The following is a 115,343-nucleotide window of genomic DNA, read 5'->3' on the forward strand; positions in this document are numbered from 1 at the left end:
CGCGACCGGCTTCGTCGAGTCATCTATCAATCGAATCGTTGGCCGTCGGATGTGTAAAAGCCAACATATGCGTTGGAGTCGTGCGGGAGCACACAGTGTCGTGCAAGTGCGCGTCGCCCTCTTGAACCAGGAATTCCACGAACTCGCTCAGCGGCAGTTTCCATGGATTGGCCAGCGACGTGTGTCTTGGCCCTGGTAAAAACCGTCCCAGGCTTTTTAACGGCTTCCTGCAACACCAACCGATTGGGGCCTGCATCGCTCTCAGGCGATCCACGCTGACGTGGGTTAGCTGCGAGAGACGTTCCAAGGTCTCGATCGGCACTGGCGGAAACAGTAGCCATTTCCTTTGCGTCAGGGTTGGCATCGGACCGAGATCTGCGTGCGTCCAAAGCTGTTCGACCGTCATGGAGTACTTTCCAGCGAGTCGTCCAAGCCAGCCTCCAAATGCCTCCCCATCAAAGGGACGCGGTGCAACGGGCCACGGCCTCGGCCGGTTAGAGCACTCAGCTCCAGGCGTGTTCAATGTGGGAGACATCAATCATTTCCCTTCCATCGCGGATCGCAAGCTCAGTGGCAGAATTCAAAAGCCGCGAGACCTCACCGGTCAAACCTCCGCCCGCCTCCAGAACCGCCGAGACAACCTCTCGCCTCGACAGATTTGATGGCCGTCGCAAAGGAAGAATGCGCTCGAATGCCGCCATGAGGCCTCGGAAGGCTTCCGACTCCTGCCATCAAGGCATCTCGAAGCGCGCAAAGCGACATCCAACCTCGTTGAATTCTCATTTTGCCGCGCTGCGGCCTGCCTATGTGTTGGCCTTGCCGGACTTGAGCAAGTCCGCGATCGTGTTCGTGGCCGCTGGTGCGAACTGCGACACGCACGTGCGTGTCAGCGCCAGCGTGTACGAGAACGCCATGGCACGGTCCTCGAACGTACGGTCAAGCATAAAATGCACGGCAGGCAACTGCGCGTCAGCCTGCTTTGACAGACGGACGAGCGCTCCCCAGCTTCCGTCCGCCACTTGCAGAACGTCCACCTCTATGGCATATCCCGCTTCGATGTAGGTTCTGGCCGGCCCCGCCAACCGGCGTTCCAGTTTGTCGACCATCATTTCCTTCTTCCAGGATTCAGGTTCACAAACGACATGGCCACCCGCACTGTGCGTGACCGTCACCACAAGCCCACGGCGGCGGCCTACCCCCCCACGATGGGCTTGCCACTCGTAACTCAGTCACGTCGGCGCACCAGCCAGCCCGTTGGCGGCCGCCAGAGGTGGACAGCCTAAACATTGTTTCCCCCATTTCTCCGACTGGCATGGCCACGGAGTTCAGCCCGAGATTGACGCACGAGCGCATGCAGGTGCGGGGCCCCCAGGAGCCCGCCGGGGAGTTACCCTGCCCAACATGATCGTTTGGGTTACGCGCCGTGGTCATCGCCCCCTCGTCGACCGACTCGCAGCATTTCGACGCGGCGCCCGGCACGCGCTGTCGATAGTGAACTCCGACGGCGACGGCCAACCCAACATGCCGGCGCGCATCGTAACCCAATCGCCATCATGTCGTTGGCCCCGATCACATCAGCACACAATCTCATCGTCTGCCGAGCTAGCAATGTCGATATGTCCGAACCCAGTCGGCATGAAATGTGGAGTAACGGCCCGTCCAACGAAGGAAGCTACCCCACTGGGCTTCGGCAATCACACAAGTGCACTAGAAGATATGCTTGATTCCGACCATGCTGCCAAATTGAGAGCCGCCTGGTTTCGGGTTGGAGTTGGGTGCGCCGGTACTGACCGACATGGCAAGCTGCCCTCCATTGTCGATATAGCCAGCTGTGGCGTAAACGGAAGTCCGCTTGGAAAACGCGTAGGAGCCACGCAGCGCGTACAGCATCGCCTTGTCTCCACTGTTGCGGTAGTTGAGGTAGTAGACTTGGCCCGCCAGCGTGAATGCCGGCGTGATGTCGTAGGCGAGGCCGCCGTACCATAGTTCGCTGCGCGGTGTGCTGCTGCCCTCGTTGTCGCGACGAATCACGCCCGCACCCAGCTTAGCTTGTGAGAGAACAACATAGCCGCTTATCAGAAGGCGGTCGTCGGTCAAATCCTTGCTAGTGAGGCCGGCAAATGCTCCAGGACCACCGCGCAGAGAATCATAGCTGGCCGCGACCCCCCACCAATTGGACTCGTACTGAACCAGCGCCGACCACTCGCGACATGACGACTTGCTAGCGGCATTCTCACCCGCGCAGTTCGTGCCGGCGGCGCTTGGACCGGCGTTGACTGTGTCACGGCCGAAGCTGTAAGTGGCGCCGATGGTCAGCCCCCCAAACTTCCCCTTGTATGCCACCGCGTTGTCTGCGCGCGGATTTGCGATGTAGCTGTCGAGCGAGCTCGATCCATAGATATTAGGGCCAAGGATGTCCGAATCCAGATTTGCCCAAAACAACATCGTGTATTGCCTTCCAAGCGATAGCTGCCCCCATTCCCCCGACAACCCCACCAGCGCCTGCCTGCCGAAAAGTCGACCGCCTTGATTAGCGGTACCAGAATCCGGTGCAAAGCCCGACTCCAGGACAAAAATGCTCTTCAGGCCGCCGCCCAAATCCTCGGAGCCCCGCAGGCCCCAACGGGAAGGCACCGTTCCCGTGAGCGCAGGCATGCGCACCAGGCTATTGCCGGATGGGCCAACGTTATTCACATACTCCACACCGGTGTCGATCACACCGTATGTTGTGACGGACTGGGACCAGGCTAGCACAGGGGCTGCTGCAAACAATGCCGCAACCAGCCTTCGATGGCTCATCATTCTCTCCTCCTTGTTGACGCACAGATCGCACTGGCGATCTATGCCGCCGTTGTGGTTTTGAAAAATTCTTGATGTTATTTGTATAAAATGATTTACGGCTATACCCCAAGATTTGGCTGGAGGCCATCGCCATTTGCATCGCCTAACGGTTGACCTGCTTTGCCGGCAACGAGAAAGCCAGTGCGGCTCCAATGAGGAGGATTGCTCCGAACACCCACATCGCCACTGCGGCACTACCAGTTAGGTCCAACACGGAACCGATGATTCCGTTACTGACAAGTCCCGCGACGTTAGCTACGGAACAAACTACCGCGAACCCCGAGGCCACTGCGGATCCTCGCAGAAAGGACGGAGGCACAGCCCACAAGACCGGTATCGACCCAAAGACCAAACCGTAAGCAACTGTCAGCAAACTGACTGTCATCACAACGTTCTGCGGAAACCACGTACTCGCTACCATGGCCGCGAATCCACCGACTAACGGCAAAATTAGGTGCCAACGGCGTTCCCGGTACCGGTCCGAACTCCATCCGAGGCACAGCAGGCCAATCACGGCAGCAGCGCTCGGGAGGGCAGTGAGCAGCCCAATCTGATAGGTATCGTGCAAACCAGCATTTCGAATGAAAGTCGGCATCCAGAAACTGATTGCGTAGATACAGATGAGGATCGAAAAATCGATGACACCCAGCAACCACACCTTCATGTCCTTTAGTCCGTCCACAAAGCGGTGTGTGCTATGTCCCGCTTCGCCAGCATCGGCGTCTAGAATGCCTGCCACGATCTCCTTTTCCTTCTGCGAAAGCCATCTCGCCTCGTTGGGTGAATTCGCGAGGACGAAGAAAGTCATGATTCCAAGCACGACCGTCGGAATCGCTTCGAGCAGAAAGAGCCATTGCCAGCCATGAAGGCCGCTGGAATTATGAAGGTGAGTCAAGATCCAGCCCGAAAGCGGGCCGCCCACTACACCCGAGAGAGCTGCTCCAAGAAAAAACAGACTCATGACGCGAGCACGACGGTAAGCTGGAAACCAACTAGCCAGGAAGAACGCCACCCCTGGGATGAAGCCTGCTTCCGCAGCGCCAAGTAGAACCCGCAGCGCATAGAACTGCCAAGGAGATGTGACAAACATCATGAGGCCGGACAGAATCCCCCACGTAATCATGATGCGGGCAATCCAGAATCTAGCCCCAACCTTCTGCAAGATAACATTGCCGGGTATTTCACAGAGAATGTACCCAATAAAGAACAAACCAGCGCCCAGACCGTAGGAGGCTTCGCTCATCCCGAGGTCCCGCAGCATTTGCAATTTCGCGAAGCTGATATTAACGCGGTCCAGGTAGGACATGAGATAGCACAACCCTAGGAAGGGTATGAGACGCCAAGCTATCTTTCTGTAAACAGCAGCTTCAATCTCTGCAGGCACGATCCTGATTCCATCTATCGTTCCAGCGGTAATCATGGTTTTAATCTCCTCCGAATTAGTGGAGCAACTTTTTATGGTGAAACTCGGTACCTCGCTCGACTCGTTTGTCCGCTTTCCGTCTGGTCGATACCATCGCGCGATTGCGGTCTAGGTCAACCTGGTGCCATTTTTCACTGTTTGGTGATTGAAACGATCGCGCCGCTACATCGGCTTGGTGAACGGGTGCATGCCAAATACAGGTCTACCGATTTGGCTACCCGATAACTGAGGAAATTTCTTTCGTCGACCGTAGGGTTGTCTACCGTCCAGCAAGAAGACGTACCACCTGATAGGTCAGGACCCCCTCATCACGCTGGTTGAACACCTCAACCTGTGACGCAACGACTGCACGGTTATCCTTCGATGTCTGTTTGACTCCTGTTACCTCCACAGTCGCGCGGATTGAATCTCCGACAATGACGGGTTTGAGCGCTTTCTGATGTGATTCAAGCAGTGCTAGACCCGTACCCTGAATCATTGTTTGAAACAACATGCCTTCAATCAACCCGTATGTGAGCGCCGCAGGTACGATCCGTCCCTTTACCGCGCCGAAACGGGTGCTGTACTCGGCATCGATGAAGATAGCCTCCAACATACCGGTGCAGTTGATGAAGCTGACCAGGTCAGACTCGGTGATGGTTCGGCGGTAGGTGTCGAATCGCTGACCGATCTCCAGATCCTGCCAGACGTAACCCTGTCCCAGCCTCAGTACGCCGTCACTTATCATGATTTTAATTTTCCATAACACAAAACTATCGCAACAAGTTCAGCGTGCATGGCGTTGCGCTGACGAATGCTGCCCCCTGAGATTGGTGGGAGAATCAAAACCAAATATTTTGTTCGAATTTTGCAGGCCGCTTTTCGTTCACCGCAGAGCGCCCCTCTTTGACTTCTGGACCAAAGAATCCAATCATCTCTAGCGCGAGCGACGTGTCAAAAATTGGGCCTGCCTGTCGGAACCAATTATTAAGAGCATATTTAGTCCAGCGTATTGCACTCGGCGCACCTTCGGCCAATCGTATTGCAATATCCAATGACTTCTGCTCCAACTCATCGTCCTCGACTGCCATCGTAACTAGACCAATTCTCTCGGCATCCGCGCCGGACAGTTGATCGCACAAGAGAAGGTAGTACTTAGCCTGCGCCATGCCGCAGAGCAAAGGCCATAGCATGACGGCATGGTCGCCGGCAGCTATCCCCAGTCTCGTGTGGCCATCCATGAGCTTCGCGTCCTTGGTAACTATAGAAATGTCGGCCAACAGCGCACATGCCAGGCCTGCGCCGACCGCCCACCCCCGCACCGCGCTGACGATTGGCTTGCTGCAATTGATCATGTTATAGACGATGTTGTGCGCTTCCTTCATCGTTCGCGCGCGTTCCTCGAACTCGTAAGTGTCGCTGGCGCGCTTGATGTTTCCACCAGCTGAGAAGGACGCGCCGGCTGCTGTGAGTAGCACCGCGGACACGCTTTCGTCAACGTCGATGTCTCGCCAGACCTCACCGAGCTCTCTATGCATATCGGCGTCCATGAAGTTGTGCTTTGTGTCAGTGGTGATCGTGATTCGCAATGTATGAGGATGCGGTCGGTCAAACTTCAGCTTGGTGTAGCGAGCGTAGCGGTCCACGGTGTGTTTCCTTAGTTGTTAAATGATTTCGCGTATGAGAGGCGAAATTCCGCCCTAGCGATGCCGACCACCTGATCTTTCTGCGATGTCGCTGTGATTGTCACCATCACGGTTTCGCCGGATTGCAGAACTGACTCCGTCAGCTCACCTTGCAGCTTAATACGGTCACCTGGCCATACCGGCGCTGTGAAGCGTAGCGCCCAGCCCAGGATATTTTCAGGACCACCGCACCAGTCCTCGAGATACTGGCCGATCCATCCGATCAAGAGATGTCCCGGTACGACCACGTCCGCAAAGCCGGCAATCTTTGCGAATTCATGATCGAGATGCAACGGATTGCCGTCATTGGTCGCAACACACACCCAAGCGATATCGACGCGACTAACGGCTGGACAGAGTTCCTCAATTGGATCTCTCATGGATTCACTCCTTGAACTCGATCGTTGTGTCGCGAACCACAATGGCGGCCTCGCAATCGTCAGTCGAATACGTAGTCTCGATCACGAAAATGCGTTTCGGACGCGTTCCCTGCTTCTCACTAAACTCGACAAGTACACTCTGCCCGTGAAGTTCATCACCTGCACAAATGACAAGTCGCTGCTCCCATGACCACTCCCCTGCGACCGCTCTTTTTTCATTAATGCCAAATGTCTCGAACTTTGCGGAACGCGGTTGTAGTGAGAATGGGTTGATAAAACCAGGGGGCACAACAACGTTTCGGTATCCCGCTGCGATCGCGGCCTCACGATCGAAATAAATAGGGTTGCGGATATGAATGGCCTGTGCGTACTCGACGACCTTGGTATATTCGACGACTCCCCTAAAAGGGGGCGCAGCTACACCGACAAGGTGACTTTGGATATCCCTTTGTGCCTGATTCACTTGAACCTCCTGGAAGTTTTTACGTGTGTTGGTCGACGTCGATCTATACCTTTCGAATTGCGTCTCTCCAGAACGGCGCTCGAAGCTCGTCCTTGACGACCTTGCCGAATGCTGAAAGCGGAAGTGACGGCTTGAATTCGATGCTACGTGGGCTCTTGTATCCACCGATCAGATCTTTGCAATGATGTCGGATCTCCTCCACGGTAAATTCGCGGGCGCCAGGCTTCAGCACCACCACAGCGTGAACCGACTCACCCCACTCGTGGCTGGGAATACCTATGACTGAACAGGCGGCAACTGCCGGGTGCTTCGCAATGGCGTTCTCGACTTCCGCCGCGTAAACGTTCTCCCCCCCCGTGACGATCATGTCTTTGAAGCGATCAGCAATGAACACGAAGCCGTCGTCGTCCATGTAGCCGGCGTCACCTGTCCATAGCCAGCCATTACGGATGGCCGTCTCCGTCTCCACTGGCTTGTTCCAATATCCCTTCATTACGTTGGGTCCGCGCGCGACTATTTCACCGATCGAGCCGCGCGGTACTTCTCTTCCGTTCGCGTCGGCGATCATGATTTCGTTTTCCTGAGCGGCGCGCCCGGTTGATCGAAGCTTTCTCATCTCGGGTGCATGCCATGCTGCGGAAAGCAATGCAACAACGGGAATCTCGGTCAGGCCGTAGAGCTGAACCAAGCCGCTGGGTTGAAACACTTCGAGCGCTCGACGCTGGGTTGTCTCTGCGATTGGCGACCCGCCGTACCAGATCCGCCTGAGACCTGAGAAGTTCGTTTTTTGAACAACCGGAGAATCGAGCAGAACGTGGAGCATTGAGGGGACCAGTAGTACATCCGTGACTTTTCTCTCCTCGATCGCACGCGCCACCTGCGCTGGTTCGAATCCGGATAAGACGATGTGGCGGCCACCATTAAATAGCTGAGCTATTACGTACATTAGCGGCGCGACATGGAACAACGGCGCGGTATGAAGAGAAACGGAACCGAAGCCATACTCTTCGCAAAGAAACGTCATGGCCGGAACACCGATGTTGGTGTGACTGAGCATCACTCCTTTTGGAAATCCGGTTGTGCCTCCGGTGTAGAAGATGCCGGCTATATCGTCTCCGTGGCGGTAGCTATCCTCAATCGGCTCACCATCTTCAATGAGATCTTCGTAGGAAAGCGTGCCATTAGGCTTCTCTTCTTCATCAAGGTAAATAATGTGCTCAAGCGTAGTGCTACCCTCGCGCAATTCATCGATCTTCGACTTGTGCGCGCTGTCTACAAACATCACCTCGGACTGCGAGTCGTCTAGCGAATAGAGAATCTCTGGTGTGGCCCAACGCGTATTTATCGGATTCACGACCGCGCCGGCCCACCATACCGCCAAGTAGTACTCTATATATCGGTCAGAGTTCAGTGCGAGGATAGCAACACGATCGCCCGTTTTTACGCCGATAGTACGCAGCGCACCGGCCAGCCTGGCCACGCGGTCAGCCAATTGTCGAAATGTATGGGTGCGTCCTTCGTAGAACGTGGCTACGCTGCTCGGCTCGTGCCGGACAGCACGATGCAGGCCTAATGTCAGATGCATTTTTCAGATTACTCGTTGAAGTTTCGCAAAATTGCACTGCACCGATTGCTGGCGCCGGGCGCTACCAATCGGCTGCAGTGACGGAATCGCCATCTCCGCCGCCCCCTCGGGATCAATGCCTAGTAGCCGGAAATGCAGCTGGCAATTTCAAAGGTGGCGACTAACTGTTTGGAATCACGTGTCCAGCGCTCGTACGCACTGAAAGTGCACTTCCGCTCGCATGTACGTTCCACATAGAGCTCTCTGATCACTAAGCATTACGTTTGTCTCCGTCGCCTTCCATGGAGGCCTAATTTTTTGGTCATAGTTCACATACGTGAACTCACATCCTGTATGTGAACAAAGTATAGGTGTGCAATTCACGCTCAGTCAAGGAGGAGATTCTCAGAAGAAGCCGACTTGCCGCGGAACCGTTCCGGACAGGCATGCTGGTGATGCGACGATCCAGGGATGCAGGAGCGTGCCGTACGGCTCAGTTCCGGCCGATGGCGCAACGCTGGCGATCTCATAGCATTGGATGCAGAGTTCTCGGTATGACGGGCAGGGGGTTGCGGGGCAGCACCGCGATGTCCAGAGCCTATCGGCAACCCCTCCGCTCATGGATCCAATACTTATCAGGCTGGTGAAGCACCTCCGGCAGAAGTCAGTTCGGAGTCAGCATGTGCGTTGATATGAGACCCTCGCACGACCCTGAACATGCGATGCGTGGCGCAGGCACTGTTCGCCGAGCGGCGACTTAACGACTTCGTGCCCAATCCCATCCACTACGCATGTAGCCGTACCATGGCCAATCAAGCGCTGGCGAAGATGAACTGGCCGTTCGCGGGAATGTACGATGCGGATCTTGGAGGCGCGCGCGAGAGTATCGCGCCGGAGAAGTTGTGGCGGGGCCATGCCTGCAGGTGCTCTCTAACAGCCCTCTTCCGCTGGTTCGTCGGTCTGGCCATGGCCGACGAGGCCTGCGGGCCCCACGGTGTTCACCTACAACCGCAAACGACCGATCCGTGCTTGCTATTGCGCAAGAGAAGAGCTGGCCGACTGGCGAACACGTCAGCGTCGACGGTACGCTGATTTAAGCTTGGACGGACCTCAAGAGCTTTGTCCGCAAGGATGGCGAGGACAACAACAACCACGGTGGCGAATGCAAAGGCGGCAAGCGGAGTAGCGAGCCCAGGAGTCCAGGAGTCCAGGAGTCCAGGAGTCCAGGACGGACAATGATGCTCTGCTGTTCTGTATCGGCAAAACTTTCAGTGAATTGCGTTACATGGGCACCCCCTGAGCGGTATAACCGTTCACAGCCTGGTGCCAGGGCCATGGTGACAGTCGCCGACGGCCGTGCAGAACGCGAGGCCACCAAGGTCATGGTCGACGATGCTCTCCAGGCGGCGAAGGATTCAGACACAGCGATCACGCCAGGTGCAGACAAGAGCTATGATGCAGCGGAGTTCGCTGACGCTTCCCTGGAGATGAACGTCACTGGATAGCGTCAAGCAGGATGTCCGGTTTACCGACAAACATCTTGGCCGCCGGACAAAATGATTGTCGCCTCCCACGTCACGCCGCACGTGCATGCCGCGTGCCCATCCTCCCTGCGGTTAGCATGACGTAACCGACCATGGCACGCCGTTAGCCAAAAGTGTCAGGCAGCGGGCTGCGCCACAGCCTGCGCGGTGGAGCTTCGTTGATATTGCCTTGGAGAGCACGACATCACTCGCTTGAACGCGGTGCTGAATGCGCTTTCGGAATCGTAGCCGAGCGAATATGCGATGGATGATATGTGTTCGTCAGTATGACGCAGCCGATCGCCGGCGACTAGCATTCGCCATCGCGTCAGGTACTCCATCGGTGCCACGCCAACCACTTGCTTGAAGCGATAGGCAAAGGCCGATCGCGACATTCCTGCCACGCGGGCAAAGTCTTCGACGCTCCAGCGATTTGCTGGCGCGGCATGCATGGCACCGACCACCCTACTCAGATTACGGTCCGACAGCGCGGCGAGCCATCCACTGCCACTCTGACTCGTCGCCTTCAGATGAACACGCAATATCTCAACAAACATGAGGTGCGCAAGATGTTCTGCCATTCGGGATCTGCCAGGCTGCCGGTCGCGAAGTTCTTCCGTGAATCGCTCCAATGCCCATCGCAGCACCATTGCCTGGGACGAACCTTCGTTGATGTGTGCCAAGGGGGGTAACGTGCCGATCAGCAAAGCGGCCGGTTCACCGGCAAATGCGAATCGTCCACCGAAAATCACGACATCGTCGCCACCACAGTGCCAGACTAGCTCGTCAGCCGCAATCCTCTGAACAATCGCCCGAGAGTCGATCGGCTGTATGGTCGGGTCGCTGGCCAGCGTGAAAGACTTCCCCCGCGTCAGAAGAAAACAATCACCTTCCCGCAACTGCAACGGCTCCGGTTCACCGTCGACCAGAAGCCAACAGCTACCCCGCCCGACTGCACTGAACTTGATCCCCTCCTGCGCGGGAAACTCGATCGCCCACGCCCCACCCGCGCTCAGCGTAGCCGAAAGATAGCTTTGGATGCGCAGTAAAGATAGGACATCGGAAAGTGGATCCATGATTACTTTTATGGACGATTAACAAAGTTTCCCGGACTCTATCACGTAGATTGCCCATTCGTTCCTCTATATCATTCTTCCCGGGGCAAGACGGGTCTTTGTAGAAACCTCGACGCAAGGCTCAGGCGAGTCCATGAAATACGCGCGACAACACGCTCAACGCAAAGAACTGGCCATCGTCACCTCTTCCTTTCAGCCAGAGGCATACCGCTTTAGCTCTCGGTAAGCAGTGCAGAGATGTAGCCGGGCCAATCCGTGTGAGGGTACGCGTGGATGAGAACCGGCGTCACGGCACGTTGGCGCGTCCGAAAGTCTGCACCCGGCCTTTGACCAAGACAAACCGACATCATGAACAAAACACTCAAGATTGGGCTGGGCTGCTCCGCCCTGTTGGCTCTCGCCGCGATTGGCGCTGGGGTACTTCACGTCCGCGCGCAAGCGGCAAGCAAGACGAGCGCAGCAGGAGTCCCGGCCACGAAAGTGGCAGTGGCCGTGGCCGAGCAATCCGACCTCCCCGGCTTCCTGACAGGCATCGGTTCGCTCGAAGCCACCCGGCAAGTGCTTGTAACGGCGGAGACAAGTGGTCTCATTTCGCGAATCCTGTTCTACCCAGGCGGCAGGGTGCGGACGGGACAGGTGTTGGTGCAACTGAATGACGCGCCAGAACAAGGCGATCTCGCACGCCTGAAGGCCCAAGCCAGTAATGCCCGGGCCATGCTCGAACGCACGCGCCGCCTATTGCCGCAGCAGGCCGCCACGCAGGAGCAACTTGATCAAGCACAGTCAGCCTACGACCAGACAGAAGGCGAGATCCGGCGCACTCAGGCCCTGATAGAGCAAAAGCGCATCAAGGCGCCCTTCGACGGTGTACTGGGTGTACGGCGCGTGAACCTGGGGCAATTCGTCCATACTGGTGACGGGATGGTGTCCCTCACGGACTCACACACCCTGTACGCCAATGTCACGCTGCCGGAGCGGGCATTGCGCGAGGTAAGGCCCGACCAGGTCATGACTGTCGCGGTGGATGCGCATCCGAACCGCCGTTTCACCGGCAAGGTCAGCACCATTGAGCCGCAGATCGATAGCGGCACCCGGACGCTCCTAGTGCAAGCCACGCTGGAAAACACGGACGGTGCTCTCACGCCCGGCATGTACGTCAATGCTCGCGTGGCGCTGCCGCCACGACCAGCTGTGGTCACCGTTCCCGAGACTGCGGTCAGCTACAGCGCCTATGGCGAGTTCGTCTATGTCTTGCAAGACATGAACCCGAAGGCCCTCAGCGTCCGCCAGTCGTATGTGAAAACCGGAGAGCACATAGAAGGAAAGGTGGTCGTCACCGAAGGTATCCACGCCGGCGAGCGCGTAGTGACGTCGGGCCAGTTGCGATTGCACAACGGCGCCGCAGTGCAAGTTGTTGGCCACGACACCGTGGCCGTGGTACCGAACGGCAGCGACGTCGCGCGCCAATAGTCACGACAAGAAATCTCATCATGAAATTTACTGATCTTTTCGTCCGACGACCCGTGCTGGCACTGGTCGTCAGCACGTTGATACTGCTCATGGGCCTGCGCGCGTTGGGCGGGCTGCCAATACGTCAGTATCCGCTGACCGAGAGTTCCACGCTAACCATTACCACCCAATACCCCGGTGCGTCGCCGGAACTCATGCAAGGGTTCGTGACGCAGCCTATCGCTCAGTCTGTCGCCACCGTCGAGAACATCGACTACTTGACCTCCTCCTCAACGCAAGGGAGAAGCATCATTACATTGCGGATGAAGCTGAACGCAGACTCGAACAAGGCCATGACTCAGATCATGGCCAAAATGAACGAAGTCAAGTATCGGCTCCCGAAGGAGGCTTACGACCCCGTACTGACGAAGTCGTCCGGTGACGCCACGGCCGTGGCCTATGTAGGGTTCGCGAGCAAGACGATGTCCATCCCCGCGCTGACCGACTACGTCTCCCGCGTCGTGCAGCCCCAGTTCTCTTCGATCGAGGGCGTTGCCAGCCTTGATCTCAATGGCGGTCAGCGGATGGCGATGCGTATATGGCTGGACGCCGATCGCCTGGCTGCGCGCAACATCTCAGCTGGCGAGATCGCGCAGGCGCTGCGCGACAACAATGTGCAAGCTGCCCCGGGGCAGGCCAAGGGACTCTATGTCGTGTCCAACATTCAGGTGAATACCGATCTGATCAACGTGGGGGAATTCCGCGACATGGTGATCAAACGAACGATTAGCGGTATTGTCCGGCTGAGCGACGTCGCGACCGTAGAACTGGGTGCGGCTTCGGCAGACACCAGCGCGACTATGGATGGTGTGAAGGCCGTCTATTTTGGCCTAAACGCCGCGCCTAACGGCAATCCGCTCACCATTGTCAGCAAGGTCAATGAGTTGCTGCCAGAAATCAAAAAGAGCCTGCCTCCCGACGTGCAGGTGGCGGTTCCGTTCGAGCTCGCACGCTTTATTAGCGCCTCCATTGACGAAGTCCGAAGCACGCTGTTCGAGGCCATTGCCATTGTTGTGTGCGTGATCTTCCTGTGCCTTGGCTCATGGCGCGCAGTGATCATTCCGGTGGTAACCATACCGCTGTCGATGCTCGGCGCCGCGGCGTTCATGGCGTTGTTTGGCTTCAGCATCAACCTGCTCACACTGTTGGCCATGGTGCTCGCGATCGGCCTGGTCGTAGACGATGCCATCGTGGTGGTGGAGAACGTCCACCGCCATATCGAGGAAGGCAAGTCGCCGGTGCAGGCTGCACTGATCGGCGCACGCGAGGTTGCCGCGCCAGTGATCGCCATGACGATCACCTTAGCTGCGGTGTATGCGCCGATCGGACTCATGGGCGGCCTAACGGGCACGCTATTCAAGGAGTTCGCCTTCACGTTGGCCGGTTCTGTGGTCGTGTCTGGCGTCATCGCGCTCACGCTGTCGCCGGTCATGAGTTCCTTCCTGCTCGACAGCAAGGCGTCCGAAGGACGGATGGCGCGCCGCGCGGAGCAGATATTTCAACAGGTAGGTACCGCATACGGCCGTCTCCTCGATATCTCTTTGCATCACCGCTGGTTCAGCGGCGCGCTGGCAGCGATCGTCTTCGTTAGCCTGCCGTTGCTCTACCGCAGCGCACAAAGCGAGTTGGCGCCCGTGGAGGATCAGTCCACCGTTCTCACGGCCATCAAGTCACCCCAAAACGCCAATATTGACTATGTGGAAAAATTTGGCCAAAAGTGGAATGACGCCATGAGGACACTTCCTGAACAGAGCAATCTGTGGCTAATCAATGGCTCTGGCGGCGTAGCCAACAGTATCGCGGGCGTCAACTTTGTTGACTGGGACAAGCGAAAGCGCAATGCCGACCAAATTCAGGTAGACATGCAAAGCAGGGCCAACGACATCGAGGGCAGCAATGTCTTTGCTTTTCAGCTGCCATCGCTGCCTGGCTCGACCGGGGGGCTGCCTGTTCAACTGGTCATCAAAAGCGCGGGAGATCACCGTCTCGTATATGAAACCATRGAGACATTGAAGCAATCGGCACGCAAGAGTGGCCTATTCATGGTCGTGGACAGCGACCTGGACTACAACAATCCAGCGGTCCACATCCAGATAGATCGTACCAAGGCAAATAGCTTGGGGATCACCATGAAGGACATCGGCGACACACTCGCAGTTCTAGTCGGCGAAAACTACATCAATCGATTTGGCACCGACGGAAGATCTTACGACGTGATCCCGCAGAGCTTACGCAATGAGCGTATTTCGCCAGAGGCACTGTCGCGCTATTACGTCAAGAGCGCAACGGGCGAGCAAGTTCCGCTGTCGAATTTGGTGCGCCTGTCCACGGGCGTGGAGGCTAATCAGCTGACTCAGTTCAATCAGTTGAATTCAGCCACGTTTCAGGCCATTCCAAATCCGGGTGTGACAATGGGCGACGCGGTACAGTTCCTGACCGAACAAGCTAGGGCGCTCCCCCCCGGCTTCACCTATGATTGGCTGTCAGATGCGCGTCAGTACACGCAGGAAGGTTCAGCGCTCATGATGGCTTTCCTTTTCGCAATCATCGTTATCTATCTTATCCTGGCAGCCCAATATGAAAGCCTGAGAGATCCGTTCATCATTCTGATCAGCGTACCAATGTCGATCTGTGGCGCCCTCATCCCGCTGGCGCTAGGCTTTGCCACCATCAACATCTATACGCAGATAGGCCTGGTCACCCTGATCGGGCTGATCAGCAAGCACGGAATCCTAATGGTCGAATTCGCCAACGAGATGCAGGTGAAAGCGGGCTTGGATCGACGCGCGGCCATCGAGCACTCGGCGAGAATGCGGCTGCGCCCGATCCTGATGACGACGGCCGCCATGGTTGTCGGCCTAGTTCCCCTTTTGTTTGCATCGGGTGCAGGCGCGAACAGCCGATACGACCTTGGTCTAGTGATCGTGGTAGGCATGCTCGTTGGTACGGTCTTTACGCTGTTCGTGCTTCCGACGGTATACACGATCATCGCTGTCGACCACCGCGCGACGCGCGAGATCGCGGGTGCGCGCACGACACTGCTAGCGGATTCCGCCGATGCCGTCCTTAACTTAAAGCCCACGGAAGCGGATCGTGCATAAGGAAAAGTCCATGAACAAGACACGATACACTCCTATTCTTCACACGGCCGCGATTCTCGGTGCCATCGTCCTCTCTGGGTGTGCGGTCGGTCCGGACTTTAGGCCTCCGGTCGAGGCAGCAGTCACGATAATCAGCCCCGAGCAGGCGCTTTTCACCTCTGACCGAATTCAGCGCGATTGGTGGCGTCAACTGCAGGATCCGCAACTGGACCGGCTCGTCAACCTGTCGCTCGAACGCAATCACGATATCCGAATCGCTCACTCGCGCCTGTTGGAGTCACGCGCCGTGCTGGATGAGAAAACCCTGGACCAATTTCCGACTGTCACGGCAAACGCAGGCTATCACCGGAGCATGTCACAGGCCAACCCGGGGCCCGTCGGCCAGCGCAACCTAGTACAGAACTTCCACGCAAGCATCGACGCAAACTGGGAGATCGACCTATTCGGGCGCCTGCGACGTACGGCTGAGGCGTCCGCGGCCCGAAGCAATGCGGCAGAGGCGGACCTAGCTCAAGCGCGCATTGTCGTGGTCGCAGAGGTGGCCCGCAACTACTATGAAATGCGCGGAGCCGAACGGCACTTGGAGCTTGCACAGGCGAATCTCGAAATCCGTCAAGCCACCTTGCGAGTCACGGAATCGATGGCCTCTGCTGGGCGAGCCCAGGCCAGCGACTTGGCCAGCGCACGTGCCGAGCTAGCAAGCACCAAGGCTCTGATCCCGCAATTTGAGACATCGCGCCGCTTGGCACTCTATCACCTCGCGATCCTCGCCGCGTTGCGGCCAAATGAGTTAGGGGAGCTTGCGCAGCAATCGAAGCTGCCCATTCTAGACACGCATCTGCCGATTGGCGACCTAAGCAGCTTGCTGCGCCGACGACCGGACGTCGCAAGTGCGGAGTCCTCGTGGGCAGCTGCGACGGCCGAGGTGGGGGCAGCCACAGCAGAGCTATATCCACGTATTGACCTCGGCGCATTCCTCGGCTTTGTGGCCATGCGAGGCGTCGATCTTGGAAGCAGTTCTAGCCGCGCATTCGGCGTGACGCCGCTCATTAGTTGGCCTGCATTGCATCTGGCAAGCGTGCGCGCACGTCAACGTGCATTCCAGGCAAGCGAACAAACTGCGCAGGCGCGGTATGAGCAAACGGTCTTGCGCGCACTCGAGGAGGTTGAAGCTGCCTTGACCACGTATGGCCAGACGCAGCAACGTGTGCGCGACCTTGCACAGGCGGCCGACCAAAGCCAACAGGCCGCATCGCTGCTGCACACGCAGTATCGCGAAGGCCGGGCATCATACCTGTCTGAATTGGACGCGCAGCGTACGCTCTTGCGCATACAAGACGGGTTGGCCGATGCAGAAACGGCATCCTATATCAGCCTCATCGTGCTATACAAGGCATTGGGAGGTGGTTGGGAGCCCCCTGCGGCGCCGGCCGATTCGTGAGCGGTTTCAGCCTCCTTCGGAGCAGGCTTAAATCAGATCCTTGAGCAGGTCAAAATCAATCGTGATTGATGATCACGCTCATCGCCCACAAGAGCGCAACGAAGGAGAGACTCATCATAATCTCCATCCCTGCTACCACGATTCGCGTGTATCGCCACCCCGGTCCTCTTGATCGAAGGCCGCCTGCTTAATTCTTTGCAGACTTGCTGGTTGCGGTTGCGGGCATGTTCGTGACTCCCCACCAGCACGGGCGTAGAGCATCGGGCACAAGGCAGCTCTGCATTGTTGCGTCGGGAAACACTGAAACAGCGACGGCGGAGCGGCGGATGCCCTTGTGCCGAATTGCTCCCGTGGATCTGGACGGGCCCCCAAGGGTTCGAGCAGAAGGCAGCAAACTGCCATTCTTACCCAGAACTGGAGTGGATACTCTTCCTTCACGCGGAAGCCAGTGACCAAACGGCCACCTGTCGGCCACCCGGTACGTCGAGTTCACATGCGCGTCCCTCCTGCGTGCGGAGAGCCAGCGCACAGCTGTGGCACTGTGGCACGGCACTGCGCACCCGCACGTGATTGTACACACAGAAACGTAGACGCCGCTGCACTCCGACAATCGAAACGCCGCCAACAGGACGTCCCTTGATGGCGCTCTCAGGAGTGCCGTCCCGACGGAAGTACGGCATCTCCACCACCACTTGCCAACCTAAGCCGCAAAGTTGCCACTCCCTACCATTGCGCCCTCAACATCCTGCTGGGCTCGAAATCACTTAGAATAGGATCCGGCACAACTTCTCGTTCAAAAGACTTGTATGGCGAAATCTGCTTTCCGGGCGTTGGCAATCATGGAATTTGTTGCGCAATGCAAGACCGGCGCCACCCATTCCGAGATTGCCGCAGGCCTCGGTATTCCGAAGAGCAGCTTGACGGGGCTTTTACGCGACCTCCAGCAGCCCGGTTACCTGCACCTAGACGAAGGAACGGCTCGATATTCGATCGGCTCGCAGGTCATGTATCTCGCCAACGCCTATCTCAGGAACCTGAATATTGTTCGCGAGGGAGCGCCCTTCGTTCACAAGCTGTATGTGGAGTTGGACGAATTTTCATGTTTGACGCTACCGAAGGGCAACGATTGCATTGTGGTTTGCGCAGAGAGTTCCCCGTCGCCCCTTGCGCATACATTGAATCTTGGAGAGCGATTACCTATGCTTGCCAATGCTGCGGGTCGCGCAATCTTAGCGTTCTTGGATGACACCGAAATCGACGAGTATCTCTCTACGCATCAGCCAATTGCTTATACGGCGCGCACTCTGACAAAGATTAAGGATATACACAAGGAACTTACCGAAGTACGAAAGGTCGGGATCGCGTATGGGCGGGAGGAGTACATGCCTGGCATAACCGCGCTGGCTGCACCGGTCTTCAATATCCAGGGACGCCCCATCGCCTCGATTGCCGTGGCCTTGCCGACTGTGCGGCTCACTAAGGGATTGGAACGCAAGATCGAATCTGTCCTGGTGACCCAAGCGACCGCGCTCTCAAGACGCCTGGGTGCCGAGTCAACGAAACGGCCGCGCGTTAATCCGAGCAACTCTGGTGACGAGTGAGCGCTATCTGCAGGTGAGCCCCCATCCAGCCATGCCCGACAAGCGCTCCTTGTAATGGTGTAGCCAAATCCGGGGGCCACGATCGCAGACGGAAGTCCGTCGATTCGCCTGTCAGGTGGGTACCAACGCTTGAAATTGCGTACGTCCTTGCCATGGAGGACGGCACATCTCACTGTAGCAACGCTTTGGGTCCCGGCATCGGCGCATGTTTCCATTCCTCTTCATGCGCTAGCCAACGAAACTGATGTGGCTAGGTTTCGTCGCTCTGCTCTACGAGCAGAATCCCGTCTTGGCCTACCCCAGAGAAAGGGCGATCAAGCCCGCTGAGATCTGAACCTACCTAATGACAGTGCCAGCGACCACCCCCAAATAGCCAGACAACCGATGCAGGATCAGCGTTTCGGCCTCCACCATAATCCGCTCCTTCGTGTCCTTGACCGTCGGAATATCGTTGATTAGACCGGCAACCATTCCGCAGCTCCAAGCTCCAGCGTCCATCTCTCCGTCAACCATGACGCGAGGGTAAACGCCGGCCGCTTGCTCGTGGATGTCCGATATCTGGTGTGGATTCAACCGGTCGATGCAACACACTATGAACTGTGTGAGCGGGCCACCGGCACAGCATCCCGGCGAGGAGCGCCCCATCGTGCAGCCGATCATCGGCAAGGAAAAACCCTTGTCACGGGGCGCGCTGCACCTGGTGCTGAAGGAGGTGTTCGGGATGGCCGCCGCGCGCCTGCGCGCGCGCGGCCCCGAGTGGGCAAGCCGGGCCGCGGTGCTGGCCAGCGCGTCAGCGCACTGGCTGCGCCATACCGCGGGGTCGCACATGGCCGACCAGCAGGTGGACCTGCGTTTCGTGCGGGACAATTTCGGGCATGCATCCATCGCCACGACCAGCGCCTACCTGCACACCGAAGACGATGCACGGCATGAGGCCACGCAGGAACGTCACCGGATCGGGTGGACGCGCGAAACGTGACGGGCGGCCAGCATGCCTGCTTTGGTCAATGCCCCGCCGCGGCGCTGGCGAAACAAGACTACAGTGTAGCGCGTCAGCTTTGGACTCCAGACCGACTTCTCGAACGGCATCGATAGCACTGAAGCGGGCCGATCGACGTAAAAAATGCGTCTCGAAACCGAGCGGACGCCGAAGCCACGAACGGCAGGATAACCGTTCCAGCCCCCTTCAGGAACCGGCACAAGCTGTCGTTAATACAAGCAGCGTCACTACAGCAACCGTACGCACAACCAGCATGACCTGCCACGATACCCCGGAAAGCACGCTACAGGCCGCCTTCTTGCGGCATCAAGAAACCCTTGCCCCGCCGAACCGCGTGTTCGGCGACGACGACAGTGCCGTATACCGAACCCTGCTGGAATCGACCAAAGCCATCCCCTGGAAAATCGACTGGGCGACTATGGAATTCGCCTATATCGGTCCACAGATCGAAGCGCTCTTGGGCTGGGCGCCGTCGACCTGGAGGAACGTCAACGATTGGGCCGAGCGTATGCATCCGGACGACCGCACAGCGGTGGTCGAGTTTTGCGTTGCACAGTCGCAGGCKGGCACCGATCACGAAGCCGACTATCGCGCGCTCACGCGCGACGGCGGATACATATGGTTGCGCGACGTCGTGCACGTCGTGCGCAACGCCAAAGGCGATGTCGATTCACTGATCGGCTTTATGTTCGACATCAGCGAGCGCAAGCGCACGGAGGAAAAGCTCGCGCAACTGCAGAAGGAACTCGAACACCTTTCGTTCAGAGAACGCCTGACGGGAGTAGGCAACCGCCGCATGTTCAACAGCGTGATGGAACGCGAATGGGCGACAGCGAAAGAAAACGGCAAGCCGCTGTCGTTAATCATGATCGATATCGACTTCTTCAAGTCGTACAACGATTACTACGGCCACCTGCAGGGGGACGAATGTCTGAAGCGGATCGCCCGCCTGCTGGGCGAAGTGGCCGGCCCGGGCAATGTGCTTGTCCGCTTCGGCGGCGAGGAATTCTTGCTGGTGTTGGCCGACACCGATGCGGAGGCCGCTGTGAGAATCGCCGAACGCTGCCGCGCTTTTATCGCGGAGGAAGCGATTGCGCATGTGCGCTCGCCGTACAACCAGTGCGTGACGGCGAGCTTCGGCGTCGGCACGATCGTGCCGACTGAGCGCATGGACCCGACCGCGTTCCTAAACCTAATCGACGCGCAGTTGTATCACGCAAAGGAAAATGGCCGAAATCGCATTTCCTGCGTCGATCGCGCGGGTATGCTGGGGGAGTCGTTCAAGTTACATTCGCGCTGAAATATGCCCGTCCGCCCCTGACGTAGATACTGGCTGAAGCACAAGCAAGTCAAGGCCGCACCACGGGCCAAGACGCGTCGCGCCCCCCTAACTAAGGCTTCAGCCCGCCCGACTAAGCCCGTAAATGAGCCCGCTAAGCCCGTCGATCCGGTGCCGCAGGCCATCGTGAAGCTGCAAAATCGTTTCCCGCAAACCTTTCTGAAGCGTCCAGCTGTTGCAGATCGTTATTTCGGCTAATGGCAACCTCAAATTCCGCAAATGTGGGTGCCAGCCAGGATAGATGAAGGAAAAACGCTCTTCTCCTGCCGATGCTCGCGAGTGCTTTCAATGAAGATCTCCCTGGCGCGCAGATCGTGGCATGAACGCGGATCGCCAGAATACCCCTATTTTTCCGATCTTTCGCGAGGTCATACGCATGGCTCTACCGAACTATCACCTTCCCCGTCCGCCCTGCCCGGCCAGCAATCGTGAAGTGTAGATAGAATGGTCGCCTCCCGCCCTCTGCAGGACACGTACCATGGCATGAAGCGCAAGGCTATCTTTCGATAGACAGCGTCAGCTGACGGGGTGCATTCTGCAGCCAGTGCACTTGTACTGATATTGACGTTTATCACAGTCGTCTCCTTGTTTCGGCTCTGTCGGCCATATTCTTCCCAGCACGCGTTGCGCGGCACCCGGCCGGGTTGACTGCTTATGCGCCAGTAAAGTGCGCCTGCCTGCGTTCAACGAAGTGGGCCACGCCTTCCTTGAAGTCCGCGCTCTGGATACTGGCGAACATCTCCTCATTGGCCTGCCGGGTGGCCTCGACCAGGCTTTGGAAAGGCACCTCTCCAAGCTGCTTTTTTATCACGCCGATCGAACGCGGTGACACGTTCTGGGCCAGGTCCTCCGCGTAGCGCAGCGTTTCGGGAAGCAGGCTGTCTACGTCATAAAGCCGGTTCACCAGACCCATCTGCAGAGCCTCCGTCGCCGATACCTTGCGCGCTGAGTAGAGCAGGTCGGCGGCATGCCCGGGGCCGACCACACGCGGCAGCATCCAGGAGATGCCGTGCTCGGCAATTAGCCCGCGCTTGGCAAAGGCCGTGCTGAACGCCGCCTTGTCGCTGGCAAAGCGAATATCGCTGTAGAGCGCGAAGACGAGCCCCAGCCCCGCCGCCGCGCCATTGATGGCGGCAATCACCGGCTTGCGCATGGCGGGGAAGTAGCCGTAGCGCGTCTGGTAGTCTGGGCGGCGGTTCATGTCGAACGGCCGCATCCATTGCGCGGCGCGGATATCGCCAGGCGGCAGGATCTCGAGTTCCTCGATGTCCATGCCGGCGCAGAAACCGCGGCCGGCACCGGTCAGCACCACCACGCGGACCGTGTTGTCGCGGTCGACGTCTTCCATAGCCTGGCGGAGTTCCGCCTCCATTACCTTGGTGAGGGCGTTGAGCTTGTCGGGGCGGTTGAGCGTGATGACGGCGATGCGGTTGTCCGTGCCGGCTTTGGTGAGTTCGATCTGCGTGTACATGCTTTTTGCTCCGAGATGTTGCTGAGGACGTGGCTCAGGGAAGTTGAATCGACTTGGGCTCGAGGAATTCCTCCAGCCCGAAGACGCCGCCCTCTCGCCCGACGCCCGACATGCCGAACCCGCCGAACGGGGCGAGCGCGTTGAACCGCCCGCCATTCACATCGACCTGCCCGGCGCGCAATTCGCGCGCCACTGCTTGGCCCTGCTCCGGCGTGGCCGCCCACACCGTGGCCGCGAGGCCGTAGGGCGTGGCGTTGGCAAGCGCGATGGCATCTTCCGGCGTGTCGTAGCAAAGCACGGCCAGCACCGGCCCGAACACTTCCTCGTTGGCCAGACGGCTGTCCGCCGGCACATCGCCGAACACCGTCGGCGCGACGAAGTTGCCGGCGTCGGGCACGGGCGCCTGGCTACCGCCCGCCAGCAGTTCGTAGCCCGCGGCTTCCGCTTCGCAGATAAATGCCAGCACACGCGCTTTCTGCGCCGCTGAGAGCAAGGGGCCCACGCGCGTGGCTGCATTGTCCGGGTCGCCGAGGGTCAGGGAGGCGGCGCTTTCCTTCAGCAATTCGCGGCAATGCGCGTAGGCCTCGCGCGGCACCAGCAGCCGTGTGGTGGCGCTGCAGGTTTGCCCGCTGTTGAGGAAGCAGGACGCCAGCGTGGCCTTGATCGCGCGGCCGAGATCCGCGCCAGGTAGCACCACGGCGGCGGATTTGCCGCCCAACTCCATCGACAGCCGCTTCATGTCGCCTGCGGCAATGGATGCGATCTTGCGGCCCACCGCGGTGGATCCCGTGAACGACAGCATGTTGACGCCGGGATGCGCCACCAGCGCCTCGCCAACCGCCGCGCCACCCAGCACCACGTTCAGCACGCCGCGCGGCAGATCGGCGCGCTCTACAGCGTCCATCAGCCGCACGGCGGTTGCCGGAGCCAGCTCCGACGGCTTTAGTACCACGGTGCAGCCCGCCAGTAAGGCTGGCGCCAGCTTGGCGGTGATCTGGTGCAATGGATAATTCCACGGCGTGATGGCAGCCACCACGCCCACCGGTTCGAGCACGATGCGCGAATTGCCCACGCTACGCTCGAAGCTGAAATCCTCCGCCAGCGCGGCCGTGGCTCGCCACGCGGCAACTGGCGCATCCACCTGGATGCGCTGCGCCAGCTTGAGCGGCATGCCGACCTCGCGCGAGATTTCGCGGGCCAGCTCTGCCGAAACCGCCTCCAGCGCGTCGGCGATCGCCTGCAGGAAGGGCGCCCTGCCCCGCGCACCCAGCGCGCGCCAGCCGGACAGAGCGAGCCTCGCGGCCCCAACCGCCGCGCCGACATCCGCCTCGCTGCCGAACGTCACTGCGGCCAGCGGTGCGCCGGTTGCCGCGTCGTGGATCCGGGCCTCGCCGGTGGGCTTTATCGCCACCCGCGCGCCATCGATGTAATGCTGTGCAATCTGTTTCACTGCTGTTTCTCCTTGCTCGCGCGTTTTTCCAGGAAGGCTGCCATCACGCGCTGGGGTTCGCCGTCCGCATAACATTCGAGCTGGGCGCGGATGCCAGCCACGCAGGCATCGTCGAAGCCCGGCTGGCTCATCGTGCGCAGGCGCTGCTTCGACAGCCGCACGGCCGTGGGCGGCAGCGCCGCCAGCTTGCGTGCGCGCGCCAGCGCGCTGCCCATCAGTTCGTCCGCCGCACATAGCTCCGTCACCAGGCCGATTTCGTACGCCCGCTGCCCGCTGACCAGATCGCCCGAGAGCGACATCTGGATGTTGTGGGTATGGCCCACATGCAGGGTCATCAGGTAGGAGCCGACAATGCTGGCCAGGCCGGCCTTGACCTCTGGCTGGCCCCAGCGACTGTCCGCCGTGGTGATGCGCCAGTCGGCGCACAGCGCCATCTGGAAGCCCGCGCCAGCCGCCACGCCATGCACCGCGGCCACGCAGGGCTTGTCCAGGTCGCGCACAGCCTGGTACATGGCGCGCTGCCGGTTGAGCCAGGGCACGATCTGCTGCCAGGTGACGGCCGCCGCTTCGTCCAGGTCCTGACCCGAGCAGAAGGCGTGYGGCCCGGCGCCCGCTAGCACCACCGCACGCACTTCGGGGGTGCGGTTCAACTCATCCAGGCTGGCGATCAGACACGTGCGCAGCGCATCATTGACGGCATTCATGCGGTCGGGGCGATTCAGCGTCACTACGGCGATGCCGTCTTCCACGGCTACAGTGACTTCGTCTTTGGGTGTGTTTTGCATTTGCATTCCGCGCTCCGTTGTCTCAAGTTTCACGTCATTTCCACAACGGCATCGACTGCCACCACGCCCTGCCCCGCCGGCATCACCATCAGGGGATTGATGTCCACGGCCTTAAGCGAATTGCGGTAAACCAGCGCAAAATTCCCGAGCGCAACAGCGGCAGATGCCAGCGCCTCCAGATCCAGTGCGGGCATGTCACGGTAGCCGTCGAACAGGGGCGCCAGCCGCAGGCGCCGGCAGGCGGCCCGGGCTTCTTCCATGCCGAAAGGCGCCAGCAAAGTGACAATGTCCTTGCGCAGCTCCAGCAAGGTGCCGCCTTCACCGATCATCAGCAGTGGTCCAAGAGCGGGATCCACCGTAACGCCCAGCGCGAACTCGTGCCTGCCCCTGACCATCTGCCCAACCACCACGCGCGGCGTGGCCACGTCCAGCTCGACCAGTTTTGCCAAGCAGGCTTCCGCCGCCGCGCGCACGCTGTCGGCATCGGTCAGCCGCAGCCGCACCAACCCATGTTCGCTCTTGTGCGGCACACTGGCCGCACAGCCCTTGACCACCATGGCACCGCCGCCGAGTGCCGCGAACGCTGCCGCGGCCTCGTCCCCGTTGGCGCATTGCCGGTGCGCCACAACCGGCACGCCGTGTTCGGACAGCAGGGCCAGGCTGGCGTGCTCGTCCAGCAAGCCATTGCCGGCGTACGCCAAGGGTGCCGGGGACGGCAGGATCGACACGGCGCCGCTCAGCCGCCGGTGCCCGGCGTACTGGCTCAGCGCGGCAATCGCGTCGGCCTCCGTGATGTAAGTCGGGATGCCCTGCCCGGCAAATACCTCGCGTACGCTCTGCTGAGGCGCACTAATGATCAGCGGTTTGGCATGCTGGCAAAGAAAGGCCGCCGAATGGCGCGCCAGCGCGTCCACGTCATAGCCGGGCCCCGCCACGGGGATCCCTATCATCACCATGTCGGCTTCCGGGTCGCTGCCCAGTGCATCCAGCACACGCGGGAACATATCGCCCTTACCGAGCAGCGCGGCAGTCATGTCGAGTGGGTTGTTGGCGCTGCCGAAGTCCGGCAGAATCGCCGCCAGGCTGTCTTGCGTGGCAGGGGCCAGTTCGGTCAGCGGCAGCCCGGCCTGCTCGGCCAGGTCGGCTGACATCACGCCCACCGCGCCGCTGTGGCTCATCACCACGGTGCGCCCTTCTGCCGCGTCATGCCCTTGCAGGTAGAGCGCCGTGGCGCGGATGAACTCGTTCATGTCCCGCGCGCGCCAGATGCCGTGCCGCGCCAGGAACGCGTCGACGGTGGCGTCGTTGCCGACCATGGCGCCGGTGTGCGAGGCCGCGGCCACCGCGCCGCGCTGGCTGCTGCCGCTCTTGAGCACTACCACGTGCGCGCCGCGCTGCCGCGCCACCGCGGCGGCGGCAGCCAGGCGTACCGGGCTGGACAACGATTCCAGGTAGACCAGGATCAACCGGATGGCGGGATCGGCCGCCACCGCTTCCGCCATGGCGCAGGCATCTATATCGGCATCGTTGCCGGTGGCAACGAGATAGCGCACGCCCAGTCCCGCCTGACGCAGCAGCGCATAAGGCATCACACTGGCGGCGCCGCTCTGGCTGATGATGGCAATGGGCCCGTCGGCCGGGGCCACCTCCATGAACATGGTGCTGAAATTGAGCACCGCGCCGCTGGCGAAGTTGGCCGTGCCCTGGGCGTTGGGCCCCACCAGCCGCATGCCACCGGCATTGGCCGCCGTCACCAGTTCGTCCTGCCGCTGGCGGCCGGCCTCGCCCGTTTCGCCAAAGCCCGATGCCATCACCACGGCCGCCTTGACGCCGATCTCGCTGCACTGGCGCACCTGCGCCAGTGCAGCCTCACCCGACACGGCGATCACCACGGCATCTGGCACCTCGCAGATATCCTGGACGCTGGCATAGGCCCGATGTCCCTGGATCTCCGCGCGGGCCGGATTGACCGGAAATACCTTGCCCTCGAAGCCAAAGCGGTTCAGGTAATGGATGGGCCGCCCGCCGACCTTGTTGGGATTGTCCGATGCGCCGATCACGGCGACCGAGCGCGGGCGGAACAGCGCTTCAAAATGGGAGTGCATCAGGGAGTTCATGGCAATGCTCTCTCAGTCCAGGCTTGCGCCGGAGGCCTTGACCACCGCCGACCATTTGGCCGCATCGCGCTGGATCAACTGGGAAAATTCCTTGGGCGTGCCGGGCAGCGGCTTTGCACCCAGCGCGGCCAACTGGGCCTTCACATCCGCCTGCGTGAGCACCTTCTGCAGCTCACCATTGAGGCGCGTGATCACATCAGGCGGAGTGCCCTTTGGCGCGGACAGCCCAAACCAGATCGTCACCTCGAAGCCGGGCAAGCCGGACTCCGCCACCGTCGGCACCTTGGGCAGCGCTTCCGAACGGGTTGTGCCGGTCACGCCCAGCGCCTTGACCTTGCCGGCGCTGTGGTACTGCACTTGGCTGGAGACGGTATCGAACATCATCGAGATGCGGCCGCCCAGCAGATCGGTGAACGCCGCGCTCGAGCCCTTGTAGGGCACATGGACGATATCGATGGCGGCCATCGACTTGAACAATTCGCCCGACAGGTGATTGGAGCTGCCGTTGCCAGCCGAACCAAAGGTCAGAGTGCCGGGCTTCTGGCGTGCCAGCGCGATCAGGTCCTTGACGTTGGCGACAGCCAGGGAGGGGGCCACCACCAGCACATTGACGGTCGATGCCACTGACCCGACCGAGTCGAAGGCCTTGGCCGGATCGACCTTCAGGGTTTTGTACAGTGAAGGGTTGATCGCCATCGTCCCAGTCGTCGAGAAGAACAGCGTATAGCCATCCGGTGCGGCCGAGGCGGCGGCTTCGGTGGCAATGGTACCTCCCGCGCCGCCGCGATTGTCTATCACAATAGGCTGGCCAAGCTGCTGCGACAGGTGTTGTCCGATCAGCCGCGCCAGGGCATCCGTGGGGCCGCCCGCGGGGAACGGCACCACCAGCTTGACCGGTTTATCGGGGTAGCCCGCTGCGGTGACGCACAGGCTGGACAAAGCCAGCGCGGCTGGCGCAGCCCAGCGCAGGAAGGAAGTGGTGAATCTCACGTCTGTCTCCGTTGTTGTCTTTGGCCTGCTCTTGTGGTCAGGCGTATTTGCAGTGTAGTGAGCCCGATGAGATTACATAAGCGTATACTCAGATATAGCTGATATCACTAAAAAGCATGGGCATCGGATCCCATCGCTCCCTCAGATATGAACATCAAGCAACTCGAAACACTGGTCCTGGTGGCGGAACTCGGCTCGCTTTCCCGCGCCGCCAAGGCTACTGGCGTCGCGCAATCGCTGGTCAGCCGCAGCATCGGGCAACTGGAGGCCGAATGGGGCGACCGCCTGTTCGAGCGCACGGGCCGCGGCGTGGTGCTGTCCGAGTTCGGCCGGCGCGTCTTTCCGCAAGTGCAGTTGCTGCTGGCCCAGTCGGTCCGCCTGCAGGACGAAGTGAAGGACGCGGCCGGCGTGCCGTCCGGCGTGGTCCACGTGGGCGTGCTGCCGTCCATGGCGCGGCGGGTGGTGACGCAGATGTTCGAGGACACACAGGCCAGGGCACCCGGCGTGCTGCTGCATATCTCCGAGGGCTTCAGCGGCCAGCTGGATGAGCAACTGGCCTCGGGGCGGCTGGATATGGCGGTGATAAACCGCTACGGACACGGCCCACGACAGGATGAAGACATCCTTGGCGAGGTTGCCACCTACCTGATCTGCGCCGCCGCGCATCCCATGGCGAAGCGGCAAAGCATCACCCTGCGCGAGCTGGCCGGCCTGCCGCTGGTGCTGCCGCCCGCGCCCAACGGCTTGCGCTCCATCCTGGACCAGCATGCGCGCCAGCAAGCCATCGCCCTCAATGTGGTGCTGGAAGTGGAGTCGCTTGCCACGATGAAGGAAGTGGCGATGGGCGGGCACGCCATGACCATCCTGCCTATGCTCGGCGTAGACGATGAGATCCGCGCCGGGCAACTGGCCGCGCTGGAGATACGCAACCCGGCCATTCCGCGCACCATCGCAATCGGTGTCACCCGGCACCACCCGCTGTCGCGCGCGTCGCGCTATGTGCTGTCGCGCCTGCACGACGTGGTGCCGGCGCTGATTGCGTCCGAAACAAGGAATGCCGCGCGCTGAGCGGAAGCCGGCGGCTCATCGGCAGACGCGCTGCCAGATGCCAGCGTCGCAGATGTGTTTCAACGGTCGGATACGGAAAAGTGAACATCGACAGGCAGGCAAGCGCAGAATCGCCCATCCTTGAACTCTCAAACATGCTCTTGACTAAGAGACCATTACAAAAAGGCTGCTCAGCGCGCCTGAAGATGTTCCAGCAGAGGAGAGAGCAGCCAAGTTTCAGGAATGCTTCGTGAATGTCAACGCGGCGCTCGAAGCGAATGCGAAGATGACGAAAATTGTGGGGCCATGCATGAGCACGTTCGACTACCCAGCGAAACTTGCCGAGACCGCTACCGTGTTCGGTTCGGCGTTTCGCGAGCACTGGCTTGATGCCGAGCTCGCGTAGCTTCTGACGATGCAGTTCGGAATCGTAGCCGCGATCGGCGTAGATGACTTTGGGCTTCTGAAGTGGTCGGCCACGCACGCCGCGAATCGGTGGAATCGCGTCGACGAGCGGCAGCAGTTGGGTGACGTCGTTTCGGTTCGCGCCAGTCAGGATTGCACTGACGGGGATTCCGTTGGCGTCGACGAGGATGTGGTGCTTGGAACCTGGTCGCGCTCGATCCGTGGGGTTCGGACCCGTTTTTCGCCCGCCCCAACAGCTCACACCGACGACGAATCGACGGCTGCTCGTGAGAAATCGAGTTGGCCCACCTCGCGTAGCTTCGCGAGCAGCAACTCGTGCAGTCCGTCCCACACGCCCGCCTTCTGCCAGTCGCGCAGACGCCGCCAGCGAGTCGGGCCGGAACCAAAGCCCAACTTGATCGAAAGGTCGCACCAACGTATCCCGGTCTTGAACACGAACAGGATGCCTTTCAACGTCGCCCGATCTGAAACGGGAAGGCGGCCCGGATACATTTTTCGGCGCGGCTTCGGTAGTGGAAGCAGCGGTCCGATCAGTGCCCATAACTCGTCGTCAATGATCGGCACGCCCATCCCTATGGTCCCAGTTGTTCAGGTGCTCAAAGGTTAACAGCTAGCCGAGGAAGTTAACAGCCCCTTTCTGGGTCTTTTCTGAATGATCTCTAAGGAGCTTGGCATTCATGATGATCTCCGTGTCGGGTTACGGTGTTTGGCCGCTCACTACAAGCGGGTTGTCCGGCTTGGCTTCCTGGATCAGGGCCGGCCATACGCTGCGGAACGAAGTATGGTCAGTCCGCGCCACAAGAAAAACCGTGTCGCGCGCAGAAGAGACTTGAATCCGCTGCAACAATGCCCGGCGGCTCTTGCCGCGGAGACACATCCAAAGCCGCCAGCTTCCTGGCCGTTCTCCCGCACTCCGTTGTTCTCCAGCGCGGGGCGCACATCGGCATATCCTTGACCTGCACGCAAGGATCATTTGCCCGCAGCGGGGTTTATTCGGAACCCGGGTTCTCCCGATAATCACCACATCTTGCCGGCAACGCGGCCGGAGCAACCCCAAGGGTCTTCATACTGGCCGGCTCCTCGTGGCGGCTTTCAGCCTGACCCTTCCTACATGCGAGAGAACTGTGCTTTTCACTCCCTACCACCTCGGCAACATCGAGATGCCCAACCGCATCGTCATGCCTCCCATGACCCGCTCGCGGGCCGGCGCCGGCGACGTCGCCACCGACCTGATGGCCGAGTACTACAGCCAGCGCGCTAGCGCAGGCCTGATCATTTCAGAAGGCACGCAGATCAGCCGACAAGGCCAAGGTTATGCCTGGACCCCCGGCATCTACAGCGCGGAGCAGGTGCACGGCTGGCGCAAGATCACCGACGCTGTGCATGCCACCGGTGGCAGGATGTTCGCGCAGCTCTGGCATGTGGGCCGGATTTCGCACACTTCGCTGCAGCCGGACAATGCCGCGCCGGTTTCGTCATCGGCGCTGGTGGCGGATGGCGTCAAGGTATTCATCGATCCCGAGGGGCGCGGCCCGCAAGCCGGTATCGGCGAAATGATCCAGCATTCCACGCCGCGCGCGCTTGCTGTCGACGAAATCCAGGGCATCGTCGCGGACTACGCCAAAGCCGCGCGCAACGCTTTGGAGGCTGGCTTCGACGGCGTTGAGCTGCATGGCGCCAATGGTTACCTGATCATTGATTCGCAAGCCAATTCCCGCGATGACGAATACGGCGGCTCGCTGTGCAATCGGCTGCGCTTCCTCAAGGAGGTGGCCCAGGCCGTGACCGACGTGGTCGGAAAGGAACGCATCGGTGTGCGCCTGGCGCCGTTGACCACCCTGCAGGGCGCGGTCGACGATACCCCGGAAGCCACCTACCTTGCCGCTGCACATGCGCTCGGGCAGATTGGTGTTGGCTATATTCATATCGCCGAGGCGGACTGGGAAGATGCCCCGGTGATGCCGGCGGCGTTCAAGGAAGCATTGCGCGCCATCTATCCGGGCACGCTGATCTATTCCGGCAACTACACCCTGGCGCGTGCCGAGCAAGCGCTGGCCAAGGGTTGGGCAGACCTGATCGGCTTCGGCCGCGCATTTGTCGCCAACCCGGACCTGCCTTACCGCCTGCAGCACAGGCTGCCGCTCAGCGCAGGTGACCGCTCCAAGTACTTTGGGGGTGCCGCTGCCGGCTATACAGACTACCCGCGCCACACCGGCACCTCGCTCGAAACCAAGGCCGTCGCATAGGCCGGCACACAAGGAATCGCCATGCCATCCGCATTGGAGAAACTGACCGCCGGCGGCTTCAGCGTCGGTGTCGAATTGCCTCTGGACAATGACTGGTCGCCCGCCGGCGACCCTGCGCGCCGTCAGGCCGGCCGCCTGCCCGGCGAGCCGGACCTGACCCGGCACGGTGAGCTGGCCAGGTTGGCAGATCAACTCGGTTTTCGCGCGCTGTGGGTGCGGGACGTACCACTCTATGACCCGCAGTTCGGTGACGCCGCGCAGGTCTTCGAAACCTTCAGTTACCTGGGCTACCTGGCAGGCGTGACCGAGCGCATCCTGCTCGGCACGGCCGCGGTCGTGCTGCCGCTGCGCGAACCGGTGCTGACACTGAAATCCGCCGCCACGGTAGATCATCTAAGCAACGGCAGGCTACTGCTCGGCGTGGCCAGTGGCGATCGCCCCATCGAATACCCAGTCTTCGGCCGCAACTTCGAACATCGTGGCGAGGCCGTCCGCAAGCAGGTAGCACTGTTGCGCGACGCGGGCGCGGCCGAGTTGCCCGCTGGCATCAAGGTATTGCCGCGCCTGCATAAGCCATTGCCCCTGTTGGTGGCAGGGCTGGCCCAGCAGACCCCCTCCTGGGTAGGTGAGCATATGGACGGGTGGCTTGCCTATCCCGGCACGCCGGAAGACCACACGCGCCGCAGCGTGCTCTGGCGCAGCGTAGCCGGCGCGAAGCCTTACATCAGCTTTCTCCACCTTGACTTGCTGGATGATGCGAACGCGCCGCTGCAACGCCAGCGCTTTGGCGCGGCAGTTGGCCGTAACGGCCTGATTGGCGAGCTCCATGCCATGCGCGAAGCCGGCGCCGGACATATCGGCCTGCACTTCCGCCGCAGCCACCGGCCGGTGCGGGAAGTCATGGAGGAAATCGCGGCCCATGTACTGCCGCACTTTCACGACGACGCGCGCATCGCCAATGGTCAGCCTGAAACCGCCTGAGGAGCCCCAGATTGACATCGTTGACGTTGGCGGGCGTGCCCACCGCCGGGTGCACCAGGCCAGAGTCAGCATTCACGCCAATGTGAGCCTTCATGCCGAAGTGCCATTGGGCTCCCTTCTTGGCCTGGTGCATCTCAGGGTCGCGCTCTCCCGACTTGTTCTTGGTCGAACTCGGCGCCGCGATGAGCGTGGCGTCCACTGCCGTGCCTTCTTTAGCAGGTAGCCGTGGGCAGTGAGTTGCTCATTGACGGTCTTGAGAAATTGCTCGGCCAGTTGATTGCGCTCGAGCAGATGCCGAGAGAGCAGGATGCTGACGCGGCCGGGAAGGCGACTCATTCACCCAAGGCGGCGAATTCACGGTAAAGAGGCGTGAAGTACAACGCTTCCTCTATGGCCACGTCGCTCAGACTAAACCACTACTGCAGAAGATGGATGCGCAGCATCGCCTCAACAGGAAATGGCGGGTGACCCGTTGCTTTGGTCGGCGCGTGCGGCGCAATCAACGCCACAAATTCACGCCACGGCACCACGCATTCCATCTCGTCAAGAAACACACGCTTGCGCGTGCGCCTGTTGCTCAAGTCCAATCCAAGTTCAGTCTGTTTCATGCACTCGTCGTCACTCGAATAGCACAGCCTGCCTATCGGGCTTTGTGCGAGTTAGCTAGGTAAATTGGTACCGGTGAAGATCGTCGTCCAGTCGCTTCACGTCAGTACCTGGACGCCTCTACTGCACACGAAATCGAGTCCGATCCAACGACAGCCGGCTGCTGCCGGCTGTCGTCGAGCACCACAATCAGGCGATGCCGAATCCTCCATCCACAGGCAGAATCACCCCCGTCACATATTGCGCGTCTTCCGAGCACAAGAACCGCGTCACGCGCGCCACATCACCAGGCGTGCCCCAGCGGCGCATCGGCAGCCGCGCCATGATGGCGGTGCTGCGCTCAGGATTGTCGAGCGCACCGGCCGACAGCCGCGTGCGGATCCAGCCCGGCGCGACCGCGTTCACCCGGACGCCGTGCGGCGCGAGGGCCACAGCATACGAGCGTGTCAAGCCGAGAATGCCGGCCTTGCTCGCGGCATAGGCCGGGTTGTTCGCCGAGCCGAAGTAGCTCCACATCGAGGCAACATTCACCACCGCCCCCTGGGCACGCACCAGGCGCTCCTGCAGCACGCTGGTCAGGATCTGCGACCCGTTCAGATTGACATCGACGACGGCTCGAAAGCCCTCTGGTGTGAACTCCTTGCCCTCGTGCCGGATGATGCCAGCGGCATTGACCAGCACCGATACGTCATCCAGATCTTCGGTCACCGCCCGGACAGCTTCAACCGAGGTCACGTCGAGCTTGCGGTAGGTCAGCGCGTCAGGCAGGTCCGGATCGGTATCCATGCCAAGGCAGACGACCCGCATGCCTGCCGCGTTGAGTTCCTCGGCAATGGCCCTGCCGATGCCTGTTCCACCGCCCGTCACCACTGCAACACGTTGCTCCATACTAAAAAGCTCCTTTCCAGTTTTCAGATCACTTCGGCTAGACGCCGAGATATGTTGCGCGCAAGTGCGGGTTGGCTAGCAGATCCCTGCCCGTTCCCGCCAGCGCGATCGTGCCACTTTCAATCACATAGCCGTAGTCCGCCATATCCAGCACCTGGTTGACGTTCTGCTCAATAACCAGGATGGACAGGTCCCGCTCCTTCAGACGGCGGATGCTGTCAAACAGCCGGTCCACCATGATCGGCGCCAGCCCCAGCGATGGCTCATCAAGAGCCAGCACACGGGGCATCGCCATCAACGCGCGCCCAACGGCCAGCATCTGCTGCTGCCCGCCCGACAAGGTGGAGGCCGCCAGCTTCTGTCGCTCCTCCAGGATCGGGAACAGCTCGAACACCTCGCGCAGGGTCTGCGCGCGTCGCTGGCGCGCGCGCGCGTTGCTAGCGCCGATCAGCAGGTTCTCCAGAATCGACATGCCGAGGAACAACTGCTTGCCTTCCGGCGACTGGACAAAGCCCTCCGTTACTATTTGATGCGGCGCAAGGCCATCGAGATCCTTGCCGTTCAACCGTACGGTGCCGCGTTTGCGGCGCAACAGGCCCGACACCGTGCGCAGGAAGGTAGTCTTGCCCGCCCCGTTTGCGCCGATCAGCGCGGTAATTGAGCGCGGCGCAAGCGACAGGCTCACGCCACGCAGGACCTGCTGCTCGCCGTAGCCCGACCAGATATCGCTGACTTCAAGCACTGGTGCTGACATAGCCCTCTCCAAAGTAGGCCTTGAGTACCTGAGGCATCTTCACGACTTCCGACGGCACGCCGTCGGCGATCAGGCGTCCCTGCTCCATCACAATGACCCGATCCGACAAGCCCATGATGACCTTCATCACGTGTTCTACGATCAGTACCGTGATGCCCCGGTCCCGCACTTTCCGGACCAGTTCCACCATCTCACCCGCTTCGCTCGGTGTCGCCCCCGCGACGACCTCGTCCATGAGAAGCAGGCGTGGCTTGGTAGCCAGCGCCCGGCCGAGTTCGAGCTTGCGTTTATCGAAAGCAGTCAGGTCGTTGGCATCGGTGTCCGCGCGCTGGGCCAGCCCAAGGAACTCCAGACAGCTGTAGGCCTCGTCGCGTACCTTGGCACGCGAACCGCCGCGCGCGAATCCGCCAACCATGACGTTCTCCAGCGCGGTCAGTCCGCCGAACGGCTTTGAGAGCTGAAAGGTTCGCGCAATGCCGCTGGCGCAGATCTGGTAAGGCTCGCGACCGCGGATTTGCTGTCCGGCAAAGAGAATCTCACCTTCGTCGGCCTTGATGAAGCCGGCGATCAAGTTGAATGCCGTTGTCTTTCCCGCACCATTCGGGCCCAACAGGCCCAGGATCTCGCCCCTGCCCACAGTGAATGAAAGCTGATTCACCGCCTGAAGACCGCCAAATCGCTTACCGATGGATTTCACTTCCAGGATGTTTTTCATTGCGCCCTCTCCCCACCAGACCTTGCGCGCGGCGGTAGCTCTACCGCGAGACGCCGCTTGACACGCCGTTGCAGCAATCGATCGAGAGGACCGATAATCCCTTTGGGGAAGTAGAGCACCGCTCCGATCAGCACCAGCCCATAGATCACCAGATGCAGGCCGAGGAAGCGACCCGCGAAATAGGTTCGCGTGAACTCCGCGATCGGATGCAGCACGAAGGCGCCGATCACCGGACCGATGATGGTCCCCTGCCCGCCGACGATCGCCATGATAGCGGCATCGATCGACAAGTCGAGACCCATGTTCCGCTCTGGGTTGATGTAGCGGAAGAACTGCGCATAGAACGCGCCACCGAGTCCGGTCATGAAGGCACTGATCGCCAACGCGATCAGCGGGTACTTGGTGGTGCTCACCCCGACTGCCTGCGCTGCGGCTTCGTCGCCTCGAATCGCCTTGAGGTAGTAGCCCAGACGCGAGCGTTCCAGCACAAACGTGGCCAATAACATCACGACCAGCATGGTAAGGATGATGTAGTAGTAAGGCACCTTGCCGTCGAACTGGAAGACCGTCCAGCCACCGGCCGATGGTGGGATTACCAGCCCCTGCGCGCCCTTGATCGGTATGCCCAGGAACTCGTCGGTGTTCTCGATCCAGATCCGGACGATCTCGGCAAAGGCGATCGTCGTCAGCGTGAAGTACGGCCCCTTGAGCTTGAAGGTCGGATACCCGATGCACACGGATAGCAGCGCGGCGGCCATGCCGCCAGCCACCATGCCCAGCCACGGCGACAAGCCCAGCCCCGTGAACAGCAGCACGGTGACATAGCCGGCGCCGCCGGCAAACACCGAATGCCCGAGCGAGAGCTGCCCGACATAGCCGCACACAAAGTTCCATGCCGACGCCATGTAGGCGAAGTACAGCACCATGATGAGCGAGTGCAGCGCATAGCTGTCCGTGACGAACAGGGGCAGCACAACGCCCGCGCACAGCAGCGGCAGGCCTAGCACCAGGTTGATATTCGTCCTTGATGATTTCATACGGAGGCCCTCCTCATTTGCGGCCTAGCAGGCCGTTTGGCCGGACCAGCAGGACAACGATGAACAGGCAGAACGAGAACACCGATGCCGATGTAGCGGTCACGAACTGCGAAGCGACTGACTCGAATACGCCCAGCACCAGGCCGCCGAGCAAGGAACCGGGAATCGATCCGATGCCGCCGAGCACCACCACCAGGAAGGACTTGATGCCAAAGCCCAGCCCCGTGGTGGGCGAGACCGGAAGGAACGGCACCAGCAGCGCGCCGAACAGGCCCAGGATGCCGGCACCGATGCCGAACGTCACGTTGTACACACGCCCGACGTTGATGCCAGACAGCGCCGCGGCCTCGCGGTTTTGCGCGGTGGCGCGGATCTTCCGGCCGGTGTCGGTGAAGCGCAGCCAGTAAGCCAGCCCGCCGGACACGCCAACCGCCGCCACGCAGGCAATCAGGCGCGGGACATTGACGGGGAGCCCGCCGATGTCGATCGAGCCGCTCAGCACGTCGGTGATCACCGTGCGCACATCGGGGCCGAAGCCCATCAGGATCGCGTTATCGATGACGAGGAACACGCCCGTCGTCAGCAGCAATGCGCCGAGCGGCTCGACGACCATGGTGGTCTCCCGCCGGAACAGGGGCGAGATGACGACGGCCTGCGTGAAATAGCCAAGCAGGAATAACAAGGGCACCGTCAGCAAGGCCGTGGCATACGGATGAATGCCAAAGACCGACCAGATCAGGTAACTGAGATACATGGCGAGCATCAGGAAGGAGCCATGCGCGAAGTTGATCACCCTCAGCACGCCGAAGATGAGACTCAGGCCCAGCGCGATGCCGCCATAGATCCCGCCGAGCAATACGCCGTTGACCACGGCGTAAGCCAGAATGATTGGGTCCATATACCTACCTCGGTTGGGCACGGCCGGCTCGCGCCGCCGTGCGGGAAATGACGATCCGGCAACCGTGCCGGATCATGCGGCTGCCGCCGCTTAGCGCGCGCCGGGCGCCGGCAGCGGCCACACTGGCTTGACGCCGGCCAGCCGGTTGTCCGCCGGCCACACCGTGCGGCGCTCGCCGTTCAGGTTCTGCGAGATCACGCCGTGGGCAAAGGTGTTCTGGCCCTGGCTGTCGAACTGGATGCGCTGGTAGCCGGTGACCAGCGCGGGGCCACTGGAGATATCCGTCGAGGCCAGTGCGTTGCGCACTTTCTCGCGGTCGACAGAGGCGGCGCGCTCAAGCGCGTCCTTGACTATGTACAGGTTGGACACGCCCTGGGCGCCGTACGAGTTCATGCCATAGCCGATTGCCGCCTTGAACTTCGCGTCCGCGTCGATGACCACCGGATCCTTGGCGGCCTTCATGATGTCGACCTGGAAGTCATCCTGCACGAACATGTACTCGACGGCCTTGGGTGACACCGCCTTGTAGAAGTTCGGGTCCTCCGAGCCACCGCCGACCGAGTGGACGCCGTAGGGCAGGTACAGGCGGCTCTCGGCCAGCTGGCGCGTGAACAGGATGTGGTCCGGCGTGTAGGCAACCACGATCAGCGCATCGGGCTTGGCGCCGCGGATCTTGAGCAACTGCGCGGACAGGTCGGTCTGGTTGGGTGGATACGATTCGTCCATCGCGATGGCGTAGCCGCGCTCCTTCGCCAGTTTCTTGATATTGGCGGCGTGCGAGCGGCCCCAATCAGTGCCTTCATAGAACAGCCCCAGCGTCTTGGGGCCCTTGCCGGTCTCCTTCTTGAGCAGGTCCAGCGCGTCGATCTGCTCGCGCGCGTCGTAGATAGCCTTGTTGTTCGGGCGGAAGACATACTTGAAGCCACGTTCGGTGATCTCGTCCTTGACCGCACCGGTGACCAGCCACGACACCTTGTAGCGCTCCGCCACCTCGGACGCAGGGAAGGTCACCGCGCTGTTGTACGCGCCGACGATCAGGGGCACGTTCTCGCGCTGGATGAGACGCTCGGTTTCCGCCACGCCCACGTCGGGCTTGGACTGGCTGTCGGCAAAGATCAGCTTGACCCTGGCGCCGCCAAGCGAGCGGATGCCGCCCGCCTTGTTGATCTGCTCGGCGGCGATCTCCGCGCCGAGCTTGGTCTGGTTGCCGATGGTGGCCGCGCCGCCGGACAGCGGTAGCACGAAGCCGATGGGGACTTCCTTCACCTGGGCGAATGCCGCGCTGCATGCCAGGGTGGCGCCGATGCCGGCGGCCAGCAGGTATGCTAGCCGGGTCTTTGAAATAAGATTGCGCATACTGTCTCCTGAGTCGAATCGACTCTGTCTTGTTTTGAAAAGCTGCTTGTGCCTGTGCGGGTTGGCTGCCCTCTTCCGCAAGCGGCAGAGGGCAGCCAACCCGCACAGGCCGCACCCGCTACGGAGCGATGGCTTGCGCCGCCAGTTGCTCGATCCCGTCGGCATCGAGCTTGTAGTGCTTGTAGAGATGCGTGGGCGGCGCGATCAGGCTGTACTCGTCGAGGATGCCGTGCCGCACCAGGCGCACGCCGGCGCCCACATCCATCAGCACCTCGGCCACGGCACCGCCGAGGCCGCCCAGCACGTTGTGCTCTTCCACGGTCATCAGCACGCGTGAGCGCGCAGCCGCGCGCAGCACGGCCTCGCGGTCCAGCGGCTTGACGGTTGCCATGTCGATCATCCCCACCGAATGGCCTGCGGCATTGAGCCGCTTTGCGGCTTCGAGCGCCGGATGCACGCTGGAGCCGGTGGCGATCAGCGTCAGCTCCTCGCCCTGCAAGTGCTCGATGGCCTTGCCGAATTCGAACGCGGTGCCTTCTTCATAGACGGAGGGCTCACGGCCCCGGCCGATGCGGAAGTAGATCGGCTGCGCGTGCCCTGCGGATGCCTTGATGGCCGCGCGCAATTGCGGGCCGTCGGCCGGCGCCACCACGGTGAGGTCGGCGATGGAGCGCATGATGGCCAGGTCCTCGGTGGCATGGTGCGACGTGCCGTAGAAGCCCAGCGAGATGCCCGCGTGATGGCCGATCAGCCGCACCGGCAGGCCGGAATAGGCCACGTCCATGCGGATCTGCTCGCAGCACAACAGCGCGAGGAAGGACGCGAAGGTGGCGACGAACGGCGTATAGCCCACGCTTGCCATGCCGGCGGCCGCCGTCACCATGTTCTGCTCGGAAATGCCGAACTGGATATAGCGCTCGGGGAAGCGTTGCGCGAAACGCGCAAGGCCGTTGGAGTACTGCAGGTCCGCCGATCCCGCGAGCACAGGCGCGCCGGTGTCGACCAGGTCGATCAGGCCGTCGGACAGGTAGCTCAGGCCCGGCGTGATGGCGTTCAGGCCCCGGTACTGCCAGGAATCCTTGGAAAGTGGCTGGTTCATGCTATCGATCCTTTGCGAGAATTTCTTCGACGGCGCGCTGCGCATCGTCGGGCGCGAGGTAGCCGAGGTGCCATCCGGGCTCGGTCTCCATATAGGAGACGCCCTTGCCCTTGACCGTCTTGGCGATCACGCAAACCGGCGTGGTGCGGCCATCGTCGGCGCGCAACTGGCGTAGCAAGGCGGTCAGGGCCGCAACATCATGGCCATCCACCACGTGAACTTCCCAGCCGAACGCGCGCCATTTGGCGTCGAGCGGCTCGATGCCCATCACCTCGTCCACGGCGCCGTCGAGCTGGTAGCCGTTGCGGTCGACGATGGCCACCAGGCGGTTGGCGCGGTGGTGCGCGGCGGACATCGCCGCCTCCCACACCTGCCCTTCCTGCATCTCGCCGTCGCCCAGCATGACGAAGGTGGTGAAATCCAGACCCGCGTGCCGGCCCGCCAGCGCCATGCCCAGCCCGGCCGATAGCGCGTGCCCGATGGAGCCCGAGCTGAAGTCGATGCCCGGTACCTTGCGCATGTCCGGGTGATCGCCCAGCGGGCTGCCCAGGCGGGTGTACTCATCCAGCCAGGCCTTGGGGAAGAAATCCAGGTCGGCCAGGATCGGGAACAAGCCCACCGCCGCATGCCCCTTGCCCATCAGGAAGCGATCCCGCATCGGCCAGCCGGGCTCGCCCCGGCGCAGTTGCATGACGTCGTAGTACAGCGCGGCGAACGTTTCGGCCGCCGAGAACACCGAGGTGTAGTGGCCGGTCTTGGCGATCTCGATCAGCCGGATGGTCTCCAGGCGGACGAAGGTGGCGCGCTCTTTGAGCAGCGCGACTTGTTCCGCGCTGGGCGCGAGCGCGCTGGCGGAAGCAGTCGGCATGGCCGTTGCAACAGCGTGGTTCATCGGGCGTCTCCTACTGTTTTTGATGCATGATATATCATGCATCCTATCGTAAAATACAGGAAATCCATTGCTTCGCTCCTCTTGTCCTTTCGACTTGAATACTTAGATGCCGCCCATGCACATGTACTTGGGTTCCAGGTAGTCCTCGATGCCCTGGCGGGCACCTTCCCGACCCAGTCCCGATTCCTTGACGCCGCCGAAGGGCGCGACGGCGGTGGAGATCAAGCCTTCGTTGATGCCGACCATGCCGCATTCCAGCGCCTCGGCAATGCGCCACACACGGCGCAGGTCACGCGTATAGAAATACCCGGCAAGGCCATACGGCGTGTCGTTGGCCATCCGCACCACTTCCTCGTCCGACGTGAAGCGCAGCAGCGGCGCCACCGGGCCGAAGATCTCCTCGCGTCCCAGTTGCATCGACGGCGTTACCTCGCCAACCACGGTCGGCGCATAGAACGCGCCGCCCGCATCCTGCCGCTGGCCACCGGCCAGCACGCGGGCCCCTAGCTCCACCGCGTCCGTTACCATCTCGTGCACGCGGTTGGCAGCGCGCGCGTTGATGAGTGGCCCCATGGTGATGCCGGACCCGCTGCCGTCGCCCACCTTCAGGGCAGCCACGGCATCGCAAAGCCGACGCGCGAATTCGTCGTAGACGGCGGCGTGCACGAACATGCGGTTGGCACAGACGCAGGTCTGCCCCGCGTTGCGGTACTTGGACACCATCGCCCCACGTACCGCCGCGTCCAGGTCGGCGTCTTCGAACACGATGAACGGCGCATTGCCGCCGAGCTCGAGGGACAGCTTCTTGATATTGGCGGCGGACTGCACCATCAGCAGCCGGCCGACGCGAGTGGAGCCGGTGAACGACAGCTTGCGCACAGCGGGACTCTGCGCTAGCACCGCGCCAATGACCGCGGCGCGCGCGCTGGTCACCACATTGAAGACCCCGCGCGGAATGCCCGCACGGTGGGCCAGTTCGGCCAGCGCCAGTGCGCACAGCGGCGTCTCGGAGGCGGGCTTGAGCACCACTGTACAGCCCGCCGCCAGCGCTGGCGCGACTTTGCGCGTGGCCATCGCCACCGGGAAGTTCCATGGCGTGAGCGCAGCGACCACGCCTACCGGCTGCTTGATGACCATCAGCCGGCGGTCACCGGCCGGCGCAGGAATCAGTTCGCCGTAGGTCCGCGTGGCTTCTTCCGCGAACCACTCCACGAATGACGCACCGTAGACCACCTCGCTCTCGGCTTCGGCCAGCGGCTTGCCCTGCTCAGCCGTCATCAGCGCCGCAAGATCGGCCTGGTGCAATCGGATCAAGTCGTACCAGCGGCGCAGGCTGTCGGCCCGGTGCTTGGCCGTAGTGGCGCGCCAGGACGCAAGCGCCTGCTCCGCAGCGGCAATCGCGCGTCGGGTTTCGGCTTCGCCCATGTCGGGCACCTCGGCAATCACCGCGCCGCAGGCCGGATTGGCAACCGCGAAGCGCGCGCCGTCATCGGCCTGGGTCCATTCGCCATCGATGTACGCCTGCGTGCGCATCAATGCCGCATCGTTCAACCTCATGTCGTCTCCAGCTTCTTGTGGGCTTGCCGTGGGCTTACCGTAGTGTCGCGAGCGCGCGGGCTTCCACTACCTGCATCGCATCCGCGATATCGGCAGCACTCAGCTCGCGCGAGAAATTCTTCATGTGGGGCGCGGCCAATGACAGCTCCGCCGCGGCCTCGAGTTCCTCACGCGTGGCGTCGCCAAGCCCAAGGCCGTTCAGGCTGAGCGGCAGCCCGATTTGCCGGTAGAGCGCCTCGATTTCTGCGCGGGCACCATCCGTGCGCTGCTCCAGTTCTAGCTGGACCAGCAGGCCATAGGCCACTTGCAAGCCGTGCGCTGCGCGCCTGGCCTCGCGCAGCGTGGACAACCCGCGCGTCAACGCATGCGCAATCGACAGGCCACCGCTTTCAAAACCCAGCCCAGACATCAGGATGGTAGCTTCCACCACGCGCTCGAACGCCGCATCCGGCTGGCCCGATCCCGCGACGGCCAGCGCACCCTGCGCATCCGCCACCAGCACGCGGTGGCATTCCCGCGCCAGCGCTTGCGCCGACAGCAAGGGCCGGGTGCCGAACATGTTCCGGCCCTGCAGGGCGGCCGCGCACTGCGCGGCCTCGAAGGACTTGGAGATCGCGTCGCCAATGCCGGCCAGCAGCATCTGCGCGGGCGCCTGCGAGATCAGCGCGGTGTCGGCAATCACGCAAACGGGGCTATAGGACAGATGCCTGACCGCCAGCAGCCGATGCTGTTCGTCGTACAGGACATAGTTCTTGCTGGTGGGCGCGTCGTTGGACGCCACCGTGGGCACCGTGATGACGGGCGCCCGGTAATGATCCGCAAGCGCCTTGCCCGCATCGATGCTGCGCCCGCCACCCGCGGCGATGATCACGGCTGGCGCGGTGCCGCCCAGTTCGTCGACCAGCCGGGCGACCAGTTGCGGGGTCAGCCCTTCGTCAAAGCCGACGCTGCGCAGCGCGACCGCCGCGGCACTGCATAGCCGCCCGACCCGCTCGCCAATCATGGCCATCACCATGCTGTCCGCGACCAGCACGGCGTCGCGGCCAAGCCGGGCGACATGTTCGCCCAGCAGATCCAATGCCCCCGCACCCTGGACATAGCGTCCGGGCGAGCCAAATACTGCTTGCACGTTCTCTCCTCCGTCGATGGCGCTGGTTCGCCGCCGGTTCGCGTATCGAACCCGATCCCGCTGCGCCTTTTCAATACATCATATAGGATATATCCTACATCATTATCGGTGCCTGGCAAGAAGGTTTTTTGCCGGCGCCTTGTTTGCAGTCCTTTTTGACCCTTCTTGATTCTTCCGGAGCACCCAACAATGTCAGAGACAAGCAGCTTGCCCGTGGCGCCCATCGACGGCCGCACCCGGGTCGTCGTGATCCTCGCCTACCCCACCCACCACGTGCGAACGCCCACCTTCTTCAACGCCCGCGTGGCGGCGCTGGGGCTGAACGCCGTGCTCGTGCCATGGAAGGTCTCGCCGGCGCAACTGCCCGCAGCGCTAGAGGGACTGCGCCTGGTGGAAAACCTGGCCGGCGTAATCGTCACCGTGCCGCACAAGCAGCAGATGGCGGCGCTGTGCGATGGGCTCGAAGGTATCGCGGCGCATCTCGGCGTGTGCAATGTCGCGCGCCGCACACCCGACGGCCGCTTTATCGGCCGCATGTACGACGGCGTGGGATTCGTGACGGGCCTTCGCGGCCAGGGGATCGACCCGGCCGGCAAGCGCGCCTTGCTGCTGGGCGCGGGCGGCGCCGCGACGGCGGTCGCCGCCGCCCTGCTCGATGCGGGCGTGCGGCAGCTGACCATCGTCAACCGCACGCGGGATAAGGCTGACTTGCTGGTGGCACAATTGAAAGCCAAACGGCCCGATGCGGCTGTCGGCTCCGCCGAAGGCGCGGCCGGGCAATGGGATCTGATTGTCAACGGGACTTCTCTCGGCCTGAAACCCGAGGATCCGCTGCCGCTGGACCCCGTCCTGCTTGATCCTAGCAGCCTCGTGGCCGAGGTCATCATGCAGCCGGCGGAAACCGCCCTCCTGCTGGCGGCAAAGGCGCGCGGATGCCGGATCCACCGGGGCGAGCATATGGTGACGGCGCAGATCGACCTGCTGGTGGATTACCTGCTGGGCTAGCCGCCGGAGCCGGAACGCGTCATGCCATAACGGACGGGGCAGCATTGCATATCATATATGATGTGCCCCTGAACACCATTTATCGAGACTAGACGTTATGAAAGAACTCGCGCGCGTGGAGAAGAGCAATCTGTCGTCACGCGTCTATGACCAGATCCGATCCGCATTGATGAGCGGCAAGTACGTGCCGGGCGAGYGATTGCGCGTGGCGGAGCTGGCCGAATCGATGGGAACAAGCACCACCCCCGTGCGCGAGGCGATCTTCCGGCTGGTAAGCGAGCAGGCCCTGACCATGACGGCCGCCACCTCCATCACCGTGCCCGAGCTGGATCCGGGCACCGTCGCGGAGATCCAGCTGATGCGCACGCTGCTGGAAGGCGCGGCCGCCGAGGCGGCCGCGGCGCGCATCACGCCGCAGGAGATTGCCCGCCTGCGCAAGACGCACGAAGCCTTTATCAAGGCCGTGGCGACCAGCCCGCGCGAGGCGGCCAGCCAGAACCGCAAGTTCCACTTCGAACTGCTCGCCGCATCGCACCTGCCCAACCTGTTCTCCGTCGTCGAGAGTATGTGGGTGCGCATGGGTCCTTTGCTGCATATCTTCCACACGGAGCTGCAGGCCAGCCGGGAAAGCCTGGAAGAGCATCCTCACTATCGCGTGCTCGATGGCCTTACCCGAGGTGACGCCAAGATAGCATCCGCAGCCATTCGCGACGATATCCAGTGGGGCAAGACGGTGCTGCTGGAGTGGATGGCATCGCGGGAAGAAGAACAGGTCTGACCGCCCCGGCGCCGGAAACTGCCTGATTGCGCCTGGCCATCCCTGAATTTTTTTCCAGCTTGAAGTTCCATTGCGCCCTCTAGTTGAGGGAGTCGCTCTCGCCAATACTATGTTCCAGGTTGTCGTTGAAAACAGTGTCTTCAACCAGGCCGCTCACAAGGAACATCATGGACACGATTCTCTCCGAGGCGCGCGCACCGCGCGGTATAGCCTTTTTTGCCGCGAAGGCCACCTTGGCCTCCGCCTTCGCCGCTCTCCTCTTTTCGCTCGGTGCTGCGCATCCGGCGGATGCGGCCACCCCCGCTGCATCCGCTGCCCCGCTCCCTTCCCTGATCAATCCCGCCGCGCTCAAATGGGAGAAGACCATTCCCGCGCTGGGAAGGAACTCGCCCGAATACGCGATCCTGCATGTCGACCAGAAGAGGGGACTGACGATGCTGATGTTCCGCACGCCCATCGCGGTGCATATCAAGCCCCACACGCATGATCTCGCGGAGTCCCATGTGATCCTGGTTGGCGGCACCCATGTGTTTGAATCCAGCGGCGTGCGCTACAACGTGGAAAACGGCGGGTTCTTCCGTGCGCCCGGCGGCGTGGAGCACGAGGCATGGCTGCCGGCGGGCTCGCAAACGCTCAACATCCTGGAGAGCGGCTGGGTGGTGAACTGGCTGCATGGCGGCCCGTCTCCGGAAGACGCGAACCAGTACCCGCCCGCAGCGGCTCAGCGTTGAGGTGCCTCATGAAAAATACCCTGACTATCATCGCTCACGCGCGGGCGAGGCCCGGCCTTGAAAACCGCATGATCGCCGAACAGATCAAGGTGGTCGCGTCGGCCAACCAGCAGCCCGGCTGCCTCCGATACGAGCTGCATGTATCGAACACCGAACCCGGCCTGGTGACCTTCGTCGAGCAATGGGCTTCGGCGGAACAATGGCGCAGCCATCTGGCGAGCGATTACATCCAGGCATTCCGCGAAGCCGCCGGCCACTGCATCGGCGAGTTCGAGCTGCATGAGATGCATCAGGTTGCCTGACTCTCCTGGCACCGCAGCGCTCCCGGGCAATGCCTCGGAGCGCCTGCGCCTTGCGCCACGCTAGCTGGCTGCAAAGCGACGCAGTTCCGGCCCGATCCGTTCAACCAGGAAATCGATGAACACCCGCACGCGCAGCGGCATATAGCGCTGGTTGCTGAAGATCGCATGGATCTCCTCCTTATCGTCCGGGTTGTATTCCCTCAGCAGTTCCACCAGGCGGCCCGCCTCGATATCCCTCGCCACGTGAAACAGGCCGAGGCGGCTGATGCCCATCCCATCCAGCGTCAGCTGGCGCATGGTCTCGCCATTATTGGTCAGCATGTCGCCACGCATCGGCATATAGACGGTATGTCGATCGACCAGGAACGGCCACTCGTCCAGCGAACGCCTGAAGTTAAAGCCCAGGCACCGATGCCGCTGCAAGTCCTCCGGCGTTTGCGGGCGTCCGTGCGCCGCCACGTAAGCTGGCGACGCTACCACCGCGCGCCGGCTCTCGCCCAGCACACGCGCGCGGAAACTCGCATCGGCCAGTGGCCCCATGCGGATCGCCACGTCGATACGTTCGCGCTGCAGGTCGACCAGCGCATCGGTGAGCGAGATATCGAGCGTGATTTCCGGATAGCGCTGATGAAATTCGGGAACGAGGGGAATCAGGTGATGCGTGCCGAACGGCAATGACACATTGACGCGCAGGACGCCGTGCGGCGCTACCGTGCCCTGCGAAACGCCCTGCTCGGCTTCTTCTATGTCATTCAATATCCGAACGCAGCTGTCATAGAAGTGCTTTCCCTCATTGGTGATGACCAATTGCCGGGTGGAACGGCGCACCAATTGCACACCCAACCGCTCTTCGATCCTGCCAAGCAGCTTGCTCACGGCCGATGCAGTCAGGTCCAGCACTTTTCCCGCCGCTGAAAAACTGCCTGTTTCCACGATTTTCGTGAACACCAGCATCTCACCGCTGCGACTATCCATCTTCTGAATGAAACGAATTGAATTCAACAATCATATTCCATTGCATGCCGTTATCAAAGGAGTTATGGCCCGCCATACTTCAACCTGAAATGGCGGGCATCGATCTGCTGTCTTTATCAATATTTCGAGATACATCATGGATCTGAACCTGAAAGACAAGACCGCGCTGGTCAGCGCATCCACATCCGGAATCGGCCATGCCATCGCCGCGCAATTGCTGGAGGACGACGCGCGGGTCATCGTCAATGGGCGCAACGCCGCGAACGTCGAGCAAGTGGTAGGGGCGTTCAACGCGCGCTTTGGCGCCGGCCGCTCGCTGGCGCTTGTCGCGGACATGAGCGTTGCAGGCAGCGAGAAGCTGGCGGCCGAGGCGTTTCCCGAGATCGATATCCTGGTCAACAACATCGGCACCTACGCGCTCAGCCATTTCTTCAGCACCTCCGATGCAGACTGGCAACGCATCTTCGACGTCAATGTGTGGAGCGGTGTGCGCCTCGCCCGCACTTACATGAAGGGCATGCTCGATCGGGGCCACGGCCGCGTAATCTTCATCTCCAGCGAGGTCGCGCTCACGCCGATGGCTTCGATGGCGCACTACAGCGCCAGCAAGGCGACGCAACTCTCCATTTCGCGCAGCCTGGCCGAACTCACGAAAGGCACCGCCGTCACAGTGAACGCCGTGCTGCCGGGCCCCACCGAAACGGAAAGCCTCAAAGCCTTCATCAAGTCGGTGAACCCTGACTTGTCCTACGCCGACGCGGAACGAAAGTTCATGCAGGAGAACCGCCCCTCCTCGCTAATCTATCGCCTTGCGAAACCGGCTGAAGTTGCCAACGTGGTCGCCTTTCTCGCCAGCGAGCGGGCCGCGGTGGTCAATGGCGCGGCGATCCGGGCAGAGGGGGGCACCGTGCAGACCATCGCCTGACCCGGCTAGCCATGCAAGCGCGATTCTTGCGCCTCGGGCAAGTATCTTCTGACTCCCGGCGGCTTACTCCCGCAGGCGGGAAGGCACGATACTGCAGCCCCTGCACCGACGTGGCGATCCGCATTGGCGCGCTGCGGAACGCCACCCTGCATGCGCGTGCGGTGTGCAACAGCCGCCTGCGCCTGGTGGCCAACCCCGCGTATCTCAAGGCGCGCGGCAAACCCAAGCATGTCAGCGCACTCACCAGCCACAGCCTGCTCGCATTCACCCAACCGGACACGTTCAACCAATGGCCCCTACGCCATGCGCTTGGTGACACCCTGTGGATCGAGCCCGGCCTGCGCGCCCCCAGCGGCGAGACCCTGCTGAAGCTCGCGCTCGCCGTCGAAGGCATTGCCTGCCTGGCCGACTACATGACGCAAGCGGACCGGGGCCGGGGCGACCTGGTCCAGGTGCTGATGCAGGCACCGTGGAGCTCGAGCAGCCCATCCATGCGGTCTATTACCGCAACACGTTGCTGTCCTCGCGCATTACATCCTTTCTTGACTACCTCAGCGCGCGGCTCGGGGAAACGCCCTCCGGCCGCGGCTGAGCAGACTCGGGGGCCTACTTCAGGCGTTCCATCAACTTGCCGGCAACGGCCAGTGCCGAAGCCGGGTTCTGCCCTGTGATCAACTCGCGGTCCACGACCACATGGGGCGTCCACGGCGCCACGTTGCTGCCATAGCGCGCGCCGGCCTTCTCCAGCGCCGTCTGCGGATAGAACTTCATCGCCCCGCCGTTCAGCAAGCCTTTCGCCTGCTCCTCTTCCACATTACTGATCACCGTAAGCCGATAGCCCGCATAGATCCAGGCCGGAGCGGCTTGCACATCCGCTCCGGCCTGGAGCGCTTGCACATAGCTACGCGCATCCGGCAGCGTCGATAACAACGCAATAGGGCCATGGCAAACCAGCGCCGTGGTCTTGCCACGTGCATGGAAGCTTGCCAGCAGCTTGCCAAGCTCCGGGCTTTGCAGCAGGTCCTGCATCGGCGCATGCCCGCCGGGGATGTACACGGCATCAAAGCGGTCGTAGCCAATCTGCTCCACGCGCGACAAGCTGATCACCGGTGACCTGCCGCGCAAGGTGATCTCCAGGCGCTCCATCAACACCTTGTGCGCCTGGAGCGCGGCTTCGTCACCGTTGAAATACATCTTGTCGATCGACGACTTGTCCACCGTAGGCGCATTGCCCCTGGGCGTAGCAAACGTGACAGCGTGGCCGGCGTCGAGCAAGCGCTTTACCGGCTGCATCAGCTCGTTCAGGTAGAACCCGGTTTCGAATACCTTGCCATCCTTCAGGTCCAGGTGATCCGAGTCGGAGAGCACCACCAGGACGTTACCGGCCTGCGCGCCAAACGCGGCCATTGCCATTACCGCACCGGCGGCAAGCTTGTGCATCTGTTTCATTTTTCCCCCGATAGCTCGAACCGTTCGCGCCGCTGCGCACGCGGCGAATGCACACACTTTATTCAAGCCGCTTGCGGCGATAAACTCCCGCATAGGGAAATCACCTGTTCTTCAGAGGCAATAATGGGGCGTCGATTTGATCATCTGAGCGATGTGGAGGCGTTTATCGTGGTCGTGGATAAGGGATCGGTCACGGCGGGGGCCATCGCACTTTCGACCACCCCGTCGGTCATCAGCCGTGCGATTGCCCGCCTCGAGTCCCGTCTAGGCATCCAGCTATTGCGGCGTACCACCCGGCGTCTCAACCTGACCGAGGCAGGCCGTCTGTACCTGGAGAGCACCCGCGCCGCCTTCGCACTGATCGACGATGCCGAACGGGCCATCCAAGGGCAGGATGGCGAATTGACCGGGCGCGTCCGCCTCAGCGTACCGACGACCTACGGCCACTATCGGCTTCCCCCGATGCTGCGGCGCTTCACGCAGCGCTATCCTGATGTGCAGATCGAACTGAACATCACCAATCGTAATGTGGACCTGGTGGCAGAGGGGTTCGACGTCGCCATACGCCTGGGTAAGCTGCCGGACAGCGGGCTGGTGGCGCGCAAGCTGGAAGATGCCGAGCTATGCGTGGTCGCCACGCCGGCCTACCTGAAGCGCGCGGGCACGCCGCAGGCCATCGGCGACCTCGYGGGCCATGCCTGCCTGCACTTCGTGATGCCCAGCACCGGCCGGGTTGGGCCCTGGGCGTTCAGGGACGACGGCGCCGATGTGGAGTGGACACCGTCGGGCGGCTTGCAGGTCTCCGACGATGTGCTAGGCGTCGTGTCGCTGGCAGAGCAAGGGCTGGGCATCTGCCAGACCTACAGGTTCATCGCGGACCAGCGCATCCGGGACGGCGTGTTCGTGGAAGTACTGGCCCATGCTCACGGCCGGCCCCGGCCGTTTTCACTGGTTTTTGCGCCACATCGGCGTTTGTCGGCGGCGTCGCGCGCGTTGATCGACTTCCTCGTCGGGGACACCCCGGTGCAGGATGACCCCGGCTGACACGCAAGCCCGATAGCAGGGCCGCACGACCATCGGCGGTGCAGCCCTGGACGTACCTGCCTATGCCACCTTGAGCAGGATCTTGCCGGCGTGCGTGCTCGACTCCATCAACGCATGCGCCTTGCCCGCATCGGCAAGCGGCATCACGCAATGAATGAGCGGCAGGCACCGGCCCTGGTCCAGCACGGGCCAGAACGCGTCGTGCAAACCCACGATCAGCGCCGCCTTGCTTTCCGGGGTGCGCGCCCGCAGCGTGGAGCCCGTCATCTTGAGCCGCTTGAGCATAACCGGCAGCAGGTCGATATCAACACGGCTGCCCTCGAGGAACGCGATCTGGACCAGCGAGCCGTCCAGCGCCAGCGCGCGCAGGTTCATTTCGATGTAGCGCCCGCCCACCATATCCAGCACCACGTCGACGCCCTTGCCCTGCGTTACCTCCGAGACGACGTCATTGAAGTCCTGCTCGCGGTAGTTGATCAGATGCGTGGCGCCGTGCTGCCGGCAGATCGCCAGCTTTTGCGCATTGCCGGCGGTGACGATGACCTCGGCGCCAAGCTCGCGGGACATCTGGATGGCTGTAATGCCGATGCCGCTGCTGCCGCCATGGATCAGGATGGTCTTGCCGCGCGACACCAGCTTGCCGGCGAACAGGTTGGCCCATACCGTGATGTAGTTTTCCGGTAGCGCCGCCGCTTGCTCCAGCGTCATCCCTGTGGGCACCGGCAGGCAATGCCGCGCGTCGGCGGCACAGAATTCCGCGTAGCCGCCACCGTGCGTCAAGGCGCAGACTCGATCGCCGACTTTCCACTGCGTGACCGATTCGCCTACCTGCTCGACCGTGCCCGAAATCTCCAGGCCCAGGTACGGGCATGCGGACGGCGGCGGATTGTACAACCCTAGCCGTTGCAAAACGTCCGGGCGGTTGACGCCGGCGAACGCCACGCGGACCAGCACTTCGTGGGCGGCTACCGCGGGGGGGTGGGCTTCCTTCAAAACCAGCGTATCCGCCCCGGTTCCCGGGCCATGACTGATGAACTTCATCGAGACATCCTTTGCCTGAAAAGGCGTTCCTTGTCCAAGAGAGACGACAACACAGGACGTACGGCAGGCTTCCAGCCGGATACCAATGTTGACGCCAAGAGAATATATCATGCATCATATCTTCTTGCGCGGCGACACTACGGCTGGCGTGGCGGCCAGGCATTGGCCGACCATACCTGACTGCCTACCCGGATTCAGGGATCAAAAGGAAGGAATCGATTTGGACGGATTTGGACAAAACGCCCGGGAGAACCGGGCGCCGCCCTCCAGCCGGAGGATCGGCGCCACCAACTCGCCGCGACCATGCGCGACGGCAACCTCTTGAACCCCAGCGGATCTTTCTTCTTGGCGTCGCGTCGGAGACCGAGGTGGGAATGATCACGCCTTCGCCCGGCTTCCGGGGGGGCACTGACGATATTTAGCGTAACGATAGGGAGCCCCTGGGCTCCTGCAGAATAGGAGCAATGCATGGCGATTGCCGGAATGAACCACTTCACCGTACTCACCGCGGCGCTGGAAGACAGCGTGGCGTTCTATACCAACGTACTTGGCTTCGAGACCGGTGAGCGCCCGCCGTTCTCGTTTCCGGGCGCGTGGCTCTATGCGGCTAGCGCGCCCATCATTCACCTGGTCGCGAAAGACGAGCTACCGGTATCCACCGCGGGTGTGCTGGATCACATGGCATTCAGCGCGACCAATCTCCCCCGTGTCGCGCATCATCTGCGCCAGCTGGATGTTCCGTTCAACCTCGGGCGGCAGCCGGGCACCGGCATCTGGCAACTGTTCCTGCACGACCCCAACGGCGCCAGGATCGAGTTGGATTTCGATCCGCAGGAGCCGGCGCCCTGAGCACTGCGCTATCGATCGAGCGCGCCGTGCACTGCCCCTTCGAACCTTGGAGGGAGCGGCCAAAATCGGGGGCACCTTCTATGACGCAGGGAATACATTCGAAAATCCCTCGATCGCCTGTCAGGCGGGTATCAACGCCTGAAATTGCTTATGTCCTCGCCATTGAGAACGGCACATCGCACCTGCAGCAGTGCATTGGCTCCCGGGATCGTCCAGCGCATGTGCCCATTCCTCTTCATGCGTTGACCAATCACATAGTCGACGACTGATTCCGCTCCTGCGCTTGAAATAGGCAGCCCTTGCGCACGTCGCTGCTGATAGTTGATGTTGCAGATCGTTATTTCGGCTAATGGCGACCTCAAATTCCGCAAATGTGGGCGTTCTTTTATGGCTGGGCACGATGGGCTTCGAACAGCTGGCGGCATTGAAGGAACAACTGGCAAGGCAAGCCAAGGCCGCGCCACGGGCCAAGACGCGTCGCGCCCCCCCCGAAGGCTTCGGCCCGCCCAGCGACGCCCCTTAATGAGCCCGCTAAGCCCGTTGATCCGGTGCTGCAAGCCATCGCGACGCTGCAAAAGCGCTTCCCGCAAACCTTTCCGAAGAATCCTGCGCCCAAGTTGCCGCTCAAGATCGGCAACTTCGAGGATCTCGTCCCGCAGGCGCAGGAACTTGGCCTGAGCGAGCCGGTATTGCGCCACGCGATCCGGACCTGGTGCCGCGGCACCCGCTACTGGACCTGCCTGGTGGAAGGTGCAGCACGCGTGGATCTGGCGGGGCGGGAGGCGGGACAGGTTTCAAAGGCCGATGCGAACCGGGCGCAGCAACTGCAAGCCCGTCGTGTGGCGCGCGCGTTGTCTCAGCCAGCGACTGCGCCGAAGCCCAACTGATCTGTGATGGAGATGCCGTGCTTTCGGCGCCGATGTGCCGATGATTGTTGAGCTGCCGCGGACGCCACTGCATCGCTCGATGTCTGATTTCTTCATTTCGTGCCGCCTGATTGGCTCCCATTGTGGCTTTCGGGAGAGAGCGTCGGGGCGAGGACCCGACGATTTGAATCCGATACCGGACAAGACACAAAACAGTACATTCGACCGCCAACGAGACATACATCAGATACACGACGTTCACACACTTGCGACAGCTTTGCCTGCACCGCCTGTGCGGTCCTGATCCGCCACCCGCCAACGTTGCCCATAGAGCAACGATCTAGAAAAAAGTTGCTATTGCTCCAGCGAACTTCAAAGACAACAATGTTCCTCACCAACTAATTTACGTCATCTAAGCGAAGGCAATAAGAGAGTCGAGGACGACATGCGAGACCAAGGACCACCCGCCCACAAACGCTGGATGGCGCTTAGCGCCGCCCTCCTGGGGATTACTCTGACCAGCGCGCCGGCATCCGCCGCCGACGCGTTTCCCACCAAGCCGATATCGATGTTGGTCGCATTCCCGCCGGGGGGGCCCGCTGACGTACTTGCGCGGGCCATGCAGCCGACGATGGCCAAGGCACTCGGCCAGCCCGTGGTCATCGAAAATCTGCCCGGTGCCGGCGGCGCGCTGGCGGTGCAGCGGCTACTGAGCCGTCCCGCCGATGGCTACACGCTGATCATGGGTTCGCCCAACGAAGCCATCCTGACGCCGCTGGCGCTGGCCAGCGCCAAGTACAAGTCGGAGGACCTTGCGCTGCTGGCGCCGGTCTCGATCCACCCGCTCGTGCTCATGGCTCGCAGCGACCTGCCGTACAACTCGCTCGAACAAATCATTGCGGCCGGCAAACAGCCGGGCAGCCAGAGCCTGACCTTCGGCAATCCGGGCTATGGGACGATGTACCACATCGTCGCAGAGTACATGGCGCAGCTGACCGGCGCCAAGATGCTGCAGGTGCCGTACAAGGGCGCCACGCCGATGCTGGCGGATCTGACCGGTCACCAGATAGACATCACGATCCTGCCAAACCTCGGTGCCTCCACCCAACTGCTCGAGTCACACAAGATCAAGGCGATCGCAGTGCTGGACACGCAGCGCATGCGAACCCTGCCCGATGTGCCGGCGATCTCCGAAACCAGCGTCGCGCGCAGGTCCGAGTTCGTCTATTCGATCTGGCTGGGCGTCATGGGCAGGACCGGCATCCCTGCAGAACGTGCACGCATATTGCTGGAGGCCTCGCAGCGGGCGCTGCAGTCGCCCGAACTGATCAAGGCCCTTGCGCTCTCCGGCGTTCAGCCGATGAAGCCGCAGACGCTCGAGGCTTCTGCGGCGTTCTACGCCGACGAGACCCAAAAGTTCAGGAAGCTCGCCCACTCAATCAAGCTGACGCCTCAGTAATTCCACCCGGCACGGTCCCAGCATCCAGTCCCAGGAAGTTCTCACTTGAATATCCTAGTTGCCGGTTTCCAACACGAAACCAATACGTTCGCCCCAACCATGGCCACCTACGAGAGCTTCGTCCGTGGCGAGGACTTTCCCGCCATGGTCCGCGGCGAGGCGATTTATGACCTGCTGAACGTGAACGTGCCGATCAGCGGCTTCATCCACCACGTGCGCGAGCATGGTCACGCCGTCACGCCGGTGATCTGGGCGGCCGCCGGTGCCTCGGCCCACGTCACGACCGATGCCTACGAGCGCATCGCCGGAGAAATTGTGGAGGCGGTGACGACGGCCTCGTACGACGCGATCTATCTTGACCTGCATGGCGCCATGGTGGCCCAGCACCTCGACGATGGAGAGGGAGAGTTGCTGGCGCGCATCCGCGCCGTGGCCGGCCCCGACATGAAGATCGTAGTCTCGCTGGACCTGCATGCCAACGTCACCGAGCGGATGCTCGCTCTATCGGACGGCGTGGTAGCGTATCGCACCTATCCGCATGTGGACATGGCCGCCACAGGTAAGCGCGCGGCCGAACTGCTCCTGGAACTTGGCAGGCGGGGGACGCGTGCGCACCTGGTAGCACGGCGCGTGCCGTTCATGATTCCGGTCAACAGCATGTCCACGATGATGCAACCCGCTCAAGGCATCTACGGGCAACTCGAAGAACTGGAGCGGCAAGGCGTGCTGTCGCTGTCGTTCACGCCGGGCTTTCCCGCGGCCGACTTCGCCGAGTGTGGTCCTGTGGTTTGGGGGTACGGCTTCGACAAGCTGCGCGTCGAGCAGGCCGTCGACACACTGTTCGCGCGCATCTGCGAACCGGAGAACCAGTGGGCCGTGCAGTTCGAGGAGCCGGATGCAGCGGTGCAGCGTGCCATGCGGATCGCGCAAAAGGCCACGCGGCCGGTGATCCTCGCGGACACGCAGGACAACCCGGGCGTCGGCGGCGATGGCAACACCATGGGGATGCTGCGTGCGCTTCTCAAGGCCGGCGCGCAGAACGCCGCGATCGGGATCATCTGCGATCCCGCCGCGGCCGCGGCAGCGCACCAGACAGGTGTCGGCGCGAAGATCGATATTGCGCTCGGCGGCTGCCCACAGGTGGGCGAGGATGCCCCACTGCGCGCGACCTTCGAGGTGGAGGCGCTGTCCGAAGGCAAGTTCGTCTACGGAGGACCAATGATGCATGGCAAGGCTGCCGACATGGGACCCATGGCGCGACTGCGGATCGATGGCGTGCTCGTTGCCGTTAGCTCGACCAAGGCACAACTGCTCGACCGCAATATGTACCGCGCGGTCGGCATCGAACCGGCGGGGATGAAGATCCTCGTGAACAAGAGCTCAGTGCATTTCCGCGCCGACTTCGCCTCAATCGCGGAAGACATTTTCGTGGTGCGTGCGCCCGGTCCGTTCATCGCCGATCCGGCGGAGCTGCCATGGAAGCATCTCAAGCCCGGCATGCGCCTGAAACCGAACGGTCCGGTGTTCGCCCCGGCGCCTGGGGTCTACGACAGGCTCACGCAGCTAGGCATCGAACTGCCCAAGGCTTCGGGCCCGGCGGCAGCCTACGTGCCGAGCGTGCGGTCCGGCAACCTGATCCACGTATCCGGCCATCTCTCCCGCATCAATGGCCAGGTTCGAACCGGCCGCTTCGGTGGTGACCTGCGCACCGCCGACGGTATTGCGGCGGCCCGCCTGGTTGCCATCGACTTGCTCGCGACGCTGCACGCCGCCACCGGCGACCTCAATGCAATCGTGCGTATCGTCAAGCTGACGAGCCTCGTCCATTCGACCGCGGACTTCACTGAGCAGCACCTCGTGACCAATGGCGCCAGCGAACTGTTCGCCGAGGTGTTTGGCACGCGCGGCCAGCACGCGCTCAGCGCGTTCGGAGTGCCGCAGTTGCCGCTCGGCGCCTGCCTGGAAATCGAACTGATTGTCGAGGTCGCCTGATTCCATGCGCCGCCTGAAAGGAGCCGTTCCGTGCTGACGATGAAGAGGGGGTTCGCCGGGGCTCGTGCTTGGCGCGCCGATGGCCGGCGCGAATCCGCTTGCGCTAGCGCGGGACCAGAAAGTGGTGCCGCAGTCGGACCTGAAGATTCTCGATCCGATCTGGACAGCCGCGTTCTTGACGCGCAACCATGGCTATGCGATCTACGACACGCCGTTCGGCATGGATGCACAGGGCAAAGTCCACCCACAGATGGTGGAGCGCTACACCTCCAGCGCCGATGGCCGCACCTGAACCTTCACGCTGCGCAATGGCAACGACGAGCTGGCGTTGCCGCTCGGTAGCGGTCGGACGTCGCCGATCTCGGCTCTGGATGTGGCGCGCGCTGTGTCCGTGATCCTCGACGACCTCGCGCCATATATCGGCAACATCTACAACCTGACCGGCCCCGAGTCCGCCGACCTTGAACACTATGCGCGCGCCTTCTCCGAGGCGCTCGGTCGGACGATTCGCTACCGCAATGTGCCGCTCTCGGCCTGGGCCGACAAGCTTCGGGAAGCTGGCTTCCCTGGCCACCTCGTCAAGCACCTCGTGGTGATGGCAAAGCTCTACGCAGTGGGGCGGTACGATCGCTTGACTGACGACCTATACAAGCTTACGGGCAAGGCGCCAACGCGGGCCGGCCGCACGACCAGGCGTGTACAAGCTGGCGCCTTGTCTCGGCTATTTTTATGAACGCGAGCAAATCCGGTGCTATACAAGAACAGTAACAGTTGTCTGATCGCACTGGCAGCAACATCGTCGTTTCGATTCTGGTGGCTATGACGCAAAGGTGCCGTGCTACCGGTAATCGCCGCCACGCCAAGATAAGTAAAGCGCTGACCCGATGAACGATTCCGTATCAGCACTAGGAGAAAAAAATGACCGAGAAAATCGATCTGCCTCGTCGAGGCTTTCTGGGCACGGCCGCCTTGACGCTCGCTACAGTACAGTTTGGCGTTTTAACGTCCGCCAAAGCCCAGACCAATCAATCGAAGCCGGCGCCCCTGCCCTCGACCAAGCCGGGTACCCATGCGGCCTTTGCATCGATCAAGCAGATCAACGCAGGGCTACTCAACGTCGGCTACGCGGAGGCTGGCCCTGCGAACGGGCCAGCCGTCGTTCTGCTACACGGCTGGCCCTATGACATCCACAGCTTCGTCGACGTCGCGCCTCTGCTCGCGTCGCGCGGATACCGCGTGATTGTTCCGTACCTGCGCGGCTATGGTTCGACGACCTTCCTGTCGAAGGAAACCATGCGCAACGGCCAGCCGGCGGCCGTTGCGCTCGATATCATCGCGCTGATGGATACGCTGGGCATGCAGAAAGCCGTCATCGCAGGGTTCGATTGGGGCGCGCGCACGGCATGCATCCTTGCTGCCCTCTGGCCAGAGCGCTGTAACGGGCTGGTATCCGTCAGTGGCTACCTGATTGGCAGTCAGGCGGCGGGCAAGATGCCGCTGCCGCCTGAGGCCGAGTTTCAGTGGTGGTACCAGTTCTACCTGGCCACGGACCGCGGACGCGATGGCTATCAGAAGTACACGCACGACTTCGCGAAACTGATCTGGCAGCAGGCCTCACCGAAGTGGAAGTTCGACGACGCCACCTTCGAACGCAGTGCCGCTGCCTTCAACAATCCCGATCACGTGGAGATTTCCGTACACAACTATCGCTGGCGGCAAGGTCTTGCCGCAGGCGAGCCGAGGTACGACGAGTTCGAGCAGCGGCTCGCGACGGCGCCCACCATAGGCGTGCGCACAATCACGATGGAAGGTGACGCCAACGGCGCCCCGCATCCGGCGCCCAGCACCTATGCCAGCAAGTTCGCCAGCAAATACGAGCACCGGGACCTCAAGGGAGGCATCGGCCACAACCTCCCGCAGGAAGCACCGCGGGAATTCGCGCAGGCGGTTATCGACGTCAACAGGTTTTAGTGCGGCAGACTAGCCCGGCCGGCATCGGGACTCAACGCCCGATGCGGGCGTCACGGAGCTGCGGAAAGATCTTCCAGACGTCCAATGAGCAAGCGCCCGCTCAGGGACCGGTCTGCTCGTATCGGTGCTCCTAGCATTTTCGCGTTCACATGCCGATCATCAGGTGCCCGGGCCCATCGCGGGAAAAGTGCCTGGCCTCGATGAAGGCATGCACGACTACCAGGGCGTCTCTAATGCCTACTCTTGCCATGGCAGGGGACGACTGAAGCAAACGTACCCAAGAACGCCCCAGCCAAAAAGTGTGTTTAGGCAAGATCCGCCCGACGGACAGATCTAAAAGGGACTTGACCTCTATTGATCGTTGCGTCGTGCGTTGTACAAGTCCGTCTGCAGGTCGCCTGTCAACTCTCACACCACAGTACTGTGACTCCGTGTGGCGCTCCGTAGCGTTCAACGCGGTGCCAAAGAGAGCGAATGCAAGATTTCTTGGCTGGCCGCGACAACTCGATTACTCTCGTCATAAGGTAGCCGTCGCGCACAGTCCCGTGCGCACCGGTAACTGCAAAGCGGAAGTATTCAGTAGCCGCTCCATTCTTTTTGACAGGGCGGAGCCTTTGGCTGCAGGTATCGGCAACAGTCGACCTGGCGGTGGCGGTGCCGATTTGCCACCAAGGAGAATCGGCGATGAGCAACGAGTCAAGGCTGGAAGGCGACAAGCTCGCGCATCAGGTGGCAGAGGATGCGAGCCATATCGACGACGGCGCGATCGTCGATGACCCGAGCGTGCGCGACCATCCGCGCTACCACCAGATGTTTCCGGTCCTGACGGAGGCTGAAGTCGACAAAGTGCGTCGCTTCGGCAGCCCGTGCCACTACGCTAAAGGCGAATTGCTCTATCGTGCAGGAAGTATCTGTCCGGGCATGTTCCTCCTGCTGTCGGGAAAAGTGCGCATAGTCATTCGTGATGGCCTGGGCCACCGGATTGTCCACACCTATACACAACGCGGCGAGTTCACCTCCGATATCACCCAGCTTTCGAGCAAGCCCGCAGTTGTAGATGCGCATGTCATCGAAGCTGTCGAAGCGGTGTTGCTGCGGCCCAACCAACTAAGCGCCATGGTGATCAGTGAAGCCGATCTTGGCGAAAAGATCATGCGCGCCTTGATTCTGAGGCGCGTCTTGGCGATTGAACGCGGACAGGGTGCCGTTCTGGTCGGCGCCCCCGGCAATGATCGACTCCTCGCATTGCAAGATTTTCTGCGCCGCAACGCTTTTCCAAATATGGCGCTTGATGCGGAGCAGGACGCCGACGCCATCGCGTTACTTGAACGCCTGACGCCACAGCCCGATGACTTCCCGCTCGTCGTTTGTCCGAACGGCACTGTGCTGCGAAACCCTGATGTGGGACAGCTCGCATCTTGTCTGGGACTGATTCCTGAGTTCGATCCGACGCACGTCTACGATGTGGCGATCATCGGCGCCGGCCCGGCAGGACTTGCGACGGCCGTCTACGCGGCATCCGAAGGGCTGTCGGTCGCGGTGTTCGACTGTCGTGCCCCCGGTGGCCAGGCGGGTACGAGTGCGCGCATCGAGAACTATCTGGGCTTTCCCACCGGCATCACGGGTCAAGCCCTGGCGGGCCGCGCGTTCGTTCAGGCGCAGAAGTTCGGTGCACATATCGGTATTCCGTGCGAAGTCAAGGCATTGTATTGCGACAAGCACCCGCTTGTCGTGGAGCTTGCCGATGCCCGGCGCATCCGCGCGCGCACCGTGGTCATCGCCAGCGGCGCAGAGTATCGGCGTCCCGTCGTCGAGGGACTTGCGCGCTTCGAGCGCTGCGGCGTCTATTACTGGGCTACGCCAATCGAGGCCAGGCTATGCCGCAAGGAGCCGGTGCTGCTGGTCGGCGGCGGCAACTCCGCGGGGCAGGCTGTGGTATTTCTGGCATCGCACGCCGAGCATGTGCACATGTTCATCCGCGGCGCGAGCCTTGAGCAAAGCATGTCGCACTACCTGATCGAACGTATCGGCTCGCTGCCGAATGTAACGCTTCATACGCGCATTGAACTGACTGCGCTCGAGGGGGATGGGCGTCTCGAACGCGTGCACTACCGCGGTGCCGGCGGCATTGAAGGAAGCATGACGGTACATCATCTATTCGTATTCATCGGCGCCGAACCGAATACGAGCTGGCTTAAGACATGCGGCGTGTCGCTCGACAGCAAAGGATTCGTATTGACCGGTACCGACGTTGCCGAAGCTCCCGTGCAAACGCTGCTTTTGCAGACGAGTGTGGAGGGTGTCTTCGCGATCGGCGACGTTCGTTCGGGATCCACCAAGCGTGTGGCGTCGGCGGTAGGCGAAGGCGCGGCCGTGGTGGCGCAGATTCATCGTTTCTCGGCCGGCGTCCGGTGAACGCACCTGTCGACCAGAACGGCCGCAGTTAGTGCGGTATGAGGAAGCGTTCGCATGAATCGGGGGCGGGAGCGCTGTCAGTCGCGCTCCCTGTCTGGTCGGCAAGGGGAGCGTCAGACGTAGGCGCCGTCAAGATAGGGATCAACACTGCGCGCCGGGTCCGCCGAGACGCCCGTACGGTCCATGCCGGCCAGGGTGCGGGCACCGTCGGTGAACGGATCAACGTTGCGCGCACCGTCGGTGTACGGATCGACAGCCCGCGCGCCATCGGTGTATGCGTCGCGCGACTCCTGCACCGAACGAGCACCCTCGGTATACGGGTCCCGGGCGCCTGCATGGGACAGACCGGCGGCATGCGCACCGGCAGCGGCGGCAACCAGGGCGATGGCGAACACAAAACGCTTGGCGATGTTGGTAGTCATGATCGGTTTCCTTGAAAGTCTGCATTGGATATGGCAGCCGCGGGATCGCATCGTTGCGGTTCGCCGGCGGGCTACGGAACGTATTTAAGGAGACCGATGTATCGTGCCAGTAGCGCGTAATGACCGTTTCTGTCAGTACGCGTATCGTTGCGGCGGTTTGATACAGTCGCGTACAAAAGTCTTGCGCGAACGGGCGGACCGCCATGGAGCCGGGGACTCTCATGGTGCACTTCCGTTCATTTGCCGAAGCGCGCCTGTGGCAGGGCCAGTCAGCCCAGCCTGACTTCCGCCGCCAGGCCTCCGCCCTCACGATTACGCAGCCTGAGGGTTCCGCCGATGGCCACCGCGAGTTGCTGGGCAATCGCCAGCCCGAGCCCGGTACCGCCAGTCTCCCGGCTGCGTGAATGCTCGAGCCGGACAAACGGCTGCAGCACCACCTCGAGCTTGTCTTCCGGGATGCCGGCGCCGCGATCGAGTACCTCTAGGACCACGGTGTCTCGCTCGCGGCGCACGTTCAGTTCCGCCGCCCCGCCGAACTTCAGGGCGTTATCGATCAGATTGGTCAGTATCCGGCGCAACGCGTTGGGGCGCGTGACGATGGCGCCCCCGATGTTCTGCAGGACCGTCACCGCCTTGCCGGTGTCCTGGTAGTCGTACGCCAAGCTCTCGACAAACGATCCGATGTCGATCCGCGACGGCTTCTCGCCATCCCCGTGCGTGGTGCGCGCATACGCCAGTCCTTCCTTCACCAGCATTTCGATCTCGGCCAGGTCGTGCACCATCTTGCGCTTTTCCTCGGAGTCTTCTGCCATCTCGGCGCGCAGCTTCATCCGCGTGATCGGCGTCTGCAGGTCGTGAGAGATTGCGGCCAGGATCTGTACGCGTTCCTCGACGAACCCGGCGATGCGCTCGCGCATGGCATTGAACGCGCGCGCCGCACGCACCAGTTCGGTGGGGCCCGTCTCGCCGAGCGGCGGCGTCTTCGCGTTCGGATTGAGCGCATCGGCGGCATCGGCCAGCGCCACCAGCGGGCGGATCGACAGCCGCACTGCGAACCAGCAGCACAGGACCAGCAGCAGCAACTGGATCACCAGGACATAGGGCAGCCACTGCGCGATCGGCGTCGGGCGCGGATGCACGTCAATGGTCAGGGGGCTGCCATCGCTCAGCGTCAAATGGGCCTGCATCCGCTTGCCGTCGCCGGGAATGGACTCCACCTTGACCGGAAAGCGGCCGCCGCTCGCCTCCGTAATCCGGTCGGCAATTTCCTTGCCCTGCGGGGTCATCTCGGGCGCGCCCGACAGACCCGGCCCCAATATGTATTGATAGGCGCCGCGATTCACGCGTGGCAGCCATTGCGGCCGCTCGTCCGCCGGCACGCGGTCCATGATGGCAATCGAAGTGGACACGTCGGTTTCCAGCGTGCCGAGCATCACTCGGCGCGCGGAAATATAACGTTCAGAGAACAGCACACCGAACGACAGGCCGTGGGCGACGATCAGACCCGCGAGCAGGATTAGGAAGAGGTGCGATCCCAGCGTACGAGGCCAGGGCCAGGTGCGGACATTCACTGGCGTGCCTCCTTGATCTCCACGGGCATCGAGAACACATAGCCCTCGCTGCGCACCGTCTTGATGTAGCGTGGCTCGCGTGCATCGTCATTGAGGTGCTGGCGCAGGCGGCTGACCAGCAAGTCGATCGACCGCTCGAAGATTTCCGCCTCGCGGCCCTGCGTGAGATTGAGCAGTTGGTCGCGATTGAGCACGCGCTGTGGATGGTCGACAAACACGCACAGCAACCGGTACTCGGCCCCGCTAAGCGTGACAATGATGCCATCGCGGTCCATCAGGTGCCGCGCGGTGGTATCCAGTCGCCAGTCACCGAACGCGAGAATCCGCCCGGCCTCGGTGATCTGCAGATTGGGCGGCAGCATCCGGGTGCGGCGCAGCACGGCCTTGATGCGGGCCAGCAGCTCGCGCGCCGCAAAAGGTTTCGCAAGGTAATCGTCAGCGCCCATTTCGAGACCGATGATACGGTCCGTCTCGTCGTCGCGTGCGGTCAGCATCAGCACCGGCGTGGCCTTGTGCTTGCCGGCGCGCAGTTCCCGGCACAGCACCAGGCCATCATCGCCCGGCATCATCACGTCGAGCACGATCAGGTCGACAGCATTGGTCTCCAGAAACGACCGCATGTGCCGGCCATCAGGCGCCACGGTCACACGCAGGCCGTTCTTGGTGAGATAGGTCGAGACCAGTTCCCGGATTTCCCGGTCGTCATCGACGATCAGGATATGGTCGACATGGGTGTCCATCGGTGTCCCCTCTGTCATAAAAAAGAACGACCAGTCTGTTTCGCCTGCAATCTATGGGGCGCGATTTTTCGTGTACCGCAATGTATCCGGCGGCAGCACCTCGACAATCCTACACATATTCCCCCGAAGGCGACACATACCAGCGATGCTGGCGGTGTCTGATGGACGGCAAGCCAAACCTTTGCGAAAGGACACCGATCATGGCCCTGCTGATACTTGCCTACCTGGGGGGGGTACTGACTATCCTGAGCCCGTGCATCCTGCCCGTCCTGCCTTTTGTCCTCAGCCGCACCGGCCAGCCGTTCCTGCGCGGCAAGCTGCCGATGCTAGCCGGCATGGCACTGACCTTTGCCGCAGTTGCCACGCTGGCGTCGGCTGGTGGCGCTTGGGCAGTGCGCGCCAACGAATACGGGCGCCTCGCCGCCCTGATGCTGTTGGCGCTCTTCGGGCTGTCCTTGCTTTTACCGAAACTGGCGATCACCCTCGCTCGGCCTGTGGTGGCACTCGGCAACCGTCTGGTCACCACCAGTAGTTCGTCCACATCTGCTTCGTCCGCGTCGGCTTCGCCATGGGGTTCGCTGCTGCTTGGCGTCGCCACCGGCATGCTATGGGCCCCGTGCGCCGGCCCTATCCTCGGGCTTGTCCTGACGGGTACGGCCCTTGACGGTGCAAACCTGTCGACGTCGGTATCGCTGGCTGCCTATGCAGCCGGGGCGGCCACCTCGCTGGCCGCCGCGCTTGGCCTCGGCGGCCGCGTCTTCACGGCGATGAAGCGGTCAATGGGCGCTGGCGAATGGCTGCGTCGCGGCCTGGGGGCAGGTGTACTGGGCGCGGTGCTCGCCATCGGCATCGGAGCCGATACCAGCCTGCTGGCGCACTTTCCCGTAAGCGGGCCGGCGCGCATCGAGCAGGCGCTGATCAATGGGCTGCGCAGAGAACAACTCGCGCCACAAGTCATGAACGACGCCAACTACGACCGCGGCATGCTGCTGGCTGCCAATGACACATCCGTGGGCTTCCCGAGCCGCTTGCCCGTAGAGGGCCGCCTGCCTCCGCTAGATGGTGCAGTGCAATGGGTCAACTCTCCGCCACTGTCGAGAGACCAGTTGCAGGGCAAGGTCACACTGGTCTACTTCTGGACCTACTCTTGCATCAACTGCATCCGTACCCTCCCCTACCTTCGCGCCTGGGCGGAGAAGTACAAGGATCAGGGCCTGACGGTGGTTGGCGTGCATACGCCCGAGTTCGCCTTCGAGAAGACACCGGAAAACGTGCGCCGCGCAATTTCCGATTTCCGCATCGGCTTCCCCGTGGCGGTCGATAGCGATTACCGCATCTGGCGTGCATTCCAAAACAGCTACTGGCCGGCCACATACCTTGTCGACGCCCGCGGCAACATCCGCCATCACCAGTTCGGTGAGGGCGACTATGCCAAGTCCGAGCGCGTCATCCAGTCGCTGCTGGCGGAAGCGGGCAATCCGCCGGTGGCGCGCGACGTGGTCACCCCCGACGCGGGTGGCGCGCAGGCGGCGCCGGACCTGTACAACATTCGCTCAACCGAGACCTACATCGGCTACATGCAGGCGTCCAACTTCGCCTCACCGGGCGACATACGGCAGGACGCACCGCGCGAGTACACCGTTGCCAACCTTCGCCTCAACAAGTGGGGCCTGTCAGGCCAATGGACCGTCGGCGCCGAGCAGGCAACGCTCAATCGCGCCGATGGCCGCATCGCCTACCGCTTTCATGCGCGCGACCTGCACCTTGTACTGGGACCGGCGGCCGATGGCCGGGCGGCTCGCTTCGTGGTAACCGTCGACGGCAAGCCCCCTGGCGCCAGCCACGGCGCGGACATCGATGCAGCCGGCAATGGCGCGGTCACGCAGACGCGGCTCTACCAGTTGGTACGCCAGGCTGGCGCGGTAGGCGAGCACACTTTCGAGATCCGCTTTCTGGATCCCGGCGCCCAAGCTTATGCCTTCACCTTCGGCTAGCAAAACATCCCGATTTCCCCTTTTACAAATGAAATCGCACTGGAGCTGGTTCGTCCACAACCGGTTGGCGGCAATACGCCGCCCGCGGCGAGCCAGCGCCTTCGCAAGCTCGCTTGATCGGCACGCGGTGCTCGTCTGACATGAAATGCACCGCCTGTCGTTTCGCTACCGACAAGTCCTTGTGCAGGTGATTCTTGAGGGTTGGCGGTTCCCGGACAGACACAGCTTTGCAATCTCGAACCTGAAATATTCGCTGTACTCGGCTTGGGGTTTCATAGATCGCACGGAACATCATGAACAGACCATCCAGGCCAGCGGTAGGACCGCGCAGGCCAACCGGATCAGCAAGCCAGTGCCCAATCCCTTCCGGTAGTCGGGTAGCTGACTCCTCGGGATCCACACCACACTGTGATCCGGCCATGTCACCGGCACTAATTCGGTGTCGGCCTCCGCCCTTCATTGGTGAATCTCATGACAATACGCTTTGCTGCTGAAGCAGCGTCATCGCGGCAGCGATGCGTGCGTTGCGTTGGCGTACCGCCGGACAGAAGGCGATTGCGCCGACAAGGGTCAAGGGCACCATGGGCCGGTTGTCACCATCGCGCGAGCACTTGTGGTCCGCGGCGCCGTCGTCGCTCGCGACGAGCGCCCGGGGAAGTTGGTGTTGCATGGTTGTTTCCTGTTTTGTCCGTCTAGGCATTGGTATTGCGTGTGCCCCACCCTTCACCACTGCCGGGAACACAATACCTCGGCCGAAAGAGAAGGTCTCGTTCGAGACGGGAATAGTGGGCGATGAATACGTCGTTCAGGGTGACATCGGCGGCTTTGCCGAATTGCCGCGAGATTCCCACCATCAGCGGCTGCCTCTGGCGGGACGGATCATCTTCACCTTTCCTTCGCAGCGCGGACGCTCAATGGTGCGTGAGTGTACGATGGGGACGACGCGCTTTGACGACTTTCAGCACCGCTTGGGTATCGCGCGCAACGTGTTGACCGCGCGCTTGAACCGCCTGATCGATAACGGTGTGCTGGTGAAGGTATTGGCCGAAGGCAGCGAGCAGCGTACCGAATATCGGCTGACGAAAAGGGAGATCGCTCTACCCGGTGCTCGTCGCGCTGATGCAATGGGGCGACGAGTGGCGTGGACACGAAACGCCGATACGTATTGTCGAGGACAGCACCGGCCAGCCCCTCGAACGGGTAAGCCTGCGCGTGGGTCCGCGCACACTTGGCTTACGCGACGTGCGTTTCGAGCCCGCCGAGGGCGGCAACTGAGAATACGTCCGAGATCGTCAAGGCACGCAACCGGGCCATCCTCGGCAAGGGGTGAGTGATTGTTGCCACCGCGCGTTCTGCGCGGTGTTTTTCCAATAGCGATCTCATCGAGGCGCGCGCCGCCCCGGTCAGTTGATCGTGACAGGCGGCGCCACGGCGCCGGCTCAGCGCAACGACCGGAACGCGGAACGCAACTCGGAACTGAACAGCTCCGGTTCTTCCCAGGCCGCGAAGTGGCCACCCTTGTCCACGCGGTTGTAGTAGGTCAGGTTCCGATAGGCGCGTTCCACCCAATGCTTTGGCGGCCTGTACACCTCGCCAGGGAAGATGGTCACCGCCACCGGAATGGTGATGGGTCTTGTGCTGGCTTGGGCGGCCCCAGCTTCCCAGTAGATTCGCCCGCTTGAAGCCCCGGTATCGGTCAGCCAGTAGAGCGTGATGTTGTCCAAAATAGCGCCGCGGCTCAACGCTTTCTCAGGGTCACCACGGGTGAATACCCAGTCCGCCTGTTTGTCATAGATCCATGCTGCCAGCCCCACCGGCGAATCGGCCAGGCCATAGCCGATGGTCTGGGGTCGCGTTTGCATGATGCTGGCGTAGCCAAGCCCCTTGTTGAGGAACTCCCTGGTTTGCTCAAACACCTCCCTTTCTTCGGGCGTGAGGTTTGCCGGCGCGGGATCGCCGCTCCTCAGTGCCTTCGCAAGGTCCGGTGGCACGGTCGTGGCGCGCTCGATCCGGTTGACGTGGATGCCAAGCAGTCCCTCCGGCGCCTGGCGGCCGAGTGCGTCGGAAATGATGGCGCCCCAGTCGCCGCCCTGCGAGACGTAGCGCGTATAGCCGAGCCGCTTCATTAGAACGTCCCAGGCGCGCGCAACGCGATCTGGGTTCCAGCCTTTGTCCTTCGGCTTCTGTGAATACCCGAAGCCGGGTATCGACGGAATGACCAGATGGAAGGCATCGTCAGCGGTGCCGCCGTGCGCCGTTGGATTTGTCAGCGGGCCGATGACGTTCAGCAACTCGAAGACCGAACCTGGCCAGCCGTGCGTCATGATGAGCGGCAGCGCGTTCGGATGGGGGGAGCGCACGTGGACGAAATGAATGTCCAGACCGTCGATGTTCATCAGGAACTGCGGATAGGCATTGAGTTTCGCCTCGGCCTTTCGCCAGTCGTAGTCCGTCGCCCAATAGCGCACGAGCCGCTGAAGCGTCGCTAGCTGCACGCCCTGGGAGCGATCGCCAACCGTTTCCGCATCGGGCCAGCGCGTGGCGGCAAGGCGGCGGTGCAGGTCGGCAAGTGCGGCCTGGGGAGCATGGGCGCGGAACGGACGGATCGCGTCCGCCGCGGCGGGGTGCCCACCATCGGCCTGCGCGGCGGCAGACAGAACCGGGGGAAACATAGAGAGCGCTGCCGTCGCCATGCCGCCCAACAGCAAAGTTCGGCGCGTCGGGTCAGAAGCCTGATTCGATGCGTGTGAGTTCACGAGGATGCGTCCTTTTTTGATTGGGTCCTTATTTGGCCGGCACCACTAGCGGCGCCCCCTTCTTGACAATGTAGGTCGCCAGTTCCGATGCCTTGCCACTGCCGACATTCCTCGCCGAGTGTGCGGTGCCTGCCGGGATAAACAGCGAATCGCCCGTCTTGAGCGTGACAGGCGGGTTGTCACCGAGCTGGTACTCCAGCGTCCCCTGCAGGACATGCGCGATCTCTTCGCCCGGATGCAGATGCTTCGGCGCGAACGCACCCGGATCGAAGTCGACGCGTACCTGTACGCCCTCTCGATCCGGCACGCTAAGATCGTGCTGGACGAGATCGGTGCGATGTACCTCCGCCGTTTGCGCTTGAGCCGCGTGCAGCGGCAAACCGGTGGCGACGATGAGCATGGCCGCAGCCATGATTCGGGTCGATTTCATTTGGAATTCCCTTTCCTTGATGAACTGGAGAAGATCCAGTTGCCGGTCAAGGTCGTATTGATGAAGCAACGGTCGTGGCGCGCAATTGGTTTTGCCATGGTTTGATTCAGGCGCGACACACGCCCTATGCACGGGCATGGAATACCTGACACCAAATGCGGCCGCACCTCGAAAATCGTCGTTGCCTTGTCTTGCACGTGCGGATAATGACCAATATTTGGAAGGATCTGGAGATCCAGGTTTGCCCGACTGGCCAGCTCTCCTCCCATGTCCTTCTTGATATAGATACCCTGCTCCCGCCAGATTAAGGCGACGCAATGCTCGTGCAGCCAGCTTCCAGCGCGACAAGCAGTGGTGCTGCGGCACCCGCAGCACCAGAGAACCGAAACCACCGGTACGTCGTGGAATTAACATTCATGCTTCACTCCTTTACTTGACCATCCGCAACTGGAGATCCGATCCGACCTGGAGAGAATCCGTTGCATACGCAGCATTAAAGGATCGAAATGTATCTCTTCTGTGGCGAGCGACAAGCTCTGACGTACCGCTACGTATCCGCGACCGCGCTCAATACATTTCCATACAAAAAACTCGTTGGCGTGCTGCCTAAGTAACGCCGCTGCATATGCCAGCTTCGGCGTGCTCGGCGCAAGTTCCTTTGCGCTCGGTTCGACTTGATTTAACAACGCATCCGCCACTTCGATTTGCCGCCGTTGCCAGTCTTGTCTTGGCCATTGTTGATGGCTACCCGAGCTCGCCGCGTGCAGGCGTAGTCCAGCCGAACGAAAGCACCAGTAGTCAGCTTGCCGCCAACTTGCTCGACAACGCGCGCGAAGGTGACGGCATGCTGCACGGGTATCGCGTCTGAGCACTCATGACGCGCCCAATCTGTATGTACGCGCGGCCAGAGTTGGCTCGCACGTCAAGGAAACCGATCTTCGAAGAGGAAGAACCATGCCCCGCCTACTAGGAAGCGTTAGACAGCATGAGCCATGGGATCTACTTGACACCCGAGGTCGGCGAGGCGTTTGAGCAGGCGACGGATGGTTTTGTTGACGTCGTGACGGTCGAAGTAATCGGGGCCAAGGTCGGCGTACTCAGCGCCATCCCGGAGCACGTGGCAGGCGGCCGTGAGCATGGAAGCAGCCACCGCGAGGAAGGCCTTCTTGACGCCGCGGCGCGCCTTGAGGCGCAGGAACTGGGCATGCAGATAGCTGGTCTTGACCGGCACAGCCGCCCAGCCAGCCGTCACGAGGAAGGTCTTGAGCCAGGTGCCGCTCTTGCGCACTCGGGTGCTGCGCCGCTTGCCAGCACTCTCGTCATTGCGTGGGCATAGGCCTGCCCAGGACACCAGATGGCTGGCATCGGCAAAGCGCGTCATGTCGACGCCGATCTCCGCCAACAGGACCTGAGCGGTCAGGTCGCCAACCCCGGGATCGTGGTCAGCAGGCGGGCGCGCTGTTGGATCGGCGCCAGCGCTTTTCCCACGACGGCGTCGCGCTCGGCCAGCGTGTGCTCCAGTGCGCCAATGACATCCAGGTGCAGTTTCAGCATCGTGCGGTGGTGCTCGGTAATGCGTGCATTCAGCGCCTCGCGCAATTCGGCGTCCTTTTTTCGGGCGTTGCCTTGGGCGAGCGCGGCAAGCCGCTCGGGGTCGACCTCGCCATCGACGATGACTTTGATCATGGCACGGCCGCTGCGCCCGCGCACATCCAAAAGCACACTGCCGCGCTTGAGGTTGGCGTCTTCAAGGACTTTCTGGATGCGCAGACTGTGCTGGGCAATCTCGCGCACGAGTTGCTTGCGGGTGCGCGTGAGATTGCGCACCTCCTGGGTGGCGGCGGGTGGCACAAAGCCCGGGGGTTCCGGCTTCGTCACCGGCCTTGCATTACTGATTAACTGCGCCTTTGATAAGCCTGCCCTGGCGCGAAGCCGAAGCAACTCTTGAATTGCCTCCCAAAATGACTGTGATCGGCAAATCCGGCCTGTAGCGCCACGCGCCCAATTTTTCGCCCGAATGAAGCATGAGTTTGGCTTTTATCATTCGCATGACCAACTGATAGCGATGAGGCGGCAATCCGTATATTTGACTGAACCGGCGACAAAAATGTGCGGGGGACATCGCCGCCCGACGTGCGAGGTCGTCCAGCGAAACTGCCTTGTTCCAATGCGACTCCAGGTGTGGTGCTGGAATGCTATTGCCACCCGCCTGCGTTGCGTGGATTCAAAGTTGAGGCCGTCCAAGAGCGGCATTGCTTGCCGCATCCATTCAAACGCTTTCGCCATGGCCTCGGTGAGCACGTCCTTTGTCGCCATAGCGGGCTCCTGCTGGATTACAGGATGGCCAGTGTAATGCAGGACGGCGGCGGATAACGCCGGCGGGGCGCGATTGCGGCAGGGCTGGCGGTCAGCGATGGCGTGGTGCGCGGCGTGGCCGTCATGGCAACCGGCGCATGGTACACGCCCGACGCCGATGGCGTGGATCGCGCCGGGGCAGCCAATACCCTGACGCTCGATATCGGCACGTCGGATCTGACGCAAGGACGGAACGCGATGAGCTGCCTGGTCGAGGTGTCGCGTGAGCCGTAGCGGGCGGCTACTGGCCGCCCTGCGCAAACATCGGCATGTTCCGCAGGATATGTTCGAGCAGCTTGAGCGCCGCCGCCGGTAACGGCCGCCCGGCCTTGGCCAGCAAGCGCGCCTGGGTGCCCCTGAACAGCGGATGATCGATCGGCACCACCGTGAGCGTTCCGGCAGCGACTTCGCGATACGCGGCGAACTCGCCGCCGATCAGCGTCATGTAGTTTTCGTAGGCAACAAACTGCTTGAGCGCCGTCAGCGAATTGGTGACCAGCGTCGGCCGGATCCTAATGTTCTCCGCGAATTCGAGCATCTTGGCGGCGTGCCCGACGCCGAATGACGCCGGCATCATGGCCAGCGGCCAGGACAAGATGTCCTTGACGCTAGCCGCGCCGCCACGCAATGCCAAGGGATGGTCGGACCGCACCAGCAGGCCGACCGCCTGCGACGAGCTCGCCAGATACTCGATGCGCGGATGTGGCGGCGGATTGAAGGCAAGTCCGATGTGCGCGCGACTCTCGGCCACGGCGTCGAGCACCTGATCCACGCCGAGGATCTCCATGCCGATGTCGAGCAGCGGGTACTGCGCGCAGAACGGCGCCAGCACTTCATTGACCAGCGCATCCACGTACCCCTCGCTCAGGACCAGTTGGACCTGCCCCTGCTGCAGGCCCTTGAGGGCATGGAGCTGGTCCTCGAGCTTCTCCTGATGTGACCGGTAGCCGCGCCAGAACTCAAGCAGATGCGCGGCGGCCTCGGTCGGCCTGACGCCGCGCGCCTGCCGCTCGAACAGTGTCGTGCCAAGTTCATCCTCGAGCAGCCGGATCTGCCGGGTGATCACCGATGGCGATGTGTTGAGATTCTCCGCCGCGCCGCGAATGGTGCCTTGCTCGAGCACTTCGCGGAAGTAGCGCAGCCGCTGCTGATTGATTTCACGCATGTCGAACCATCCACTTGGCCGATGAAAGACTCACACCATAACCGATGCGTTGCCCGGAAGACAACGAAGTGTGGACATGGTTGCTGTTGGCGATTGCCTTTGTCGCTGCCACTATCTGATCCATCAACGCGGTACCCACATAAAAGACATTGGAGACTGGCATGCTGGTGATCCCGAGCGAAAGCGCAGTAGACGGCACCTCAACCCTCTACAACAAGATCAACTGGCGACTTCTGCCGCTCTTGCTGATCTGCTACCTGTTCGCCTACCTCGATCGCGTCAACATCGGCTTTGCAAAGCTTCAGATGCAAGGCGACCTCGGCTTCTCCGATGCCGCATATGGCGTGGGCGCGGGGATCTTCTTTATCGGCTACGTGCTGTTCGAGATACCGAGCAACCTAATGCTGCCGCGCATCGGCGCACGCAAGACCTTCAGCCGCATCCTCGTACTCTGGGGCATCACCTCGGCCTGCATGCTGTTCGTGCGCAACGTGCCGATGTTCTACGCCATGCGTTTCCTGCTCGGCATCTTCGAAGCAGGCTTTGCCCCGGGCATGATCTACTACCTCTCCTGCTGGTACGGCCCGCAGCGCATGGCGCGCGCCATTGCGATCGTGTTCCTTGCCGGCCCGCTCGGCGGCATTGTCGGCGGCCCGGTCTCGGCATGGCTGATCACTGCGCTGTCAGGCACCGGTGACCTGGCCGGCTGGCAATGGATGTTCCTGGTCGAAGGCCTGCCCTGCATCCTGCTCGGCGTGCTCGCCCTGTATTTCGTGCCGAACCGTCCCGCCGACGCCGCCTGGCTGACCGAGCAGGAAAAGCGCCTGCTCGCCAACGAAATCGGATCCAGCGCGGCGCACAATCATTCCTTCCTGGCCGTGGCTCGTGATGCCCGGGTCTACGTGCTGGCCCTGGCGTACTTCTGCATCATCGCCGCGATCTATGCGATCAGCTTCTGGCTGCCGACCTTCATCAAGGCCCAGGGTGTGAACGACACCGTGCAACTCGGCTGGTACTCGGCCCTGCCCTATGTCGCCGCGGCCTTCGGCATGTACTACATGGGCCGCCGCTCGGACCGGGTCGGCGAGCGCCGTTTCCACAGTGCCGTGCCCGCAACTGTCGGCGGATTGCTGCTCGCCGCGTCCATCCTCGTCGACGGCAATCTTGCGGCATCGCTGGTGTTGCTCACGCTCGGTACCTGCGCGCTGTGGATGACCTACACGGTGTTCTGGGCCATGCCTTCCGAATACATCAAGGGCCCGGCGGCAGCAGGCGGCATCGCACTGATCAACACGATCGGGCTATCGGGCGGCTTCTGGGGCCCGGCCATCATCGGATGGACCAAGACCGCCACCGGCAACCTTCACCTCGGTGTGCTGATCCTGGCCGCGCTGCCAATCATCGCCGCACTGATCATCCTCGCCAACAAGCTGCCCGCGAAGCAGTAACAAGGAGTCGTCATGCTTCTACATCTCTCCACCTGGTCCGAAATCGAGCAGTTCCTCAAGCGCAGCCGCACGATTGTCGTGCCGATCGGCTCCAACGAACAGCACGGTCCCACAGGGCTGCTGGGTACGGACTGGCTGTGTCCCGAAATCATTGCGCGTGAATCGGAAAAAACCGCCGATATCCTCGTGGCCCCCACGTTTAACATCGGCATGGCACAGCATCACCTCGGCTTTCCCGGCACCATCTCGCTGCGCCCGTCCACGTTCATCGCCGCGATCGGCGACTGGACCCGCTCGCTGGTGGTGCATGGTTTCGAAAAGATCCTGTTCCTGAACGGCCATGGCGGCAATGTCTCGTCGATCGATGCCGCGTTCTCCGAGCTGTACGCCGAAGCAAGCTTTGCGCGTCGTCGTGCCGGCTTCGCACTGAAGCTCTGCAACTGGTGGGATCTCGAAGGCGTGGGCGAACTGGCACGAGACCAGTTCCCGACCGGCCACGGCGCGCATGCCACGCCTTCGGAAATTGCGATCACGCAGTGGGCCTTCCCCGATTCGATCAAGGCGGCCGACTATGCGCCGCCCATTGCCCCGACCGGCCCGATCCGCGAAGCCCTCGACTTCCGTGCCCGCTTCCCGGACGGACGCATCGGTTCCGATCCAGGCCTGGCAACGCGCGAGAAAGGCCGCGCACTGGTCGAACTGGCCGCGCAGTCCCTCGCGCGCGAACTCGAAGCCTTCGGCCGCGAGCCGATGCCGGACTGAAACCGGTCCGCCGGCGCCACATGTCTCGCGATGACTCCCCGTGGCGCCAGCCATCTTGCCCTCCATCGATAAACATCATGCAATCACACGATATCCACCAAAGACTGAAAGCACTCGACATCGAGCTGTCCCCCGCAGGCGCGCCGGCTGCCGCGTACGTAATGAGCGCGCAGAGCGGCAACCTTGTCTACCTATCCGGCCACATTGCGAAGAAGAACGGCAACGTGTGGGTTGGCAAGCTCGGCGCCACGATGTCGACGGACGAGGGACGCGCCGCGGCCCGCGCGGTCGCGATCGATCTGCTGTCGACGCTACAGGCCCACACCGGCGATCTGAATCGCGTCAAACGCATCGTCAAGGTCATGAGCCTGGTCAATTCAACGCCCGACTTCACCGAGCAGCATCTGGTCACCAACGGCGCATCGGAACTGTTCGTCGACGTGTTCGGCGATGCCGGCAAGCATGCGCGGTCGGCATTCGGTGTCGCACAGATTCCGCTGGGGGCCTGCGTGGAGATCGAAGTCTGCGTCGAACTGGACTGAGGCTTAAGATCGAACCAAACCGTGCGCACGGACGAACTCTCAAGGTCCGCGCGACAATCTTCAGCGCGGCAACCAGTTGCTCACGCGAAGCGGCACAGGCCAGGCTCTTGAGCGCTTGCCGAATACAGGGCAGCGGCGATAGCTTCGGAGCAGTCGGCTGCCACCTCGTTGGCGACGCTCTAGAAGCTTTGCGGAGTATTGACCCACAGCACCCGGGCATCGACGGAGCCGATATTCCTGTAGCCGTGAGGAAGGTGCGAAAGAAAGAAAAAGGAATCGCCTTTCTTCACAATCGTCTTCTGCTGGTCCACCGTCAACTCGAGCTCCCCTTCCAGCACATAGCCCATTTCTTCACCCTGGTGCTCAAGATAACCCTGAGATGAGGTGCCGACCGGAATATGATGAATATTCGCCTCCAGCAACGTGCACAGCTGATTTGGAAGTAGCGTTTCCAACGCGACGCCATTTCCCGCGCGTTGGTGCTCGGTCCGGAGCGTCTGCCGCTGTCCCTCGCGCATTACCGTGACCACGCCGCCCGCATCCGTCTCTTCCGAGAAAAGCCTGGCAACACTGATTCCCAGATTCACAGCGATCTTGTGAATCATCGGGAGCGAAGGGTGTACTTTGTTATTCTCGACTTTCGAAAGGAAACTTTCGGTACATCCGACCTTTTCTGCCAGTTGGCGCAAACTCAATTTCCGATTAAGTCTGGCATGCTTCAACCGGCCACCAATTACAATTTCCTGATTTTGTCCGGTATTTTCCATAAATTATACAACGATTATATCTGGCTCGGCCAAATGCGAAGTATAACCGCATTCGTGTGCGCATACGCCAAATGATACCCTTGAGTCACAAGTAAAGACAGGATGATTCCTGTTAGTCAAGTTACTTGACTAACAGGAATCAAGTCGGCAAACTGGCTCGCAACACAACAAGGTAAGCAGCCAGATGAACGCCCCCACTCCTTCCTCCTCTCTCACCCAAATCGGTCCTTGCATCAACAGCCAGCGGCTCTGGGAACATGTCTGCGCCATGGCAAGGATCGGCGCCACGGCCAAAGGCGGTGTCAACCGCCAGGCGCTCACCGCGGAAGACACCCAGGGCAAGATGTTGTTGCTCCAATGGGCATCGAGGCGAGGCTATCAGACCTCGATCGACCCGATCGGCAATCTGTTCATCCGCCGTCCCGGAAAGAACCCGGGTCTGAGGCCGGTATTGACGGGTTCACATCTCGATTCCCAACCGACCGGAGGCAGGTTCGACGGTGTCTACGGCGTGCTCGCAGGTTTCGAGGTACTCGAGACGCTAGACGATCACGGTATGGAGACCGAACACCCGATCGAGCTCGTTGTGTGGATGAACGAGGAGGGCTCAAGGTTCCCCCCTCCCACGATGGGTTCCGCCGTTGCGGCCGGCGCGCTGCCGCTGGCCAATGCATTGGCGATCAAGGACGTCAACGGTTTCGATGTGGAAAGCGCACTGAAGGCCCAAATCGCGGAGCTGCCGGTACTGGAGAAGCGCCCGCTTGGCATGAGCGGCTTTGCCTATATCGAAGCCCACATCGAGCAGGGCCCCGTGCTCGAGAACCAGGCATGCGATGTGGGCATTGTCACGGGAATTCAGGGGCTTCATGCCTACGAGATCCAGTTGCTAGGCGCTGAGGCCCACGCGGGCACCACGCCGCTGCGGCATCGCAAAGACGCATTGGTGGCCGCCACCACGCTCATCGGACGCATTCGCGCCGCGATAGACGACCCCGAGGATATCCTGCGCTTCACCGTCGGAAGGCTGGAGGTCTATCCGGGATCGCCTAACACCGTGCCAGGCCGCGTGACATTCAATATCGATTTGCGGCATCCCGACCCCGACTCCCTGCTACGTGCCGGCGAGACGATCCTTCAGCTTTGCTCCGGCGAGATCGAGGGCTGCCCGGTGTCGGTGAAGGTTCTGTTGAGGTCCACGCCGATAACGTTCGACGATCGCGTGGTGGCAACCGTGCGCAACGCTGCCGCCGGTCGGGCAATGAAATTCCTTGACATCGTATCCGGCGCGACTCACGACGCCAAGTACACCGCACACCACATCCCCACCGGCATGATCTTCGTGCCTTGCGAAAAGGGCATCAGCCACAACGAGGCCGAGAACGCGCGCGAAGTCGATGTCGCGGCCGGGGCGCAGGTCCTCTGCGACGCCATGCTGGCGATCATGTCCGAACAACTATAGGCAACCGCCACCGGGAAGTGTCGGTCCACATGAAGCGAAGTTGCCACGCAATGACGCCAGAACCATTTCGACCACACCTCCCGGCGCCGATGCGCGCCGGGGCGACGCTATACACACCAACCAAAGGAGAGGTCTATGTCTCAGAAAGACCAAATTTCATGGCGCGGGACGGACGGTGCGTCCCTCTATCGAAAGGTAGATCTACGCCTGCTGCCACTGCTGTTCATTGGCTTCATGTTCGCCTATCTGGACAGAGTCAACGTAGGCTTTGCAAAGCTTCAGATGCAGAGCGACCTCGGCTTCTCCGACGCCGCCTACGGCATCGGGGCCGGAATATTTTTCGTGGGCTATGTCCTGTTCGAGGTGCCAAGCAATCTCTTGCTGCCCAGGGTTGGCGCCCGGCTTACCTTTAGCCGCATCATGGTGCTCTGGGGTATTACCTCGATGTGTATGGTGTTCGTCAATAGCGTCCCGGTGTTCTACGCCCTGCGCTTTCTGCTGGGCGTCTTCGAAGCCGGCTTCGCGCCGGGCGTCCTGTTCTACCTGTCGCGCTGGTATGGTCCGAGCCGCATTGCCGGCGCAATTTCGATGGTTTGGCTTGCGGGCCCTTTCAGCGGAATTGTTGGCGGGCCGCTGTCGGCGTGGATCATGACGGCTTTCGCCGGTACGGCGAACCTCGCCGGATGGCAATGGATGTTTCTCATTGAAGGCGCCCCCACCCTTGTGCTTGGCGTCGCGGCCTACTTCCTGCTTGTCGATGATCCATCCAATGCGAAATGGCTCAACGACGCGGAGAAACGCGCACTGGCCGCGGAAACGAACACGGCTGCGGACCGGCGGCACGAATCGTTCCTCACGGTACTGCGTGATCCCAAGGTGTATATCCTGGCGGCTGCCTATCTGTGCATCATCGCGCCGATCTACGCCTTGAGCTTCTGGCTGCCGACGATCATCAGATCCGCCGGTGTCACCAACACACAGACGCTCGGATGGTATGCGGCCATTCCTTATGTGGCTGCGGCGTTTGCCATCTTCTTCGGTGGCCGTAGCTCCGACAGGCGTCAGGAGCGTCGAATTCACATCGCCGTGCCGGCCGCCATAAGCAGTCTTTGCTTCATTGGCTGGTACCTTGCCGACGGCAATCTCGCAGTGACACTGGTATGCGTTACCGTCGCTACCGGCCTGATGTGGATGGCCAACATCGTCTTCTGGGCCGTTCCGCCCGCGTACATCAAGGGCGACGCACGAGCGGGAGCCATCGCCCTGATCAATACGATTGGCCTGTCTGGCGGCTTCTTCGGCCCAAGCATCATCGGTTGGTCGAAATCCGTGACCGGCAGCATCTACCCTGGGTTCCTGCTGATGGCAGCGCTGTTGCCGATGTGCGCGTTCATCATCCTGTTCCTGCGCCTGAAGCCCAGGGCCGATACCGCGCTTCGCCACGAGTCGCCCATGCCGGCCAGCGTGCATCAAGCGAAGTAAATCTCCTCTGGCCAGTGATCGCGCATGCCAGTAGTCACTCAACTATGAAGCCGCCGGGGAGTGCGATGCGGGACGAACGTCCTCCATTGCCTGCGGTCAGACCAGACAGGCGCGCAGCCCTTGCGATGCGCGCCCTCCCAATGTGTCGCTGAAAGAGAACGTCCAAATGAAGCTCGCCGAATACACCGCCCTTGACGGCATGGGCCTGCATCACCTCATCGCCACGCGAGAAGTGACCGCAATGGAAGTAGCGCAGGCCGCATTGGCTGCCATCAAGGCGGTCAATCCCCAGGTAAACGCTGTGCTCGATTATTGGCCCGAAGAGGTGGAGATACAGTCAGCTGGCATCGTGAGCGCCGATCCGAGACCGCTCGGCGGCGTGCCGTTTCTCCTCAAGGATCTTGGCGTTGCCATGCGGGGACGCAGGAGCGAAATGTGCAGTCGTTTGGCGATGGGCACCGTCGCAAAGGAAGACTCGTACGTGATGACGAGTTTCCGTCAGGCAGGCCTGATCACGCTTGGGCGAACAACCATGCCGGAACTGGCGGTCAGCACGACGACGGAACCCGTGCTGTACGGCCCGACGAGGAACCCCTGGAGTCTGCAACATGGCACGGGCGGATCGAGCGGCGGTGCGGGAGCGGCGGTGGCCGCCGGTATCGTTCCCATTGCGCATGCGACGGACGGAGGCGGATCGATACGGGTGCCGGCCTCCTGCAACGGGCTCTTCGGTCTGAAGCCGACCAGGGGACGCGTGTCGAACGGGCCCTACGTGGACGAAGTATGGAATGGTCTGGGCGTGCATTTTGCCGTGAGCCGAACTGTGCGCGACAGTGCGGCGCTGCTTGATGGCATCCACGGCGGCGGCGTGGGCGAGCCCTACTACATTGCCCCGCCCAAAGCCAGCTATCTGTCGGAGATCCGGCAGCAGCCGGGAAATCTGAAGATCGGGTTCATGATGAATCCATTCAATGCCGCGCGTACCGACACGGGGGTTGCTGATGCCTTGAGCAAGGTGGCCAGGACACTTGAGTCCCTGGGTCATCATGTCCATGAAGTAGCGCCAGATTTGGGTGTGAGCTGGGACGCCTTTGTGCTATGCAATGCGCAAATCTGGGCTGCCAACGCGGCGCTCCGGATCAACGGCATTGCCGCATCCACCGGACGAACGGTGGATGAAAAACACCTCGAACCTGCAACGCTCGCGCTCTATCGATACGGCATTGAGATTGGCGCCGTAGACCTCCTGTCGGCATTGCAGGTCAGGAATACGGTCACACGGGCGCTGGGGCGGTTCTTCGGCGACTACGACATTCTGCTGACACCGACGCTACCCGGACTTCCGCCTCGGATTGGTGAATACAACGGGGTAGAAACATCCGTCGATGGGCTTGGCTGGATCGCGCACGTTTTTAGCCAGTCACCGTTTACCGCGTTATCGAACGTGACCGGAACGCCAGCAATGTCAGTGCCGCTTTCCATCGACCCCCAAACAGGTCTGCCAATCGGGTCGCATTTTATGTCTGGCTTCGGGCGGGAGGACACGCTGTTCCGTCTGGCCGCACAATTGGAAACGGCATGTCCCTGGCGCGGACAGCGGCCACCAGTATGGGCAGGGTCAATCGTCAATGAGAGGACGTAGCAGCTATCCAGTCTGCATCTGGCAGAGTGACTTGCACGCGGGAAATCCGATTCCCGTGTCTGGACAGCACCGGCGAACGGTGGAAGCGATCGGTGAAAGCGATCGGCCTGCGCGTGGGTCCGCGCCCGCTGAGGCTGCGTCACGTGCGTTTCGCACCCGACGAGGGCGCAACGGAACGAACTGCCGCGCTTATCGACGACGCACGACTTGGCAAAGCCGCCGGATCAAACGCGCCCGGCGGCTGGTCGACCTTTACTTGCCATTACTTGCCATCGAACGCGCTACGCACCTCCGCGATGGTCGTCTCCTTGCTTTGCAGGTGTGGATAGTGGCCAATGTTCGGCAGCACTTCGAAATCTAGGTTGGCGCGCTTCGCCAGTTCCTCGCCCATCTCTTTCCGGACATAGATGTCCTGCTCTCCCCAAATCACCTTGACGGGCGTCTTCAGCTTCGCCAGATTTTTTTCGAAATAGTCCTCGTCGCGGGTGAAGTGCGAATAGTAGTGATAGAAGGCATCGGCGGTCGTCAGTGTTCCGTTTGGCCAGCCACGCGCCATGTCAGCCTTCAATTCCGGTGGCACCTCATAGTGCGACGCCGCGGGCAAGCCGCGCGTGAAGGCATTCTGCAGAATCTCGTCGCGCGTCTTGTTGAACGCCGCCCGCACCGCTTCCGCCGACTTCGGCTCCTTCAGGCCTTGCAGTCGCTCCTGCATATATTGCGGTCGGTTGAACGGCGCGAAGTCGCCAACGATGATGCGCTTCGCAATCGCGGGATCGTCGATGGCCGAGAGCAAGGCGGGCAACGCGCCAATGTCGGTCGCATAGATCACCAGATTCTGTTTGTCGATCCCAGCCTGTTCGATGTAGTCTTTCAGCACCTTGGCGTAATCACGCGGCGCATAGGAGAACTTGTCCGCGGAAGGCCGCGACGAATCGCCGTAACCCGGCCAGTCAAAGGCATGGATCTCGTAGTCCTTGCTCAACTCCGTAGAAATATCTTTCCAAGCGTAGATCGTCTCCGGGAATCCATGCAGGAACAGCACGGTGCCCTTCGGCGTGGTGTTGTGCACAACCAGGCGCCTGACCTTCATATCGGGATTGATCTGCAAATACCCGATCTCGGGCTCCGCTTTCGTCGTATGCCCGATGCTCGCGCAACCGGCCATCAGTGCCACTGCGACGGCGCCGATGGCGCCAACGGCGCCTGCGGCAAGCAGTCGGCGCTTTTTGGATTGGTTCATCATGTCTTTCACCTCGTTGATCTTAAGAAATACAAGAGCGCTCTCGTTGTATATGCAACATTTAAGGTCAGGCATGTATCTGCCCTGTGGCGGGCCGGGCGCAGTTTTGTACGGCCACGTATCCGCTTTCCTTCCCAATACATTCCCATACACGCGGCCACTGGCGGCAGGGGCTTTCATTGCGCAAACTTCGTCTCGCAGGCAGTCATGCTGTCGTTGTAACGAGACCACTCCCTTTCTTCATCGCGTGTCTATTCTGTACTTACGCGTGAATCCAGGTGAATTCGTGCGTCGAGCAACCGCCTGCGACAAAAAGGACAAAACCATGGGCTCCCGATCTCTACTCAAACAACTCTCCTTGGCCACGGCTGGGGTAGCACTCTGCGCAAGTGCTCTCGCGCAGACGCCACCTGCGATACTTCCGCTCAATTCCGAGCCGCCGCCGAAGCTGATCCCCTACTCGCCGCTGCCCGAGCCGTTGGCCCGGGGGGTGGTGATCGTGCAGTTCCGGACCGAGAATTTCCGCGTCATGCCGGTTTTCGGCAAGACGGCCGTCGAACTCTCGCCGCGTATCGGGCACCTGCATGTGACAGTCGATAATGGACCCGCCACCTGGGCCCATACCAGCGAGGACCCTGTCATCGTGGTAGGCCTTGCACCCGGTCCGCACAAGCTGAAGCTCGAGCTGGCCGACCCAAGCCACAAGATCCTCGCCAGCGAAGTCGTCCCGGTCACGGTGCCGGACGTGAAGCGTTGATGCGATGGATTGCCTGATATGAGTCCGGCAGCACGGAAAAAGATGGCCGACACGATGGGCAGCGAGATGCTCCGTAACTGCCTCCTGACGCGCACCCGGCAGATCTCCCGGGTGCTGACCGCCGTCTATGACGATGCGCTGCGGCCAATTGGCATCAATGCACCGCAGTTCACGCTGTTGGTGATGGTGCATGAGCTGGGCCCGATCAGCCGCGCCGACCTCGGGCGGCGCAACCACCATGAGCGCTCGACGCTGACGCGGAACCTGCAACCGCTGCTGGCGCAGGGATGGCTCGTCGAAGGCGCGCCGGAGAAGGATGGCCGCACTCGGCCGCTGACCGTCACCGCGCAGGGAAAGGCATTGCTGCGCAAGGCCGCCCCTGCGTGGTCGACGGCGCAGGCCCAGGCCAGAGCGCTGGTCGGCGAACAAGGCGCCGGCGCCATCATGGGCATCGCCAAGGAGTTGCCGAAACGAGGCGCCTGATCGCGCCGTCTTTTTTTTGCAGTTCATGTTGCATACGCAACACCATCGCGGCGCACGATGCCGCATCCAATTAGAAGGAGATTTGCCATGACCATCGTAGAAGCCGCAGCCGTGCTGAGCAAACCGCGCGCCGCCGCATGAGTATCAGGGGACGCATCTTGAAGACCATCGTTACCCGCATTGCGGCTGGGGCGGCCCTCGCCACCGGCCTGATCCTCGCCCTGCCCGGCACTGCGCTGGCAGCCAATGCACATGCCGGCACAGAAAACGCCCGGCAATGAATTGCCTCGCACACCGATGTGTCCGACACAACGCTCGTGAAGTCGCTGCCCGGATTCCGCAACGCCTATGCCGACGTCAACGGCGTCCGGCTGCACTACGTCATAGGCGGCAAGGGCGAGCCGCTGGTATTGCTGCCAGGCTGGCCGGAGACGTGGTGGACCTTCCACAAGATCATGCCGTCACTGGCGGAGCACTACGTGTTGGGGTCTCTCAGGTCGCCGGTCCGATGGTCTGCAGGAAGTCCACCATCGTCCTGGCGACGAGTTCGGGGCGCTCTTCCTGAACGAAGTGGCCCGTGCCCTCCAGATTCACAGTAGTCAGGTTCGACACCTTCTGTCCAATGACCTTCTTCATCCATCGGTAGGCCGGGCCACCCATCGCCAGAACCGGCATCTCGAGCTTGCCGTAACCTTTGTTGTCTACCACGTCCTGCGTGAAGGCCTGATACCACGCGTTGCTTGCACGAATGGCGTCGGCACTGTTGTACGCGCGCTCATACACGGCTCGGTCCCGCGCGTCGATCGCACCCTCGTCCACCAGGAAGTACTTGAAGAGCCAATCCTGCTCGACCCGGATACGACCGGCGAGCAGCTTCTCCGGCAGCCCTTTGACCTGGTTGAAGGCAAACCACCAGAGATACKGATGGGCGAAGTCGAGCTTGTCGCCGAAGGTGTTGTGCGCGGGTAGAAGCTGGAACGACAACAGGCTCTCGTCCGGGTGCGGCAGCTCCAGCATCACCAGCTTGTCGATGGCCTGGGGATAGTTCGCCGCATACGCGAAGGCCACCGCAGAGCCAATGTCATGACCTGCGACACTGGCCTTGTCATAGCCCAGCGATTTCACCAGCTCGTGAATGTCCCGTGCCATGGTCTTCTTGTCGTAGCCTTCGGCGGGCTTCGACGATGCGCCCATGCCGCGCAAGTCCACGGCGATGACGGTATGATGCTCGGCGAGCGTCGGCATGATCTTGTGGAAGGTCCACCAGGTCTCAGGCCAGCCCGGCAGCAACACGAGCGGCGCGCCCTTGCCGCCGACGACGTAGTGCAGCCGTACACCGTTTACCTCGGCGTAGCCGTTCCTGAATCCCGGCAACGACTTCACCAGCGCCGCATCTGACACGTCGGCAACCTTTGCGGCGGTGGTCTTCTGAACGGCCGCCGCATCCGTGTGAGCTTTGGAGGTCGCCCCTGCGTAACCTGGGGAGGCGGCCACCATGAGAGCAGCAAATGCAGCGGCCGCAGTGCCAATCCTGACAATCGAGTTCAAAGAAATCTCCATGATGTATAGGGCTAGCTGAACGGGCTCAAGCAACTGTGGCGCGCGGATCCTCCGGGCCTTGCTCCGCGCTCGGCACGGCATGCCCAGCGCGTTCGTGAACGTGCGCGGTGGGCGTACGGTCGATCAGGAGACTGAGCAGCTCTGGCCGGTTGTAGTGGCCGGCCGAGTCCATCAAGGCCTTGCGTCGGTCGATCAACGAGAAATCAAGATCGGCGATGACCTCGCCCTCACCCGAGCGGATAGGTTCGCCCAGCAGCATGCCCTCCGGTGTCACGATGGTGGTCAAGCAACCGCCCGAGATCGGACCGATCGCGCAGCCCGTGTCCTTCATGATCCGCGCCTGCTGGTCGGCGTCCAGCCAGGCCGTTGCGTTCACGACGAAGCAGCCGGACTCCAGCGCATGCTGGCGGATATTGATTTCCATCCTTTGGGCAAACCCTTCGCCGAAGGCAGACCCCGGATACATGGCCGAATGGATCTGCTCGCCGTCGGCAATCATCGCGTAGCGCGCGAGCGGGTTGTTGTGCTCAAAACATGCGAGTTGGCCAATGCGGCCGACCTTGCTGTCGACGGCGCGCAGGCCCGACCCGTCGCCCTGGCCCCAGATCATGCGTTCGAAATGCGTGGGCGTGATCTTGCGGCGGCGCTGGATTAAGGTGCCGTCTGCGTCGAAGAGCAGTTGCGTGTTGTAAATGGTGCCGCCGTCACGCTCATTCACGCCGATGGACACCACCATGCGCGCCTTGCGAGCTGCCTCGCCGATTGCGTCGGTGGCGGGGGACGGCACCGTCACGGACTGCTCAAGCAGCCTCAACTGCTCATTTCCGGACAGAAGCTGAATGCCCGTCTGGACCGCGGAAAAATACGGGTAGTAAGGCACCACGGTTTCCGGGAAGGTGGCGAACTGCACCCCCTTCTCACCAAGCTCGTGGATCTTCTGCACGACTTTCTCGACGGTTGCCTCACGGCTGTAGAGGACAGGGCTGATCTGGACTGCGGCGGCTTTGACGACTTTCATTGCAAACTCCTTGACTGATAAAGACGGGCACACAGGCGCCCCTGGTGGTGTTGCATATGCAACTTTGAGAATAGAAAAATCAAATCGTGCGGCGCGGCAACTCGCCCGCGATGCCCATTAGCGCGTCGGCCCCAGCCTCTCCCAGCAGGGCTCTCGCTTTTGTCTGCGCAGTCGACCATGCGGACGCAGCGCTGCTAAGCAATGCTCTGCCTTGTTCCGTGAGCGAAAGGGGGCGACTGCGGCCATCGCCTCCGGGGAAGCCTTCGGCGACCCACCCCTGCGAGATCAGGGGTTGCAAAATCCTTGTAAGCGTCGACCGGTCATGATGGTTCTTGCGACCGAGATCCGAACGGCTGAGTGGTTCATGCTCCGCGATAAGCACGAGCAGGCTGAACTGAGGGGCGTTGATGCCGAACAGCCGTAGCGCGTCGTCGTAAATCGCTGTCAAGACCCGCGAAATCTGCCGCGTATGCGTCAGCAGGCAGTTCTGCGCGATCTCGCTGCTCACGTCATTACCTGCTTTGTGCTGAATGTCTAACGTCATGCTCGGCTCATGCTGCATATGCAGTACATTGATGGACAAATTCCAGACTGCCAGCGATTCATCCGTTTGAGCGAGYATGATCGAGGTATCTACATTGCTGTGCGGACTCACCACCGTATGGACGTATTTGAGCGCGCCGGCGAATCCGGGATATGTCTGGGAAAAATGGTTTCTGTGAGTGCACGTATCAGAGCGCGCAGCAGATACATTGCGATGCAAGGAGAACCGTGTCGGCGCACATGGTGAACCCGCTCTTGTCTCAACCGCGCGCCGCCAGGCCAGTCGACGATCAGGATGTGCAACCGCCCTCGCAGTACATTGGCGTTGATCGAGTCGTGGACGTCGATGCTCGCCCTGAAGCCTGGTCGTCGCTCTGGGCCTGCACGCCCGTAGTGGTCCGGCGCGCTACTGGCCCGATGGGACATCGAATCGAGGGAGAACAGTCATTCAAAAGTGGTCAATACTCCGGAAGAATTGATAAATTCCGCGCCGAAACGATCAACTCGAACCCGGGGCCGCATTCACGGCGTCGGCTTCCGGTCCGGTCAGATAGAGGTCACGGAACCGCTCGTCGACCCGCTCCCAAATCAGTTTCGAAAAACAGCATCGCGGCATTCAGCGGACGATGGTTGATCACCACGGAGTCAGCCTCACCCTGTTCGTTCAGGTGCTCCACGAGTAGAGTCTCGATTGGCATGCCCTGAATCTGCGAGCGGTAGGACTCCATGTATCGTCCGTTGCCTGTCTCGCCCTTGTAGCTGTGATGCTGGAACTCGTAGAGCGAGACTGCGTGCTTGATCACCGACAGGATGTCAGCCCGCCCTTCGACCGGACGCTTCAGGACGGTCGCCTCAAGCGTCGCATTTTCGGCTAACCTGGCCAGCCAGAACGGCGGGCCGCCGACAGGAGCCAAGACTGGCGCTGTATCGTTGAATTTCATGTTCGGTACTCAATCGATTGTATGAACGTTGTCAGCGAACACGGGCATCCTCTTCCGTCCCGCCGAACAAATCACGAGGAACGCTGCTAAGACCTGGCAATTCCAGCGCTGGCGGCATCAACAGCGGCTCCTAGCGCGATTCGTGCCTTCTCGCGCCTTCGCCGCGCGAGTCGCTCCACGCCGACACTCCGTTCGGATTCACCGGCCAGAAGTGCATGAATGTCAGGCAGCGTGTAAATGGCGCCACGACTGCCCCAGGTACCGTCCGGAATCTCCGTCGGGAAAACCCAGACGCGCGGTGCGACCTCTTCGAACGGTCGGTTCTCGGCGCGGGCTACCGCTTCTGTGACTGCCTTAACCARCGCTCTACGTGACTCGWCAGTGTAYTGCCCCTCAGGCGCCGAAGGAATGATCCGGTAGCGCGGTGCCTTCGAGCGTTCCCCGCCGACGWATACCGCGGCCGGTCTATGGAGATGAAGCACGGTGACTCCCTGCGCAATCGGATTGCCCGGGTCATAGCCTTCCGCTTTGATCAGGATGTCAGTCAGTTCTCTAACCAAACGTGCTTCCGCTTCAGGCGTCAAGGCATCGTCCGGCCACAGCGCGTCGATCATTGGCATGGTCGCAGTCCTTCGTCATGTGTTTCGGTTTGGCGATCATCGCGCTTTACGGGAGAATCTGGAAGTGGCAGTATTGCCATCATTCGAGGAATATCAGACACATACGCAAATGATCACGATCCGGATCTGGGTCTATGACGGAATTCTGGCATCCGGCGTCGCGGGGCCCATCGACGTCCTCAACGCTGCCAATCACCTGAGCGCACGGGAAGGCACACGTAGGCCCAACCCTTTACCCATGTTCGCGTGGCGCGTGGAATCGCTTGACGGGCAACCGGTCAGGGCTGCTTCGGGCCAGAGCATTGCGGTGGACGGCAAAATCGATCCACGCAAGCGTGCAGACGCCGTTCTGATTACGGCCCCGTTTTTTTCCAACATGGATGAGTTCATCGGCCGCCGGGAGCAGTTGAACGCGCTGTCTTCGGCGCTACGGCGCCAACGCGAGGCGGGAGCCGTGCTGGCCGCATACTGCACGGGCAACTATCTGCTTGCTGAGGCGGGCTTACTCGACGGCCGGGTCGCCACGACACACTGGGCCAAAGCGCCTGACTTTGCCCGACGCTATCCGCGTGTCGAAGTTCGAGCCCGGGAAGTTCTGACCGGGCAAGATGGCATTATCTCGGGCGGTTCAGTGACGTCTTATCTCAACCTCGCCGTGCGGTTGGTCGAAATATTCGCCGGTGAGAAACTTGCCGCGACGACCGCCAAGTCGCTATTGATCGACATGAACCGGACTTCTCAGGCTTCTTACGCCAAGCTTCTCGACGACCACGGACATGCCGATCCGCTCGTCGCGCAAGCTCAACAGCGCATGGAGGCGACACTTCATCAGGGGTTTCGACTGAGTGAACTCGCCGCGTGGCTCGCTGTCAGCGAGCGGACGCTTAACCGACGTTTCAAGCAGGCAGTAGACCTTGCGCCATTAGCGTATCTGCAGAACCTGCGCATCGAAGTGGCCAAACAATTGCTGGAGTCAAGACCTATCGGCCTCGATGTTGTCAGCCAGCGCGTCGGCTATGGAGACCTCAGCACATTTCGACAACTGTTCAAGCGCAAGACCGGTCTCTCGCCGAGCGAATATCAAATGCGATTTGCGCGCGCCTCTGTCGCGGACGATATAGAACGCGAGTCGCGTGGCATTGTTGATTGACAATCCGGAAAACCGCTGAGGCCGAATGCCCCTGGATCTGCTCGAGCAAGCAGTCGTTTGCGCAAATCGATGGACAGCCTGGCCGTCTGGATTGGCCGATGAAGCAATGTTCGTCGCGACGAATCGAATGGCCGTTTGCTGAGCGGACCCGACGTCCGAACGTCCGAGCTATGACGTGGGCGCATGGCGCTTCATGGCCGGGATTGGTCTTACCAACTCTCGGTTGCGATCTCGGAAGCGCGGCCCCTCAACGGCACCGTGGCGCTCAGCGTCAACGGTGGAAACGAACGACTCGAAGTCGAGCCCAGCATGCCGTGGCGGTGCATCAGCATCAGGACACCTCCGAGCTGCACACCCCGTTAAAGGCATTGCTCAAGGCGGGCTCCCCACCGGCCTGAACGAACCTGGGTTGGCGCACCGCCAACCGCCACGTCTATGCGCCGCCGTGCTGGTCTGCTGACTCGACCGCGCGATACGCTGATTCACCCATTCGGCGACAAACGGCGCCACCGCGATGAAAACCGAGCCAACCAAGCCAAGCGCGTGGCTGTCGACCCATGTTTGCGCATCGCGCGGGGATCAACGTGCGTCGCCATCTTGATCAACTCGCGACCGAGCTGAGCTGGGGTGAGCAGGTCATAGGCCTGCCACCTCGGGCGGCACTGCGATCATCATGCCGGCATAAATTGCCCGGATTTCGCTGGCGAGGTAATACGGTGAGAGCTCGATGTCGCTGGTATCCAGCTCATGCCGGATTCTCACTGCAGTCGCGCCAGTCGTAGCCCGTCTCCCAGTAGCGCACAAGCGCCTGGACCTTCGCGAGCTGCACGCCTTGTCTTCGAAGCCAGAAACCCCATTTCAGCGGAGGCGTGTATTGGCGATGCATCGGTCGGGGGGGATTTCTGTAACCTTTTGTCCTCGCGGCGGCGGCGGACACATTGGAATACAAAGCGGACCCACGCCGAGCCACTACTGCGAGCCGCCGGTGGTTGAGCAACCCGGGGCGACGTGCGCCCGAGCCGTCTTAGTCAGCGGCCGTACACGAACATTCGGACTGATCCTACACGGCACTGAAGGCAACTTCATCGTCGGCTACTGCGCTTCTGTCACGTCGGTGGGCTTGCGTCAAAGAAGCGGCCACTCTTACTGCCCGACATAACCGTTAAATGGCCGAACTGCCGCCCGCCTCGAAGCGGCCGGAGCGATGTTGGGACCCCGTGAACTGGGCTCCCTGATTTGCTCGCATCAGGCCGGCTGCGACGGCTTGCGCTCCGCCAGGAGTTTCTGGATGACAGCCTCCGTCTCGGCATAGCTGCCTTCGCCGAAGTGCTGGTAGACGATGCGGCCGTCGGCGTCGATCAGGTACAGGGCGGGCCAGTACTCATTGCGGAATGCCGACCACGTGCCGTACCCGTTGTCCTGCGCTACCGGATAGCGGACGTCGAGGCGCCCGAGTGCGGCCTGCACGTTGGCCGTCGACTTCTCGAAGGCGTATTCGGGCGTGTGTACGCCCACAACGACCAGGCCCCGGTCCTTGTACTTCTCGTACCACTGCTTGACGTAGGGCAGCGTGTTGATGCAGTTCACGCAGGAGTACGTCCAGAAGTCCACCAGCACTACCTTGCCGCGCAAGGCCTGCATAGACAGTGGCGGCGAGTTCAGCCATTGGCTGATGCCAGTGAACTCGGGCGCGGCACTGCCGTTAGCCGGCGGCGCACTGAAGGTGCGCGCGCCAGTCCCAATGAAGTAAACCGCGCCGATGACCAAGGCCACCAGGGCGGCGCGTAGATACGTGCGCATGGTTCGAGTACGTGAAAGATTGGAAGCGATGGCCTGCCAAGCGATGCAGGCAGGCCGCGATGCACGTCAAACCAGATTCAGCTCGACGTGGATGTTGCCGCGCGTCGCTTTCGAATACGGGCAGAGCTGGTGCGCTGCCTCCACTACGGCTCGCGCCACCTCACGGTCCACGCCTGGCAGGCTGACATTCAGGCGGGCCTGCAGGAAGTACGCATCGCCGGTTGTGCCCAGGTCCACTTCGGTATCGAGTGCCAAGTCCGCCGGCAGCTTAGTCTTCATCTGACTGGCGGCACGGCCCATCGCGCCGATAAAGCAGGCGGACCAGCCTGCGGCAAACAACTGCTCCGGATTCGTGCCGTGACCGTTGCTGCCAGGGGGCGACAGCTTAAGGTTCAGACGGTCGTCGTCACTGTGCGCCTGGCCATCGCGGCCGCCAGTAACGTGGACCTTTCCGGTGTAAAGCACATTTTCGATACGGATCATGATGGATCTCCTTGGACTGAGAGGGATTCGATTGCGCGTCCCGGTTACTTCGCACTTGTCTGGCGCCGGGCCACGCTATGGATTAAAGAAGACCGATGTATCCCCCACGTAGCGCGAAAAAGCCCTTCTGTCTGGGCAAGTATCCCGCTTGCTGCCAGATACAAAGGCATACAAAAATCCGGCGGCAGTGGCGGTGGGGGCAAGTTCCAGGCCGCCGGCTCCTTCAGTCGATGCTTGCGCCTGTCAGCTGTTCGCTGAGCTGCCAGAGCCGTCCGGCGGCGATGGGGTCTGTCGCTCGGGTACGTACGCCATGCAGCTCCCTCGAATCGTCGGGAGGGAGTGCACGGGCAATGTCGCAGTCGGCGCAGTAAACGCCGCCCATGCCGTCGAGTCTGGGATTCGTTGCGCACCAGAACGACGTAGCAGCGCCTTGATCCGGTGCCTTCTTGCTGTTCTGCGGATCAATGATCGGCCTTCCCTCCTTGTCGTAATCGCTGTCGACGGCCACGGGAAAACCGATGCGGAAATCGGGAATCGCGCGGCGGACGTTTTCGGGCCTCTTCTCGAAGGCGAACTCGGGTGTGTGCACGCCGATCACCGTCAGGCCCTGGTCCTTGTACTTGTCAGCCCATGCGCGCAGGTACGGCAGGGTGCGAATGCAGTTGATGCAGGAGTATGTCCAGAAGTAGACCAGTGTGACCTTGCCCCGCAACTGCTCGTCCGACAACGGGCGCTCCGCTGGCAGGTGGCCCGTGTTGCCAAACACCAGTTTAAGGTTGAGGTAAGATTTCTGGCGATTAATTGCATTTTTCTCGTCAGGGGGATGCTCGCCATGGATGTTGAAGATCGTCATTCGTGCGACTCGCGCTCATCATTCATGCGAGCATAGCTTTTCAGTGCGAAACAGGGCACCTGTGGGGCGTTTCGCCCGCTGCTTTTATTCGCAAGTTCGATGTAGTCTCAAGAATACGGAACATCATTCGCCCTGCTGTTGCCTTCCAGCAACGGTCGAAAAGCGTACTTGCGGACGAAATCCGGATAGAAATCAGAGCGGTTGGACCGTGTGATTGGTCTCGCATATGGTGAGCACCGGTCGCACGATCTCTGATCCTCAACACCGGAAGGCCGGCCAACACTGGGAGAGCAAACCTTCGGGAGACACCCATGAGTGGTAAAGCCAATGTTCACGTCGCGCCGCACGGGGAAGGTTGGGCCGTGACGCGAGAGGTCGCGGAGTACGTTCTCTCGCCCCACAGCGAGTTGGTGAATAGAATCGCCCTTGGCGTAGTGCTTGCCCGGCATGCCGGCGTCGAGTTGGTCGTCTTTGGCAGGGAGGGCCAAGTCCTCGTGCGCCACCACTCGCGGATCTGCTTGAGGTGGCCGGCCTCCCACGCAGCACCTTCTACGATCAGCAAAAGCTGCTGATTGGCTTCCCGGTCGGGCGCCTCCTTCTGGGACGCGATCGCCGACTACGAATCAAAGAAGATGACGAGTAGGACGCCGTTTCCCGCATCGCCCAATGCTATGACGAATGGATGGCAATCTTCGAACGGGCGCGTCCATCCCGCGCTGGCGCCTGAGCTCTCGAAAACCACAGAACAGTGCCATGAAAGTAAGCCCCATTGCCGGGCAAACCTGCCTAACGGAGCTCACCCAAAATCCATCCGCCGCTTAATGAGCAGAGTGACATCAATGCCTTGCTTCGCCTGCGATGTTCCTAGTTGACGGTGCCACCCAGTTCGCTAGCTTATCTCGCTAACGCCTGCATTAAGAATACGCTTATAAAAGCCGATTTCATTGATGATCGCCTTTCCACTATTTTCTCGCAGCAATGCCATCTGCTGCTGCGCGCGCGCCGTATCCCCTCGTTTCGCCGCGACGTAGCCCAAAAGCATCCATGGATAGCTTGCGCTTGGGTCGATCTGTGTGGACCAGGTTGGCGCGTGCGCATTCAGATAGGCATACCCAGTATCATACCGGCTTTGCGTCGCAACAGTATCGGACGATAAGGGAATTTCATTGAGCTGCGGAAATACTTGCGTGACCGTTCCAGGATAGAAATTCGGATTAATAGTACTATCGGAATCCGCGGCAAAAAATGCCGAACCATTGGATCTCCCCTGAATTCCAACCGCAACCGAATTTGCTACCTGGCTGTAATAGATCGAGTCCGAATCACCCAGCACCTTAAGCGCATTCGAAAAATCGACTAGTCCTCGGTAATTTTCCGTATTGTCCTCCGTGTAAGCAATATTTGATGGAGTAAAGCTCGGACAATGTGTCGTATTGGTTGGTGGTGTGTAGTCTTGTCGGTAAACAGAAATCAGACCACCCGGCTTTTGCGGGACTGCCAGATTTGCGTAGGCGATGGCTTTGAGGATGGACAAGTTGTTCCGAAACCATGTGACGTCGCCAGTCACCCTCATATATTCTGCCGCCAGGGACAAGAATGTTGAAGCATAAGAATCGTTAGAATCGGCTGGGCACTGTATTGGAGAATTTAAATCCCCGTTAAATTTAATGTCGTTTATTGTGTAGTTCACGCGACTGACATTCTTGATATACAGATCCATGTAAGCCCGCACCTCATTCTGGCGGTCCTTTATGAATCCGAACAAGCCAATATTTGCAAAATACCAGTTCAGCCAATTACTTCCAGAGCCAACTTGATAGGCTCCAGCAAAGGGGCCAGTTGTAATTTTCAAGGCATCAAGACTAGCAAGGATATCAAATCCTGATTTGGCGGACGCACCTGCGCTTGGATTTGCATTCTCAGGCTGATATTTTGTGGTTGAATTACCAATCACCGCGGTGGACTCTTCAGAGTTACCACCTCCATCACAACCCGCCAGGGCCATCGCGAGAGCGGTAAAGAGAACCAACCCCCTGGAGGGAAGGCGATACAAAGGGTAAATAGACTTCAATTCCATACTGTGGTTTATTGATTTAAATCTAGATTAAAACATGGAAACAATTTATGTCCCGCGTATCTGGGCTCGGACCGCAAGAAAGAGTGCTTACCAAAGCATTTTCAATTTGACGGCGCGGTCGTGTAAAGTCGGACCATGAATTAGACTAAATCGCTGCGTCAAACTTCGGACCGATACGACTACGCGTCGTCATCAAGCGCCACGTATTCACCGCTTCACGGCTTAGTCGTTACTCGTAAGAGAAGAAGCTGCCGAGCTTGTCCTTGCGTTTGAGCGCCATGCCGGCGCCCCGCACTACGCAGCTCAATGGGTCTTCGGTCACCAGCACAGGTAGGCCGGTTTCCTCTGCCAGGAGGCGATCCAGTTCACGCAGCAACGCCCCGCCCGCCGGTCAGCATCATGCCGCGCTCGGCAATGTCGGCAACGAGTTCCGGCGGGATCTGTTCGAGCGCGATCTTAACTGCCGACACGATTTGATTAAGCGGATCGGTCAGCGCTTCGAGGATTTCGTTGGACGACACCGTGAATGCGCGCGGGATACCTTCGGACAGATTGCGGCCCTTGACCTCCATTTCGCGGACTTCGGAGCCTGGGAAGGCCGATCCGATTGCCTTCTCGATGGCCTCGGCGGTCCGCTCGCCAATCAGCATGCCGTAATTGCGCCGAATGTAGTTGACGATGGCTTCATTGAACCTGTCGCCGCCCACGCGTACGGAGCCCTTATAGACCATCCATACTGACCTCGGTCGTACCCCCACCGACATCCACCACCATCGAGCCGGACGGCTCTGACACCGGTAGGCCCGCGCCTAGCGCGGCCGCCATTGGTTCTTCGACCAGGTAGACCTGGCTGGCGTCGGCGGCCAGTGCGGATTCGCGGATTGCATGGCGCTCGACCTGGGTCGAGCCGCAGGGCACGCAGATGATGATTCGCGGCGACGGCCGAAGCAGTTTGGTGTCGTGCACCATCTTGATGAACTGCTTGAGCATCTGCTCCTGACCGTAAAGTCGCGATCACGCCGTCTTTCAACGGACGGATGGCCTCAGTGTTTCCCGGTACCTTGCCCAGCATCTGTTTGGCTTCCTGGCCGACCRCCTGGATGGTTTTCCGAGGATTGAGAGCACCCTGCCGGCGGATCGCAACCACGGAGGGTTCATCCAGGACGATTCCCTTATCGCGCATGTAGATGAGAGTGTTGGCAGTACCGAGATCGATCGCAAGATCGTTGAAGAAGTAGCTGCGGAGAAATCCGAACATCAAGAGTCTTTCTGGTAATTCGCAGGAATGCAGAACGGCGGGCGCCACTTCTGGCGCCAACCAATTGAAAATCACGCATGATATGGAAGCGTCACACGTCGAGCCTGGTCCGAGCCGTCAACGACCCCGGTGGCAGCTTAGACCACCTAGTGTAGTGGCACAGGAGAAAGTTGATTAGATCGCCTGTAAAAAACCACTCCAGAATCACAAGTACCTCCAAGGATTAATCGGAAAACACCTTGGCTCGATACCCCCGAGTGACGCGAACCGGGCTTGCATGACTCTGGGCGGTAAGCCCCGAATGTCAAGCGGAAGCGAATGATACCTTATGACTCTGTCCGCTCTAGGCTTCACAGTCTCCCCGTGCAAACAGCACCGTCGCGAAGTACGTGCGGCGTCCGAGATGACTACCCTTGCGCGCTGCTATCTAGTCGTCGAAGCCGTGTCTGCTGCAGCGTTAAAACCGCCCTCCTCGACTTTCACCGCATGTTTAACTGCCGATTGCACACTCTCGTACCGCGCATTGGATGCGTCGATGACGGACCAGCATTCCGTCATGATTTAGCTCACCGAACGACGCACGAGTCAGCCCGATTAAGCGAGATTAAGTGAGCGGAGTTCGCACGAGTGCTTTTGGAGCGTTAACTATGGGAAGATCTCGGAAGACGGCGGCACAGGCGGACCAGGTGCTGTTTCTGGATTTTGATAACTGCGTTCACTCTTGTGAGCATCGCGCTTCCGCCTGAAGCTTGTACGCACCTCGCGGGTATCACTGACCAGGAGACTCGGAAGGTGTCAATGACGTTGCGTCCCTTCGTGTCTGCAGTTCAGCAAGTCCTAAAGCGAGCGGCGCAACATTCCCGCCACCGCCAGTTGGCGTTTGTCATATATCTCGCTCTTAGTTTCTTCGAAGAAACCGAAGGCGCACCGTATCCCCCCATCGTTAACGAGACGCGTTTGCGATTCCCCCAGATTTCACAAAATTTGCGCGTCTAATTTCCTCGAAGAAACTGACTTCGTGTTGCCCCAAGTAAAACTGCCGAGTGATGCGAACCTTGCGCACCGGTGCTTTGTAGCCAATTCCCAGTAAACGGTCACACTCATATTGCGGAACTGCCTTGGCAAGTTCTTCTGACGACTCGTTACTACCCAATCATGAATTCCCCAGACGGGACCAAGATGAACTTCATCCCGAGAGAGTTTTCGATCAACTTAGGTGATTCTGCCGCGGCCTTAACCCTCCCGATTGAGATCGCGAGCAAAGCCAGAATCGACACCGTTGCATGTTTCCACATATTGGAGGCGTTGTTGCATAAATCGGACTTAAAAACACAGAGGATCCTGTGATCCGAAATTCAGACGATGCGGACGGACTTCGGGCGTGCAAGAGCCGCCATGCGGTTAAGCACGCCTGCGCGGATCGCCACTTCTGTTGCTTGCGAGCCGATGCACGCGCCCAAAGGCGATTGCCCGTGAGCGTCTTGAGCCCGTATATCAGGTTCTCGACCAGCGAGCGACGGTGGTAGTCGCAGCTCTTCTTCCATTCCCCTTGTACATGGCGGGCAACTTCACCGCGAGCTCCTGCGCTCGGCGGCTCAACGTCGTGTAATTGGGTACCGGCAACTCGAGGAATGCGAGCTTGCGCAGGCTACACGCGAAGCCCTGGAGAGCCCGCAGAGGCAGATGGAAGACTTGCTTGAGTCCAAGCAGCATCTGATTCGCTGCGTCCGAGCAGACGTGCGGCCGCCCCCGCCTGGGCGATGTGTCCTCGGGCGCCGTGCCCAGTACGCTTTCGTCAATCCACATCGTCACGTCGCCTCTCGCAATCAAGCCAGCGTTGTAGCTCGCCCAGTTCCTGACACGATAGACACCTTTCGGCTCGCTTCGCTTGTGTTCGTCCTTGCGCATCTTCTCGGCAAAAAGTCGAGAATCTACGCAAGTCCCCGAAAAGTTAACAGACGTGCCAACTTGGCTGTTGCGCGTAAACGTCAGCTAGCACAGCCGGATTTATGCAACAACGCCCATATTGGGCTCAAAGATAGGCAATTCGATCACGCAGGCCTGAGTGTGGCTTCTTTGTCTGTTGTGCGGACCAATGGCGATGAGATTGCAATGGTCAGGAGGGCAACCCAATTAGTGACTTCCCTAGGATCGTGTCTATCCGGACTTTTTGAGGACGCCCAAGCAGATATCGCTTGAAGCCTACTGGTCTGGGGAGGGCATGGATGTACTACTACGCGATATCGGAGGATCGCGCTGCTCGATTGCCGATATCTGGCGGCAGGCCGGAACAGCTGGCCACGTGATCTTGCCGCTGTCTGGCGCTGCACGATCTTGAAATATCCCGTTTCGGCGTCGCGCACCGCGCCATCGCTGGAAAAAGTACAGCTTGCCGCCGACTCCGTCCCGCAGTGGCTCGTCTTATGGACGCACAGGATCGTCCCAGATGGTGCGCAGCAACGCGGATCAATGAAGCGACGCTTGAGGTCCAGGGCCCGCCCCTTGCCGGCAGGCAAGTCGACAAGATCCACACCGATGACACACCCGTGCCGGTGTTCGAACCCGGCAACGGCAAGACCAAGACTGGTCGGATCTGGACCTACGTGCGCGACCACCGGCTCGCCGGTTCACGCGACGCGCCAGCGGCCTGGTTCGCATACAGTCCCAGTCGTTCCGGCGAGCACCCACTGGCGCATTTGAAGGGCTTCAAAGGGACGCTGCAGGCTGACGCATTTGCCGGCTATGACAGATCTATGAGGGCGGTGCCGTGCGTGAAGCTGGGTGTATGACTCAGTATCCCGAGAGCCGTTTTATCTGGAGAAGCGACCGGGCATGGCAAGGTACACATGGCACCACGCAGATATGGGACGCCGGACGCCTCAGCACGATCGCCGGTCAGGGCATACCAGGCAGGACCTACAACCGTCGACGTCAGCTTCTGCGCGTAAGGCACATGCATGAACCCGTTCATTTGTATAAACAAATTATCTTCCCACTATAGCGGGGCTTGGACGTCGGTCTTCATCGCGTCATTGCGATGTGCCTGCTGAACCGACTAACACTGCCCTTGTTATGTTCCCCGGTGTTCAACCGGCGAGGCCGACCGTGGGTGTGAGGCTCACCCTCCCGCCGCCGCTGGATCGGAGCGTGGCCACTAGGTCTGGGAGGTCGGTTCATTTTAAGTGGGTTAACTGATGCAACATGCTTATGCAGACAAGCCTCTAACCGCGGCCTGCGCCCTGAGCTAGCCACAGCCTGTGCAGTGGTGGTCAAAGTGGCCGAACACGCCACTATATTAATTTTTCATTTAGCATTTTGATAGAGAAAGACCACATTTCTTCTTCACGTTTTGCCCCCTCGGCGAGTTTTCCAGAAGACCCGCTGCTCGATCGTTCTCCACTGAAAGCGCGTTGTTTTGACTTTCGTATGTCGCCGTCCTAACATCTGTAATAGTTCTCGCTTCTCCTCGTCTGCCGGATGGAAGTATCGATGCCAGAGACAGACTCGGCGAACGGCACTTGGAAGTCACATGCAGCGTGGAATGCCAACGCATCGCCACACCCATCATAACCATGAAAATCGTCTTAAATCGCTAGTGATACCGGCATTAGGAGCGATCCCCACTCCCGCTAGAAACCCGATGGTCGATCTGGATTATCCATTTTGGATTTTTTTCACACCGCGCTAAACAATCGGATTTTGAGGAGCAATGCCATGTGCGGAATAGTCGGCGCAATTGCGCAACATGACGTCACGACTGCCTTGCTCGAAGGTCTGCGGCGTCTCGAGTACCGTGGCTACGATTCATGCGGTATCGCTGTGCTCAAGGAAGGGAAACTGCAGCGCCTGCGCAGCGTGGCCCGCGTGGCCAAGCTTGGGGAACAGGTGGCCGAGGAAGGCTTGCGCGGTACTTTGGGCATTGCCCACACGAGGTGGGCAACCCACGGCCCGCCGGCCACCTGCAATGCCCACCCCATTTTCTCGTGTGGCGAAATCGCCCTTGTCCACAACGGCATCATTGAGAATTTCGAAGCGCTACGCAAGTCATTGTGCGAGCGCGACTATGTCTTCGAATCGCAGACCGATACTGAAGCCATTGCACATCTTGTCCACTATCACTATCACCGCGGACAAAAAACCAGTTTGCTCGAGGCCGTCCGCCTCACGGTGGCCGAGTTGCAGGGCGCCTATGCAATTGCAGTGCTCTCGTCTCACGAGCCGGACCAGGTGATCGGGGCTCGCAGTGGCTCACCGCTTGTAGTGGGATTGGGGATGGCCGGTAATTACCTGGCATCCGACGCAATGGCGCTGGCTGGCAGCGCGAGTCGCTTCATCTATCTCGAGGAAGGCGATATGGTGGCATTGTCGCGTGCCGGCATAACGATGTTCGACCGGCGAGGTGTCGTCGTCACGCGTGCGGCGCTTGCGCTCGATACGGGGACCGGAAGTGTTGAACTCGGCCCCTACCGGCACTACATGCAAAAGGAGATTTTTGAGCAGCCGGCCGTTATCGCGGATCGAACGGAACAGCTCGTTGCGATTGGTCCCGAGCTGTTTGGGCCAATGGCGCAGAGCACATTCGACCAGATCGACGCACTACGCCTGCTGGCTTGCGGAACGAGCTACCATTCCGCGCTGACAGCGAAGTACTGGTTCGAGTCCATTGCCAGACTGCCGACCGACGTGGAATTCGCTAGCGAATATCGCTACCGGGATAGCGTACCGAATCCTAACGCGCTCGTGGTCGTAGTCTCGCAGTCCGGCGAGACGGCTGATACGCTTGCGGCACTCAAGCACGCTCAATCCCTAGGTCATCGGCACACGCTCGCGATATGCAATGTCGCAGGCAGCGCCATTGTGCGACAGGCCGAATCGCACTACCTGACGCGGGCGGGCACCGAGATCGGCGTCGCTTCCACGAAAGCCTTCACTACACAGCTGGTTGGACTTTTCCTGCTAGCCATTACATTGGCAAAGCAACGCGGCAGGATCGCCCCGTCGCAGGAGATGGCCCTCCTTACGCAACTGCGTAATCTGCCAGCCTCGCTCACCAGGGTGCTCGCGCTGGAGCCGTTGATCATGGCCTGGGCGGACGTCCTGGCGCAAAAGGAGAACGCCCTCTTTCTTGGGCGTGGCGTGCATTTCCCTATTGCCCTTGAGGGCGCCTTAAAATTGAAGGAGATCTCGTACATCCATGCCGAGGCCTTTGCCGCCGGAGAGTTAAAGCATGGCCCATTGGCGCTAGTGACAGACCAGATGCCGGTGGTGGCCATTGCGCCCAATGATGCGTTGCTTGAAAAGCTAAAGTCGAACATGCAGGAGGTTCGGGCGCGCGGCGGCGAACTGTATGTCTTCGCGGATTCGGGCACCATGATCGGCTCCTCGGTTGGCCTTAACGTTATCCGCATGCCGGAGAACTACGGCATGCTCTCCCCCGTCCTGCACGTTGTTCCCTTGCAATTGCTGGCGTATCACACTGCCTGCAAGCGGGGTACCGACGTTGACAAGCCGCGGAATCTCGCGAAATCGGTTACCGTCGAATAAAGGAATCCCGCCAGGGAAATGTCTTGGATTTACTCTCGACAAGGAGTGCTCGGATATGGCGTGGCGCATCGGTGCGGTGGCACTGCTCTCGGTGTGGTGGCGTCGGCCCAAAGCAGGAGGGATGCAAATGATGGCATGGCAATTTGGACCACAATTGTCCGATAATAGTCTTACCCGTTTTCGCTTGTGGGCGCCTGACGCCATCGAGCAAGGCTGGGCGGTGCGCCTTGAGGTGCTTGGTCTCGGACCAACGTTGATGCGCGAATCGAGCCATGGCTGGCTTGAGGTGGAGGCCCCTTGCGGTGCTGGTAGTCGCTACTGGTTTCGCCTGGACAACGGCATGTCGGTACCCGATCCGGCGTCGCGCGCGCAGGCGGTCGATGTCCAAGGCGCAAGCATCGTATGCGATGCCAGCAGTTATGCCTGGTGCAATCCGGACTGGCTTGGTCGCCCTCTGGCGGAGGCAGTCATCCATGAGACAGACAATGACTCCCATTGCAGCTTTATGGAAGTTGCCAGCCATCTACCCGCGCTCGCCGCACGCGGATTCACTGCGGTCAGCCTGAACCCTCATGCGCAGGATTCGGTAGCATGCAAGTGCTTCTACGCGCCGCTGCCCTTCGCCCCCGAGCGCTCGTACGGGGGCCTCAATCAACTGCGTGCACTGGTGGACCGGGCCCATGGTCTAGGCATGATGGTGCTGGTGACCCTTGCGTACGACCAGTTCGTTTCCGAGGGAAACCAGCTTGGGCATTACGCAAGTCCATTCTTCCAGTACAACGGATCGGGCAACGCCATCAATTTCCAGCATCCCGCGGTACGGCAGTACTTTACCGAAAATGTATTGTACTGGCTCATCGATTTCCAAATCGACGGGTTGTACCTTGTTGTGGCGGATAGCGCGGCGGCCGAATGCTGGATTTCCGAACTCGCCGCCACGGTGCGCGCCACCCTTCCTGAGGAGAGGCGTGTGCATCTGTTGGACTGCCGTGTCTAGTCTTTTTCCGCAGACCTCGGCGCCTCGGCCTCAGGGTTGAGGCGGTCCCAGCTCATCGCCCAGCCATACAGCGCAATGCAGCCAAACACGATCCAAGTTGGGCCCAGCACGAAAGACAGTAAGGGCATCAGCAGCAGGGAGTACTGGAACACGAGGTACGCGTGAAGCGTCAATTGCAACGGTACGGCAATCACGACAAAGGCAAGGGTGAACAGTGTCAGGCAGATCTTGCTTGGCCAAGAAAAATCGAAGATGTAGTAAACCAGAGCATGACCCCACGGGAGCAGGAACAGGAAGGCGAATGAGGTCTTCAGCCCGTTATCAACATATCCACTCACCGTATAAGGAAAGCTGTCCGGCGCCACGGCAAAGAAGAGAATCGCCGTGGTCTGTATGAAAATCGCGAACTGCAAAAAGTACCTTAGTGGCAGAAAGCGATCGGGGAGCCGCAGCGTAAGCAAGGCGACGATGATCGTGGCGGCTACCGTCACCCACCACGTGCGCAAGTTGGGTGCTATCGCTGGTACATACAGGTGCGGTAGGGTGATTTCGAGCGACGCCAAGGGCGTTGGCTTTTGAATTACGGTGCCGCCCATCCCTAGTTTTCCAATCCAGAACTCAAAAATGGCCGCCCACCCGGCGCTGAGTGCGCCGCGCAACATCCATTCGRCCACATTGAACAGGACTGGCACCAGCAGGATGATCGCCAGCCTAGGGGCCGATAGTGTCAGGTGGTCCAGGGATCGATGCCGGGCGCGGCATAGCACCTTAAGGCCGAGCGCATCCCCCTTGTCTGGATGCTCGGGAATGGCCCTATGGCGGGATGACATGGCTAGAACTCGACGAAGAAACCTATTTCCGCTTGCTTCCGATTGTAGGACGGGTTTTCGTAGTACACAGCACGAAGGTTGAACCCATAGCGCTTGGTAATCCATTTCCGCCAGACCAGTGAAACCTCATGGCTTGTGAAGTCGCTCAATATCGACTGTTCCCCCGTCAACTGATAGGCTTCCTTTCCGCCGTCGTACTTCAGGGTAATGTATTGCTCCTTGTCACGGCCGTAGGTCACCGCGATAATGCCGCGATTGGAGCGGATATTGCCTGGGTCGCTTCGGTTCAGACGCGCCCCCGCCTGAATGATCCAGGGTCCATCGAAGTAGTAGGTGGCGCCAAGCAGCAGCGTCTTGTCTGTATAGATTTCTTTGGCGCGGTAGTAGGTAAATCCAACACTCGCAACCAAGTTCTTTTTTTCAAGGAATTTTCGGAATAGCAGTCCGTCCACCCTGACCCGGGGCAGAAAGAACCCCCCAGAACTGGTGCCGGCGCTTAGGAAGCCGTACCAGTCCTCATTGAATATGCGCGTATACCCCGCACCGAAGAACGTGCCTTGATCTCCGAAATGGTTCTGGTGGCTGATTTCGCCGGTTACATAGTCTTTTGGGGTCAGGTGGACACCGCCTCTCAGATACTGGTCGTTCCAGTTCGAATTGTTGTCAGTGAGGTTAGCGTGTCCAAGACCACCCTCCAGGAATCCCGTGAGTAAGGGTGCGAAAGTTCTTGGCGCGTTGGCCTCTGCCTGCGCACGAGCGTGATTGGTTGCGCCAACCATCAGCAAGCCGAGAAGAGCGCACAAGCCTCTGCTATAGGTATCCGAGAGCGTCACCATTGATGTCCTATCGTATTTTTTTCGAAACCGCCGTCAGCGCTCTTGCCAAATAAGCTGCCTTTGCAGAGAATCAAGCGGACAGTCAGGTCACCAACCTTCTTTCAAGGGCAATCAGTCTGAATCCACGCCTCCTGCAGCGGGCCACTGGTCGGCAGCAGGCAATTGAAAAAAATCGGACACCCGTCAATGGAAACGACACCCCCCTTGGCAGGGAGAAATCGATAATGGTCGTTCCCGCGGCATGACGCTCAGCGACATTTCATGCCTGCCTGAACGGGTGCCAGCGACTGCTCGGGGGTTAGCCTCGCTTCAAACGCCAGATACAACGCCTCCTCAAGCACATTCCAGTGCTTCCCGTGCCGGAATTGAACGGATCGTACCCGCCAGCACGCGATTGCGTCCTTGTCTCCCATCTTATCCGCGACAAGGGCTATCAGGCCCCATGGAAAGTCGACCTCGGACGTCTGTAACCAGGTCATGCGATGTTCCTTCATCCAGGACTGATAGGCATTTTCGTTGGTCCGATTGGCAGGCTGTATATCGGCCAGAATCGGGAATATCTGGGCCACAGCATCGGGATAGAACTCCGACTTGTCGCGTGGCTGGGTACTCACCAGGAAACGCTCTGGCGGTCGCCAGAACACACGCAGAATGTCCTTGTCGAGCTGTTCGGCCTTACGCATCCAGTTGGCTGCGCCCACCCTGTCGCCCATCCGCAAGTAATAGCTGCTGACAGCCTTGAATGCGCTGGAAACCTCCACGTTGTCCATCAGCAATGCGACCGGCAAATCGGTTGAAATATAGTAGACGCCGGAACGCTTGTCGTACAGTGTGTCGAGATTCCGGCTGGCCTTATCGAAGCTCCTCTTCCAGGACGCCGGCATGCCCGCGGGCGGCACGGACCGCACCAGCACTTCCATCCAGGCTGCCATCAACGCATCATCCGCATCGGCTTCCTGACAGGAGACAAAGCGCTGGCCTTTCAAGCAATAGCGATCGAAACTGCCGTCGTCGTGCTGCCGCGGGAGTAGCCACGCTATCCACCGGCCCGCGGCCGCGTTCGTTTTCAGTCCGGCGTCCTGGGCAGCCAGCAGCGCCTTTGCGGCAAAGTACGGATCGATCGTGTCGCCGCCAAAATAGGTGGTGATTGCCCCGTCGGGGCGCTGATAGCCGGAAAGTACCAGGTCGGCTCCACAGGCCATCTGGTTGACGTGGGAGGCAAGCAGCAGTAGCAAAAGGAGAAGTTTCTTCATCGCATATGTGAGAAGTGCGCTACGGTGAGTCTATATGGCCCTTGGACACGACCCGTCCTTTCTCCAGCGCGCACGCCGCGCCAAAGACCACCGCGCCCACGCTCACGCGCATCACGGGTGCCACCACCGTGGTTGGTCTTTCTGCCGACCCTATCACACAGAGCGTCTCGATGTCCAACTCGCGCTCGGCCGAAACCGGCCCGGCAACCATGCACGATTTGGCTAGCACCATGGAGCCGGCGGCGATCAAGGCCCCGTCTATCCGCACCTCCGCCCCAAGCCGGATACTCCCGCTGGCCTTGACGCTGCCGGCAATCCTGGCGCCCGCGCCTATCCACAGATCGCCATGTACCACCAGGTCCCCTTGAAACATGCTTTGGGGGGAGATGGTTAGATCACGCGTCGCCAGCCAGCGCCCCTCCCCTGCGGCCTGCACATGTGCCGGAATCGCTTCCGTCCGGGTCTCGCCATTCTGCGGGCGCACGCTGCGCGGCGCGCTGGATTCTGCAAGATGGTGCATCCCGAATCCGATCACGCCTGCGCTGAGGTAAGCAAAATGGCATCCTTCATCAATGCGAATGGTGTGCGTGGCCGAGAGCGGGCCATCGAGGCGGCAGTGCGCCGCGATATGCGCGGAGCGTGCATGCGCCCAACGATGCAGTTCGCTGCCGCTTCCAATCGCGAGTTCTCCTTCGGATAGAACGGACTGCAAGTGATTCTTCTTTCCGGTCCGGATGCCGCGGGGGCCGTATATTTCATGCGTGAACGTAAAGCTGTCGGGCAGTATCAGCGATCCACTGGCGAGGACGGTCCGCTTGCAGACTCGCGAGGCTGCCTCCGCCCCGGTGGGCAACCATATGCCGGTCACATTGGCAACCGCATTCACACTGCGGATCGAATGGGCTGCACCACCGTGCCTCGTCGGCTCGGTTTGCATCACAATCATGGCACGGAGCTCCGCGGCCACGGCCGCGACGTCAAGCGTATGCTCGCTGTCGATCGCAAGCGGACGGATATCGCGCCGTCGCTGCCACTCAAGTACGGCTGGCACCAGCGGAAGGCCGAATACGAGCACAGTCAGCAAGCTCAGCAGCAAGGCCCACATCGGCTCAGTTCTCCTAGCGGTAACGCCTCGTCTTGTCCCAGCGGATTTGGCGCCGGAGCACGAAGTCGAAGGCGATCTGGCTGACGATAGCCCGTGACACGGTCACCACGCTTACCAGGAAGCCAAAGTAATTCAGGGGAAGCAGGCGAATACGCTCGCGGCTGCCATCCAGATAGACGGCAGCGGCGATCTCGAAGAACGCCGCGAAGTTTCCCAGGGTCCCATATGACATCAGCGCGAACAGGAAGATGGCCGCGCCGAGCAGCGGCATGCCGCTGGCATAGAACAGGGCGATGGCTAGCAGCCAGCCGCACAGCATCAGAGGCGCCATCATGTAGATGCCCAGCAAAGCCACGCCATCGATCTTCTCGAGGAGATTGTGATCGCGGCAAGTTGCCATTTTCCACCCGTGGCGGTAGAGCGCCTGGTTATGGCCCTTGGTCCAGCGCATGATCTGGCGGACACGGACGGGCCAGGTTTCCGGCACCTCTTCATAACACTCAGACCAGTTCTGATAGATCGTCTTCCAGTTGCTTAGCAGCAGCCGGTAGGTTAGATCCGTGTCTTCGGCCAGCACATCGTCGTGCCAGCCGCCCACACTTTTCAGTGCCCGCACTCTCACGCCGCCGACCGTCCCGCCATATTGAGGCACCAGGTTCAGGTTCATGCGGGCCTGTTGGTCCACCTGATAGCCGCCCGAGCGTTCCAGGTCCAGTAGCCGGGTAAGCAGATTGGTGCCGAGATTCATCGGCACCACCCTGCCCATGGTTGCGCCAACTTCGGGATCGAAGAATGGGGCCACCAGTTGCTTAAGCAGTCCTACCGGCGGCAGGTAGTCGGCATCGAACACGACGATGATGTTACTGGCAATGCGTTCGGTCGCGTCCTTGAGCGCCGCTGCCTTGCCCGGCTTTCCAGCAGAGCGGTGAAACGGGGAAATGCGGCCAGGATACTGCACCACAAAGTCGTCGATGATCTCTCGGGTCCGGTCGCTAGAGCGATCATTCACGGGCATGATGGTGAGTCGGTCGGCAGGATAGTCGGCGCGCAGCAGGCAGGCTAGCGACCCTGCGATCACTGCCTCCTCATTGTGAGCCGCGATCATGACCGTTAAGGTGGGCCAATCCGCGATGTCGATGTCGAGGTAGGGGTGACGTTGTTTGCCGAACAACCGGTTCAAGGTGAACAGATAGTGGCGCGTGGCATAGACGATGACTAGCCCGACGATCAGCAATAGGGCCACGGTGAGCGCAATAACGAGCCGCTGCCTGCCCGCTTGCACCGTGACCATAGACGGGGGGGGCTGGGACCATATACGCTGGGGCGGCACTGGCTTGGCCTGCTCATCGGATTCCGGGGTGTCCGTCGATAGGCTGGCGAGTGCTATCAGCGCAAAGAGTCGATCGCCGCTTGGGCTTGCTGCCGCACTCGACGCGGCACTTGCGGCGACACGCGACGCGGCTTGCGGCGCCGTGGCCGCCCGGACAGGGGTACCGCCACGGCCGGCAACTTCGCCGGCTACCCCATCCGGGACAGATCCGATGCAAACGAGTAACTCGCCCAAAGTCAAAAATATGCGAAGCGCTTGGCGCATGCTTGAGGAATCTCAGTTTCATGTTTACCCACCACGGGGCACAGTTCCTGTGCGCCCCCGCGAAATCGCCACAAGCCCCGTTGCGCGCGCTAATGCTTTCCACTGGTGAAGGTCAATGTGGTTCCCGCTCCGGCGGTTACCAGCCAGTTCGTGGTATCCCATGTGACGACAGCCTGGCCTTGCGTCACGGCCGGCTGGTTGTACGTTGAACGGGGAAGCACCCAGGTCATGTCCGTCAAATCGGTCGGATTGCTGGCCTGGAACGTCCACGCGTTGCCGGTGTCAGTCGCCTGCCAGGTAGTCTGCTGACGCCGTTGGGCGAATTTCGCCAAGGTGTCCATCGTGTACCAGCTGAACTGTCCGTTCTGCGTCAGCGTCGTGGCTCGCGAAAAGAGCGAGTTCAATACACCCTTGTAATCCACCGCGCCGAGCGGATGCATATAGATCAGCCGGCTGGTGCGATTCTTGACGACGAAGTCCATCAACTGCTTGTACCAGGCGGTAATGCTGGAAGCGGGAACACCGAATTCCTCGAATTCTTCGAAGGTCGCATACTCGCCGAAGGGCATCACCGGGAATGCCCGGATGGTGTTGTTTAGCAGCGCGCCGTTGCGATAGCTTCGGGTGGGCGCCATGCCGGTATGCCCGAGGAAGTAATAGCCAGTGTTGCCGTTGGCTTCCAGCCAGTTTATCGACCATTGCGGGGTATTACCTTCCGGTGCGGCGTACTCGATGCTCGGCTTTCCTGTTACCCCTTCAATGCTCTGTTTGTTAAGGACCAGATACTGTTCGAAGGTGGACTGGTTGGATTCGCTGGCATTAGCACCCCAGTAATCGTGAATCCATCCGCCATGACTTCCGATCTGGTGCCCCTTGCCCTGCATGTACAAAACCAGCTGCTGGGCTGTGGCGTTCTGAGACAGATTGATACCCTTGCCGTCGCCGAAGGCAATCTGATCGGGACCTGCGGTAATGACAATGGAGAACGGTCCGTTGTTGAAAATCCCCCAGCTCTTCAGCGTCTGCGCGGGCGCAATCTGATCCCCGGCGCAGAAGTGCATGTTCAGCACAAGCCCGGCCTTGGCTTTCGGCTGCGCGGAAAGCCTGGGCATCTTCATCAGATTGGTGCCGAAATAGCGCAGGAAACCGTGCATCAGCATGCCGTCTGTCTGTCCCTTCAGATACGCAAGCGGCAGGTTGACGAACAGAACGCCGCCCGAGCCAAAAGTCCGTAAGCCTGCCACCAGCCCGAAGTTTGGCGAGCTCAGCAGGGCACTGCCGGTATAACTTCCCTGCGTGACGAAGCTGGGATAGGTCAGGAAGCCATAGACGTAACCGGAAACCCCTTCCACGGGGTCGGTCGTGGAGGTGTTATCCCACACCATTGACTTGCCGGGAGCCACCTGAATGGTCCGTAGCGTGCTGCTCAGGCCAGTGATCGGTCCCAGGCCAATCATGAAGCCGCCCAGTTGGTCATAGAGCACGTAGTCGACCCCTGCGAGATTGCTGAGGCGACTCCTCGGCGACGAATAGAAGCCGGTGGTGGTGAGCGCGCCGAAGTCGTAGACCAGCATCACCTGGCCGCCTTGGGTAGTGTAATTCTCAAGTGCTGCGACCAGCGCATCGCTCGCGTTCACATGGACCTGGTCCGGCAGGATCAAGCCTGGGAACTGGGCAGGCGTCGTACCCTGGAGGAACTGCGTGTCGTTGATAACAGTGATCTTCAGGCCTTCTTCCAGTGCCGCGTCGAGCCAGGCCGAAACCCGCGGATCGGGCAGGGTCATCGTATCGGGCACCAGCAATGCAATCTGGTTGGTGGCGGCATGAGTCTTGGCGGGCAACGCCAGGGCCACCGCCAGCATTGCCAGTACGCAGCCCCTTTGCAGCAATGAGTAGAGATTGTGGAACACGGTCTTCTCCGAAGCGCGATTTGAATTGGCCTCGCCGTGCGCAACCCGCTGCTTCGCGGGTGCGTGTCCAAGCAAGCCACCTCGGACGCGGGTCTATACGCTCGTTTGCGGCAAAACGCCGCAATGCCTAAGCTTGTGTCAGTCCGGTTCGGCGCCCGGCGCAGGGGCGAGCGCGTACGAGCCTGCTTTGACCTTGGGGCCCTTTACGGCCTTGTTCGGGGGTTTTTTTGCGTTCTTCTTATCCTTCTCTTTCTTGTTCTTTCCTACCGCATCGGCTTCGACACCCACCTCTAACTGGCTGGCATGGTCATAGCCCTTCAGCCCACCAGGATCCGACGGGCTAGCGGGCAGATAAAGTGGCGTTTCAGCCGAGACCGCCGCGGCCTCTTCCGACAATGCGGCGTGGGCCGGTGCCGATGCAAGAGCGCTTGCGACAAGAAGCGCTGTTGTCACTGTTGCGAACCTCATCGTTCACTCCTCCCATAAAAGCGCCGGCCGTATTTCGGTGCCTGGACTGAAGAAACGCCGAGCAACGATGTTTGGGGGGGGGGGGCGGCCAGCCTTGGTAAGTTATGGATTTGAATGCTTTATGTCCCAGCTATAAGATTGCTGGCCCAGCCATGGCAACCGAGAGTTGTCGTATTTCCGATAATCGACAGGCATGGTCGCCTCCAGTGCATTGACGATGCGTTCGCTGGCGTGGCCGTCGCCGAACGGGTTGTGCGCACGCGACATGCGGGCGTACTCATCCGGATCGTTCAGCAGCAACTCCGCGGCAGCGATGATACGTTCCGTATCGGTGCCCACCAGTCGCGCGGTGCCGGCGGCAATTGCCTCTGGGCGCTCGGTGGTGTCTCGTGTGACAAGGACCGGCTTGCCCAGCTCGGGCGCCTCTTCCTGGATCCCACCGGAATCCGTGACGATCATGTAGGCGGACGACATCAGGAAGACGAACTGCAAATACTCTTGGGGCTCGATCAGGTGGATGTTTGGATGTCCCCCCAGGATCGCTTGTACCGGTTCCCGCACGCGCGGATTGAGATGAACAGGATAGATAATCTGGATATCGTCATTGCGGTTAGCCAGCCTGCGCAACGCCGTGCAAAAGTGTTCGAACGGCGCGCCAAAACTCTCTCGCCGATGTCCTGTCACCAGCACCAGCCGGCGCGTACTGTCCAGATAGGGGTATTGCCCCATCAGCTGGATCCGCATGTCCAGATCATTATCCAGCCGGCGCTTGACCTCGAGCAAGGCATCGATTCCAGTGTTGCCCGTCAGGCTGATGCGGGCGGGGTCCACGCCTTCTCGCAATAGCGTGTCCTGCGCCTGTTGCGTTGGCGCAAAGTGCCACGACGCCATAACATCTGTGACGCGTCGGTTCATTTCCTCCGGCCACGGTGCGTTGAGATTTCCGCTCCGCAAGCCAGCTTCGACATGCCCGACGGAAATGTTGCGATAGAACGCGGCAAGCGTGGCCGCCAGGGTGGTGGTGGTATCGCCGTGAACCAGCATGGCATCCGGCGTGTACTGATCCAACACGGCATGAACGCCTGAGAGCACCCGCGTCGTGATGTCGGAGAGACTCTGTCCGACGCTGATAACATCCAGGTCAAAGTCCGGAACTATTTTGAAAAGCTGCAGTACCTGATCGAGCATATGGCGATGCTGCCCGGTGACGCAGACCCGCAGATCGAAGCCCGTTGATATCCGCAACCTGTGAATCAGGGGCGCCATCTTGATGGCTTCCGGCCGCGTTCCGAAAACGGCGAGCACCTTTGGCATTGGGAATCCTCTCGTAGTGAGGCGGGTCCACTACTGAGAATCCTCGTGACTCCCAGGGCTCTCCGGTCGAGTCATGACATGAACGATCGGGGTTCTTTTCTCAGCAGCGCGATGCTAGAGACTAATTACCGCAAAAACTGTGCCAACTGAACGTAACTTATTGATTAATTGGAAGATTCTATTCAATGAATTCAATACATGACACAGCGCTTATCTGAAATGGTTGCAGGTTTGAAACAAGGCCGGCGGGTGCGCGTGCCGGAGAGGGCAGCAGTTTAGTGAATCGCGCGGTCCCGCATGGCCAAGGCTCTCAGAAGGCTGCTGCGTGAGCGCACCGCATCGCGATGTGTATCAATGTTGCCTTCCCCGCCAAGCGGCATCAGTCCAATCCCGCGATGACGAGGTCCCCGAAAATGCTTGTCGAGTCTCTGGCCGGGATAGGCCGGCGCATTCAGCCAGATGACCTGCATCCAAATGGGGAGGCTCCAAGCCAGTCCTTTCAAACCGGAAAATACTCCTACTTTTGGCTGAACTCGAGAGGATCAACGGCTGTGTTAGGAGGAAGACGAAAGGGTTACATGTATGAAACATGCCTTAGGTCAGATTTAAATATCTAGCGAACCTTGGTGGGCTTTGTGACCCAAATACCACTGAGAGCAGCGTCGCTCGCCAGCCACAGGGCCAGATTGCCACGCCAAACTGAGGGTCGGGGCGACCGGTTCCCGCGGTGAGAACGCCTGCTCGAGGCGTCCTCGCTCCTGGCCATACCGATCACGGTGAGCTTCATTTGGGACACCTCCCGCTAAGGTGGTTGCACACTCGCCACTTTGGCACAGCGGTGCCCTCGTGCTGAGGCTTCTCTTAGTTCCTCTCGCAGGTGAGCGCCCGTTGCCGGGGGAGGCGTCCATACCATCTTCCCTAGCAAAAGCTTTCTGCCTGAAATGCGTTGTATGCAATGACAGAACACAGAAGATTGCATCACGACGCGCAAGGACTAGCGCCCCCTCAAGGCCGCCACATCACTTGGCGGGAGCACAACCAGCTTTTTTTCGTCCGCTGGCCGTGACCAGGAGTACAGCGGCATCCTAGATGTCGCTAGTGGACACACCGCGCTGCGCGTCAACTGCCCCTCGCCTACTTCGACTGCCTCCTAAAATTTCCGGGCGTCGCTTGCAGCAAGGGTCACCATGTTCTGCGAGAGGCAAGAGGATTGCGAATCTCCGATGTGATGGAGAAAGTCATTGTCCCGTAGCTCGTCGGTCAGCATTTCCTGCATGAAGAATCGGTAGTCCCATTCATCGCCCTTCTCGATCCCAAGCACAATCGGCACTGCCTCAGAGGTGGCGCCGTTTGTTCGGACAGGGATCCGGAGTTTTTAAGTGGAAGCGCTGGGGCAGTCAGGCTGCCGATTTGATCGCTGGCAGCGAGGCGAAGGATGCCTCATCCGGGGTCTGGTCCGCCAGACTGGAATGGGGTCGTCGTTGGTTGTACCAGGTCAGGTAGTTAGCGATAGAGCGCCGCGCATGGCTGACCGAGTCGTAGGCTTTCAGGTAGACCTCCTCATATTTGACGCTGCGCCAAAGGCGTTCAACGAACACGTTGTCGCGCCAACTGCCCTTGCCGTCCATCGACAGCAGGATGCCGCAGTTGAGCACGGCGTCGGTGAACTCCGTGGCGGTGAACTGGCTGCCCTGGTCGGTGTTGACGATCTCCGGCGCGCCGTATTTCGCAAAGGCCTCCTCAAGCGCCTCGACAGCATGGCAACTCTCCAGAGTGATCGCCACCCGGTGGGCCAGTACTTTGCGGCTGGCCCAGTCCACCACCGCCGTCAGATACACGAAGCCCCGCGCCATCGGAATGTAGCTCGTGTCCAGCGCCCACACCTGGTTGGCGCGATCGATCTTCCGGTCGCGCAGTAGGTATGGCCAGATCTTGTGCGCCGCATTCTTGCGACTCGTGTTCGGGCGACGGTACAGCGCCTCGATGCCCATGCGCTTCATCAGCGTGCGCACGTGCCGGCGGCCGACCGGGATGCTCTCCCGTCGCAACAGGCGGGCCAGCATGCGTGCGCCCGCGAAGGGATGCTCCAGATGCAGTTCGTCGATTCGGCGCATCAGCTTCAGATCCGCGTCGCTGACCGGACGCGGCTGGTAGTAGGCGCTCGATCGGGCAATGCCGACCAGCTTGACCTGGCGGCTCACCGGCAGCGGGTGATCGCGGTCAATCATCGCTTTCCGCTCAGCAATCCCGCTTTGCTGAGCGCGCTTTCTAAAAAATCATTCTCCAGCGTCAACTGGCCGATCTTTGCATGTAGCGCCTTCACGTCCACCGGCGGCTCGGCCGCAGTCTTGGCTTTGCCGCCGAACACGTCCGCAGCATGCTCCGCCAACTGCTGCTTCCACTCCGTGATCTGGCTCGGGTGCACGTCATACTGCTGGGCCAGCTCCGCCAACGTCTTGTCGCCCTTGAGCGCGGCCATGGCCACCTTGGCCTTGAAGGTCGCCGAGTGGGTCCGTCTGTTTCGTTTCGTCATCTTCTGGGTCCTTTATGCTCGCCATTATGGCTGGCTCAGGCCCCAGCTTTTCCACTTAGCCGACTGTCCGAATTTCCGCGGCCACCTCTCTCTTCCCGCTTTCAGAAGTCGATAGTCGCTCAAACCGCGAGCCAGACAGACCCCACTGCGTGAACTCTCCCGCGCCCTTCTTGTGGATTGCGCTCACAATCGTGTTCGCAAGGTGGGCCAGGACGGTCTACACGGTCGTCTTGTCCAACTCAGTCGCGGCGACTAGGTGTGCGAGTAGGCTCGACTTGTTGAACGGACAGGATCGAACCGATGGCGCCATTCGACCGAGACGATGATCAATCGGGGGGCAGCACATCGACCTACGCTTCGTTGGTTGGAGGACCACACTGCTTTTATTTAGGCCTAATGAAGAGACAAAGTCGACTTGGCGAATTTGTTTGCCGAAGAACTAACGCTTTTGCGCACTCCGCATCCAAATCACGTGATCAATCAGGAGGTGGAGGGCGACACGCAGGGCGTTTGGGATGGTCGACGCCTGCAGCAGTTGCTCGGCAATCTGGTGGTAAATGCAATCAAGTACGGCACAACGGACGAGCCAGTGCGAGTGGTTGTGACCGGCGACGAGAAGGAAGTTCGTTTTGAGGTCAGGAATAGTGGGCAAGCCATCGAGCAATCGACCCTTGCTCAACTCTTTGACCCTCTAAAGCGAGCCCCCGTGCATGAGAGTAGCCATACAGCCGATGGCAGCCTTGGACTGGGCCTGTACATTGCGCGCGAGATTGCCCGAGCCCACGGTGGCGAGATAACAGCACGGTCCGACCAAGTAGAAACAGTGTTTGCTGTCCGCCTGCCTCGCTGCGAGTAGAACTCATGTTGCAGATCGTTATTTCCGCCAATGCCGATATTTTGACGCTGTTGCCTCCCCTTGCGCTGACGCTTTCCAATCTCACGGAGCACCGCAGTGAGCATGCCAGGTTCTTAGAGCCCGTTTGAAAATTCACCGCAGATGTGTTCTAACGTTTGGATGTGGAAAAAAGAACATCGAGAGCGGCAGGCAAGCATGGCGGCCAAGACGAAGCGGTATCCGAGCGATCTGACGGACATGGAGTGGGCAGCGATGGAGGGACTGCTGCCGAAGCCCGCACAGCGGGGGCGGCGCAGGACGGCTGATCTGCGGGAGGTCATCAACGCCTTGCGATACCTGGTGCGCTCGGGGTGTGGCTGGCGCATGCTACCCAAGGACTTTCCGGTCTGGCAAACGGTGTACTGGTGGTTTCGCCGACTGATGCGCCGGTTCCTGTTCCAGACGCTTCATGACGTAGTGCCAATGCTCGATAGGGAGTTGGAAGGCAGACAGCCTTGCCCAAGCGCGGGCGTGGTGGATAGCCAGTCGGTAAAGGCGCCAGCGGCGAAGGAACGTGGCTATGACGCGGGAAAGAAGATCGTCGGGCGCAAGCGGCATATTGCCGTGGATACGAA

99 protein-coding genes and 15 pseudogenes (1 of these 114 running past the window's edge) are annotated in these 115,343 nt (G+C 60.8%); 48 read left to right on the forward strand and 66 right to left on the reverse strand.

The window, feature by feature from the left end; all coding sequences use genetic code 11:
- Positions 1-199 (forward strand): annotated as a pseudogene (locus AC1DT6_RS12890) (ISKra4-like element ISBusp5 family transposase); the annotation flags it as partial.
- A 63-nt stretch (positions 200-262) separates the two neighbouring features.
- Here the strand turns inward: AC1DT6_RS12890 and AC1DT6_RS12895 are convergent.
- The 9 genes and pseudogenes from AC1DT6_RS12895 to AC1DT6_RS12935 form a co-directional block, all read right to left on the reverse strand.
- A pseudogene (locus tag AC1DT6_RS12895) lies at positions 263-535 on the reverse strand (TniQ family protein); the annotation flags it as partial.
- 268 nt (positions 536-803) lie between these two features.
- A complete protein-coding gene (locus AC1DT6_RS12900; protein WP_441633761.1) occupies positions 804-1,109 on the reverse strand; it encodes a hypothetical protein in 306 nt (101 codons plus the stop codon).
- 598 nt (positions 1,110-1,707) lie between these two features.
- Positions 1,708-2,799, reverse strand: a complete 1,092-nt coding sequence (locus tag AC1DT6_RS12905; RefSeq protein WP_441633763.1) for a porin — start codon at positions 2,797-2,799, stop codon at positions 1,708-1,710.
- Positions 2,800-2,944: 145 nt separating this feature from the next.
- A complete protein-coding gene (locus AC1DT6_RS12910) occupies positions 2,945-4,261 on the reverse strand; it encodes an MFS transporter (RefSeq protein ID WP_441633759.1) in 1,317 nt (438 codons plus the stop codon).
- A 262-nt stretch (positions 4,262-4,523) separates the two neighbouring features.
- Positions 4,524-4,991, reverse strand: coding sequence for a MaoC family dehydratase (locus AC1DT6_RS12915; RefSeq protein ID WP_441633757.1), 468 nt, complete (start codon positions 4,989-4,991; stop codon positions 4,524-4,526).
- Positions 4,992-5,085: 94 nt separating this feature from the next.
- Positions 5,086-5,889 (reverse strand): enoyl-CoA hydratase/isomerase family protein, encoded by an 804-nt coding sequence (locus tag AC1DT6_RS12920; protein ID WP_441633755.1) that lies wholly within the window; start codon positions 5,887-5,889, stop codon positions 5,086-5,088.
- An 11-nt stretch (positions 5,890-5,900) separates the two neighbouring features.
- On the reverse strand, positions 5,901-6,308 hold the full coding sequence (locus AC1DT6_RS12925; protein WP_441633753.1) for a MaoC family dehydratase: 408 nt from the start codon (positions 6,306-6,308) through the stop codon (positions 5,901-5,903).
- A gap of 4 nt (positions 6,309-6,312) precedes the next feature.
- Positions 6,313-6,771: an FAS1-like dehydratase domain-containing protein gene (locus AC1DT6_RS12930; protein ID WP_441633751.1), complete on the reverse strand. Its 459-nt coding sequence runs from the start codon at positions 6,769-6,771 to the stop codon at positions 6,313-6,315.
- A gap of 43 nt (positions 6,772-6,814) precedes the next feature.
- A complete protein-coding gene (locus AC1DT6_RS12935; RefSeq protein WP_441633749.1) occupies positions 6,815-8,356 on the reverse strand; it encodes an acyl-CoA synthetase in 1,542 nt (513 codons plus the stop codon).
- Between the two features lie 1,313 nt (positions 8,357-9,669).
- Between AC1DT6_RS12935 and AC1DT6_RS12940 the strand changes: the two genes are divergently transcribed.
- A complete protein-coding gene (locus AC1DT6_RS12940) occupies positions 9,670-9,840 on the forward strand; it encodes a hypothetical protein (protein ID WP_441633747.1) in 171 nt (56 codons plus the stop codon).
- 155 nt (positions 9,841-9,995) lie between these two features.
- On the opposite strand, the gene AC1DT6_RS12945 is transcribed toward AC1DT6_RS12940, so the two are convergent.
- On the reverse strand, positions 9,996-10,934 hold the full coding sequence (locus AC1DT6_RS12945; RefSeq protein ID WP_441633746.1) for an AraC family transcriptional regulator: 939 nt from the start codon (positions 10,932-10,934) through the stop codon (positions 9,996-9,998).
- Between the two features lie 348 nt (positions 10,935-11,282).
- Between AC1DT6_RS12945 and AC1DT6_RS12950 the strand changes: the two genes are divergently transcribed.
- From AC1DT6_RS12950 to AC1DT6_RS12965, 4 genes are all read left to right on the forward strand, one after another.
- Positions 11,283-12,404 (forward strand): efflux RND transporter periplasmic adaptor subunit, encoded by a 1,122-nt coding sequence (locus AC1DT6_RS12950; RefSeq protein WP_441633744.1) that lies wholly within the window; start codon positions 11,283-11,285, stop codon positions 12,402-12,404.
- A gap of 20 nt (positions 12,405-12,424) precedes the next feature.
- Positions 12,425-15,544, forward strand: a complete 3,120-nt coding sequence (locus AC1DT6_RS12955; protein ID WP_477114719.1) for a MexW/MexI family multidrug efflux RND transporter permease subunit — start codon at positions 12,425-12,427, stop codon at positions 15,542-15,544.
- Positions 15,545-15,554: 10 nt separating this feature from the next.
- The gene (locus AC1DT6_RS12960; RefSeq protein ID WP_441633740.1) at positions 15,555-16,985 is read left to right on the forward strand and encodes an efflux transporter outer membrane subunit; all 1,431 of its coding nucleotides are present in this window, start codon (positions 15,555-15,557) and stop codon (positions 16,983-16,985) included.
- An 806-nt stretch (positions 16,986-17,791) separates the two neighbouring features.
- Positions 17,792-18,586 (forward strand): IclR family transcriptional regulator, encoded by a 795-nt coding sequence (locus AC1DT6_RS12965; RefSeq protein ID WP_441633738.1) that lies wholly within the window; start codon positions 17,792-17,794, stop codon positions 18,584-18,586.
- Positions 18,587-18,922: 336 nt separating this feature from the next.
- Here AC1DT6_RS12965 and AC1DT6_RS12970 read toward each other — a convergent pair.
- Positions 18,923-19,141: pseudogene (locus AC1DT6_RS12970) on the reverse strand (nitronate monooxygenase); the annotation flags it as partial.
- 58 nt (positions 19,142-19,199) lie between these two features.
- Here AC1DT6_RS12970 and AC1DT6_RS12975 point away from each other — a divergent pair.
- Positions 19,200-19,565: pseudogene (locus AC1DT6_RS12975) on the forward strand (tyrosine-type recombinase/integrase); the annotation flags it as partial.
- Between the two features lie 274 nt (positions 19,566-19,839).
- Complete coding sequence (locus AC1DT6_RS12980; protein WP_441633736.1) at positions 19,840-20,886, forward strand: GGDEF domain-containing protein; 1,047 nt, start codon at positions 19,840-19,842, stop codon at positions 20,884-20,886.
- Between the two features lie 691 nt (positions 20,887-21,577).
- Here AC1DT6_RS12980 and AC1DT6_RS12985 read toward each other — a convergent pair.
- Genes AC1DT6_RS12985 through AC1DT6_RS13005 form a run of 5 tightly spaced genes read right to left on the reverse strand, consistent with a single transcriptional unit; the run spans position 21,578 to position 27,738 of the window.
- Complete coding sequence (locus AC1DT6_RS12985) at positions 21,578-22,396, reverse strand: enoyl-CoA hydratase (protein ID WP_045241932.1); 819 nt, start codon at positions 22,394-22,396, stop codon at positions 21,578-21,580.
- A gap of 34 nt (positions 22,397-22,430) precedes the next feature.
- A complete protein-coding gene (locus AC1DT6_RS12990) occupies positions 22,431-23,846 on the reverse strand; it encodes an aldehyde dehydrogenase family protein (protein WP_441633734.1) in 1,416 nt (471 codons plus the stop codon).
- Positions 23,843-24,631, reverse strand: coding sequence for an enoyl-CoA hydratase/isomerase family protein (locus AC1DT6_RS12995; RefSeq protein WP_441633732.1), 789 nt, complete (start codon positions 24,629-24,631; stop codon positions 23,843-23,845). Before AC1DT6_RS12995 ends, AC1DT6_RS12990 begins: the two co-directional genes overlap by 4 nt.
- Positions 24,632-24,660: 29 nt before the next feature.
- Positions 24,661-26,748 carry an acetate--CoA ligase family protein gene (locus AC1DT6_RS13000; protein WP_441633730.1) on the reverse strand — a complete coding sequence of 696 codons (2,088 nt, stop codon included), beginning with the start codon at positions 26,746-26,748 and terminating at the stop codon, positions 24,661-24,663.
- 12 nt (positions 26,749-26,760) lie between these two features.
- Positions 26,761-27,738 (reverse strand): Bug family tripartite tricarboxylate transporter substrate binding protein, encoded by a 978-nt coding sequence (locus AC1DT6_RS13005; protein WP_441633728.1) that lies wholly within the window; start codon positions 27,736-27,738, stop codon positions 26,761-26,763.
- Positions 27,739-27,885: 147 nt separating this feature from the next.
- Here AC1DT6_RS13005 and AC1DT6_RS13010 point away from each other — a divergent pair, with 147 nt between their 5' ends.
- The gene (locus AC1DT6_RS13010; protein WP_441633726.1) at positions 27,886-28,806 is read left to right on the forward strand and encodes a LysR family transcriptional regulator; all 921 of its coding nucleotides are present in this window, start codon (positions 27,886-27,888) and stop codon (positions 28,804-28,806) included.
- A 160-nt stretch (positions 28,807-28,966) separates the two neighbouring features.
- Here the strand turns inward: AC1DT6_RS13010 and AC1DT6_RS13015 are convergent.
- Positions 28,967-29,781 (reverse strand): annotated as a pseudogene (locus AC1DT6_RS13015) (IS5 family transposase); the annotation flags it as partial.
- A gap of 554 nt (positions 29,782-30,335) precedes the next feature.
- Here AC1DT6_RS13015 and AC1DT6_RS13020 point away from each other — a divergent pair.
- Positions 30,336-31,457 (forward strand): alkene reductase, encoded by a 1,122-nt coding sequence (locus AC1DT6_RS13020; protein WP_441633724.1) that lies wholly within the window; start codon positions 30,336-30,338, stop codon positions 31,455-31,457.
- Positions 31,458-31,478: 21 nt separating this feature from the next.
- Positions 31,479-32,438: a TIGR03571 family LLM class oxidoreductase gene (locus tag AC1DT6_RS13025; protein ID WP_441633722.1), complete on the forward strand. Its 960-nt coding sequence runs from the start codon at positions 31,479-31,481 to the stop codon at positions 32,436-32,438.
- A 13-nt stretch (positions 32,439-32,451) separates the two neighbouring features.
- Here the strand turns inward: AC1DT6_RS13025 and AC1DT6_RS13030 are convergent.
- The 11 genes and pseudogenes from AC1DT6_RS13030 to AC1DT6_RS13080 all read right to left on the reverse strand — a co-directional run.
- Positions 32,452-33,046, reverse strand: a pseudogene (locus AC1DT6_RS13030) (IS5 family transposase); the annotation flags it as partial.
- A 187-nt stretch (positions 33,047-33,233) separates the two neighbouring features.
- On the reverse strand, positions 33,234-33,932 hold the full coding sequence (locus tag AC1DT6_RS13035) for an SDR family NAD(P)-dependent oxidoreductase (protein WP_441633720.1): 699 nt from the start codon (positions 33,930-33,932) through the stop codon (positions 33,234-33,236).
- 37 nt (positions 33,933-33,969) lie between these two features.
- Positions 33,970-34,686: an ABC transporter ATP-binding protein gene (locus AC1DT6_RS13040; RefSeq protein WP_441633718.1), complete on the reverse strand. Its 717-nt coding sequence runs from the start codon at positions 34,684-34,686 to the stop codon at positions 33,970-33,972.
- Positions 34,667-35,401: an ABC transporter ATP-binding protein gene (locus AC1DT6_RS13045; protein ID WP_441633716.1), complete on the reverse strand. Its 735-nt coding sequence runs from the start codon at positions 35,399-35,401 to the stop codon at positions 34,667-34,669. Before AC1DT6_RS13045 ends, AC1DT6_RS13040 begins: the two co-directional genes overlap by 20 nt.
- On the reverse strand, positions 35,398-36,438 hold the full coding sequence (locus AC1DT6_RS13050; RefSeq protein ID WP_441633714.1) for a branched-chain amino acid ABC transporter permease: 1,041 nt from the start codon (positions 36,436-36,438) through the stop codon (positions 35,398-35,400). Before AC1DT6_RS13050 ends, AC1DT6_RS13045 begins: the two co-directional genes overlap by 4 nt.
- Positions 36,439-36,451: 13 nt before the next feature.
- Entirely contained in the window at positions 36,452-37,336 is an 885-nt protein-coding gene (locus tag AC1DT6_RS13055; RefSeq protein WP_441633712.1) for a branched-chain amino acid ABC transporter permease, read from the reverse strand.
- Between the two features lie 90 nt (positions 37,337-37,426).
- Entirely contained in the window at positions 37,427-38,692 is a 1,266-nt protein-coding gene (locus tag AC1DT6_RS13060) for an ABC transporter substrate-binding protein (RefSeq protein WP_441633710.1), read from the reverse strand.
- Positions 38,693-38,810: 118 nt separating this feature from the next.
- Positions 38,811-39,791: a transketolase family protein gene (locus AC1DT6_RS13065; protein WP_441627095.1), complete on the reverse strand. Its 981-nt coding sequence runs from the start codon at positions 39,789-39,791 to the stop codon at positions 38,811-38,813.
- A 1-nt stretch (position 39,792) separates the two neighbouring features.
- On the reverse strand, positions 39,793-40,659 hold the full coding sequence (locus AC1DT6_RS13070; protein ID WP_441627232.1) for a transketolase: 867 nt from the start codon (positions 40,657-40,659) through the stop codon (positions 39,793-39,795).
- Between the two features lie 126 nt (positions 40,660-40,785).
- Entirely contained in the window at positions 40,786-42,240 is a 1,455-nt protein-coding gene (locus AC1DT6_RS13075; protein WP_441627097.1) for an NAD-dependent succinate-semialdehyde dehydrogenase, read from the reverse strand.
- Positions 42,241-42,274: 34 nt separating this feature from the next.
- Positions 42,275-43,369: a glycerol dehydrogenase gene (locus AC1DT6_RS13080; protein ID WP_441627099.1), complete on the reverse strand. Its 1,095-nt coding sequence runs from the start codon at positions 43,367-43,369 to the stop codon at positions 42,275-42,277.
- Between the two features lie 189 nt (positions 43,370-43,558).
- Between AC1DT6_RS13080 and AC1DT6_RS13085 the strand changes: the two genes are divergently transcribed.
- The 4 genes from AC1DT6_RS13085 to AC1DT6_RS13100 all read left to right on the forward strand — a co-directional run bounded on the left by AC1DT6_RS13085 (position 43,559) and on the right by AC1DT6_RS13100 (position 46,185).
- The gene (locus tag AC1DT6_RS13085) at positions 43,559-44,374 is read left to right on the forward strand and encodes a shikimate dehydrogenase family protein (protein ID WP_441627101.1); all 816 of its coding nucleotides are present in this window, start codon (positions 43,559-43,561) and stop codon (positions 44,372-44,374) included.
- 97 nt (positions 44,375-44,471) lie between these two features.
- Positions 44,472-45,152 (forward strand): GntR family transcriptional regulator, encoded by a 681-nt coding sequence (locus AC1DT6_RS13090; protein WP_477114720.1) that lies wholly within the window; start codon positions 44,472-44,474, stop codon positions 45,150-45,152.
- 167 nt (positions 45,153-45,319) lie between these two features.
- A complete protein-coding gene (locus AC1DT6_RS13095; RefSeq protein ID WP_441627105.1) occupies positions 45,320-45,883 on the forward strand; it encodes a hypothetical protein in 564 nt (187 codons plus the stop codon).
- A gap of 8 nt (positions 45,884-45,891) precedes the next feature.
- Complete coding sequence (locus AC1DT6_RS13100; protein ID WP_441627107.1) at positions 45,892-46,185, forward strand: putative quinol monooxygenase; 294 nt, start codon at positions 45,892-45,894, stop codon at positions 46,183-46,185.
- A 60-nt stretch (positions 46,186-46,245) separates the two neighbouring features.
- Here the strand turns inward: AC1DT6_RS13100 and AC1DT6_RS13105 are convergent, their stop codons facing one another.
- Positions 46,246-47,139: a LysR family transcriptional regulator gene (locus tag AC1DT6_RS13105; RefSeq protein WP_441627109.1), complete on the reverse strand. Its 894-nt coding sequence runs from the start codon at positions 47,137-47,139 to the stop codon at positions 46,246-46,248.
- Positions 47,140-47,296: 157 nt separating this feature from the next.
- Between AC1DT6_RS13105 and AC1DT6_RS13110 the strand changes: the two genes are divergently transcribed.
- A complete protein-coding gene (locus AC1DT6_RS13110) occupies positions 47,297-48,085 on the forward strand; it encodes an SDR family NAD(P)-dependent oxidoreductase (RefSeq protein WP_441627111.1) in 789 nt (262 codons plus the stop codon).
- A 104-nt stretch (positions 48,086-48,189) separates the two neighbouring features.
- Positions 48,190-48,677: pseudogene (locus tag AC1DT6_RS13115) on the forward strand (LysR substrate-binding domain-containing protein); the annotation flags it as partial.
- A 14-nt stretch (positions 48,678-48,691) separates the two neighbouring features.
- Here the strand turns inward: AC1DT6_RS13115 and AC1DT6_RS13120 are convergent.
- Positions 48,692-49,534: a type 1 glutamine amidotransferase domain-containing protein gene (locus tag AC1DT6_RS13120; protein WP_441627113.1), complete on the reverse strand. Its 843-nt coding sequence runs from the start codon at positions 49,532-49,534 to the stop codon at positions 48,692-48,694.
- Between the two features lie 123 nt (positions 49,535-49,657).
- On the opposite strand from AC1DT6_RS13120, the gene AC1DT6_RS13125 reads away from it, so the two are divergent.
- The gene (locus AC1DT6_RS13125) at positions 49,658-50,578 is read left to right on the forward strand and encodes a LysR family transcriptional regulator (protein ID WP_477114721.1); all 921 of its coding nucleotides are present in this window, start codon (positions 49,658-49,660) and stop codon (positions 50,576-50,578) included.
- A gap of 60 nt (positions 50,579-50,638) precedes the next feature.
- Here AC1DT6_RS13125 and AC1DT6_RS13130 read toward each other — a convergent pair whose 3' ends face one another.
- Positions 50,639-51,619 carry an NAD(P)H-quinone oxidoreductase gene (locus AC1DT6_RS13130; RefSeq protein ID WP_441627117.1) on the reverse strand — a complete coding sequence of 327 codons (981 nt, stop codon included), beginning with the start codon at positions 51,617-51,619 and terminating at the stop codon, positions 50,639-50,641.
- A 468-nt stretch (positions 51,620-52,087) separates the two neighbouring features.
- Here AC1DT6_RS13130 and AC1DT6_RS13135 point away from each other — a divergent pair, with 468 nt between their 5' ends.
- From AC1DT6_RS13135 to AC1DT6_RS13170, 8 genes are all read left to right on the forward strand, one after another.
- Entirely contained in the window at positions 52,088-52,468 is a 381-nt protein-coding gene (locus AC1DT6_RS13135; RefSeq protein ID WP_441627119.1) for a VOC family protein, read from the forward strand.
- Between the two features lie 548 nt (positions 52,469-53,016).
- Positions 53,017-53,355 (forward strand): ProQ/FinO family protein, encoded by a 339-nt coding sequence (locus tag AC1DT6_RS13140; RefSeq protein ID WP_441627121.1) that lies wholly within the window; start codon positions 53,017-53,019, stop codon positions 53,353-53,355.
- A gap of 598 nt (positions 53,356-53,953) precedes the next feature.
- Positions 53,954-54,793, forward strand: a complete 840-nt coding sequence (locus AC1DT6_RS13145) for a tripartite tricarboxylate transporter substrate binding protein (protein ID WP_441627234.1) — start codon at positions 53,954-53,956, stop codon at positions 54,791-54,793.
- A gap of 45 nt (positions 54,794-54,838) precedes the next feature.
- Positions 54,839-56,785, forward strand: a complete 1,947-nt coding sequence (locus AC1DT6_RS13150) for an Atu1372/SO_1960 family protein (protein WP_441627123.1) — start codon at positions 54,839-54,841, stop codon at positions 56,783-56,785.
- Positions 56,786-56,864: 79 nt separating this feature from the next.
- On the forward strand, positions 56,865-57,077 hold the full coding sequence (locus AC1DT6_RS13155; RefSeq protein WP_441627125.1) for a hypothetical protein: 213 nt from the start codon (positions 56,865-56,867) through the stop codon (positions 57,075-57,077).
- Positions 57,078-57,170: 93 nt separating this feature from the next.
- Positions 57,171-57,518, forward strand: coding sequence for a Rossmann-fold NAD(P)-binding domain-containing protein (locus AC1DT6_RS13160; RefSeq protein ID WP_441627127.1), 348 nt, complete (start codon positions 57,171-57,173; stop codon positions 57,516-57,518).
- 185 nt (positions 57,519-57,703) lie between these two features.
- Positions 57,704-58,756 carry an alpha/beta fold hydrolase gene (locus AC1DT6_RS13165; RefSeq protein ID WP_441627129.1) on the forward strand — a complete coding sequence of 351 codons (1,053 nt, stop codon included), beginning with the start codon at positions 57,704-57,706 and terminating at the stop codon, positions 58,754-58,756.
- Between the two features lie 684 nt (positions 58,757-59,440).
- Complete coding sequence (locus AC1DT6_RS13170) at positions 59,441-61,171, forward strand: FAD-dependent oxidoreductase (protein ID WP_441627131.1); 1,731 nt, start codon at positions 59,441-59,443, stop codon at positions 61,169-61,171.
- Positions 61,172-61,284: 113 nt separating this feature from the next.
- Here AC1DT6_RS13170 and AC1DT6_RS13175 read toward each other — a convergent pair whose 3' ends face one another.
- The 3 genes from AC1DT6_RS13175 to AC1DT6_RS13185 all read right to left on the reverse strand — a co-directional run bounded on the left by AC1DT6_RS13175 (position 61,285) and on the right by AC1DT6_RS13185 (position 63,904).
- Entirely contained in the window at positions 61,285-61,593 is a 309-nt protein-coding gene (locus tag AC1DT6_RS13175) for a hydroxyquinol 1,2-dioxygenase (protein ID WP_441627133.1), read from the reverse strand.
- A gap of 269 nt (positions 61,594-61,862) precedes the next feature.
- Positions 61,863-63,164, reverse strand: coding sequence for an ATP-binding protein (locus tag AC1DT6_RS13180; RefSeq protein ID WP_441627135.1), 1,302 nt, complete (start codon positions 63,162-63,164; stop codon positions 61,863-61,865).
- On the reverse strand, positions 63,161-63,904 hold the full coding sequence (locus AC1DT6_RS13185) for a response regulator (protein WP_441627137.1): 744 nt from the start codon (positions 63,902-63,904) through the stop codon (positions 63,161-63,163). The genes AC1DT6_RS13180 and AC1DT6_RS13185 overlap by 4 nt, the downstream gene beginning before the upstream one ends.
- Before the next feature lie 200 nt (positions 63,905-64,104).
- On the opposite strand from AC1DT6_RS13185, the gene AC1DT6_RS13190 reads away from it, so the two are divergent.
- On the forward strand, positions 64,105-65,898 hold the full coding sequence (locus AC1DT6_RS13190) for a cytochrome c biogenesis protein DipZ (RefSeq protein WP_441627139.1): 1,794 nt from the start codon (positions 64,105-64,107) through the stop codon (positions 65,896-65,898).
- Between the two features lie 469 nt (positions 65,899-66,367).
- Here the strand turns inward: AC1DT6_RS13190 and AC1DT6_RS13195 are convergent, their stop codons facing one another.
- Positions 66,368-66,568: a hypothetical protein gene (locus AC1DT6_RS13195; RefSeq protein ID WP_441627141.1), complete on the reverse strand. Its 201-nt coding sequence runs from the start codon at positions 66,566-66,568 to the stop codon at positions 66,368-66,370.
- A gap of 262 nt (positions 66,569-66,830) precedes the next feature.
- Between AC1DT6_RS13195 and AC1DT6_RS13200 the strand changes: the two are divergent.
- Both AC1DT6_RS13200 and AC1DT6_RS13205 read left to right on the forward strand, forming a co-directional pair.
- Positions 66,831-66,926: pseudogene (locus AC1DT6_RS13200) on the forward strand (winged helix-turn-helix transcriptional regulator); the annotation flags it as partial.
- A 76-nt stretch (positions 66,927-67,002) separates the two neighbouring features.
- Complete coding sequence (locus AC1DT6_RS13205) at positions 67,003-67,173, forward strand: hypothetical protein (RefSeq protein WP_441627250.1); 171 nt, start codon at positions 67,003-67,005, stop codon at positions 67,171-67,173.
- A gap of 164 nt (positions 67,174-67,337) precedes the next feature.
- On the opposite strand, the gene AC1DT6_RS13210 is transcribed toward AC1DT6_RS13205, so the two are convergent.
- The 6 genes and pseudogenes from AC1DT6_RS13210 to AC1DT6_RS13235 all read right to left on the reverse strand — a co-directional run bounded on the left by AC1DT6_RS13210 (position 67,338) and on the right by AC1DT6_RS13235 (position 71,400).
- Positions 67,338-68,591 carry an epoxide hydrolase family protein gene (locus AC1DT6_RS13210; RefSeq protein WP_441627236.1) on the reverse strand — a complete coding sequence of 418 codons (1,254 nt, stop codon included), beginning with the start codon at positions 68,589-68,591 and terminating at the stop codon, positions 67,338-67,340.
- A gap of 91 nt (positions 68,592-68,682) precedes the next feature.
- Entirely contained in the window at positions 68,683-69,084 is a 402-nt protein-coding gene (locus AC1DT6_RS13215; protein WP_441627143.1) for a cupin domain-containing protein, read from the reverse strand.
- Positions 69,081-69,476: a hypothetical protein gene (locus tag AC1DT6_RS13220; RefSeq protein ID WP_441627145.1), complete on the reverse strand. Its 396-nt coding sequence runs from the start codon at positions 69,474-69,476 to the stop codon at positions 69,081-69,083. Before AC1DT6_RS13220 ends, AC1DT6_RS13215 begins: the two co-directional genes overlap by 4 nt.
- Before the next feature lie 584 nt (positions 69,477-70,060).
- A pseudogene (locus AC1DT6_RS13225) lies at positions 70,061-70,938 on the reverse strand (transposase); the annotation flags it as partial.
- Between the two features lie 34 nt (positions 70,939-70,972).
- Positions 70,973-71,206, reverse strand: coding sequence for a helix-turn-helix transcriptional regulator (locus AC1DT6_RS13230; protein WP_441627147.1), 234 nt, complete (start codon positions 71,204-71,206; stop codon positions 70,973-70,975).
- Positions 71,125-71,400 (reverse strand): hypothetical protein, encoded by a 276-nt coding sequence (locus AC1DT6_RS13235; RefSeq protein WP_441627252.1) that lies wholly within the window; start codon positions 71,398-71,400, stop codon positions 71,125-71,127. Before AC1DT6_RS13235 ends, AC1DT6_RS13230 begins: the two co-directional genes overlap by 82 nt.
- A gap of 72 nt (positions 71,401-71,472) precedes the next feature.
- Between AC1DT6_RS13235 and AC1DT6_RS13240 the strand changes: the two genes are divergently transcribed.
- Positions 71,473-71,673, forward strand: a complete 201-nt coding sequence (locus tag AC1DT6_RS13240) for a molybdopterin dinucleotide binding domain-containing protein (protein ID WP_441627238.1) — start codon at positions 71,473-71,475, stop codon at positions 71,671-71,673.
- Between the two features lie 7 nt (positions 71,674-71,680).
- Here AC1DT6_RS13240 and AC1DT6_RS13245 read toward each other — a convergent pair whose 3' ends face one another.
- Positions 71,681-72,604, reverse strand: a complete 924-nt coding sequence (locus AC1DT6_RS13245; RefSeq protein ID WP_441627149.1) for a LysR family transcriptional regulator — start codon at positions 72,602-72,604, stop codon at positions 71,681-71,683.
- A 161-nt stretch (positions 72,605-72,765) separates the two neighbouring features.
- Here AC1DT6_RS13245 and AC1DT6_RS13250 point away from each other — a divergent pair, with 161 nt between their 5' ends.
- From AC1DT6_RS13250 to AC1DT6_RS13260, 3 genes are all read left to right on the forward strand, one after another.
- Entirely contained in the window at positions 72,766-74,052 is a 1,287-nt protein-coding gene (locus tag AC1DT6_RS13250) for an MFS transporter (RefSeq protein ID WP_441627151.1), read from the forward strand.
- 12 nt (positions 74,053-74,064) lie between these two features.
- The gene (locus AC1DT6_RS13255; protein ID WP_441627153.1) at positions 74,065-74,814 is read left to right on the forward strand and encodes a creatininase family protein; all 750 of its coding nucleotides are present in this window, start codon (positions 74,065-74,067) and stop codon (positions 74,812-74,814) included.
- A gap of 77 nt (positions 74,815-74,891) precedes the next feature.
- Positions 74,892-75,356, forward strand: coding sequence for a RidA family protein (locus AC1DT6_RS13260; RefSeq protein ID WP_441627155.1), 465 nt, complete (start codon positions 74,892-74,894; stop codon positions 75,354-75,356).
- 179 nt (positions 75,357-75,535) lie between these two features.
- Here AC1DT6_RS13260 and AC1DT6_RS13265 read toward each other — a convergent pair whose 3' ends face one another.
- Positions 75,536-76,123: a cupin domain-containing protein gene (locus AC1DT6_RS13265; protein ID WP_441627157.1), complete on the reverse strand. Its 588-nt coding sequence runs from the start codon at positions 76,121-76,123 to the stop codon at positions 75,536-75,538.
- Between the two features lie 184 nt (positions 76,124-76,307).
- On the opposite strand from AC1DT6_RS13265, the gene AC1DT6_RS13270 reads away from it, so the two are divergent.
- The 3 genes from AC1DT6_RS13270 to AC1DT6_RS13280 all read left to right on the forward strand — a co-directional run bounded on the left by AC1DT6_RS13270 (position 76,308) and on the right by AC1DT6_RS13280 (position 80,706).
- A complete protein-coding gene (locus AC1DT6_RS13270) occupies positions 76,308-77,582 on the forward strand; it encodes a M20 family metallo-hydrolase (protein ID WP_441627159.1) in 1,275 nt (424 codons plus the stop codon).
- 135 nt (positions 77,583-77,717) lie between these two features.
- Positions 77,718-79,064 carry an MFS transporter gene (locus AC1DT6_RS13275; protein WP_441627161.1) on the forward strand — a complete coding sequence of 449 codons (1,347 nt, stop codon included), beginning with the start codon at positions 77,718-77,720 and terminating at the stop codon, positions 79,062-79,064.
- A gap of 166 nt (positions 79,065-79,230) precedes the next feature.
- Positions 79,231-80,706, forward strand: coding sequence for an amidase (locus tag AC1DT6_RS13280; RefSeq protein WP_477114722.1), 1,476 nt, complete (start codon positions 79,231-79,233; stop codon positions 80,704-80,706).
- Between the two features lie 262 nt (positions 80,707-80,968).
- Here the strand turns inward: AC1DT6_RS13280 and AC1DT6_RS13285 are convergent, their stop codons facing one another.
- The gene (locus AC1DT6_RS13285) at positions 80,969-81,949 is read right to left on the reverse strand and encodes an alpha/beta fold hydrolase (RefSeq protein WP_441627165.1); all 981 of its coding nucleotides are present in this window, start codon (positions 81,947-81,949) and stop codon (positions 80,969-80,971) included.
- Between the two features lie 322 nt (positions 81,950-82,271).
- Here AC1DT6_RS13285 and AC1DT6_RS13290 point away from each other — a divergent pair, with 322 nt between their 5' ends.
- From AC1DT6_RS13290 to AC1DT6_RS13300, 3 genes are all read left to right on the forward strand, one after another.
- On the forward strand, positions 82,272-82,703 hold the full coding sequence (locus AC1DT6_RS13290; RefSeq protein ID WP_441627240.1) for a DUF6130 family protein: 432 nt from the start codon (positions 82,272-82,274) through the stop codon (positions 82,701-82,703).
- Positions 82,704-82,745: 42 nt separating this feature from the next.
- Complete coding sequence (locus AC1DT6_RS13295; protein ID WP_441627167.1) at positions 82,746-83,186, forward strand: MarR family winged helix-turn-helix transcriptional regulator; 441 nt, start codon at positions 82,746-82,748, stop codon at positions 83,184-83,186.
- A 158-nt stretch (positions 83,187-83,344) separates the two neighbouring features.
- Positions 83,345-83,467, forward strand: coding sequence for a hypothetical protein (locus AC1DT6_RS13300; RefSeq protein WP_441627169.1), 123 nt, complete (start codon positions 83,345-83,347; stop codon positions 83,465-83,467).
- Positions 83,468-83,678: 211 nt separating this feature from the next.
- Here AC1DT6_RS13300 and AC1DT6_RS13305 read toward each other — a convergent pair whose 3' ends face one another.
- From AC1DT6_RS13305 to AC1DT6_RS13325, 5 genes are all read right to left on the reverse strand, one after another.
- Positions 83,679-84,734: an alpha/beta fold hydrolase gene (locus AC1DT6_RS13305; RefSeq protein WP_477114723.1), complete on the reverse strand. Its 1,056-nt coding sequence runs from the start codon at positions 84,732-84,734 to the stop codon at positions 83,679-83,681.
- Between the two features lie 37 nt (positions 84,735-84,771).
- Entirely contained in the window at positions 84,772-85,764 is a 993-nt protein-coding gene (locus tag AC1DT6_RS13310) for a carbon-nitrogen hydrolase family protein (RefSeq protein WP_441627173.1), read from the reverse strand.
- Between the two features lie 79 nt (positions 85,765-85,843).
- A complete protein-coding gene (locus AC1DT6_RS13315) occupies positions 85,844-86,308 on the reverse strand; it encodes a MarR family winged helix-turn-helix transcriptional regulator (RefSeq protein WP_477114724.1) in 465 nt (154 codons plus the stop codon).
- 556 nt (positions 86,309-86,864) lie between these two features.
- Positions 86,865-87,248: a hypothetical protein gene (locus tag AC1DT6_RS13320; RefSeq protein WP_441627176.1), complete on the reverse strand. Its 384-nt coding sequence runs from the start codon at positions 87,246-87,248 to the stop codon at positions 86,865-86,867.
- An 86-nt stretch (positions 87,249-87,334) separates the two neighbouring features.
- Positions 87,335-87,868 (reverse strand): tautomerase family protein, encoded by a 534-nt coding sequence (locus AC1DT6_RS13325; protein WP_477114725.1) that lies wholly within the window; start codon positions 87,866-87,868, stop codon positions 87,335-87,337.
- A 109-nt stretch (positions 87,869-87,977) separates the two neighbouring features.
- Here AC1DT6_RS13325 and AC1DT6_RS13330 point away from each other — a divergent pair, with 109 nt between their 5' ends.
- Both AC1DT6_RS13330 and AC1DT6_RS13335 read left to right on the forward strand, forming a co-directional pair.
- Positions 87,978-89,018 carry a GlxA family transcriptional regulator gene (locus AC1DT6_RS13330; protein WP_441627242.1) on the forward strand — a complete coding sequence of 347 codons (1,041 nt, stop codon included), beginning with the start codon at positions 87,978-87,980 and terminating at the stop codon, positions 89,016-89,018.
- 228 nt (positions 89,019-89,246) lie between these two features.
- Positions 89,247-89,416 (forward strand): annotated as a pseudogene (locus AC1DT6_RS13335) (DUF1059 domain-containing protein).
- 347 nt (positions 89,417-89,763) lie between these two features.
- Here the strand turns inward: AC1DT6_RS13335 and AC1DT6_RS13340 are convergent.
- The 4 genes and pseudogenes from AC1DT6_RS13340 to AC1DT6_RS13355 form a co-directional block, all read right to left on the reverse strand.
- Positions 89,764-89,904, reverse strand: coding sequence for an epoxide hydrolase N-terminal domain-containing protein (locus AC1DT6_RS13340; RefSeq protein ID WP_441627179.1), 141 nt, complete (start codon positions 89,902-89,904; stop codon positions 89,764-89,766).
- A gap of 359 nt (positions 89,905-90,263) precedes the next feature.
- Complete coding sequence (locus AC1DT6_RS13345) at positions 90,264-90,818, reverse strand: thioredoxin family protein (RefSeq protein ID WP_441627181.1); 555 nt, start codon at positions 90,816-90,818, stop codon at positions 90,264-90,266.
- Between the two features lie 66 nt (positions 90,819-90,884).
- The gene (locus tag AC1DT6_RS13350) at positions 90,885-91,301 is read right to left on the reverse strand and encodes an organic hydroperoxide resistance protein (protein WP_441627183.1); all 417 of its coding nucleotides are present in this window, start codon (positions 91,299-91,301) and stop codon (positions 90,885-90,887) included.
- Positions 91,302-91,788: 487 nt separating this feature from the next.
- Positions 91,789-92,031, reverse strand: a pseudogene (locus tag AC1DT6_RS13355) (redoxin domain-containing protein); the annotation flags it as partial.
- Between the two features lie 434 nt (positions 92,032-92,465).
- Here AC1DT6_RS13355 and AC1DT6_RS13360 point away from each other — a divergent pair.
- Positions 92,466-92,726 carry a DUF2188 domain-containing protein gene (locus tag AC1DT6_RS13360; protein ID WP_441627185.1) on the forward strand — a complete coding sequence of 87 codons (261 nt, stop codon included), beginning with the start codon at positions 92,466-92,468 and terminating at the stop codon, positions 92,724-92,726.
- A 317-nt stretch (positions 92,727-93,043) separates the two neighbouring features.
- Here the strand turns inward: AC1DT6_RS13360 and AC1DT6_RS13365 are convergent, their stop codons facing one another.
- The 3 genes and pseudogenes from AC1DT6_RS13365 to AC1DT6_RS13375 form a co-directional block, all read right to left on the reverse strand.
- A complete protein-coding gene (locus tag AC1DT6_RS13365; protein WP_441627187.1) occupies positions 93,044-94,231 on the reverse strand; it encodes a hypothetical protein in 1,188 nt (395 codons plus the stop codon).
- Positions 94,232-94,460: 229 nt separating this feature from the next.
- Positions 94,461-95,489, reverse strand: a pseudogene (locus tag AC1DT6_RS13370) (rod shape-determining protein).
- A gap of 1,355 nt (positions 95,490-96,844) precedes the next feature.
- Positions 96,845-97,397, reverse strand: a pseudogene (locus AC1DT6_RS13375) (transposase).
- A gap of 614 nt (positions 97,398-98,011) precedes the next feature.
- On the opposite strand from AC1DT6_RS13375, the pseudogene AC1DT6_RS13380 reads away from it, so the two are divergent.
- From AC1DT6_RS13380 to AC1DT6_RS13390, 3 genes and pseudogenes are all read left to right on the forward strand, one after another.
- A pseudogene (locus AC1DT6_RS13380) lies at positions 98,012-98,239 on the forward strand (IS66 family transposase); the annotation flags it as partial.
- A 964-nt stretch (positions 98,240-99,203) separates the two neighbouring features.
- A complete protein-coding gene (glmS, locus tag AC1DT6_RS13385) occupies positions 99,204-101,033 on the forward strand; it encodes a glutamine--fructose-6-phosphate transaminase (isomerizing) (protein WP_441627189.1) in 1,830 nt (609 codons plus the stop codon).
- 55 nt (positions 101,034-101,088) lie between these two features.
- Entirely contained in the window at positions 101,089-102,030 is a 942-nt protein-coding gene (locus AC1DT6_RS13390; RefSeq protein ID WP_441627191.1) for an alpha-amylase family protein, read from the forward strand.
- On the opposite strand, the gene AC1DT6_RS13395 is transcribed toward AC1DT6_RS13390, so the two are convergent.
- From AC1DT6_RS13395 to AC1DT6_RS13440, 10 genes and pseudogenes are all read right to left on the reverse strand, one after another.
- Positions 102,027-102,860 (reverse strand): hypothetical protein, encoded by an 834-nt coding sequence (locus AC1DT6_RS13395; RefSeq protein WP_477114726.1) that lies wholly within the window; start codon positions 102,858-102,860, stop codon positions 102,027-102,029. The genes AC1DT6_RS13390 and AC1DT6_RS13395 overlap by 4 nt on opposite strands.
- 2 nt (positions 102,861-102,862) lie before the next feature.
- Positions 102,863-103,696 carry a YaiO family outer membrane beta-barrel protein gene (locus tag AC1DT6_RS13400; protein WP_441627194.1) on the reverse strand — a complete coding sequence of 278 codons (834 nt, stop codon included), beginning with the start codon at positions 103,694-103,696 and terminating at the stop codon, positions 102,863-102,865.
- A gap of 248 nt (positions 103,697-103,944) precedes the next feature.
- The gene (locus AC1DT6_RS13405; RefSeq protein WP_441627196.1) at positions 103,945-104,949 is read right to left on the reverse strand and encodes a hypothetical protein; all 1,005 of its coding nucleotides are present in this window, start codon (positions 104,947-104,949) and stop codon (positions 103,945-103,947) included.
- Between the two features lie 19 nt (positions 104,950-104,968).
- Positions 104,969-106,054 carry a bactofilin family protein gene (locus AC1DT6_RS13410; protein ID WP_441627198.1) on the reverse strand — a complete coding sequence of 362 codons (1,086 nt, stop codon included), beginning with the start codon at positions 106,052-106,054 and terminating at the stop codon, positions 104,969-104,971.
- 13 nt (positions 106,055-106,067) lie between these two features.
- The gene (locus AC1DT6_RS13415; RefSeq protein WP_441627244.1) at positions 106,068-107,345 is read right to left on the reverse strand and encodes a glycosyltransferase family 2 protein; all 1,278 of its coding nucleotides are present in this window, start codon (positions 107,343-107,345) and stop codon (positions 106,068-106,070) included.
- 392 nt (positions 107,346-107,737) lie between these two features.
- The gene (locus AC1DT6_RS13420) at positions 107,738-109,510 is read right to left on the reverse strand and encodes a polysaccharide deacetylase family protein (RefSeq protein ID WP_441627200.1); all 1,773 of its coding nucleotides are present in this window, start codon (positions 109,508-109,510) and stop codon (positions 107,738-107,740) included.
- A gap of 186 nt (positions 109,511-109,696) precedes the next feature.
- Positions 109,697-110,026 carry a hypothetical protein gene (locus AC1DT6_RS13425; protein WP_441627202.1) on the reverse strand — a complete coding sequence of 110 codons (330 nt, stop codon included), beginning with the start codon at positions 110,024-110,026 and terminating at the stop codon, positions 109,697-109,699.
- Positions 110,027-110,128: 102 nt separating this feature from the next.
- Complete coding sequence (gene wecB / locus AC1DT6_RS13430; RefSeq protein ID WP_441627204.1) at positions 110,129-111,340, reverse strand: non-hydrolyzing UDP-N-acetylglucosamine 2-epimerase; 1,212 nt, start codon at positions 111,338-111,340, stop codon at positions 110,129-110,131.
- Positions 111,341-112,737: 1,397 nt separating this feature from the next.
- A protein-coding gene (locus AC1DT6_RS13435) for an IS3 family transposase (RefSeq protein WP_441627206.1) occupies positions 112,738-113,873 on the reverse strand; the annotation gives its coding sequence in 2 pieces (ribosomal slippage) (positions 112,738-113,609 and positions 113,609-113,873; 1,137 coding nt in all).
- A 136-nt stretch (positions 113,874-114,009) separates the two neighbouring features.
- Positions 114,010-114,156 (reverse strand): annotated as a pseudogene (locus AC1DT6_RS13440) (HU family DNA-binding protein); the annotation flags it as partial.
- A gap of 132 nt (positions 114,157-114,288) precedes the next feature.
- Between AC1DT6_RS13440 and AC1DT6_RS13445 the strand changes: the two are divergent.
- The 3 genes in view from AC1DT6_RS13445 to AC1DT6_RS13455 are tightly spaced (at most 31 nt apart) and all read left to right on the forward strand, a layout consistent with a single transcriptional unit that may run on beyond the window.
- Positions 114,289-114,729, forward strand: coding sequence for a sensor histidine kinase (locus AC1DT6_RS13445; RefSeq protein ID WP_441627208.1), 441 nt, complete (start codon positions 114,289-114,291; stop codon positions 114,727-114,729).
- 5 nt (positions 114,730-114,734) lie between these two features.
- The gene (locus tag AC1DT6_RS13450) at positions 114,735-114,857 is read left to right on the forward strand and encodes a hypothetical protein (protein WP_441627210.1); all 123 of its coding nucleotides are present in this window, start codon (positions 114,735-114,737) and stop codon (positions 114,855-114,857) included.
- 31 nt (positions 114,858-114,888) lie between these two features.
- On the forward strand, positions 114,889-115,343 hold the 5' portion of the coding sequence (locus AC1DT6_RS13455) for an IS5 family transposase (protein WP_477114727.1). Its footprint extends 370 nt past the window's final position; only the first 455 of its 825 coding nucleotides appear in the window; it begins with the start codon at positions 114,889-114,891; the stop codon falls past the right edge of the window.

Source organism: Cupriavidus sp. 01L45, assembly GCF_056399885.1.

What these genes read in the sequence shown, in the direction of transcription:
- AC1DT6_RS12900 (WP_441633761.1), bottom strand. Translation starts at nt 1,109, where the DNA reads ATGATGGTCGACAAACTGGAACGCCGGTTGGCGGGGCCGGCCAGAACC.
- AC1DT6_RS12905 (WP_441633763.1), bottom strand. Translation starts at nt 2,799, where the DNA reads ATGAGCCATCGAAGGCTGGTTGCGGCATTGTTTGCAGCAGCCCCTGTG.
- AC1DT6_RS12910 (WP_441633759.1), bottom strand. Translation starts at nt 4,261, where the DNA reads ATGATTACCGCTGGAACGATAGATGGAATCAGGATCGTGCCTGCAGAG.
- AC1DT6_RS12915 (WP_441633757.1), bottom strand. Translation starts at nt 4,991, where the DNA reads ATGATAAGTGACGGCGTACTGAGGCTGGGACAGGGTTACGTCTGGCAG.
- AC1DT6_RS12925 (WP_441633753.1), bottom strand. Translation starts at nt 6,308, where the DNA reads ATGAGAGATCCAATTGAGGAACTCTGTCCAGCCGTTAGTCGCGTCGAT.
- AC1DT6_RS12935 (WP_441633749.1), bottom strand. Translation starts at nt 8,356, where the DNA reads ATGCATCTGACATTAGGCCTGCATCGTGCTGTCCGGCACGAGCCGAGC.
- AC1DT6_RS12940 (WP_441633747.1), top strand. Translation starts at nt 9,670, where the DNA reads ATGGTGACAGTCGCCGACGGCCGTGCAGAACGCGAGGCCACCAAGGTC.
- AC1DT6_RS12945 (WP_441633746.1), bottom strand. Translation starts at nt 10,934, where the DNA reads ATGGATCCACTTTCCGATGTCCTATCTTTACTGCGCATCCAAAGCTAT.
- AC1DT6_RS12950 (WP_441633744.1), top strand. Translation starts at nt 11,283, where the DNA reads ATGAACAAAACACTCAAGATTGGGCTGGGCTGCTCCGCCCTGTTGGCT.
- AC1DT6_RS12960 (WP_441633740.1), top strand. Translation starts at nt 15,555, where the DNA reads ATGAACAAGACACGATACACTCCTATTCTTCACACGGCCGCGATTCTC.
- AC1DT6_RS12965 (WP_441633738.1), top strand. Translation starts at nt 17,792, where the DNA reads ATGGCGAAATCTGCTTTCCGGGCGTTGGCAATCATGGAATTTGTTGCG.
- AC1DT6_RS12985 (WP_045241932.1), bottom strand. Translation starts at nt 22,396, where the DNA reads ATGTACACGCAGATCGAACTCACCAAAGCCGGCACGGACAACCGCATC.
- AC1DT6_RS13000 (WP_441633730.1), bottom strand. Translation starts at nt 26,748, where the DNA reads ATGAACTCCCTGATGCACTCCCATTTTGAAGCGCTGTTCCGCCCGCGC.
- AC1DT6_RS13010 (WP_441633726.1), top strand. Translation starts at nt 27,886, where the DNA reads ATGAACATCAAGCAACTCGAAACACTGGTCCTGGTGGCGGAACTCGGC.
- AC1DT6_RS13025 (WP_441633722.1), top strand. Translation starts at nt 31,479, where the DNA reads ATGCCATCCGCATTGGAGAAACTGACCGCCGGCGGCTTCAGCGTCGGT.
- AC1DT6_RS13035 (WP_441633720.1), bottom strand. Translation starts at nt 33,932, where the DNA reads ATGGAGCAACGTGTTGCAGTGGTGACGGGCGGTGGAACAGGCATCGGC.
- AC1DT6_RS13040 (WP_441633718.1), bottom strand. Translation starts at nt 34,686, where the DNA reads ATGTCAGCACCAGTGCTTGAAGTCAGCGATATCTGGTCGGGCTACGGC.
- AC1DT6_RS13045 (WP_441633716.1), bottom strand. Translation starts at nt 35,401, where the DNA reads ATGAAAAACATCCTGGAAGTGAAATCCATCGGTAAGCGATTTGGCGGT.
- AC1DT6_RS13050 (WP_441633714.1), bottom strand. Translation starts at nt 36,438, where the DNA reads ATGAAATCATCAAGGACGAATATCAACCTGGTGCTAGGCCTGCCGCTG.
- AC1DT6_RS13055 (WP_441633712.1), bottom strand. Translation starts at nt 37,336, where the DNA reads ATGGACCCAATCATTCTGGCTTACGCCGTGGTCAACGGCGTATTGCTC.
- AC1DT6_RS13060 (WP_441633710.1), bottom strand. Translation starts at nt 38,692, where the DNA reads ATGCGCAATCTTATTTCAAAGACCCGGCTAGCATACCTGCTGGCCGCC.
- AC1DT6_RS13065 (WP_441627095.1), bottom strand. Translation starts at nt 39,791, where the DNA reads ATGAACCAGCCACTTTCCAAGGATTCCTGGCAGTACCGGGGCCTGAAC.
- AC1DT6_RS13070 (WP_441627232.1), bottom strand. Translation starts at nt 40,659, where the DNA reads ATGCCGACTGCTTCCGCCAGCGCGCTCGCGCCCAGCGCGGAACAAGTC.
- AC1DT6_RS13075 (WP_441627097.1), bottom strand. Translation starts at nt 42,240, where the DNA reads ATGAGGTTGAACGATGCGGCATTGATGCGCACGCAGGCGTACATCGAT.
- AC1DT6_RS13085 (WP_441627101.1), top strand. Translation starts at nt 43,559, where the DNA reads ATGTCAGAGACAAGCAGCTTGCCCGTGGCGCCCATCGACGGCCGCACC.
- AC1DT6_RS13095 (WP_441627105.1), top strand. Translation starts at nt 45,320, where the DNA reads ATGGACACGATTCTCTCCGAGGCGCGCGCACCGCGCGGTATAGCCTTT.
- AC1DT6_RS13100 (WP_441627107.1), top strand. Translation starts at nt 45,892, where the DNA reads ATGAAAAATACCCTGACTATCATCGCTCACGCGCGGGCGAGGCCCGGC.
- AC1DT6_RS13105 (WP_441627109.1), bottom strand. Translation starts at nt 47,139, where the DNA reads ATGCTGGTGTTCACGAAAATCGTGGAAACAGGCAGTTTTTCAGCGGCG.
- AC1DT6_RS13110 (WP_441627111.1), top strand. Translation starts at nt 47,297, where the DNA reads ATGGATCTGAACCTGAAAGACAAGACCGCGCTGGTCAGCGCATCCACA.
- AC1DT6_RS13120 (WP_441627113.1), bottom strand. Translation starts at nt 49,534, where the DNA reads ATGAAACAGATGCACAAGCTTGCCGCCGGTGCGGTAATGGCAATGGCC.
- AC1DT6_RS13130 (WP_441627117.1), bottom strand. Translation starts at nt 51,619, where the DNA reads ATGAAGTTCATCAGTCATGGCCCGGGAACCGGGGCGGATACGCTGGTT.
- AC1DT6_RS13135 (WP_441627119.1), top strand. Translation starts at nt 52,088, where the DNA reads ATGGCGATTGCCGGAATGAACCACTTCACCGTACTCACCGCGGCGCTG.
- AC1DT6_RS13145 (WP_441627234.1), top strand. Translation starts at nt 53,954, where the DNA reads ATGCAGCCGACGATGGCCAAGGCACTCGGCCAGCCCGTGGTCATCGAA.
- AC1DT6_RS13155 (WP_441627125.1), top strand. Translation starts at nt 56,865, where the DNA reads ATGGCCGGCGCGAATCCGCTTGCGCTAGCGCGGGACCAGAAAGTGGTG.
- AC1DT6_RS13165 (WP_441627129.1), top strand. Translation starts at nt 57,704, where the DNA reads ATGACCGAGAAAATCGATCTGCCTCGTCGAGGCTTTCTGGGCACGGCC.
- AC1DT6_RS13170 (WP_441627131.1), top strand. Translation starts at nt 59,441, where the DNA reads ATGAGCAACGAGTCAAGGCTGGAAGGCGACAAGCTCGCGCATCAGGTG.
- AC1DT6_RS13175 (WP_441627133.1), bottom strand. Translation starts at nt 61,593, where the DNA reads ATGACTACCAACATCGCCAAGCGTTTTGTGTTCGCCATCGCCCTGGTT.
- AC1DT6_RS13185 (WP_441627137.1), bottom strand. Translation starts at nt 63,904, where the DNA reads ATGGACACCCATGTCGACCATATCCTGATCGTCGATGACGACCGGGAA.
- AC1DT6_RS13190 (WP_441627139.1), top strand. Translation starts at nt 64,105, where the DNA reads ATGGCCCTGCTGATACTTGCCTACCTGGGGGGGGTACTGACTATCCTG.
- AC1DT6_RS13195 (WP_441627141.1), bottom strand. Translation starts at nt 66,568, where the DNA reads ATGCAACACCAACTTCCCCGGGCGCTCGTCGCGAGCGACGACGGCGCC.
- AC1DT6_RS13210 (WP_441627236.1), bottom strand. Translation starts at nt 68,591, where the DNA reads ATGGCGACGGCAGCGCTCTCTATGTTTCCCCCGGTTCTGTCTGCCGCC.
- AC1DT6_RS13215 (WP_441627143.1), bottom strand. Translation starts at nt 69,084, where the DNA reads ATGAAATCGACCCGAATCATGGCTGCGGCCATGCTCATCGTCGCCACC.
- AC1DT6_RS13230 (WP_441627147.1), bottom strand. Translation starts at nt 71,206, where the DNA reads ATGTCCCCCGCACATTTTTGTCGCCGGTTCAGTCAAATATACGGATTG.
- AC1DT6_RS13235 (WP_441627252.1), bottom strand. Translation starts at nt 71,400, where the DNA reads ATGGCGACAAAGGACGTGCTCACCGAGGCCATGGCGAAAGCGTTTGAA.
- AC1DT6_RS13245 (WP_441627149.1), bottom strand. Translation starts at nt 72,604, where the DNA reads ATGCGTGAAATCAATCAGCAGCGGCTGCGCTACTTCCGCGAAGTGCTC.
- AC1DT6_RS13250 (WP_441627151.1), top strand. Translation starts at nt 72,766, where the DNA reads ATGCTGGTGATCCCGAGCGAAAGCGCAGTAGACGGCACCTCAACCCTC.
- AC1DT6_RS13255 (WP_441627153.1), top strand. Translation starts at nt 74,065, where the DNA reads ATGCTTCTACATCTCTCCACCTGGTCCGAAATCGAGCAGTTCCTCAAG.
- AC1DT6_RS13260 (WP_441627155.1), top strand. Translation starts at nt 74,892, where the DNA reads ATGCAATCACACGATATCCACCAAAGACTGAAAGCACTCGACATCGAG.
- AC1DT6_RS13265 (WP_441627157.1), bottom strand. Translation starts at nt 76,123, where the DNA reads ATGGAAAATACCGGACAAAATCAGGAAATTGTAATTGGTGGCCGGTTG.
- AC1DT6_RS13270 (WP_441627159.1), top strand. Translation starts at nt 76,308, where the DNA reads ATGAACGCCCCCACTCCTTCCTCCTCTCTCACCCAAATCGGTCCTTGC.
- AC1DT6_RS13275 (WP_441627161.1), top strand. Translation starts at nt 77,718, where the DNA reads ATGTCTCAGAAAGACCAAATTTCATGGCGCGGGACGGACGGTGCGTCC.
- AC1DT6_RS13280 (WP_477114722.1), top strand. Translation starts at nt 79,231, where the DNA reads ATGAAGCTCGCCGAATACACCGCCCTTGACGGCATGGGCCTGCATCAC.
- AC1DT6_RS13285 (WP_441627165.1), bottom strand. Translation starts at nt 81,949, where the DNA reads ATGATGAACCAATCCAAAAAGCGCCGACTGCTTGCCGCAGGCGCCGTT.
- AC1DT6_RS13290 (WP_441627240.1), top strand. Translation starts at nt 82,272, where the DNA reads ATGGGCTCCCGATCTCTACTCAAACAACTCTCCTTGGCCACGGCTGGG.
- AC1DT6_RS13295 (WP_441627167.1), top strand. Translation starts at nt 82,746, where the DNA reads ATGGCCGACACGATGGGCAGCGAGATGCTCCGTAACTGCCTCCTGACG.
- AC1DT6_RS13310 (WP_441627173.1), bottom strand. Translation starts at nt 85,764, where the DNA reads ATGAAAGTCGTCAAAGCCGCCGCAGTCCAGATCAGCCCTGTCCTCTAC.
- AC1DT6_RS13315 (WP_477114724.1), bottom strand. Translation starts at nt 86,308, where the DNA reads ATGACGTTAGACATTCAGCACAAAGCAGGTAATGACGTGAGCAGCGAG.
- AC1DT6_RS13320 (WP_441627176.1), bottom strand. Translation starts at nt 87,248, where the DNA reads ATGAAATTCAACGATACAGCGCCAGTCTTGGCTCCTGTCGGCGGCCCG.
- AC1DT6_RS13330 (WP_441627242.1), top strand. Translation starts at nt 87,978, where the DNA reads ATGATCACGATCCGGATCTGGGTCTATGACGGAATTCTGGCATCCGGC.
- AC1DT6_RS13340 (WP_441627179.1), bottom strand. Translation starts at nt 89,904, where the DNA reads ATGCATCGCCAATACACGCCTCCGCTGAAATGGGGTTTCTGGCTTCGA.
- AC1DT6_RS13345 (WP_441627181.1), bottom strand. Translation starts at nt 90,818, where the DNA reads ATGCGCACGTATCTACGCGCCGCCCTGGTGGCCTTGGTCATCGGCGCG.
- AC1DT6_RS13350 (WP_441627183.1), bottom strand. Translation starts at nt 91,301, where the DNA reads ATGATCCGTATCGAAAATGTGCTTTACACCGGAAAGGTCCACGTTACT.
- AC1DT6_RS13360 (WP_441627185.1), top strand. Translation starts at nt 92,466, where the DNA reads ATGAGTGGTAAAGCCAATGTTCACGTCGCGCCGCACGGGGAAGGTTGG.
- AC1DT6_RS13365 (WP_441627187.1), bottom strand. Translation starts at nt 94,231, where the DNA reads ATGGAATTGAAGTCTATTTACCCTTTGTATCGCCTTCCCTCCAGGGGG.
- glmS (WP_441627189.1), top strand. Translation starts at nt 99,204, where the DNA reads ATGTGCGGAATAGTCGGCGCAATTGCGCAACATGACGTCACGACTGCC.
- AC1DT6_RS13390 (WP_441627191.1), top strand. Translation starts at nt 101,089, where the DNA reads ATGGCGTGGCGCATCGGTGCGGTGGCACTGCTCTCGGTGTGGTGGCGT.
- AC1DT6_RS13400 (WP_441627194.1), bottom strand. Translation starts at nt 103,696, where the DNA reads ATGGTGACGCTCTCGGATACCTATAGCAGAGGCTTGTGCGCTCTTCTC.
- AC1DT6_RS13405 (WP_441627196.1), bottom strand. Translation starts at nt 104,949, where the DNA reads ATGAAGAAACTTCTCCTTTTGCTACTGCTGCTTGCCTCCCACGTCAAC.
- AC1DT6_RS13410 (WP_441627198.1), bottom strand. Translation starts at nt 106,054, where the DNA reads ATGTGGGCCTTGCTGCTGAGCTTGCTGACTGTGCTCGTATTCGGCCTT.
- AC1DT6_RS13415 (WP_441627244.1), bottom strand. Translation starts at nt 107,345, where the DNA reads ATGGTCACGGTGCAAGCGGGCAGGCAGCGGCTCGTTATTGCGCTCACC.
- AC1DT6_RS13420 (WP_441627200.1), bottom strand. Translation starts at nt 109,510, where the DNA reads ATGCTGGCGGTGGCCCTGGCGTTGCCCGCCAAGACTCATGCCGCCACC.
- AC1DT6_RS13425 (WP_441627202.1), bottom strand. Translation starts at nt 110,026, where the DNA reads ATGAGGTTCGCAACAGTGACAACAGCGCTTCTTGTCGCAAGCGCTCTT.
- wecB (WP_441627204.1), bottom strand. Translation starts at nt 111,340, where the DNA reads ATGCCAAAGGTGCTCGCCGTTTTCGGAACGCGGCCGGAAGCCATCAAG.
- AC1DT6_RS13450 (WP_441627210.1), top strand. Translation starts at nt 114,735, where the DNA reads ATGTTGCAGATCGTTATTTCCGCCAATGCCGATATTTTGACGCTGTTG.